This window comes from Pseudomonas sp. P5_152 (assembly GCF_033989915.1).
Taxonomy (GTDB): domain Bacteria; phylum Pseudomonadota; class Gammaproteobacteria; order Pseudomonadales; family Pseudomonadaceae; genus Aquipseudomonas.
This window is the reverse complement of sequence record NZ_JASFAH010000002.1, coordinates 3,912,231-4,027,573: the sequence shown is the minus strand read 5'-3', so window position 1 is coordinate 4,027,573 and position 115,343 is coordinate 3,912,231. Positions and strand designations below refer to the sequence as shown.

The 115,343-nt window shown below is 59.7% G+C and carries 95 protein-coding genes, 3 tRNA genes and 1 other RNA gene (2 of these 99 cut by a window edge); 40 read left to right on the top strand and 59 right to left on the bottom strand.

Going from position 1 to position 115,343, the window contains the following annotated elements; genetic code table 11:
* The 4 genes from QMK50_RS18090 to mreB all read right to left on the bottom strand — a co-directional run.
* A protein-coding gene (locus QMK50_RS18090; RefSeq protein ID WP_320333653.1) for a Maf family protein crosses the window boundary here: on the bottom strand, positions 1–357 show its 5' portion. It extends 261 nt beyond the left edge of the window; only the first 357 of its 618 coding nucleotides appear in the window; it begins with the start codon at positions 355–357; its stop codon lies beyond the left edge, outside the window.
* A 43-nt stretch (positions 358–400) separates the two neighbouring features.
* Positions 401–883, bottom strand: coding sequence for a rod shape-determining protein MreD (mreD, locus tag QMK50_RS18085; RefSeq protein ID WP_095169335.1), 483 nt, complete (start codon positions 881–883; stop codon positions 401–403).
* The gene (gene mreC / locus QMK50_RS18080; protein WP_159998732.1) at positions 883–1,971 is read right to left on the bottom strand and encodes a rod shape-determining protein MreC; all 1,089 of its coding nucleotides are present in this window, start codon (positions 1,969–1,971) and stop codon (positions 883–885) included. The genes mreD and mreC overlap by 1 nt, the downstream gene beginning before the upstream one ends.
* A 142-nt stretch (positions 1,972–2,113) precedes the next feature.
* Positions 2,114–3,151, bottom strand: coding sequence for a rod shape-determining protein MreB (gene mreB, locus QMK50_RS18075; RefSeq protein WP_002555108.1), 1,038 nt, complete (start codon positions 3,149–3,151; stop codon positions 2,114–2,116).
* Positions 3,152–3,361: 210 nt separating this feature from the next.
* Between mreB and gatC the strand changes: the two genes are divergently transcribed.
* The 6 genes from gatC (at position 3,362) to QMK50_RS18045 (ending at position 8,593) form a co-directional block, all read left to right on the top strand.
* Positions 3,362–3,649: an Asp-tRNA(Asn)/Glu-tRNA(Gln) amidotransferase subunit GatC gene (gene gatC / locus QMK50_RS18070; protein ID WP_095169333.1), complete on the top strand. Its 288-nt coding sequence runs from the start codon at positions 3,362–3,364 to the stop codon at positions 3,647–3,649.
* A 16-nt stretch (positions 3,650–3,665) separates the two neighbouring features.
* The gene (gene gatA / locus QMK50_RS18065; protein ID WP_320333652.1) at positions 3,666–5,117 is read left to right on the top strand and encodes an Asp-tRNA(Asn)/Glu-tRNA(Gln) amidotransferase subunit GatA; all 1,452 of its coding nucleotides are present in this window, start codon (positions 3,666–3,668) and stop codon (positions 5,115–5,117) included.
* A gap of 10 nt (positions 5,118–5,127) precedes the next feature.
* Positions 5,128–6,573 (top strand): Asp-tRNA(Asn)/Glu-tRNA(Gln) amidotransferase subunit GatB, encoded by a 1,446-nt coding sequence (gene gatB / locus QMK50_RS18060; protein ID WP_320333651.1) that lies wholly within the window; start codon positions 5,128–5,130, stop codon positions 6,571–6,573.
* Positions 6,574–6,722: 149 nt separating this feature from the next.
* The gene (locus QMK50_RS18055; protein WP_095169330.1) at positions 6,723–7,094 is read left to right on the top strand and encodes a septal ring lytic transglycosylase RlpA family protein; all 372 of its coding nucleotides are present in this window, start codon (positions 6,723–6,725) and stop codon (positions 7,092–7,094) included.
* 48 nt (positions 7,095–7,142) lie between these two features.
* Positions 7,143–8,204, top strand: a complete 1,062-nt coding sequence (locus QMK50_RS18050) for a calcium/sodium antiporter (protein WP_159993758.1) — start codon at positions 7,143–7,145, stop codon at positions 8,202–8,204.
* Positions 8,201–8,593, top strand: a complete 393-nt coding sequence (locus QMK50_RS18045) for a carboxymuconolactone decarboxylase family protein (protein WP_095169328.1) — start codon at positions 8,201–8,203, stop codon at positions 8,591–8,593. The genes QMK50_RS18050 and QMK50_RS18045 overlap by 4 nt, the downstream gene beginning before the upstream one ends.
* 28 nt (positions 8,594–8,621) lie before the next feature.
* Here QMK50_RS18045 and QMK50_RS18040 read toward each other — a convergent pair whose 3' ends face one another.
* The 9 genes from QMK50_RS18040 to QMK50_RS18000 form a co-directional block, all read right to left on the bottom strand.
* Positions 8,622–9,563 carry an AEC family transporter gene (locus tag QMK50_RS18040; RefSeq protein WP_320333650.1) on the bottom strand — a complete coding sequence of 314 codons (942 nt, stop codon included), beginning with the start codon at positions 9,561–9,563 and terminating at the stop codon, positions 8,622–8,624.
* Positions 9,564–9,758: 195 nt separating this feature from the next.
* Complete coding sequence (gene garD / locus QMK50_RS18035) at positions 9,759–11,312, bottom strand: galactarate dehydratase (protein ID WP_320333649.1); 1,554 nt, start codon at positions 11,310–11,312, stop codon at positions 9,759–9,761.
* Positions 11,313–11,323: 11 nt separating this feature from the next.
* Positions 11,324–12,691 (bottom strand): MFS transporter, encoded by a 1,368-nt coding sequence (locus QMK50_RS18030; RefSeq protein WP_095169325.1) that lies wholly within the window; start codon positions 12,689–12,691, stop codon positions 11,324–11,326.
* 87 nt (positions 12,692–12,778) lie between these two features.
* Positions 12,779–14,224 (bottom strand): aldehyde dehydrogenase family protein, encoded by a 1,446-nt coding sequence (locus QMK50_RS18025; RefSeq protein ID WP_159993752.1) that lies wholly within the window; start codon positions 14,222–14,224, stop codon positions 12,779–12,781.
* Between the two features lie 58 nt (positions 14,225–14,282).
* Positions 14,283–15,194: a 5-dehydro-4-deoxyglucarate dehydratase gene (gene kdgD, locus QMK50_RS18020; RefSeq protein WP_095169323.1), complete on the bottom strand. Its 912-nt coding sequence runs from the start codon at positions 15,192–15,194 to the stop codon at positions 14,283–14,285.
* A gap of 320 nt (positions 15,195–15,514) precedes the next feature.
* A complete protein-coding gene (locus tag QMK50_RS18015; protein ID WP_095169322.1) occupies positions 15,515–16,264 on the bottom strand; it encodes a FadR/GntR family transcriptional regulator in 750 nt (249 codons plus the stop codon).
* A gap of 89 nt (positions 16,265–16,353) precedes the next feature.
* The gene (locus tag QMK50_RS18010) at positions 16,354–18,081 is read right to left on the bottom strand and encodes an ABC transporter ATP-binding protein/permease (protein WP_320333648.1); all 1,728 of its coding nucleotides are present in this window, start codon (positions 18,079–18,081) and stop codon (positions 16,354–16,356) included.
* A 96-nt stretch (positions 18,082–18,177) separates the two neighbouring features.
* Positions 18,178–18,738 carry a response regulator transcription factor gene (locus tag QMK50_RS18005; RefSeq protein ID WP_095169320.1) on the bottom strand — a complete coding sequence of 187 codons (561 nt, stop codon included), beginning with the start codon at positions 18,736–18,738 and terminating at the stop codon, positions 18,178–18,180.
* On the bottom strand, positions 18,731–19,993 hold the full coding sequence (locus QMK50_RS18000) for an ATP-binding protein (RefSeq protein ID WP_095169319.1): 1,263 nt from the start codon (positions 19,991–19,993) through the stop codon (positions 18,731–18,733). Before QMK50_RS18000 ends, QMK50_RS18005 begins: the two co-directional genes overlap by 8 nt.
* A gap of 227 nt (positions 19,994–20,220) precedes the next feature.
* Between QMK50_RS18000 and QMK50_RS17995 the strand changes: the two genes are divergently transcribed.
* The 9 genes from QMK50_RS17995 (at position 20,221) to QMK50_RS17955 (ending at position 32,090) form a co-directional block, all read left to right on the top strand.
* Positions 20,221–20,937 carry an SIMPL domain-containing protein gene (locus QMK50_RS17995; RefSeq protein ID WP_320333647.1) on the top strand — a complete coding sequence of 239 codons (717 nt, stop codon included), beginning with the start codon at positions 20,221–20,223 and terminating at the stop codon, positions 20,935–20,937.
* Positions 20,938–21,347: 410 nt separating this feature from the next.
* A complete protein-coding gene (locus QMK50_RS17990; protein WP_095169317.1) occupies positions 21,348–22,973 on the top strand; it encodes an ABC transporter substrate-binding protein in 1,626 nt (541 codons plus the stop codon).
* Between the two features lie 293 nt (positions 22,974–23,266).
* On the top strand, positions 23,267–24,868 hold the full coding sequence (locus QMK50_RS17985) for an ABC transporter substrate-binding protein (protein ID WP_320333646.1): 1,602 nt from the start codon (positions 23,267–23,269) through the stop codon (positions 24,866–24,868).
* A gap of 170 nt (positions 24,869–25,038) precedes the next feature.
* Positions 25,039–26,454: an OprD family porin gene (locus QMK50_RS17980; protein WP_159993746.1), complete on the top strand. Its 1,416-nt coding sequence runs from the start codon at positions 25,039–25,041 to the stop codon at positions 26,452–26,454.
* Positions 26,455–26,530: 76 nt separating this feature from the next.
* The gene (locus QMK50_RS17975; RefSeq protein ID WP_095169314.1) at positions 26,531–28,126 is read left to right on the top strand and encodes an ABC transporter substrate-binding protein; all 1,596 of its coding nucleotides are present in this window, start codon (positions 26,531–26,533) and stop codon (positions 28,124–28,126) included.
* Between the two features lie 71 nt (positions 28,127–28,197).
* On the top strand, positions 28,198–29,208 hold the full coding sequence (locus tag QMK50_RS17970) for an ABC transporter permease subunit (protein ID WP_159993744.1): 1,011 nt from the start codon (positions 28,198–28,200) through the stop codon (positions 29,206–29,208).
* 11 nt (positions 29,209–29,219) lie between these two features.
* Positions 29,220–30,131: an ABC transporter permease subunit gene (locus QMK50_RS17965; RefSeq protein ID WP_159993742.1), complete on the top strand. Its 912-nt coding sequence runs from the start codon at positions 29,220–29,222 to the stop codon at positions 30,129–30,131.
* A 10-nt stretch (positions 30,132–30,141) separates the two neighbouring features.
* Positions 30,142–31,110, top strand: a complete 969-nt coding sequence (locus QMK50_RS17960) for an oligopeptide/dipeptide ABC transporter ATP-binding protein (protein ID WP_320333645.1) — start codon at positions 30,142–30,144, stop codon at positions 31,108–31,110.
* Positions 31,110–32,090 carry a peptide ABC transporter ATP-binding protein gene (locus QMK50_RS17955; RefSeq protein ID WP_159993738.1) on the top strand — a complete coding sequence of 327 codons (981 nt, stop codon included), beginning with the start codon at positions 31,110–31,112 and terminating at the stop codon, positions 32,088–32,090. Before QMK50_RS17960 ends, QMK50_RS17955 begins: the two co-directional genes overlap by 1 nt.
* A 540-nt stretch (positions 32,091–32,630) precedes the next feature.
* On the opposite strand, the gene QMK50_RS17950 is transcribed toward QMK50_RS17955, so the two are convergent.
* Positions 32,631–32,888: a hypothetical protein gene (locus tag QMK50_RS17950; RefSeq protein ID WP_320333644.1), complete on the bottom strand. Its 258-nt coding sequence runs from the start codon at positions 32,886–32,888 to the stop codon at positions 32,631–32,633.
* A 193-nt stretch (positions 32,889–33,081) separates the two neighbouring features.
* Here QMK50_RS17950 and QMK50_RS17945 point away from each other — a divergent pair, with 193 nt between their 5' ends.
* Entirely contained in the window at positions 33,082–33,432 is a 351-nt protein-coding gene (locus QMK50_RS17945; RefSeq protein WP_320333643.1) for a nuclear transport factor 2 family protein, read from the top strand.
* Between the two features lie 83 nt (positions 33,433–33,515).
* On the opposite strand, the gene QMK50_RS17940 is transcribed toward QMK50_RS17945, so the two are convergent.
* Positions 33,516–35,099 carry a peptide chain release factor 3 gene (locus QMK50_RS17940; protein WP_095169434.1) on the bottom strand — a complete coding sequence of 528 codons (1,584 nt, stop codon included), beginning with the start codon at positions 35,097–35,099 and terminating at the stop codon, positions 33,516–33,518.
* 327 nt (positions 35,100–35,426) lie between these two features.
* On the opposite strand from QMK50_RS17940, the gene QMK50_RS17935 reads away from it, so the two are divergent.
* The 5 genes from QMK50_RS17935 to QMK50_RS17915 all read left to right on the top strand — a co-directional run bounded on the left by QMK50_RS17935 (position 35,427) and on the right by QMK50_RS17915 (position 40,508).
* Positions 35,427–36,143 carry an ABC transporter permease gene (locus tag QMK50_RS17935; protein ID WP_095169435.1) on the top strand — a complete coding sequence of 239 codons (717 nt, stop codon included), beginning with the start codon at positions 35,427–35,429 and terminating at the stop codon, positions 36,141–36,143.
* A 23-nt stretch (positions 36,144–36,166) separates the two neighbouring features.
* The gene (locus tag QMK50_RS17930) at positions 36,167–37,069 is read left to right on the top strand and encodes a glycine betaine ABC transporter substrate-binding protein (RefSeq protein ID WP_320333642.1); all 903 of its coding nucleotides are present in this window, start codon (positions 36,167–36,169) and stop codon (positions 37,067–37,069) included.
* A 15-nt stretch (positions 37,070–37,084) separates the two neighbouring features.
* The gene (locus tag QMK50_RS17925) at positions 37,085–37,738 is read left to right on the top strand and encodes an ABC transporter permease (RefSeq protein ID WP_320333641.1); all 654 of its coding nucleotides are present in this window, start codon (positions 37,085–37,087) and stop codon (positions 37,736–37,738) included.
* Entirely contained in the window at positions 37,735–38,892 is a 1,158-nt protein-coding gene (locus QMK50_RS17920) for a betaine/proline/choline family ABC transporter ATP-binding protein (protein ID WP_095169438.1), read from the top strand. The genes QMK50_RS17925 and QMK50_RS17920 overlap by 4 nt, the downstream gene beginning before the upstream one ends.
* 452 nt (positions 38,893–39,344) lie before the next feature.
* Positions 39,345–40,508 (top strand): type III PLP-dependent enzyme, encoded by a 1,164-nt coding sequence (locus QMK50_RS17915; protein ID WP_320333640.1) that lies wholly within the window; start codon positions 39,345–39,347, stop codon positions 40,506–40,508.
* 42 nt (positions 40,509–40,550) lie between these two features.
* On the opposite strand, the gene QMK50_RS17910 is transcribed toward QMK50_RS17915, so the two are convergent.
* The 4 genes from QMK50_RS17910 to QMK50_RS17895 form a co-directional block, all read right to left on the bottom strand.
* Positions 40,551–41,423, bottom strand: a complete 873-nt coding sequence (locus QMK50_RS17910; protein ID WP_320333639.1) for a hypothetical protein — start codon at positions 41,421–41,423, stop codon at positions 40,551–40,553.
* 52 nt (positions 41,424–41,475) lie between these two features.
* On the bottom strand, positions 41,476–43,680 hold the full coding sequence (locus QMK50_RS17905; protein ID WP_320333638.1) for an alpha-xenorhabdolysin family binary toxin subunit A: 2,205 nt from the start codon (positions 43,678–43,680) through the stop codon (positions 41,476–41,478).
* 308 nt (positions 43,681–43,988) lie between these two features.
* Entirely contained in the window at positions 43,989–44,744 is a 756-nt protein-coding gene (locus QMK50_RS17900) for a tetratricopeptide repeat protein (protein ID WP_159993728.1), read from the bottom strand.
* Positions 44,745–44,747: 3 nt separating this feature from the next.
* Positions 44,748–45,428: a Fe2+-dependent dioxygenase gene (locus QMK50_RS17895; protein ID WP_095169443.1), complete on the bottom strand. Its 681-nt coding sequence runs from the start codon at positions 45,426–45,428 to the stop codon at positions 44,748–44,750.
* A gap of 208 nt (positions 45,429–45,636) precedes the next feature.
* On the opposite strand from QMK50_RS17895, the gene QMK50_RS17890 reads away from it, so the two are divergent.
* Positions 45,637–47,964: a TonB-dependent siderophore receptor gene (locus QMK50_RS17890; RefSeq protein WP_320333637.1), complete on the top strand. Its 2,328-nt coding sequence runs from the start codon at positions 45,637–45,639 to the stop codon at positions 47,962–47,964.
* A 130-nt stretch (positions 47,965–48,094) separates the two neighbouring features.
* Complete coding sequence (locus QMK50_RS17885) at positions 48,095–50,626, top strand: sulfite reductase flavoprotein subunit alpha (protein WP_320333636.1); 2,532 nt, start codon at positions 48,095–48,097, stop codon at positions 50,624–50,626.
* A gap of 44 nt (positions 50,627–50,670) precedes the next feature.
* Here QMK50_RS17885 and QMK50_RS17880 read toward each other — a convergent pair whose 3' ends face one another.
* From QMK50_RS17880 to ptsP, 5 genes are all read right to left on the bottom strand, one after another.
* On the bottom strand, positions 50,671–51,573 hold the full coding sequence (locus tag QMK50_RS17880; RefSeq protein WP_320333635.1) for a hypothetical protein: 903 nt from the start codon (positions 51,571–51,573) through the stop codon (positions 50,671–50,673).
* 88 nt (positions 51,574–51,661) lie between these two features.
* Positions 51,662–53,911, bottom strand: coding sequence for an alpha-xenorhabdolysin family binary toxin subunit A (locus QMK50_RS17875; RefSeq protein ID WP_320333634.1), 2,250 nt, complete (start codon positions 53,909–53,911; stop codon positions 51,662–51,664).
* A 276-nt stretch (positions 53,912–54,187) separates the two neighbouring features.
* Positions 54,188–55,927 carry a PTS fructose-like transporter subunit IIB gene (locus tag QMK50_RS17870; RefSeq protein WP_159993718.1) on the bottom strand — a complete coding sequence of 580 codons (1,740 nt, stop codon included), beginning with the start codon at positions 55,925–55,927 and terminating at the stop codon, positions 54,188–54,190.
* Positions 55,928–55,938: 11 nt separating this feature from the next.
* A complete protein-coding gene (gene pfkB / locus QMK50_RS17865) occupies positions 55,939–56,880 on the bottom strand; it encodes a 1-phosphofructokinase (RefSeq protein WP_159993716.1) in 942 nt (313 codons plus the stop codon).
* On the bottom strand, positions 56,880–59,741 hold the full coding sequence (gene ptsP, locus QMK50_RS17860) for a phosphoenolpyruvate--protein phosphotransferase (protein ID WP_320333633.1): 2,862 nt from the start codon (positions 59,739–59,741) through the stop codon (positions 56,880–56,882). The genes pfkB and ptsP overlap by 1 nt, the downstream gene beginning before the upstream one ends.
* A 303-nt stretch (positions 59,742–60,044) precedes the next feature.
* On the opposite strand from ptsP, the gene cra reads away from it, so the two are divergent.
* Entirely contained in the window at positions 60,045–61,040 is a 996-nt protein-coding gene (cra, locus tag QMK50_RS17855) for a catabolite repressor/activator (RefSeq protein ID WP_320333632.1), read from the top strand.
* A gap of 3 nt (positions 61,041–61,043) precedes the next feature.
* A complete protein-coding gene (locus tag QMK50_RS17850) occupies positions 61,044–61,820 on the top strand; it encodes a TatD family hydrolase (RefSeq protein WP_320333631.1) in 777 nt (258 codons plus the stop codon).
* Between the two features lie 4 nt (positions 61,821–61,824).
* On the opposite strand, the gene QMK50_RS17845 is transcribed toward QMK50_RS17850, so the two are convergent.
* The 4 genes from QMK50_RS17845 to ampD form a co-directional block, all read right to left on the bottom strand.
* On the bottom strand, positions 61,825–62,211 hold the full coding sequence (locus QMK50_RS17845) for a hypothetical protein (RefSeq protein WP_095169453.1): 387 nt from the start codon (positions 62,209–62,211) through the stop codon (positions 61,825–61,827).
* A gap of 177 nt (positions 62,212–62,388) precedes the next feature.
* Entirely contained in the window at positions 62,389–64,419 is a 2,031-nt protein-coding gene (locus tag QMK50_RS17840; protein WP_320333630.1) for a methyl-accepting chemotaxis protein, read from the bottom strand.
* A gap of 180 nt (positions 64,420–64,599) precedes the next feature.
* Positions 64,600–65,436, bottom strand: coding sequence for a regulatory signaling modulator protein AmpE (gene ampE / locus QMK50_RS17835; protein WP_095169455.1), 837 nt, complete (start codon positions 65,434–65,436; stop codon positions 64,600–64,602).
* On the bottom strand, positions 65,433–65,993 hold the full coding sequence (ampD, locus tag QMK50_RS17830) for a 1,6-anhydro-N-acetylmuramyl-L-alanine amidase AmpD (RefSeq protein WP_159993708.1): 561 nt from the start codon (positions 65,991–65,993) through the stop codon (positions 65,433–65,435). Before ampD ends, ampE begins: the two co-directional genes overlap by 4 nt.
* A gap of 180 nt (positions 65,994–66,173) precedes the next feature.
* On the opposite strand from ampD, the gene nadC reads away from it, so the two are divergent.
* Positions 66,174–67,022: a carboxylating nicotinate-nucleotide diphosphorylase gene (nadC, locus tag QMK50_RS17825; protein ID WP_095169457.1), complete on the top strand. Its 849-nt coding sequence runs from the start codon at positions 66,174–66,176 to the stop codon at positions 67,020–67,022.
* A gap of 83 nt (positions 67,023–67,105) precedes the next feature.
* On the opposite strand, the gene QMK50_RS17820 is transcribed toward nadC, so the two are convergent.
* The 17 genes from QMK50_RS17820 to rlmE all read right to left on the bottom strand — a co-directional run bounded on the left by QMK50_RS17820 (position 67,106) and on the right by rlmE (position 83,066).
* Complete coding sequence (locus QMK50_RS17820) at positions 67,106–67,411, bottom strand: DUF6388 family protein (protein ID WP_320333629.1); 306 nt, start codon at positions 67,409–67,411, stop codon at positions 67,106–67,108.
* 134 nt (positions 67,412–67,545) lie between these two features.
* Positions 67,546–67,621 (bottom strand) — tRNA-Thr (locus QMK50_RS17815).
* 139 nt (positions 67,622–67,760) lie between these two features.
* Positions 67,761–69,866, bottom strand: a complete 2,106-nt coding sequence (gene pnp / locus QMK50_RS17810) for a polyribonucleotide nucleotidyltransferase (RefSeq protein WP_095169459.1) — start codon at positions 69,864–69,866, stop codon at positions 67,761–67,763.
* Positions 69,867–70,061: 195 nt separating this feature from the next.
* Complete coding sequence (rpsO, locus tag QMK50_RS17805; protein ID WP_003177875.1) at positions 70,062–70,331, bottom strand: 30S ribosomal protein S15; 270 nt, start codon at positions 70,329–70,331, stop codon at positions 70,062–70,064.
* Positions 70,332–70,446: 115 nt separating this feature from the next.
* Positions 70,447–71,364: a tRNA pseudouridine(55) synthase TruB gene (truB, locus tag QMK50_RS17800; RefSeq protein ID WP_095169460.1), complete on the bottom strand. Its 918-nt coding sequence runs from the start codon at positions 71,362–71,364 to the stop codon at positions 70,447–70,449.
* A 3-nt stretch (positions 71,365–71,367) separates the two neighbouring features.
* Positions 71,368–71,769: a 30S ribosome-binding factor RbfA gene (gene rbfA, locus QMK50_RS17795; protein WP_095169461.1), complete on the bottom strand. Its 402-nt coding sequence runs from the start codon at positions 71,767–71,769 to the stop codon at positions 71,368–71,370.
* Between the two features lie 159 nt (positions 71,770–71,928).
* The gene (gene infB / locus QMK50_RS17790) at positions 71,929–74,454 is read right to left on the bottom strand and encodes a translation initiation factor IF-2 (protein ID WP_095169462.1); all 2,526 of its coding nucleotides are present in this window, start codon (positions 74,452–74,454) and stop codon (positions 71,929–71,931) included.
* Positions 74,455–74,480: 26 nt separating this feature from the next.
* Positions 74,481–75,962 (bottom strand): transcription termination factor NusA, encoded by a 1,482-nt coding sequence (gene nusA, locus QMK50_RS17785; RefSeq protein ID WP_071485563.1) that lies wholly within the window; start codon positions 75,960–75,962, stop codon positions 74,481–74,483.
* Positions 75,963–76,021: 59 nt separating this feature from the next.
* Positions 76,022–76,480, bottom strand: coding sequence for a ribosome maturation factor RimP (gene rimP / locus QMK50_RS17780; RefSeq protein ID WP_159987310.1), 459 nt, complete (start codon positions 76,478–76,480; stop codon positions 76,022–76,024).
* Positions 76,481–76,618: 138 nt separating this feature from the next.
* Positions 76,619–76,695 (bottom strand) — tRNA-Met (locus QMK50_RS17775).
* 96 nt (positions 76,696–76,791) lie between these two features.
* Positions 76,792–76,877: transfer RNA gene (locus QMK50_RS17770), tRNA-Leu, on the bottom strand.
* A 22-nt stretch (positions 76,878–76,899) separates the two neighbouring features.
* Positions 76,900–77,283 carry a preprotein translocase subunit SecG gene (gene secG, locus QMK50_RS17765; RefSeq protein WP_095081642.1) on the bottom strand — a complete coding sequence of 128 codons (384 nt, stop codon included), beginning with the start codon at positions 77,281–77,283 and terminating at the stop codon, positions 76,900–76,902.
* A gap of 4 nt (positions 77,284–77,287) precedes the next feature.
* Positions 77,288–78,043: a triose-phosphate isomerase gene (gene tpiA, locus QMK50_RS17760; protein ID WP_095169464.1), complete on the bottom strand. Its 756-nt coding sequence runs from the start codon at positions 78,041–78,043 to the stop codon at positions 77,288–77,290.
* A 66-nt stretch (positions 78,044–78,109) separates the two neighbouring features.
* Positions 78,110–79,447, bottom strand: a complete 1,338-nt coding sequence (glmM, locus tag QMK50_RS17755; protein ID WP_159993704.1) for a phosphoglucosamine mutase — start codon at positions 79,445–79,447, stop codon at positions 78,110–78,112.
* A 16-nt stretch (positions 79,448–79,463) separates the two neighbouring features.
* Positions 79,464–80,315 (bottom strand): dihydropteroate synthase, encoded by an 852-nt coding sequence (folP, locus tag QMK50_RS17750; protein WP_320333628.1) that lies wholly within the window; start codon positions 80,313–80,315, stop codon positions 79,464–79,466.
* An 8-nt stretch (positions 80,316–80,323) separates the two neighbouring features.
* The gene (gene ftsH, locus QMK50_RS17745) at positions 80,324–82,234 is read right to left on the bottom strand and encodes an ATP-dependent zinc metalloprotease FtsH (RefSeq protein ID WP_159993700.1); all 1,911 of its coding nucleotides are present in this window, start codon (positions 82,232–82,234) and stop codon (positions 80,324–80,326) included.
* Positions 82,235–82,436: 202 nt separating this feature from the next.
* Entirely contained in the window at positions 82,437–83,066 is a 630-nt protein-coding gene (gene rlmE, locus QMK50_RS17740; RefSeq protein ID WP_095169468.1) for a 23S rRNA (uridine(2552)-2'-O)-methyltransferase RlmE, read from the bottom strand.
* A 101-nt stretch (positions 83,067–83,167) separates the two neighbouring features.
* Here rlmE and QMK50_RS17735 point away from each other — a divergent pair, with 101 nt between their 5' ends.
* Positions 83,168–83,476, top strand: coding sequence for a YhbY family RNA-binding protein (locus QMK50_RS17735; RefSeq protein WP_095169469.1), 309 nt, complete (start codon positions 83,168–83,170; stop codon positions 83,474–83,476).
* Between the two features lie 9 nt (positions 83,477–83,485).
* Here the strand turns inward: QMK50_RS17735 and QMK50_RS17730 are convergent, their stop codons facing one another.
* The 8 genes from QMK50_RS17730 to grpE form a co-directional block, all read right to left on the bottom strand.
* Entirely contained in the window at positions 83,486–83,890 is a 405-nt protein-coding gene (locus QMK50_RS17730; protein WP_320334528.1) for an MFS transporter, read from the bottom strand.
* A 28-nt stretch (positions 83,891–83,918) separates the two neighbouring features.
* Positions 83,919–84,395, bottom strand: a complete 477-nt coding sequence (greA, locus tag QMK50_RS17725) for a transcription elongation factor GreA (protein WP_095169471.1) — start codon at positions 84,393–84,395, stop codon at positions 83,919–83,921.
* Positions 84,392–87,613, bottom strand: coding sequence for a carbamoyl-phosphate synthase large subunit (gene carB / locus QMK50_RS17720; RefSeq protein WP_095169472.1), 3,222 nt, complete (start codon positions 87,611–87,613; stop codon positions 84,392–84,394). The genes greA and carB overlap by 4 nt, the downstream gene beginning before the upstream one ends.
* A gap of 118 nt (positions 87,614–87,731) precedes the next feature.
* Positions 87,732–88,868, bottom strand: a complete 1,137-nt coding sequence (carA, locus tag QMK50_RS17715; RefSeq protein ID WP_095169473.1) for a glutamine-hydrolyzing carbamoyl-phosphate synthase small subunit — start codon at positions 88,866–88,868, stop codon at positions 87,732–87,734.
* 258 nt (positions 88,869–89,126) lie between these two features.
* Positions 89,127–89,933 carry a 4-hydroxy-tetrahydrodipicolinate reductase gene (dapB, locus tag QMK50_RS17710; protein WP_095169474.1) on the bottom strand — a complete coding sequence of 269 codons (807 nt, stop codon included), beginning with the start codon at positions 89,931–89,933 and terminating at the stop codon, positions 89,127–89,129.
* Between the two features lie 10 nt (positions 89,934–89,943).
* Positions 89,944–91,068: a molecular chaperone DnaJ gene (gene dnaJ, locus QMK50_RS17705; protein ID WP_095169475.1), complete on the bottom strand. Its 1,125-nt coding sequence runs from the start codon at positions 91,066–91,068 to the stop codon at positions 89,944–89,946.
* Positions 91,069–91,365: 297 nt separating this feature from the next.
* The gene (dnaK, locus tag QMK50_RS17700) at positions 91,366–93,282 is read right to left on the bottom strand and encodes a molecular chaperone DnaK (protein WP_095169476.1); all 1,917 of its coding nucleotides are present in this window, start codon (positions 93,280–93,282) and stop codon (positions 91,366–91,368) included.
* 102 nt (positions 93,283–93,384) lie between these two features.
* On the bottom strand, positions 93,385–93,951 hold the full coding sequence (gene grpE / locus QMK50_RS17695) for a nucleotide exchange factor GrpE (RefSeq protein WP_095169477.1): 567 nt from the start codon (positions 93,949–93,951) through the stop codon (positions 93,385–93,387).
* Positions 93,952–94,201: 250 nt separating this feature from the next.
* On the opposite strand from grpE, the gene recN reads away from it, so the two are divergent.
* Positions 94,202–95,875, top strand: a complete 1,674-nt coding sequence (gene recN, locus QMK50_RS17690) for a DNA repair protein RecN (protein ID WP_095169478.1) — start codon at positions 94,202–94,204, stop codon at positions 95,873–95,875.
* A 74-nt stretch (positions 95,876–95,949) separates the two neighbouring features.
* Here the strand turns inward: recN and fur are convergent, their stop codons facing one another.
* Positions 95,950–96,354: a ferric iron uptake transcriptional regulator gene (gene fur, locus QMK50_RS17685; protein WP_007920840.1), complete on the bottom strand. Its 405-nt coding sequence runs from the start codon at positions 96,352–96,354 to the stop codon at positions 95,950–95,952.
* Between the two features lie 97 nt (positions 96,355–96,451).
* Here fur and QMK50_RS17680 point away from each other — a divergent pair, with 97 nt between their 5' ends.
* A complete protein-coding gene (locus QMK50_RS17680; RefSeq protein WP_095169479.1) occupies positions 96,452–96,976 on the top strand; it encodes an outer membrane protein assembly factor BamE in 525 nt (174 codons plus the stop codon).
* A 127-nt stretch (positions 96,977–97,103) separates the two neighbouring features.
* Here QMK50_RS17680 and QMK50_RS17675 read toward each other — a convergent pair whose 3' ends face one another.
* Genes QMK50_RS17675 through QMK50_RS17665 form a run of 3 tightly spaced genes read right to left on the bottom strand, consistent with a single transcriptional unit; the run spans position 97,104 to position 99,250 of the window.
* The gene (locus tag QMK50_RS17675) at positions 97,104–97,412 is read right to left on the bottom strand and encodes an RnfH family protein (RefSeq protein WP_320333627.1); all 309 of its coding nucleotides are present in this window, start codon (positions 97,410–97,412) and stop codon (positions 97,104–97,106) included.
* On the bottom strand, positions 97,405–97,839 hold the full coding sequence (locus QMK50_RS17670) for a type II toxin-antitoxin system RatA family toxin (RefSeq protein WP_095169481.1): 435 nt from the start codon (positions 97,837–97,839) through the stop codon (positions 97,405–97,407). Before QMK50_RS17670 ends, QMK50_RS17675 begins: the two co-directional genes overlap by 8 nt.
* 7 nt (positions 97,840–97,846) lie before the next feature.
* A complete protein-coding gene (locus QMK50_RS17665) occupies positions 97,847–99,250 on the bottom strand; it encodes a sodium-dependent transporter (RefSeq protein WP_320333626.1) in 1,404 nt (467 codons plus the stop codon).
* A gap of 117 nt (positions 99,251–99,367) precedes the next feature.
* On the opposite strand from QMK50_RS17665, the gene smpB reads away from it, so the two are divergent.
* Positions 99,368–99,850 carry an SsrA-binding protein SmpB gene (gene smpB, locus QMK50_RS17660; RefSeq protein ID WP_095169483.1) on the top strand — a complete coding sequence of 161 codons (483 nt, stop codon included), beginning with the start codon at positions 99,368–99,370 and terminating at the stop codon, positions 99,848–99,850.
* A gap of 51 nt (positions 99,851–99,901) precedes the next feature.
* On the opposite strand, the gene QMK50_RS17655 is transcribed toward smpB, so the two are convergent.
* Positions 99,902–100,669 (bottom strand): FCD domain-containing protein, encoded by a 768-nt coding sequence (locus tag QMK50_RS17655; RefSeq protein WP_095169484.1) that lies wholly within the window; start codon positions 100,667–100,669, stop codon positions 99,902–99,904.
* A 260-nt stretch (positions 100,670–100,929) separates the two neighbouring features.
* On the opposite strand from QMK50_RS17655, the gene QMK50_RS17650 reads away from it, so the two are divergent.
* The 10 genes from QMK50_RS17650 (at position 100,930) to QMK50_RS17605 (ending at position 113,217) form a co-directional block, all read left to right on the top strand.
* Positions 100,930–102,624: a lactate permease LctP family transporter gene (locus tag QMK50_RS17650; protein ID WP_320333625.1), complete on the top strand. Its 1,695-nt coding sequence runs from the start codon at positions 100,930–100,932 to the stop codon at positions 102,622–102,624.
* A 142-nt stretch (positions 102,625–102,766) separates the two neighbouring features.
* Positions 102,767–103,591, top strand: a complete 825-nt coding sequence (locus QMK50_RS17645; protein ID WP_320333624.1) for a (Fe-S)-binding protein — start codon at positions 102,767–102,769, stop codon at positions 103,589–103,591.
* Positions 103,588–105,042, top strand: a complete 1,455-nt coding sequence (locus QMK50_RS17640) for a LutB/LldF family L-lactate oxidation iron-sulfur protein (RefSeq protein WP_095169487.1) — start codon at positions 103,588–103,590, stop codon at positions 105,040–105,042. The genes QMK50_RS17645 and QMK50_RS17640 overlap by 4 nt, the downstream gene beginning before the upstream one ends.
* The gene (locus QMK50_RS17635) at positions 105,042–105,713 is read left to right on the top strand and encodes a lactate utilization protein (protein WP_320333623.1); all 672 of its coding nucleotides are present in this window, start codon (positions 105,042–105,044) and stop codon (positions 105,711–105,713) included. Before QMK50_RS17640 ends, QMK50_RS17635 begins: the two co-directional genes overlap by 1 nt.
* Entirely contained in the window at positions 105,710–108,520 is a 2,811-nt protein-coding gene (locus QMK50_RS17630; RefSeq protein ID WP_320333622.1) for an FAD-binding and (Fe-S)-binding domain-containing protein, read from the top strand. Before QMK50_RS17635 ends, QMK50_RS17630 begins: the two co-directional genes overlap by 4 nt.
* A 276-nt stretch (positions 108,521–108,796) precedes the next feature.
* Positions 108,797–109,072, top strand: coding sequence for a hypothetical protein (locus tag QMK50_RS17625; protein ID WP_095169490.1), 276 nt, complete (start codon positions 108,797–108,799; stop codon positions 109,070–109,072).
* A 98-nt stretch (positions 109,073–109,170) separates the two neighbouring features.
* Positions 109,171–109,567, top strand: a transfer-messenger RNA (tmRNA) gene (gene ssrA, locus QMK50_RS17620).
* A 187-nt stretch (positions 109,568–109,754) separates the two neighbouring features.
* Positions 109,755–111,011 (top strand): integrase domain-containing protein, encoded by a 1,257-nt coding sequence (locus QMK50_RS17615; protein WP_320333621.1) that lies wholly within the window; start codon positions 109,755–109,757, stop codon positions 111,009–111,011.
* Positions 111,012–111,964: 953 nt separating this feature from the next.
* Entirely contained in the window at positions 111,965–112,945 is a 981-nt protein-coding gene (locus tag QMK50_RS17610; protein ID WP_268263215.1) for an integrase domain-containing protein, read from the top strand.
* Positions 112,942–113,217 (top strand): hypothetical protein, encoded by a 276-nt coding sequence (locus tag QMK50_RS17605; protein WP_268263214.1) that lies wholly within the window; start codon positions 112,942–112,944, stop codon positions 113,215–113,217. The genes QMK50_RS17610 and QMK50_RS17605 overlap by 4 nt, the downstream gene beginning before the upstream one ends.
* Positions 113,218–113,592: 375 nt before the next feature.
* On the opposite strand, the gene QMK50_RS17600 is transcribed toward QMK50_RS17605, so the two are convergent.
* Positions 113,593–115,343: the 3' portion of a type I restriction endonuclease subunit R gene (locus QMK50_RS17600; RefSeq protein ID WP_320333620.1), read on the bottom strand. 1,351 nt of this gene lie beyond the right edge of the window; 1,751 of the gene's 3,102 nt are visible here — the last part of the coding sequence; the start codon falls outside the window, past its right edge — the gene reads right to left on this strand; it ends in the stop codon at positions 113,593–113,595.

Here is a 115,343-nt window from a genome sequence, read left to right as displayed (position 1 = left end):
ACGCTGGCCATCAAGCACGGCAACCGCAGTTAACACTTCATGTTCGCGCCCGGCCAGGCCCAGCAACATCACCTGCGCCTCGGCTTGATCCCGCGGCTTGCCGAGAATCCGCCCGTCGAGCACCACGGCGGTGTCGGCGCCCAGCACGCACGCCGGGGCGGCGGATTGTTCGCTGCTCAGCGCGGCGAAACCCGCCTGGGCCTTGCCGCGCGCCAGGCGCTCGACATAGGCCGCAGGGGATTCGTCTGTCAGAGGGGTTTCATCGATGTCCGCGCTGATGGCGGTGAATGGCACGCCGATCTGCGTCAGCAGCTCACGCCGGCGTGGCGAACCTGAGGCGAGGTAGAGCGCAATCATCAAGACATCTCCCTGTCGAGGTGCGGGCAAATGCCTGACCGAATTAGTTGATTTTGTAGCGGCGGCTCAACCCACGCAATCCGAAGCTGACCCAGGGCCAGAGCAACGCGCTGATCAGCGCAGGCAAAAGCACAGCCAGGGTCTGGCGGTTTCCGGTCAAGGCGCTGAGCCACAGCTGCAGCAACTGCGCGAGCCCCAGGATCACCATGATCACCAGGCTTTGCTGCCACATCGGGAACATCCGCACCCGCTGTTGCAGGGTCAGGATCAGAAAGGTGATCAGGGTCAGGATCAACGCGTTGTGTCCCAGCAACGTGCCAAACAGCACGTCCTGGGCAATCCCCAGGCAGAAGGCGGTGAGCATCCCGACTTTCTGCGGCATCTCCAGCGCCCAGTAGGCCAGCGGCAAGGCGAGGAACATCGGGCGCAAGATCTCGACATGGGGAAAGGGCACGACGCTGAGCAGCAAGCCAATGGCGAATGTCAGCCAGATCATCCAGCCATTACGGGAACGGGTACTGGCCATTATTCTCTACCCTGGGTCGTGGCTGCGGGTGTCGTCGCGGGCGGCTTGGGGACTACTGGCTTGACTGGCGCTGCCTGGACCGGCGGTTTTGCTGGCTTGGCCGGCGTCACCGGCTTGGGCGCAGTTGCGGGCGCCGCTACCGGTGCTGCAGGCGCTGCCGCCGGGGCAGCAGCAGGTGCTGGCGCCGGCACGACGACAGCGCTGCCGACGTGCTGATCCTGCACGTCCTGAGCTTGGGCGGCTTCGTTGGCGCGCTCTTCCGGGGTACGGCTGTCGCTGAAGACCAGCAGCATGTAGCGGCTGCGGTTGAGCGCCGCCGTCGGCACCGCCCGCACAATGGCGAACGGCTGGCCCGAGTCGTGGATCACTTCCTTGACCGTGGCCACCGGATACCCTGCCGGGAAACGCTGGCCCAGGCCGGAGCTGACCAACAGGTCGCCTTCCTTGATGTCGGCGGTGTCCGCCACATGGCGCAACTCCAGGCGCTCCGGATTGCCGGTGCCGCTGGCGATGGCGCGCAAGCCGTTACGGTTGACCTGCACCGGAATGCTGTGGGTGGTGTCGGTCAGCAGCAACACCCGCGAGGTGTAGGGCATCAGCTCGACCACCTGGCCCATCAGGCCCCGGGCATCGAGCACCGGCTGTCCCAGCACCACGCCGTCGCGCTCACCCTTGTTGATGATGATGCGATGGGTGAACGGGTTGGGATCGACGCCGATCAACTCGGCCACTTCGACCTTTTCATTGACCAGTGCGGAGGAGTTGAGCAACTCGCGCAGCCGAACGTTCTGCTCGGTCAGGGCCGCCAGCTTCTGCATGCGTCCCTGCAACAGCAGGTTTTCGGTTTTGAGTTTTTCGTTTTCGGCGACCAGCTCGGTGCGGCTGCCAAACTGGCTGCTCACGCCTTGCCACAAACGCTCAGGCAGATCGGTGACCCAATAGGCGTCCATCAAGACCAGCGACATCTGACTGCGCGCAGGCTTGAGAACGTCAAAACGGGCATCGACCACCATCAAGGCGACCGATAGCACAGCCAGCACCAGAAAGCGCACGCCCAATGAGGGGCCCTTGGTGAAAAGCGGTTTAATAAGCCGCTCCTCCCAGGCAAATGTTCTGTTTATTCATACGGCATCAAACCGGCCTGGATGCAGACTGACAGAAGATAAACGCCAACAGGCAGCACTGCAAAGTGCTGCCTGTGCGTGAACAGCATAGAGGCGTCCGGCGAACTTACTCGCTGGAGAGCAGATCCATGGTGTGCTTATCCATCATTTCCAATGCACGGCCACCGCCGCGAGCAACACACGTCAGCGGATCTTCGGCGACGATCACCGGCAGCCCGGTTTCCTGGGCCAGCAGCTTGTCGAGGTCACGCAGCAAGGCGCCACCACCGGTCAGTACCAGGCCACGCTCGGCGATATCGGACGCCAGTTCCGGCGGCGATTGCTCCAGCGCGCTTTTTACCGCCTGGACGATAGTCGCCAGCGACTCTTGCAGGGCTTCGAGCACTTCATTGGAGTTCAGGGTAAAGGCACGTGGAACGCCTTCCGCCAGGTTACGGCCGCGAACATCGACTTCGCGTACTTCACCGCCTGGGTAGGCAGTACCGATTTCCTGCTTGATGCGCTCGGCGGTGGACTCACCGATCAGGCTGCCGTAGTTGCGGCGCACGTAGGTGATGATCGCTTCATCGAAACGGTCGCCGCCAACCCGTACGGATTCGGCGTAGACCACACCATTGAGGGAGATCAGCGCGATTTCAGTGGTACCGCCACCGATATCGACCACCATCGAACCGCGAGCTTCTTCAACCGGCAGGCCGGCACCGATGGCCGCAGCCATTGGCTCTTCGATCAGGAATACTTCACGGGCACCAGCGCCCAGGGCCGACTCACGGATGGCGCGGCGCTCAACCTGGGTGGATTTGCAAGGAACGCAGATCAACACGCGAGGGCTAGGCTGCAGGAAGCTGTTTTCGTGAACCTTGTTGATGAAATACTGAAGCATCTTTTCGCAAACGCTGAAGTCGGCGATCACGCCGTCCTTCATCGGACGAATGGCAGCAATGTTGCCCGGTGTACGGCCCAGCATGCGCTTGGCTTCCGTGCCGACAGCAACAACACTTTTCTGGTTACCGTGCGTCCGAATGGCCACAACCGATGGCTCATTCAGGACGATACCGCGCTCACGCACGTAAATAAGGGTGTTGGCAGTGCCCAGGTCAATGGAAAGATCGCTGGAAAACATGCCACGCAGTTTCTTGAACATGGGAAAGGGACCCTAGGCAACGCGTGGGTAAAAAAGTGCGGCAAACTCTAACAACGACAGGGATTTTGGGCAAGGCGCCAATATGTTAAATTGGCAGCTTTTCCGTGCACCAACCCCCACAATCGCGGCCTTATGACCGTAGAAATGCGGTAGTGTTCCGACAATCTAACACACGGACGACCTCCGTTTTGTTTTCCACTGGAGAATCCCATGGCGCTTGAACGCTCCGACGTGGAAAAAATCGCTCATTTGGCCTGTCTTGGCCTCAATGAAGCCGATCTTCCACAAATCACTTCGGCCCTGAACAGCATTCTCGGGCTGGTCGACGAAATGCAGGCGGTCGATACCGACGGTATCGAACCGCTGGCCCACCCCCTGGAAGCCAGCCAGCGCCTGCGTGCAGACGTTGTGACCGAGTCCAATCACCGCGAGGCCTATCAGTCCATCGCACCAGCGGTCGAAAACGGCCTGTACCTGGTTCCGAAAGTCATCGACTAAAGGGAAAGAGCCTGCAATGCATCAATTGACTCTGGCCGAGATCGCCCGCGGACTCGCCGACAAGAAGTTTTCCTCCGAAGAGCTGACCAAGGTTCTGCTGGCGCGTATCGCCCAGCTGGACCCGCAGCTCAACAGCTTCATCAGCCTCACCGGAGAGCTGGCGCTGCAGCAGGCGCAAGCCGCCGACGCACGCCGCGCCAAGGGTGAGACCGGGGCCTTGCTGGGCGCGCCGATCGCCCACAAGGACCTGTTCTGCACCCAGGGTATCCGCACCAGCTGCGGCTCGAAGATGCTCGACAACTTCAAGGCCCCGTACGACGCCACCGTGGTCGCCAAGCTGGCCGCCGCAGGCGCCGTGACCTTGGGCAAGACCAACATGGACGAATTCGCCATGGGCTCGGCCAACGAGTCGAGCTACTACGGCGCCGTGAAGAACCCGTGGAACCTGGAGCACGTGCCAGGCGGTTCGTCCGGTGGTTCGGCCGCCGCCGTTGCCGCGCGCCTGCTGCCAGCGGCCACCGCCACTGACACCGGTGGATCTATCCGACAGCCGGCAGCCTTCACCAACCTCACCGGTCTGAAACCGACGTACGGTCGTGTTTCGCGCTGGGGCATGATCGCCTACGCATCCAGCCTCGATCAGGGTGGCCCGTTGGCCCGCACCGCCGAAGACTGCGCAATTTTGTTGCAAGGTATGGCTGGCTTCGATGCGAACGACTCCACCAGCATCGACGAACCTGTGCCGGACTACAGCGCCAGCCTCAACGGCTCGCTGCAAGGCCTGCGCATCGGCGTGCCGAAGGAATACTTCAGCGAAGGTCTCGACCCGCGTATCGCCGAACTGATCCATAACAGCGTCAAGGAGCTGCAGAAGCTCGGCGCCGTGGTCAAGGAAATCAGCCTGCCGAACATGCAGCACGCGATCCCTGCGTACTACGTGATCGCGCCCGCCGAAGCCTCTTCCAACCTGTCGCGGTTCGACGGCGTGCGCTTTGGCTATCGTTGTGAAGACCCGAAAGACCTGACCGACCTGTACAAGCGTTCGCGCGGTGAAGGTTTTGGTGCCGAAGTCCAGCGCCGGATCATGGTCGGTGCCTACGCCCTGTCGGCCGGTTACTACGACGCCTACTACCTGAAGGCGCAAAAGATCCGTCGCCTGGTCAAGAACGACTTCATGGCTGCGTTCAATGAGGTCGACATCATCCTCGGCCCAACCACGCCGAACCCGGCCTGGAAACTCGGCGCCAAGAACAGCGACCCGGTCGCTGCGTACCTGGAAGACGTCTACACCATCACCGCCAACCTCGCGGGCCTGCCAGGCCTGTCGATGCCAGCCGGTTTTGTCGATGGCTTGCCGGTCGGCGTGCAACTGCTCGCCCCGTACTTCCAGGAAGGCCGCTTGCTCAACGTTGCGCACCAGTATCAGTTGCACACTGACTGGCACACCCGCACCCCGACAGGCTTCTGAGGAGAAACACATGCAATGGGAAGTTGTGATCGGGCTGGAGATTCATACCCAGCTCGCCACCCAATCGAAGATTTTCTCCGGCAGCGCCACCACCTTCGGTTCCGAACCGAACACCCAGGCCAGCCTGGTAGACCTGGGCATGCCGGGTGTACTGCCGGTGCTGAACCAGGAAGCGGTGCGCATGGCGGTGATGTTCGGCCTGGCGATTGACGCCGAGATCGGCCAGCACAACGTGTTCGCCCGCAAGAACTACTTCTACCCGGACCTGCCCAAGGGCTACCAGATCAGCCAGATGGAACTGCCGATCGTCGGCAAGGGCTACCTGGATATCCCCCTGGAAGACGGCACCATCAAACGTGTCGGCGTGACCCGCGCGCACCTGGAAGAAGATGCTGGCAAGAGCCTGCATGAAGAGTTCAACGGCGCCACCGGCATCGACCTGAACCGTGCCGGCACCCCGCTGCTGGAGATCGTTTCCGAGCCGGACATGCGCAGCGCCAAGGAAGCCGTGGCCTACGTCAAGACGATCCATGCGCTGGTACGTTACCTGGGCATCTGCGATGGCAACATGGCCGAAGGCTCGCTGCGTTGCGACTGCAACGTCTCGGTGCGGCCAAAAGGCCAGGTCGAGTACGGCACCCGCTGCGAGATCAAGAACGTCAACTCGTTCCGCTTCATCGAGAAGGCGATCAACACCGAAGTGCGTCGCCAGATCGAACTGATCGAAGACGGCGGCAAGGTGATCCAGCAGACACGCCTGTACGATCCGAACAAAGACGAAACCCGCGCCATGCGCAGCAAAGAGGAAGCCAACGACTACCGTTACTTCCCCGATCCGGACTTGTTGCCAGTGGTGCTTGAGGACTCCTTCCTCAACGACATCCGCGCCACCTTGCCAGAACTGCCGCCGCAAAAACGCGAGCGCTTCCAGGAGCAGTTCGGCCTGTCGGTCTACGATGCCAGCGTCTTGGCTTCGAGCCGCGAGCAAGCCGACTATTTCGAAAAAGTGGTGAGCATTGCCGGCGACGCCAAGCTGGCGGCCAACTGGGTCATGGTTGAACTGGGCAGCCTGTTGAACAAGCAGGGCCTGGAAATCGACGCAGCCCCGGTAACTGCCGAGCAACTGGGCGGCATGCTGTTGCGGATCAAGGACAACACCATCTCCGGCAAGATCGCCAAGACCGTGTTCGAAGCCATGGCCAACGGCGAAGGCACTGCTGACGAGATCATCGACAAGCGTGGCCTCAAGCAAGTCACCGACAGCGGCGCGATCTTGGCGGTGCTCGATGAAATGCTCGCGGCCAACGCCGAGCAGGTTGAACAGTACCGCGCGGCAGACGAAGCCAAACGCGGCAAGATGTTCGGCTTCTTCGTCGGCCAGGCCATGAAAGCCTCCAAAGGCAAGGCCAACCCGCAACAGGTCAACGAACTGCTGAAAAGCAAGCTCGAAGGCTGATAACAATGGAGCCAGCAGTCAACACTGGCTCCACTCCCCGTGGGAGCGAGCCGGCTCGCGATAGCGGTTCGGCATTCAACTTTGCGTTGACTGCCGAACCGCTATCGCGAGCAGACGAAGCTCCCACGCTTGTTGCAGAGTCCCTTTTGATGAAACGTCTGCTTAGCGCCTGCGCCCTGCTCTCCCTGCTGGCCGGCTGTGCCAGCCACGACGTCGACCCCCGGGGCTACGACGAAACCGGAACCGCCTCCTATTACGGCGCCAAACACCATGGCAAACGCACCGCCAGCGGCGAGCCGTTTGACCAGTACGCCATGACCGCCGCCCACCGCCAGCTGCCCTTCGGCACACGGGTGAAGGTCACCAACCTGAAAAACGACAAGAGTGTGGTGGTCCGCATCAACGACCGCGGCCCGCATACCCGTGGCCGCCTGATCGACTTGTCACGCGGGGCCGCCGACAAGTTGGGCATGCTGCGCAGTGGCACCGCGCGGGTTCGCGTACAAGCCCTGAACAACTGACCGGGAGCCACGACCATTTCCGGATTAGCCCAATTACCCCTGCCCAACGTGCTGCAACTGCTCTGCGCCCTGCTCCTGCTGGTCGCCGGCGCCGAGTTGCTGGTGCGTGCCGCCGTGCGCCTGGCCGCTCACCTCAGGGTCCGGCCGCTGGTCATCGGCCTGAGCATGGTCGCCTTCGGCAGCAGCGCGCCACAAATGGCCGTGAGCCTGCAAGCCGCCCTCGGGCAGAGCAGCGACATCGCCGTCGGCAGCGTGATCGGCAGCAACATCTTCAACATCCTGGTAACCCTTGGCCTGTCGGCACTGATCATCCCCTTGCGGGTTGCCCGGCAACTGGTGCGCCTCGACATCCCGCTGCTGATCGGCGCCAGCCTGCTGGTGTTCGCCCTGGCCTGGAACGAACAACTGAGCGCCCTCGATGGTGGTGTGCTGCTGGCTGCGTTGGCGCTGTACCTGGGCCTGCTGTGGCGCCAGTCGCGGCCCACTGCGCGTCCGTCTCGGCCGGCATCCGACGCGCCGCGCTCGCCCTGGTTGAGTAGTGCCCTGCTGATGCTTGCCGGGCTGGGCTTGCTGGTGTTCGCCGGGCACTTGCTGCTCAATGCGACGGTAGCACTGGCCAGCAAGCTGGGCCTGTCCGAGCGCATCATCGGCCTGACCGTCGTCGCCGTCAGCACCTCCCTGCCCCAGCTCGCCACCTCGCTGATTGCCGCGCTGCGCGGACAGCGTGACATTGCCGTGGGCAACGTGATCGGCGGCAACCTGTTCAACCTGCTGGGCGTCCTGGGGATCACCGCCCTGCTGGCACCGGTGCCGCTGTCGGTCTCCCCCAATGCCCTGGATTTCGATTTGCCGGTGATGCTCGGTGTCACCTTGCTGTGCTTGCCCGTGTTCTATTCCGGCTACCGCATCACCCGCGCCGAAGGCCTGCTGTTCCTCGCCCTGTACCTGGCATACGGGCTGCATGTGGTGTCGTTCACCACTGGCATGCCGTTGGCCGGCAAGCTGGAACAACTGATGCTGCTGTGCGTGTTGCCGGCCCTGCTGGCATTTTTACTGTTCACCTCAGTGCGCGCCTGGCGCCGCCAACACAACAAAAGAGAATCGCCATGACCGACTCCGCAAGCTCCAGCAAACCCACCGGTATCGAAGTCCGCCGCCAGGTCATGGGCGACGCCTTTGTCGACCGCTCCATGGGCAATGCCACCGACCTGACCCGACCGTTCCAGGAGTTCGTCAACGAACACGCCTGGGGAGCGGTATGGAATCGTGGTGGCCTGGAACTGAAGACCCGCAGCCTGATCACCCTCGCCGCCCTTACTTCGCTCAAGTGCCCCCAGGAACTCAAGGGGCACGTGCGCGGGGCGCTGAACAACGGCTGCACGGTGGACGAGATTCGCGAAACCCTGATGCATTGCGCGGTCTACGCCGGGGTTCCGGCGGTGATGGAGGCGTTCCGCGCAGCGCAGGAAGTGATCGACAGCTACCAGAAGCCGGAGTGACCCTGTTGCGTTGAAGTGGACAGGCCCTTCAGATCCAGCCGCCCCACTGCAGCAGGAAGATCCCGACGTTAGTCGTCACCGCCGCCATCAAGGTGGTGATGACAATGATCGCCGCCGCCAGCTCATGATTGCCATTGGCCGCCCGGGCCATGACAAAACTTGCAGCGGCGGTCGGGCTGCCGAAGTACAGGAACAGAATCCCCAGCTCCGCCCCACGAAAGCCCCATAGCCAGGCACCCAGCGTGGCCAGTATCGGCAAGCCGATCATCTTCACCAGGCTCGAGCTCAAGGCCATGTTGCCGCTTTTGCGCAGTGCCGCCATGGAGAGCGTGCCGCCGATACAGATCAGCGCCAGCGGCAAGGTGGTTTGGGCCAGGTACTGCCCGGAAGTTTCCAGCCATCCCGGCAAGCCGATCTTGAAATAGGCGAACGGTGCGGCCGCAATCACGCTGATAATCAGCGGGTTGCTGAACACGCTTTTGCAGATGCTCCACGGATCGGACTTGATCACTGGGCTGTACACCGCCAGCACGATGGTCGACAGGGTGTTGTAGAACAGGATCACCAGCGCCGCGAGAATCGCCCCCAGGGAAATTCCGTAGTCGCCATACATGCTCGCCGCCAGCGCTAGGCCGATGACCCCGTTGTTGCCACGAAAAGCACCTTGGGTATAGATCCCGCGGTCTTCGCGCGGGCACTTGAGAATTGCCCAGCCCCAGGCAATGGCAAAGCACACCAGGGTCGCGAGGGAGAAGTAGATCAGCAGCGCCGGTTGCAACGCCGCATGCAGGTCGGCATGCAGGATGCCCAGAAACAGCAACGCCGGCATGGTGACGTTGAACACCAGTGCCGACGCCGTGTGGATGAAGTTGTCGTTGATCCAGTCGATGCGCTTGAGCAGCACACCCAGAAACAGCATGGCAAAGACGGGCGCGGTGATGTTCAGGGTTTCAAGAAAGATGGCCAGCATGCCGGGTGAACCTTGAGGGCGTCGTTAGGGGGCTAATGATAAGCCACCAAGGACATCGGCGTCTGCGAGCTCGCCATCGCGAGCAAGCTCGCTCCCACAGGATCCTCGGTGTTCACGCGTTTTATGCAACGCAAAAGATCACTGTGGGAGCTGGCGCCCGCTTGCGGCTTGCCAGCGATGAACGATAACGCGGTCTTAGGTTATGGGCGCCGGATTGAACAAGGTGATGTCATTATGCAGCTTGTGCTTTTCAGCCCACGTCTGCTGTTTGCCGCTGGCCACGTCCAGGTAGTAGTGGAACAGCTCCCAGCCCAGCTCCTCGATGGACGCCCGCCCGGTGGCGATGCGCCCGGCATCGATGTCGATCAGGTCTGGCCAGCGTTGCGCCAGTTCGGTGCGGGTCGAAACCTTCACCACCGGTGCCATGGCCAGCCCATAGGGCGTACCCCGGCCAGTGGTGAATACATGCAGGTTCATCCCCGCCGCCAGTTGCAGCGTCCCACAGACAAAGTCGCTGGCCGGGGTCGCGCAGAAGATCAGCCCTTTGCGCTTGAAGCGCTCGCCCGGGCCGAGCACGCCATTGATCGCACTGCTGCCGGACTTGACGATCGACCCCAGGGACTTCTCGACAATGTTCGACAACCCGCCCTTCTTGTTGCCCGGCGTGGTGTTGGCACTACGATCCGCCTCGCCCTTGGCCAGGTAACGGTCGTACCAGTCCATTTCCCGCACCAGTTCCTGGGCCACGTCCTGGTTTTCCGCGCGCGAGGTCAGCAGGTAAATGGCATCGCGCACTTCGGTGACTTCGGAAAACATCACCGTGGCACCGGCCCGCAGTAGCAGGTCCGAGGCATATCCGAGCGCCGGGTTGGCGGTGATCCCGGAAAACGCATCGCTGCCGCCACACTGCATGCCGAGGATCAACTCCGACGCCGGCACGGTTTCCCGACGCCTGCGATCGAGCTTCTTCAAGCGCGTCTCGGCCAACTCCATGATCTGCTCGATCATTTCGGTGAAGCCGTGACTGGAATCCTGCAAGCGGTAGAGCCATGGCTCGCTCAAATCCACCGAGCTGTCGTTCTCGTGCATCACCTGCCCGGCCTGCAATTTCTCGCAGCCGAGACTGATCACCAGCGCTTCGCCACCGAGGTTCGGATTGCGCGCCAGATTGCGCACCGTGCGAATCGGAATGTATGCGTCGGTGGCAGTGATGGCCACGCCGCAGCCGTAGCTGTGGGTCAACGCCACCACGTCATCGACATGCGGGTACTTGGGCAGCAACTCGGCCTTGATCCGCTTGACCGCGTGATCGAGTACCCCGGTGACGCATTGCACGGTGGTGGTGATCCCGAGAATGTTGCGCGTGCCGACGGTACCGTCGGCGTTGCGATAACCCTCGAAGGTGTAGCCTTCCAGTGGTGCCTGGGCTGCCGGCACCTCGGTGGACAGCGGCAGGCTGTCCAGCGGCGGCGCGGTCGGCATGCGCAGTTGATCTTCCTTGACCCAGCTACCTCGGGGAATCGGCTGCAAGGCGTAGCCAATAGTCTGGCCGTAACGAATCACCTGACCACCTTCTGGAATGTCCTCCAGGGTGACCTTGTGGCTCTGTGGCACGAAGTCCACGGTGACCAGGCCGTCCGCAAATTCGGTACCGGCCGGTACGCCCTGATCGTTGACCACGATCACTACGTTATCCCGCTCGTGCAGGCGGATGTAGCGCGGCGAGTCGGAATGTTCAATCAACTGCATGACGCCGCTCCTCAGGAATGCGCTTGGGATAATTTGCCGGAGGCTTCAGGCCCGTTGACCGGCGGCTCCTTGAGCACTACGCGCTTGATCGGACCAACGATCACCAGATAGCTGAACACCGCGACCAGCGCGTTGCAGCCGACAAACACCAGCGCCCACTTGAACGAGCCGGTGGAGCTGATGATGTAGCCGATGACAATCGGTGTGGTGATCGAGGCAATGTTGCCAAAGGTGTTGAACAGACCGCCACTTAGACCGGCAATCTGTTTCGGCGAAGTGTCGGATACCACCGCCCAACCCAGGGCGCCCACGCCTTTGCCGAAGAACGCCAAGGCCATGAAGCCCACCACCATCCATTCCACGTCCACATAGTTGCAGGCCACGATACTGCTGGAGACCAGCAGGCCGGCAATGATCGGCGCCTTGCGGGCGAAGGTCAGGGAATGGCCTTTGCGCAGCAGGTAGTCGGAAATCACCCCGCCGAGTACACCACCGATGAAGCCGCAGATCGCCGGCAACGAGGCAATGAAACCGGCCTTGAGAATGGTCATGCCACGTTCTTGGACCAGGTACACCGGGAACCAGGTCAGGAAGAAGTAAGTGATGCCGTTGATGCAGTACTGGCCCAGGTAGACGCCGAGCATCATGCGGTTGGTCAACAACTGGCGAATGTAGTCCCACTTCGGTCCGTCGGCTTTCTTGCCCTGGCCCTTGTCGTGGTCCATGTCGACCATGCCGCCGTTGTCGGCAATGTGCTTGAACTCGGCCTCATTGATCATCGGATGCTGGCGTGGGCTGTAGATCACCTTGAGCCAGATACCGGAGAAGATGATGCCGATTACACCCATGACGATGAACACGTGCTGCCAGCCGAAGCTGTAGACGATCCAGCCCATCAGCGGTGCAAACAGCACCGTGGCGAAGTATTGCGCGGAGTTGAAGATCGCCGAGGCCGTGCCACGTTCCGCAGTCGGGAACCAGGCCGCAACGATGCGGGCGTTACCCGGGAAGGATGGCGCTTCGGCCAGGCCCACCAAAAAGCGCAGCATGAACAACGCGACGACCGCGGTCGACATGCCAAATTCACCGACATAGCCTTGCAGCACGGTGAACAGCGACCAGGTGAAGATGCTCAGGGCGTAGATTTTTTTCGAACCGAATCGGTCCAGCAGCCAGCCACCGGGAATTTGCCCGGCCACGTAGGCCCAACCGAATGCGGAAAAGATGTAACCGAGGGTGACCGCGTCGATACCGAGGTCTTTCTGCAGGCTGGAACCTGCGATGGCGATAGTGGCACGGTCGGCGTAGTTGATCGTGGTCACCAGAAACAGCATGAGCAGGATCAAATAGCGGACGTGGGTCGGCTTGGTCGCTTGCATGTACGTGTACTCCCACTGATTATTTTTATGCGCGGGTGAATCTGTCAGTGCGGTATCCGGTGGACCCGGATACCGCGGTGCAGCGGGTTACGATCCGATGTAAGAAGTTTTTACGACCGTGTAAAACTCTTGTGCATAGCGACCTTGCTCACGAGATCCATAGGATGAACCTTTTCGCCCACCAAACGGAACGTGGTAATCCACACCGGCGGTCGGCAGGTTGACCATCACCATCCCAGCCTGGGAGTGGCGCTTGAAGTGGTTGGCGTGTTTCAGCGAGGTGGTGCAGATACCTGCCGACAAGCCGAACTCGGTGTCATTGGCCATGGCCAGCGCCGCCTCGTAGTCGGCGACCCTGACGATATTGGCCACCGGACCGAAGATTTCTTCACGGCTGATGCGCATGCCTGCTTCGCTGTCGGCAAACAACGTCGGGGCAAGGAAATAGCCTTCGGTGTCGCAAGTCACCAGCGACCCGCCACTGACCAGGCGCGCACCTTCGGACTGGCCGATGTCGATGTATTTCAGGTCCTGTTCAAGCTGGGCCTGGGACACCACCGGACCAATGTCGGTGCCGGACTGCAGCGCATGGCCGACCTTGATCGACTTCATTCTTTGGGCCATGGCCGCGACGAACCGGTCGTGAATCCCGGCGGTGACAATCAACCGGCTCGAGGCCGTGCAACGCTGGCCAGTGGAGTAAAACGCGCTCTGTACCGACAACTCGACCGCCTGCTGCAGGTCGGCGTCGTCGAGAATGATCTGCGGGTTCTTGCCCCCCATTTCCAGCTGCACCTTGGCTTGGCGCGAAACACAGTTGACCGCAATCTGCCGGCCTACACCCACCGAGCCGGTAAAGCTGATGCCATCGACTTTCGGGCTGTTGACCAGCGCCTCGCCGACCACTCGACCGCTGCCCATCACCAGGTTGAACACCCCGGCCGGGAAACCGGCACGGGAGATGATTTCCGCCAGCGCCCAGGCGCAACCCGGTACCAGGTCAGCCGGCTTGAGCACCACACAGTTGCCATAAGCCAGGGCCGGGGCGATTTTCCACGCAGGGATCGCGATCGGGAAGTTCCACGGAGTAATCAGGCCAACCACGCCGAGGGCTTCACGGGTGACTTCAACGTTGACCCCCGGGCGCACGGACGGCAGGTAGTCGCCGGACAGACGCAGGCATTCACCGGCGAAAAACTTGAAGATGTTGCCCGCGCGGGACACCTCGCCAATGGCTTCGGGCAGAGTCTTGCCCTCTTCACGCGCCAGCAGGGTGCCCAGTTCTTCGCGACGCGCGAGGATTTCGCTACCAACTTTGTCCAGCGCATCGCTGCGGGCCTGGATACCTGAAGTCGACCAGGCCGGGAATGCAGCGCGTGCAGCATCAATGGCGGCGTGCACCTGGGCCAGGTCGGCCTTGGCGTATTCGCCCACCACATCGGACAGGTCCGAGGGGTTGATGTTGGCCGAATAGTCCGTACCGGCAACCCATTGGCCAGCGATGTAGTTGTCGAATCTTTTTACGTCTGCCACGGCAATCTCCTTACGCAAAAGGCCGCTGATTACTCAGCGGCCTTGTTTAATCGGTTTGTTACTGCGCACCTTGCTTGTCGATCAAGGCGGCCAGTGCTTCGTATTCTTCAGGCAGCAGATCGGTCAGCGGGGCACGTACAGGACCTGCGTCGTAACCGGAGATTTTCGCGCCAGCCTTGACGATGCTCACTGCGTAACCGGCCTTGCGGTTGCGGATATCCAGGTACGGCAGGAAGAAGTCATCGATGATCTTGCCGACGGTGGCGTGGTCTTCACGGGCAATGGCACGGTAGAAGTCCATCGCGGTTTTCGGGATGAAGTTGAACACCGCCGACGAATAAACCGGTACACCCAGGGCCTTGTAGGCCGCGGCGTAGACTTCCGCGGTTGGCAGGCCGCCGAGGTAGCTGAAACGATCACCGAGGCGGCGACGGATCGACACCATCAACTCGATATCGCCCAGGCCGTCCTTGTAGCCGATCAGGTTCGGGCAGCGTTCGGCCAGGCGCTCGAGCAGCGGCGCGGTCAGGCGGCAAACGTTACGGTTGTAGACCACCACACCGATCTTCACCGATTTGCACACGGCTTCAACGTGGGCGGCAACGCCATCCTGGCTGGCTTCAGTCAGGTAGTGCGGCAGCAGCAACAGGCCCTTGGCGCCCAGACGCTCGGCCTCTTGTGCATATTCGATGGCCTGGCGGGTGGAACCACCAACACCGGCCAGGATCGGCACGCTGGTTTCACAGGTGTCGACGGCGGTCTTGATGATTTCCGAGTATTCGCTGGCGGCCAGGGAGAAAAACTCGCCGGTGCCACCGGCGGCGAACAGTGCCGAGGCACCATACGGGGCCAGCCATTCCAGGCGCTTGATGTAGCCAGCGCGGTTGAAGTCGCCCTGGGCATTAAAGTCAGTCACCGGGAAAGACAGCAGGCCGGAAGAGAGGATGGACTTCAGTTCTTGTGGATTCATTATTCGAACACCCTAAGTAGCACGTTGTGATGAAAGCCGCTCAGCGTCATGCTGATGTTGTATGTCATCGTACAACTTAAAATACAACCGTCAACTGCATTTCATCATCCACAGGCCAAGCCAGCCCTTCGCGAGACCACGAACGATGTCTAAGTGATTGATTTAAATCTGATAAATGCGAAAACAAAAAACATCCCTGAAGCAGCTAATCAGCGCTTCTGCTTTTTCTGTTATGGGATGTCCTACGGCAAACACCGGCAATTGCGATGCGAACCTCACAACAGTGGGCATTGCGCCCACTGTGGGTTGCGACGAGCTGTTTAGCCGCGCTGGGCCTGGGCCTCTTCATGGGCATGGCGCAGGCGCTCACGGCTGTTGGTCAGGTGCAGGCGCATGGCGGCACGGGCTGCATCCGAATCCTGGCGCGCGATGGCATCGTAAATTTCATCGTGCTCACGGGCCAGCCGGCTCATGTAGTGCTGGTGGTCATCATGGGCCAGGCGCGCCGAGTTGAGGCGGGTACGCGGAATGATGCTGGTACCCAGGTGGGTCATGATGTCGGTGAAGTAGCGGTTGCCGGTGGCCAGGGCAATCTGCAGGTGGAACTGGAAGTCTGAAGCCACCGCGTCCCCGGCATGCGCAGCGCTCTCATTCAGCGCATCCAGCGCCGCCCGCATCAAGGCCAGTTGCTCGGGGCTGCGGCGTTGCGCGGCCAGCCCGGCAGATTCGACTTCCAGGCTGATGCGCAACTCCAGTACTGCCAGCACGTCACGCAGGGTGACCACGGTGGCCGGATCGATGCGAAATCCGCTAGGGCTTGGGGTGTCGAGCACAAAGGTGCCGATCCCGTGGCGGGTTTCCACCTGCCCCGCAGCCTGCAAGCGCGAGATCGCTTCACGGACCACCGTACGGCTGACGCCGTGGGCCTCCATGATCGCGGACTCAGTGGGTAACTTGTCGCCACGCTTGAGCAAGCCGTCGCGAATCTGCTCGGACAGCACCGTCACCAGTTCCTGCGCGAGGCTACGGCGCTTGCGGGGCAGACGAGGGACGTCGATCGGGTTTTCCATGGTCAAGATCAATCTCAGGCAAGCAGTGATACGCACATCATAGCGCAGGGCGGTTGTACGATCACTGTTGACCTACATTTGCAGTGGGATCAGGCCGTCACGGTCTGCTCCTGCAGATGGCCGTTGTCGATCCGCACATGGCGCGGATGGAACCATTTCAGGCTGCTGCGGTGGCCGACGCTGACGATGCTCAAGCCCGGCAGTTGATCGATCAGCGCCTGGTACAGCGTGGCCTCGTCTTCCTCGTCCATCGCCGAAGTGGCTTCGTCCATGTACAGCCATTGCGGTGCATAAAGCAGCGCACGGGCGAACGCCAGGCGTTGCTGTTCACCCGGCGACAGCATGCGCTGCCAGTGGTTGGCTTCATCCAGGCGCGGCACCAGATGGGGCAGGCGACAGGTCTCCAGCACCTGCACGTAGCGCTCATGCGGATAGGTATCGCCGGACTGTGGGTAACTCAAGGCTTCACGCAGCGTGCCAATCGGCAGGTAGGGTTTCTGCGGCAGGAACAGGTAGCGCGCACTCGGCAGGCGAATGGCCCCATGCCCGGCCGGCCATAAACCGCCCATGGCCCGCAACAGGGTACTTTTGCCGCTACCCGAGCGACCGCTGAGCATCAGCCTGTCGCCCTGCTCCACGGTCATGTCGGCGCTGGTCAGCAGATGACGACCATCCGCCAGGTCCAGGCCCACCTGCTGCACTTGCAGCTCAGCGCCCTCCTGGCGTACATCGATGGCCGGCGCCCGCTCTTCGTTTTCGCTCATGGCCTGGCGAAAACTCAACAACCGGTCACAGGTGGCACGCCAGGCTGCCAGGTCGGCGTAGGCGCTGATGAACCAGCTGAAGTTCTCCTGCACGTTGCCAAAAGCCGAGTTGATCTGCATCAGTTCCCCCAGCTCGATCTTGCCGGAGAAATACCGTGGCGCCGCGACGATGAACGGGAAGATGATCGCGATCTGACCGTAACCCGCGGTGAAGAAAGTCAGGCGCTTGGACACTTTCATGATGTCCCAGAAGTTGTGCCAGACCATGCCGAACCGCGTACTCAAGCGCTGGTTTTCATTCGCCTCGCCGTTGTACAGCGCAATGCTCTCGGCATTCTCGCGGACCCGCACCATGGAGAACCGCAGGTCGGCTTCAAAGCGTTGTTGCTGGTTGTTCAGGCCGATCAGGCGGCGACCGATCAGGTGGGTGATCCAGCTGCCCACCAGCGCGTAGACCAGGGCGCACCAGAACATATAGCCGGGAATGGTGTAGCCAAATACTTCGATACTGCCGGAAACGCCCCACAGGATGATCGAGAACGACACCAGGCTGACCACGGTACGAATCAGCCCCAGGCCCAGGCTCAGGGTGTTGCTGGTGAAACTGTTGAGGTCTTCGGAGATTCGCTGGTCCGGGTTGTCGGTGTAACCGCCCTGCTCCAGCTGGTAGTAGTTCTTGTGCCCGAGCCAGCGGGCGAAGTGTTTCTCGGTGAGCCAGGCACGCCAGCGGATGGTCAGCATCTGGGTCAGGTACAAACGGTAGACCGCCCCCAGGATCGCCACCGCGGCGATCCCGCAGAAATACAGGATCAGGCTCCAGAACGCGGCATCGTCCTTCTTTTGCAGGGCGTTGTAGAAGTCCTTGTACCAACTGTTGATCCACACGGAGATCGCCACGCTGAACAGCGACAGGCCGATCACCGCAATCAACAGCAACCAGGCCTTGCCCTTCTCTTCACTGCGCCAATAAGGCGTGATCATCTGCCAGACACGGCGGAAAAACTGACCGCGCACCGCATCGTTGACCGCGCAATATTCAGCGTTCTGATTCATGGTTCAGGCTCGGTAGGAAATACAGGGAGTACGAACCGATCATAGATGATCGGTTCATTTTGTCCGGGTGGCTGGCGATTTTCGTTCAGCGGCGGTTCAGCGGCGAACCGGACGCTTCTGCAGTTTGCGCTGCAGGGTGCGCCGATGCATGCCCAGGGCGCGGGCGGTGGCGGAGATATTGCCTTCGTGCTCGGTGAGGACGCGCTGGATGTGTTCCCACTGCAGGCGGTCCACCGACATCGGGTTTTCCGGCACCAGGGTATCGAGGTCGGCGTGCTCGGACAGCAAGGCGGCCAGCACATCATCGGCATCGGCCGGTTTGCACAGGTAATTGCAGGCGCCGCGCTTGATCGCCTCGACGGCAGTGGCAATGCTCGAGTAACCGGTGAGGATTACCACGCGCATTTCCGGGTCGAGCTCCAGCAGCTTGGGCAGCAGCACCAGTCCCGAATCGCCATCCATTTTCAGGTCCAGTGCGGCGTAGTCCGGCAGGTCCTGCTGAGCGATGACCAGGCCTTCCTCGGCGGAACCGGCGGTGCTGACGCGAAAACCGCGGCGGCTCATGGCGCGAGCCATGACGCGGGTGAAAGTAGCGTCGTCGTCTACCAGCAATAAATGCGGCAGGTCTTCGCCTTCGACTTGGATCTCGTCACTCATGGTCGTCTCCTCGTGCGGCACGGGGCAGGCGCAGCTCGGTGAGCGTACCGCCTTCCTCATGACTATAGAGTTTCACTGAGCCGCCGGCGCGTGTCACGCTGGCCTTGCTCAAAAACAGGCCCAGGCCGAAGCCTTTGCCCTTGGTGGTAAAAAATGGCTTGCCGATCTGCTCGGCAATGGCCAGCGGCACACCGGCACCGTGGTCGCGAATACTGATGGTCAGCTCCACGGCGTCCCAGTCCAGCGTCACTTCCAGTCCTTCCGGGCAGGCGTCGGCGGCATTGTTCAGCAGGTTGAGCAAGGCCTGGGTCAGGTCCGGCGGCGGTGCCAGGCGCGGTTCGCTGCCTTCCCCCTTCCGCTGCAGGCGGTAAGTGGCTTCCGGACGCATCAGGTGCCAGCGGTCGAGCGCTTCGTTGAGCCAGACGCTGACGTCCTGCATGTCCACCGCCAGGCGGCGATTGTTCTCGGCGGCGCGCACCAGTTGCTGCAAGGTCTGCTTGCAGAGCTTCACCTGGTCCTGCAGCACGCTCAAGTCCTCGCGCAGCAGCGGGTCATGATGGTCTTGCAGCATCTCGTTGATCAACACGCTCATGGTCGCCAGCGGGGTGCCCAATTCATGGGCGGCGCCAGCAGCCTGGGTGGCCACGGCCAGCAACTGTTGATCGCGCAGCCCCTCTTCCCGGCGGATCGCCCGCAGCTCTTCCTGGCGGCGCAGCTCTTCGGCCATGCGCGCGGCAAAGAAGGTGATGACCGCCGCCGCCAGGGCAAAACTCAGCCACATCCCATAGATCTGCATCTTTTCCCGGTACATCGGGAAGGTTTCCAGGGGGTAGAACTGCGCCAGCAGCAAGGTGTACATGGTCAGCGCAATGCCCGACAGAATCACCGAATAGCGCCACGGCAAGGTCACGGCAGCGATGGTCAGCGGCACCAGGTAATAAGAGACGAACGGGTTGGTCGAACCGCCCGAGAAATACAGCAGCGCACTGTGGATAAACAGGTCGCAGGCCAGTTGCACGGCGTACTCGAGTTCAGTCACCGGCCACGAGGTGCGCAGCCGGATGGCGGTAAAGGCGCACAGCAGCATCGAGCAACCGAGGGTCGCAGCCAGTTCCAGCCAGGGCAGCGGCAGCAGGTCGAACCAATAGGCGAGCCCCACCGAACCGGCCTGGGCGGCCAGCACCAGGGTGCGGATGAATGTCAGTCGCCAGAGGTTCTGGCGAGTCGCGGAAAGTAGTTGTACGGGGGCGAGCATGAGCTCTCCTGATGAGCGCTCCAGGCGGATCGCGTCGAGTATAACCAAGCAGGGGGCCTGACAGGCAAAAGTGCGGCAAAGCGACACAGGGCAATTGACCGCGCTGCGACCACCTGGCGCTAACTGTATAGAAGTTGTAACCGGCTGAACCGGACAATAGCAGCTAGAGTCTGATGGTTTTACGCAGGCTCGCAACCTTACCCCTGCGCACTACCCAAGGAGCTTTGATGAACACATTTCGCCGCAGTGCCGCCCTTCTCGCCCTCAGTGCCGGCACCCTGGCCAGCCTCCCGGCCCTGGCCGCGGACGAGTTGCACTACAACCAGATTTCCCTGCGCGCCGAAGTCAGCCAGGAAGTCGCCCGCGACCTGATGATCGTGACCCTCTACACCGAAGAGCAGAATGCCGACCCGGCCAAGCTGGCGGCCGTGGTGAGCACCGCAATGAACAAGGCACTGGGCCAAGCGCGGCAGGTCAAGGACGTGACCCTGCGCCAGGGCAGCCGCAACAGCTACCCGATCTACGACGACAAGGGCCAGAAGATCACCGGCTGGCGTGAGCGCGCCGAACTGCGCCTGGAAAGCTCGGACTTCGCCGCCTTGTCCAAACTCACCGGTGAACTGCTCGGCGACCTGAAGATGGCCGGCATGGACTTCGCCATCGCCACCCCGACCCGCAAGGCCAGCGAGGATGCGCTGCTCAAGGAAGCGGTCAACGCCTTCAAGGCCCGCGCCCAACTGACCACCGAGGCCCTGGGTGGCAAGGGTTACAAAATCGTCAACCTGAACCTCAACAGCAACGGTTATCCACAACCTTACCTGCGCGCGCCGATGATGATGAAAGCGGCCGCCATGGATGCCGCCCCGGTAACCCCGGAAGTGGAAGCCGGCACCAGCCAGGTCAGCATGTCGGCCGACGGTTCTATTGAAGTATTGATGCCGTAACGCTTGTGGGAGCTGGTCGGGCGGCGTTGATGCAGTTTACGTGAGACCGCATCAACGCCGTTCCCGGGCAAGCCTTGCACCTACAGATTTGCACCCGCCAATCCCCCTCGCCATCGCGAAAAACCCGTCTAGGCTGTACGTATGGCTGGGTAACATCGCGCCTCGGAAAGGTGCGCCAACTGTGCTATCAGCACACATTTGGTGCGCCTATCGCACCGAAATACCCCCGCGCAAACGATCAAATGCGTCAAAGTTTATAGGAATGCGACATTAAGGTACGTTCGTACCACTGTTTAAGACTTGTAGCCGCTCTGGATCTTGCATTGGGTATAGGCCCTGCATAAGTATCCGCAGGTCGACTCACGAGGTCGTCCTCTAATTCCAAAAATGACAACAATCATGAGGCCACCATGCTCAAACACGCGGTCATTCCGTTTTTAGTCGGCGCCAGCTTGCTTGCTAGCGCACCCTTCGCCTCCGCGGCGACTAACCTGGTGTTTTGCTCCGAAGGGAGCCCGGCCGGTTTTGATCCTGGCCAGTACACCACCGGAACCGACTTCGACGCCTCGGCAGAGACCATGTTCAACCGCCTGAGCCAGTTCGAACGTGGCGGCACCGCTGTTGTTCCAGGCCTGGCCACCAGCTGGGACGTGTCCCCGGATGGCCTGACCTACACCTTCCACCTGCGCGAAGGGGTCAAGTTCCACACCACGCCGTACTTCAAGCCGACCCGTGAATTCAACGCCGACGACGTGCTGTTTACCTTCAACCGCATGATCGACAAAGACATGCCGTTCCGCAAAGCCTACCCCACCGAGTTCCCGTACTTCACGGACATGGGGATGGACACCAACATCAAGAACATCGAAAAAATCGACGACAAGACCGTCAAGTTCACCTTGGGCACGGTCGACGCCGCGTTCATCCAGAACCTGGCCATGAGCTTTGCCTCGATCCAGTCTGCCGAGTACGCCGACAAACTGTTGAAGGAAGGCAAGCCGGGCGACATCAACCAGAAGCCGATCGGCACTGGCCCGTTCGTGTTCAAGAGCTACCAGAAAGACTCCAACATCCGTTACACCGGCAACAAGGACTACTGGAAGCCTGAAGACGTCAAGATCGACAACCTGATCTTCGCCATCACCACCGACCCGTCGGTGCGTATCCAGAAGCTGAAGAAAAACGAATGCCAGGTCACCCTGTTCCCACGTCCGGCCGACCTCAAGGCCCTGGGTGAAGACAAGGACCTGAAACTGCCGCATCAGGCGGGTTTCAACCTCGGCTACATTGCCTACAACGTGATGCCGGTCCTCAAGGGCCGTACCGACGCCAACCCACTGGCCAAGCTGGAAGTGCGCCAGGCGCTCGACATGGCGGTGAACAAGCAGCAGATCATCGACTCGGTCTACCAGGGCGCTGGCCAACTGGCCGTCAATGCCATGCCGCCAACCCAGTGGTCCTATGACGACACCATCAAGGACGCCAAGTACGACCCTGAAAAGGCCAAGGAGCTGCTGAAAAAGGCTGACATCAAGCCGGGCACCGAAATCACCCTGTGGGCCATGCCGGTCCAGCGTCCGTACAACCCGAACGCCAAGCTGATGGCCGAAATGCTGCAGTCGGACTGGGCGAAAATCGGCCTCAAGGTCAACATTGTCAGCTACGAATGGGGCGAGTACATCAAGCGTTCCAAAGGTGGCGAGAACCAGGCCATGATCATTGGCTGGAGCGGTGACAATGGTGACCCGGACAACTGGCTGAACGTACTGTTTGGCTGCGACTCTCTGAGCGGCAACAACTTCTCGAAATGGTGCGACAAGCCGTACGACACCATCATCAAGGAAGCCAAGGCCACCACCGACGTTGCCAAACGCACCGAGCTGTACAAGCAGGCGCAACACCTCCTCAAAGATGCAGTCCCGATGACACCTATCGCGCACTCGACGGTGTATCAACCCATGCGCAACACCGTGCAGGACTTCAAGATCAGCCCATTTGGCTTGAACTCCTTCTACGGCGTCAGCGTCAGCAAATAAGGTATTGCCGCGGCGACCTTGCTGAGGTCGCCGCGGCGCTATCTGCCAAGACAGCGGAATTGACCTACATCCCAAATCACTGCGGCCTACTGCCACGGGTTTAGGACGTGTCGCCTTTTCTTACCTGTATTTAAGGCCTTTCGCATTTACCGCCCGACACTCGACTCACTAACGTCGAGGGTCCGACCGTACTGCGCCTGGAATGGCAATCGCTGAAACCCGTGGTTCTGTGCCCGCACGTCCCCGGACGGGACGAGGGCTCATGGTTTATTTCCAATAAGAGAGGGAGTGTCATGCGCCATACCTTGGTTTTATCCGCCCTACTGGGCAGCGGCCTGTTGGCCGCCACCTCCATCAGCCAGGCCGCCAGCAACAGCCTGGTTTTCTGCTCCGAAGGCAGCCCGGCGGGCTTCGACACTGCGCAATACACCACCGCCACCGACAACGATGCCGCCGAACCACTGTACAACCGGCTGGCCGAGTTCGAGAAAGGCGCCACCAGCGTCGTTCCTGGCCTGGCGACCAGCTGGGATATTTCCGCAGACGGCCTGACCTACACCTTCCACCTGCGCGAAGGAGTGAAATTCCACACCACCAAGTACTTCACCCCGAGCCGGGATTTCAACGCCGACGACGTGCTGTTCACCTTCAACCGCATGCTTCACACCGACCACCCTTTCCGTAAGGCCTACCCCACCGAGTTCCCGTACTTCAACGGGATGAGCCTGAACAAGAACATCGCCAAGGTCGAAAAAACCGCGCCCCTGACCGTGGTCATGACCCTGAACTCAGTCGACGCTGCGTTCATCCAGAACCTCGCCATGAGTTTCGCCTCGATTCTCTCTGCCGAGTACGCCGACCAGTTACTGGCCTCGGGCAAACCCAGCGACATCAACCAGAAGCCGGTCGGCACCGGGCCTTTCGTGTTCCAGCGTTACCAGAAGGACTCGCAGATTCGCTATGCGGGCAACAAACAGTACTGGGACCCGAGCCGAGTCAAACTCGACCAACTGATTTTTGCGATCAACACCGATGCCTCGGTACGGGTGCAGAAACTCAAGGCCGGCGAGTGCCAGGTCACCCTGCATCCGCGCCCGGCCGATGTCGAGGCGCTAAAAAAAGACCCGAAGCTGCAACTGATCGAAAAACCCGGGTTCAACCTCGGCTACATCGCCTACAACGTCCAGCACAAACCCTTCGACCAACTCCAAGTGCGCCAGGCGCTGGACATGGCGGTGAACAAGCAAGGCATCCTCAACGCCGTGTACCAGGGCGCCGGGCAACTGGCGGTGAACGCCATGCCACCGACCCAGTGGTCCTACGACGACAGCATCAAGGATGCCGCCTATGACCCGGAAAAAGCCAAGGCACTGCTCAAGGCTGCGGGCGTCAAGGAAGGCACCGAAATCACCCTGTGGGCCATGCCGGTGCAGCGCCCGTACAACCCGAACGCCAAGCTGATGGCAGAAATGCTGCAGTCGGACTGGGCGAAAATCGGCTTGAAAGTGAAAATCGTCAGCTACGAATGGGGCGAGTACATCAAGCGCACCAAGAACGGCGAACACGACGTCAGCCTGATCGGCTGGACCGGGGACAATGGCGACCCGGACAACTGGCTCGGCACCCTGTACAGCTGCGACGCGATTGGCGGCAACAACTACTCCATGTGGTGCGACCCGCAATACGACAAGCTGATCAAGCAGGCCAAGATCGTTACCGACCGCGAACAGCGCACGGTGCTCTACAAACAAGCCCAGCAGTTGCTCAAGCAGCAAGTGCCGATCACTCCTGTCGCCCACTCCACGGTCAACCAGCCATTGAGCGCCAAAGTCGAAGGATTCAAGGTCAGCCCCTTCGGTCGTAACGTGTTCTCGGGTGTCGGTATCGAGCAATAACTGATTAGCAGAACCTTGGGGGCGATTTTCGCCCTCACAGCAGACTGTTGCCTGAATTCGGCGATTTCGCCCCATGCAAACGTTTGCGATGCCTTGTATGAGTTCCACCCTCAATAGCCGGCTCAGTACAGGAGACCGGCAATAACAAGAGAAAAAAAGGAGCTTCACTGATGAAACTGAGCAACTCCGCCCTGTTGGCCCTGGCCATCAGCAGCATCACCGCAACCGCGTATGCCGAACCCCAGAGCCAGGCGTTCAACCCGGTGACGGTCAATACCAGCAATGCTCAATCCGAGGCCACCGGCTTCATCGAAGGCCAGACGATTAGCGGCAGTACCCGTAACTGGTACTCCAACGAACAACTCAAGCGTGGCGGCAAGTTCGCCTACAAAAAAGACGGCGTATCGACCCCCACCGATCGCCGGATCAACTGGGTCCAGGGCACCATCCTCAAGTACAACTCCGGCTTCACCCAGGGCACCGTCGGTTTCAGCACCGAGCTGGCGGCCTACAACGCAGTCGCGCTGGAACGTGATCGGGAAAACCTGGCCTCCAACAACGGCGGCGCTCCCGGCACTCGTCCTGGCGCAGGCAACAACCGGACCCTGACCAAAGAAGGCGGCGACGCCCAGGGGCAATGGAGCAAACTGGGCCTGGCCAACGTCAAGGCCCGCATCTCCAACACCACCCTGACTGCCGGGCGCATGAACTTCAGCAGCCCGCAAGTCGACGTCATCAGCAACCGAGCCCTGCCTTCGAGCTTCCAGGGCGTGGCCTTGCACAGTGAAGAGCTGAGCAACCTGGCCTTCGACGTGGCCACCTTCGATCGCAACTCGCCGCGTACCGAAGAAAGCCTGAGCAAATTCCGCTCCGAATACGGCGCCATCGATGCCGAAGCCGATCACGTCAACACCGCAGGCATCAGCTACTCGCCGTTCGCCAGCCTGACCACCAGCCTCTGGGCCACCCAGGCCGAAGATATCTGGAACCAGTACTACTTCGGCGCCACCCACGTACTGGGCGACAGCTCGGTGCTGAGCCTGACCACCGGCCTGAACTACTACAAGACCCAGGAAGAAGGCAAAGCCAAGCTGGGCAACATCGACAACGACACCTACTCCCTGTCGTTCGGCCTGACCCACCAGGCTCACACCCTGACCTTCTCCTACCAGGAAGTGAACGGTAACGAGTACTTCGACTACCTGCACGAAACCAACGGCATCTACCTGGCCAACTCCCTGCTGTCGGACTTCAACGGCCCGAACGAGAAATCCTTCCAGGTTTCCTATGGCCTGAACATGGCCGAGTACGGCGTACCGGGTCTCAAGTTCAACATCTACCAGGCACGCGGCTGGGGCATCGACGGCACCCACTACACCGGCACCGGCTACGACGGCATCCAGTCGCAAGACGGCGAACACCACTATGAATATGGGATTGGCAGCACTTACGCCATTCAAAGCGGTCCGCTGAAAGCCACCACCGTTCGCGCCACCTACACCGCACACCGGGCGAGCGAAAACCAGGCTGACGGCAGCATCAACGAGTTCCGCCTGGTTACCACCATTCCGTTCAACGTCCTCTAAGGCGTGACAACCGCGGGGCCGATTCGACGAATCGGCCCCAACGACTAATCTGGCTCATGGAATACGGAGGGTTTATATGAAGATGCTTCCCTTGCGTGCGGTTGTCGCAGCCACCGTGCTGATGACAGCCATCGGTGCCTCGGCCAAACCCTTGGTGGTCTGCACCGAAGCCAGCCCGGAAGGTTTCGACCCGGTGCTCTACACCACCGCCGTAACGTCCGACGCAGCGGCGGAAACCCTGTTCAATCGGCTGGTGGATTTCAAGCCCGGCACCGCGCAGATCCAGCCGGCCCTGGCCGAAAGCTGGGAGATCAGCCCGGATGGCCTGCAATATACTTTCCACCTGCGCCCCGGCGTCGCGTTCCACACGACCGACTATTTCAAACCGACGCGCACACTCAATGCCGACGACGTGGTCTGGAGCTTCCAGCGTCAACTGGACCCCAACCACCCTTGGCACAAGCAATCTGCCGTCGGCTTTCCATACTTTGAAAGCATGGATTTCCAGAACCTGCTCAAGGCTGTCGAAAGAGTCGACGAGATGACTGTCAGGTTCACCCTGAACCGCCCTGAAGCTCCGTTCCTGCTGGACCTGGGCATGGCGTTCACCTCTATTCACTCGGCCGAGTACGCGGCGTTATTGCAAAAAGCCGACAAAATGGCCGATCTCAACAGCAAGCCGATCGGCACCGGTCCGTTCATCTTCCAGCGCTACGCCAAGGATGCCCAGGTCCGCTACAAGGCCAACCCGCAGTACTTCCGTGGCAAGCCGCCGGCTGATCCGTTGATTTTTGCCATCACCCCGGACAACAACACCCGCCTGCAAAAACTCAAGGCCAATGAGTGCCAGGTAGCGCTCTACCCTAAACCCGACGATGTCCCGAGCATCCAGGCCGACCCGGCCCTGCAAATCGCCACCATCGCGGCGATGTCCACCGGCTATACCGCGATCAACACCAGCCACAAATACCTGAGCGATGTGCGGGTGCGCCGTGCCATCGAGTTGGCCCTGGACAAACAGACCTATGTCGACACCCTGTACGGCAAGGGCAACGCGATTGCCGCGGTCAACCCCTACCCACCCGCGCTGCTGGGCTATAACACCACGCTGAAGAACCCGCCCCAGGACCTCGACCAGGCGCGTGCGCTGCTCAAGGAAGCCGGTGTTCCGCCAGGCACAGTGTTCACCCTGTACACCCGCAACGCCGGTGGCCCGACCAACCCGAACCCGCAACTGGGCGCCCAGTTGATCCAGGCAGACCTGGCCAAGGTCGGTATCACCATCGACATCCGTGTCATGGAGTGGGCGGAGATGCTCAAGCGTGCGAAGAAAGGCGAACACGACATGGTGTCTGCCGGCTGGAGCGGCGACAACGGTGACCCGGATAACTTCCTCGGTCCGCTGCTGAGTTGCGAAGCCGCCAAAAACGGCGAAAACTACAGCCGCTGGTGCAACCCGCAATTCCAGGCGCTGATCACCCAGGCTCGAGCCACGATCGATACTGCCGAACGCGCCGCTCTCTATGAAAAAGCCCTGGTTATCCTGCACGACGAAGTGGTGTGGGTCGATCAGGCTCATCCCAAGATGTTTACCGCCCTGCGCAAGAACGTCGACGGTTACTACATGAACCCGCTGACCACCAATAACTTCGCCACCACCCAGGTGAAGTAGAAAAAACGCCGGCCACAGCCCGATCCTGGGCTGACCGGTACGCCTAACCGGCTGATGAGGTACACCAGAAGATGTTTAGTTTTATTGCCCGCCGACTGGGGTTGTTGATCCCCACCTTTTTCGGCATCACCCTGCTGACTTTCGCGTTGATTCGCATGATTCCTGGCGACCCTGTGGAAGTCATGATGGGCGAACGCCGGGTCGACCCCGAAATGCATGCTCAGGCAATGGAACGCCTTGGCCTGAACAAGCCGCTGTATGCCCAGTACCTGGACTACATCGGCAAACTGGCCCAGGGCGACCTCGGTGAATCGCTGCGCACCCGTGAAAGTGTCTGGAGCGAGTTCACTTCGCTGTTCCCCGCGACCCTCGAACTGTCCATGGCTGCCCTGCTGTTCGCCGGGATCCTCGGTTTGCTGGCCGGGGTGATCGCGGCCCTCAAGCGCGGATCGCTGTTCGACCATGGGGTGATGGGCATCTCCCTGGCCGGGTATTCGATGCCGATCTTCTGGTGGGGCCTGATCCTGATCATGTTCTTCTCGGTGTCCCTGGGCTGGACCCCGGTTTCCGGGCGGATCGACCTGCTCTACGACATCGAGCCGGTCACCGGTTTCATGCTGATCGACACCCTGCTGGCCGATGACACGGGCGCATTCCTCGACGCCCTGCACCACCTGATCCTGCCGGCCATCGTGCTCGGCACCATCCCGCTGGCGGTGATTGCGCGGATGACCCGCTCCTCGATGCTCGAAGTGCTGCGCGAAGACTACATCCGCACCGCACGGGCCAAAGGCCTGTCGCCGTCGCGCGTGGTGTTCGTCCACGGCCTGCGCAACGCGCTGATTCCGGTACTGACCGTGGTCGGCCTGCAGGTCGGCACGCTGCTGGCCGGTGCGGTCCTGACCGAGACCATCTTCTCCTGGCCCGGCATCGGCAAATGGCTGATCGAAGCCATCGGCGCCCGGGACTACCCCGTCGTACAAAACGGCATCCTGCTAATCGCCTGCCTGGTGATCCTGGTCAACTTCGTGGTGGACATCCTCTACGGCTTTGCCAACCCACGCATCCGTCATCAGCGCTGAGATCATTACCCATGAGTACTCCAACACCCTCGGTAGCAGTCGATCAAAGCCTGCTGTATCCGTCCCCGTACAAAGAATTCTGGCAAGCGTTCTCCAAAAACAAAGGCGCCGTTGCCGGCCTGATGTTCATGTTGCTGGTGATCTTCTGCGCGATCTTCGCGCCCTGGGTTGCCCCGCATAACCCCAGCGAGCAGTACCGCGACTTCCTGCTGACCCCGCCGGCCTGGCTCGAAGGCGGGCAACTGCAGTTCCTGCTCGGCACCGATGAACTGGGGCGCGACCTGCTGTCGCGCTTGATCCAGGGTTCGCGCCTGTCGCTGATGATCGGCTTGTCGTCGGTGGTGATGTCGTTGATCCCGGGGATCCTGCTGGGCCTGTTCGCCGGGTTCTTCCCGCGTCTACTAGGCCCGACCATCATGCGCCTGATGGACATCATGCTGGCCCTGCCCTCCTTGCTGCTGGCCGTGGCGATTGTCGCCATCCTCGGCCCTGGCCTGATCAACACCGTGATCGCCATCGCCATCGTGTCCCTGCCGTCCTACGTGCGCCTGACCCGCGCCGCGGTGATGGGCGAGCTGAATCGTGACTACGTGACGGCCGCGCGCCTGGCCGGTGCCGGCCTGCCCCGCCTGATGTTCATCACCGTGCTGCCCAACTGCATGGCTCCGCTGATCGTCCAGGCGACCCTGAGTTTCTCCTCGGCGATTCTCGATGCCGCCGCCCTGGGCTTCCTCGGTCTTGGCGTGCAACCGCCAACCCCGGAGTGGGGCACCATGCTGGCCTCGGCCCGCGACTACATCGAACGCGCCTGGTGGGTGGTAAGCCTGCCTGGCTTGACCATTTTGCTCAGCGTGCTGGCAATCAACTTGATGGGCGACGGCCTGCGCGATGCGCTGGACCCGAAACTCAAGAACGCCGCCTGAGGAGATTCCCATGTCACTGTTAGAAATCAAGAATCTCAACGTGCGTTTCGGCGACAAGACCGCCGTTCCGGTGGTCGACGGCCTCGACATTAGCGTGGACAAGGGCGAAGTCCTGGCCATCGTTGGCGAGTCGGGGTCGGGTAAATCGGTGACCATGATGGCGCTGATGGGCCTGATCGAGCACCCCGGAATCGTCACCGCCGACGCCCTGAACTTCGACGGCAAGAACATGCTCAAGCTGAGCAACCGGCAGCGGCGGCAGATCGTCGGCAAAGACCTGGCCATGGTCTTCCAGGACCCGATGACCGCGCTGAACCCGAGCTACACCGTCGGTTTCCAGATTGAAGAAGTGCTGCGCCTGCACCTGAAAATGTCCGGCCGCGCGGCGCGCAAGCGTGCCATCGAACTGCTGGAAAAAGTCGAGATCCCCGGGGCCGCCAGCCGCATGGACGCCTACCCGCACCAGCTCTCCGGCGGCATGAGCCAACGCGTGGCGATTGCCATGGCAATTGCGGGCGAACCCAAGCTGCTGATCGCCGACGAACCGACCACCGCCCTCGACGTGACCATTCAGGCGCAGATCATGGACCTGCTGCTGGCCCTGCAGAAAGAGCAGAACATGGGCCTGGTGCTGATCACCCACGACCTTGCCGTGGTCGCCGAAACCGCCCAGCGCGTGTGCGTGATGTACGCCGGCCAAGCGGTGGAAGTCGGCCAGGTGCCGCAGCTGTTCGACATTCCCGCGCACCCGTACAGCGAAGCCCTGCTCAAGGCGATTCCGGAGCACAGCCTGGGCGAATCGCGCCTGGCCACGCTGCCGGGTATCGTTCCCGGCCGTTACGACCGCCCGCAGGGTTGCCTGCTGTCGCCACGCTGCCCTTACGTGCAGGACAACTGCCGCGCCCAGCGCCCGGCCCTCGATCCGAAAAGCAACAGCCTCGCTCGCTGCTTCTATCCTTTGAATCAGGAGGTGGCGTAATGGCCGTCGTTCTCACCGCCCGTGACCTGACCCGTCACTACGAAGTCTCCCGCGGCCTGTTCAAGGGCCACGCCACCGTGCGTGCGCTCAACGGCGTGTCGTTCGAACTGGAAGCCGGCAAGACCCTGGCCGTGGTCGGCGAATCCGGTTGTGGCAAGTCGACCCTGGCCCGCGCCCTGACGCTGATCGAAGAGCCGTCTTCCGGCTCGTTGAAAATCGCCGGCCAGGAAGTCACCGGGGCCAACAAGGCCGAGCGCAAGCAGTTGCGCAAAGACGTGCAGATGGTGTTCCAGAGCCCGTACGCGTCGCTCAATCCGCGGCAGAAAATCGGTGACCAATTGGCCGAGCCGCTGCTGATCAACACCAACTTGAGCGCTGCCGAACGGCGCGACAAAGTCCAGGCGATGATGAAGCAGGTCGGCCTGCGTCCCGAGCATTACCAGCGTTATCCGCACATGTTTTCCGGCGGCCAGCGCCAGCGGATCGCCCTCGCCCGGGCAATGATGCTGCAACCGAAAGTGCTGGTGGCGGACGAACCGACCTCGGCGCTGGACGTGTCGATCCAGGCCCAGGTGCTGAACCTGTTCATGGACCTGCAGCAGGAATTCAACACCGCCTACGTGTTCATCTCCCACAACCTGGCGGTGGTGCGCCATGTGGCCGACCACGTGATGGTGATGTACCTCGGCCGTCCGGTGGAAATGGGCCCCAAAGAGGACATCTACACCCGCCCGCTGCACCCCTACACCCAGGCCCTGCTGTCGGCCACACCGACCATCCACCCGGACCCGGACAAGCCGAAAATCAAGATCGTCGGCGAACTGCCCAACCCGCTGAACCCACCGTCCGGCTGCGCCTTCCACAAGCGCTGCCCGTACGCCACCGAGCGTTGTAGTACCGAAGAGCCGGCCTTGCGTTTGCTCGACAGCCGCCAGGTAGCGTGTCATTACGCCGAGCAATTTCTCGAGGGTGCGGCCTGACAAACTACTGCACAGGTACCTGTGGGGGCCTACTCGCGATGGCGCAGTGTCAGTCACAATCAATGTCGACTGATCCACCGCCATCGCGAGCAAGCTCGCTCCTACAGAGTAATTTCAACCCAACCAGGAAAAACAGGCCGGCCGGTAGGCCGCCTCGCCCGCCTTTACCACTCAGGCCGACTGTCAGGTCGCCGTGCTCTGGCTTTTGATCTTGATCCACCTGCCCCTTCGGCAGGCTGAGCGAAGGTGTCCATCAGGGGGGTAGGCGCGTAGCGCCGTGCGGCGAAGCCGCATGCATCGAGAGGAGGTGCAGCGAAGCAAACCGTAGGCGATGCCCCCTGATGGGCACCGCAGCGAAGGTACCCCGAGCCTTAGCGAGGGGCCGAACGCTGGGGCAAGACTTTTTGGGTACTTTTGTGTCGTTTGACAAAAGTGCCTCGCCGTAAGGGCGAAACCCTAAGCCGCCATCACCGCAGCAACGGATATACCCCCAAATCGCAGCCTTCAGCAGCTCCCACAAAAGATTGGAGCAATGACGAGCTACGTCTGGCTATCACCCTCATCCGCATCATCGCTGTCCGGCTCGTCGGTGGTTGAGTCATCGTCGCCCGCGCTACCTCCCTGACCCTTGTCCCCCGGCTCGGATTCGGACTTGGCCAGCATCAATCCGCCGTCTCCCACCTGATCGCTCGACACCTGCTCACCATGGCGAGTGCACTCAGCCCACGCCGAAGACATACCCACCGACAGCAACAGCAACACCTTAAGCAACAGCACACTGCGTGGAAAAATGCTCATAGCCGATTCCATCCTTTCGAGGAGAGCCTGGCGGCGACGAACCCAATCGCCATGGCGTTGGCTGCAATCTAGTTGTGATCGGTCGGGTTCTCCAGATAGGACGCTGACTAAAGCCTGGAAATGCCACATCCTTCCAGATTGGTTGTGAATAACAGTTAGAGCCAATCCAGCTAACACGACGAGGCCACCTGCCATGGATCTTTCGCAAACACTGCTGCAACTGGAACAACGCCTGCTGTCACAGGGGGTTCGACGCGATGCACAAGAACTCTCATGCTTGATCGCCGATGACTTCCGCGAGTTCGGCGCCAGCGGCGGCACCTGGACCAAAGCAGACTTGATCGAACAGTTGCCTCAGCAAGCCTTCGTTCAACGCACCATCAGTCAATTCACGGTCAAGCCGTTGTCGGAACACACTGCACTGGTGACGTATCACTGCCACAACACCCAAGCCGACAGCCTGCGCAGTTCGATCTGGCGTAAACAAGGCGAGCATTGGCAAATGCTATTTCACCAAGGCACCCATATCCCCACGCCCCTATAAACGCGGGAGCGCCAGCGACTCGCGTCGCCAACAAAAAACCCCGCGGCTTTCGCAACGGGGTTTTGGGTGTGACGGCTCAGCGCTTAGTGATGTTCACGGGTCGCGCGGAATTTCACGTCTGGCCAGCGCTCTTCCATCAGCGCCAGATTGACCCGGGTCGGGGCCAGGTAGGTCAGGTGACCACCGCCGTCGACCGCGAGGTTTTCCACGGCCTTGACGCTGAACTCTTCAAGCTTCTTCTTATCGCTGCAATCGATCCAGCGCGCGGACCACACGGTGATCGGCTCGTAGGCGCACTCGACCTTGTATTCCTCTTTCAGGCGGCTGGCGACCACATCGAACTGCAGGACACCCACGGCGCCAAGGATGATGTCGTTGCTGCGCTCCGGGAAGAACACCTGGGTGGCGCCCTCTTCGGCCAGTTGCTGCAGGCCCTGGCGCAGTTGCTTGGATTTCAGCGGGTCCTTCAGGCGTACGCGGCGGAACAGTTCCGGGGCGAAGTGCGGGATACCGGTGAACCCCAGGGCTTCGCCTTCGGTGAAGGTGTCGCCGATCTGGATGGTGCCGTGGTTGTGCAGGCCGATGATGTCGCCGGCAAACGCTTCTTCCAGTTGCTCACGCTCGGAGGAGAAAAAGGTCAGCGCATCGCCGATCCGCACGTCCTTGCCGGTGCGCACGTGGCGCATCTTCATGCCTTTTTCATACTTGCCGGAGCAGATACGCATGAAGGCGATTCGGTCGCGGTGCTTGGGGTCCATGTTTGCCTGGATCTTGAACACGAAGCCGGTGAATTTCTCTTCCACCGGTTCCACGGTCCGCTCGTTGGCAACCCGTGCCAGCGGTTTTGGTGCCCAGTTGACCACGGCGTCGAGCACGTGATCGACACCGAAGTTGCCCAGCGCAGTACCGAAGAACACCGGCGTCAGCTGGCCGTCCAGGAACTCCTGCTGATTGAACTCGTGGCAGGCGCCCTGCACCAGCTCGAGCTGTTCGACGAAGCGGTCGTACTCGTCACCCAGGTGATCGCGAGCCTCATCGGAGTCGAGCTTCTCGATGATCTTGACTTCGGTCCGCTCGTGGCCGTGGCCCGCGGTGTAGACAATGATGTAGTCGTCGGCGAGGTGATACACGCCTTTGAAGTCGCGGTAGCAACCGATCGGCCAGGTGATCGGCGCAGCCTTGATTTTCAGGACCGCCTCGATTTCGTCGAGCAGTTCGATCGGGTCGCGGATGTCACGGTCGAGTTTGTTGATGAAGCTGACGATCGGCGTGTCACGCAGCCGGCAGACGTCCATCAGGGCGATGGTCCGTGGTTCTACACCCTTACCGCCGTCGAGGACCATCAAGGCCGAGTCGACTGCCGTCAGGGTACGGTAGGTATCTTCGGAGAAGTCTTCGTGGCCCGGGGTGTCGAGCAGGTTGATCATGTGATCGCGATACGGAAACTGCATGACCGACGTGGTAATCGAAATACCCCGCTGCTTTTCCATTTCCATCCAGTCGGAGGTGGCATGGCGGTCGGATTTGCGAGATTTCACCGTGCCGGCAACCGCAATCGCCTTGCCCATCAGCAAGAGCTTCTCGGTGATGGTGGTCTTACCCGCATCGGGGTGGGAAATAATGGCGAAAGTGCGGCGTTTCGCGACTTCGGCGGCCTGTTTGGTCATGGGAAATCGCCTGGCAGGTGATTCAAAAAAGGGCGGCGATTATAGCCCAAGTTGAACCCAGAACCGAACCGTTGAGCACATTAAGGGTGGCCAAATGCTGCCTAAGATGGGAACCTTTTAAAGCGTAGAGACGTCCACTCCCCTGTTACGACCTTTCGTCAGGGGCTGAAATATCTGCAATTCAGCCTGACGAGGCTGTGCTCATGGCTCGACCTCATGCCGTTTTGCCGGCATTGGCGAGCTGCTTTTCGCGAACACCTTCCCGGCAGCCAGGCATGGCGTTGCCACACGGGAAGTGTGCGCCGACTGAAATAAAGGAGTCCGCCTGTGGCTATTCGCTATGGCAAAGGGCTGATAGGGGGAGCGGTTGTCGTCGCCCTCCTGGCCCTGCTGATCCACTGGATCGGCATCAACACGATCGAACTGTACCGCGACGATTTGTTGTTTTACCTGCAAGCTCACCTGATCCTCGTCCTCGCTTCCATGCTGGCCGCCCTTGTCGTGGGCATCCCTGCCGGCATCCTGCTCAGCCGCCCGACCCTGGTCGGACGCGCCGAACGCTTCATGCAAATCTTCAACATCGGCAACACCGTCCCACCCCTGGCCGTACTGGCCATCGCCCTGGGGATCCTCGGGATCGGCAGCGGCCCTGCCATCTTCGCCCTCTTCCTCGCCTCCCTCCTGCCCATCGTGCGCAATACCTACGAGGGCCTGAAAAACGTCCAGGGTTCACTCAAGGAAGCCGCCGTCGGCATCGGCATGACCCCGCGCCAAGTGCTCTGGCGGGTCGAACTGCCGAACGCCGTGCCGATCATCATCGGTGGCGTGCGAGTAGCGCTGGCGATCAACGTCGGTACCGCGCCCCTGGCGTTCCTGATCGGCGCCAACAGTCTGGGCAGCCTGATTTTCCCCGGCATTGCCCTGAACAACCAGCCGCAACTGATCCTCGGCGCGGCGTGTACCGCCCTGCTGGCATTGCTGCTGGACGGTCTGGTGACACTGAGCAGCCGCCTCTGGCTGGAACGCGGGTTACCCCAGTCCTAACCCGGCTGAGCGAAGGAATCACGATGAAATTACCAAGCTTGTTACTGGGCTGCGTCCTGCTGTGCGCAGGATTTGCCCAGGCCGCCGAAAAACCCCTGATCCGCATCGGCGCCCGGGTCTTCACCGAGCAGACCCTGCTCGCCGAAATCACCGCCCAATACCTGCGTGCCAAGGGCTACAACGCCCAGGTCACCGGCGGCCTGGGCAGCAACCTGGCCCGCAGCGCCCAGGAAACCGGGCAACTGGACATGGTCTGGGAATACACCGGGGTCTCCCTGGTGTCCTACAACCACGTCACGGAAAAGCTCGACAGCCAGCAGTCCCTGGCGCGGGTCACTGAACTGGATGCGAAGAAGGGCCTTACCTGGCTCTCGCCGTCGAAATTCAGCAACACCTATGCCCTGGCACTGCCCGAGAAAATCGCTGCGCAGTTCCCCGAGGTCAACAGCATCAGCGAGCTGAACACCGCGCTGCGCAATCAGGCCGAGGACAACCCGCTGGTGGCCCTGGACACCGAGTTCGCCAACCGTTCCGACGGCCTGGCAGGCATGGTCGAGCGCTATGACATGGACCTGACCCGGCGCAACATCCGCCAGATGGACGCGGGCCTGGTCTACACCGCACTGCGCAATGGCCAGGTGTTTGCCGGCCTGGTGTACACCACCGACGGGCGCCTGAGTGCGTTCAAACTCAAGTTGCTCAAAGACGACAAGCATTACTTTCCCGACTACACCGCCGCCCCCGTGGTGCGCCAGGTGTACCTCGACGCCCATCCGCAACTGGCTGGCCAACTCAAGCCGCTGGCCGATCTGTTCGATGACGAGACCATGCGCCAGCTCAATGCCCGGGTCGACGTCAATCATGAAAGCCCGTCGGCCGTGGCCGCAGACTTCCTGCGCCAGCACCCACAGCTTTCGAACAACTGAACCGGAGGAAAAGCCATGGATTTCTTGAACGCCTTTTCCCATCTGGACTGGCCACTTGTCCTGCACCTGAACTGGCAACACATCACCCTGGTCGGGATTGCCGTGACCCTGGCGATTGTCGTCGGCGTGCCCCTGGGCATTGTGATGACTCGCTTTCCGGCACTGGCCGGCCCGCTACAGGCCAGCGCCACCGTGCTGCTGACCGTGCCCTCGATTGCTCTGTTCGGCCTGCTGTTGCCGTTCTATTCGAAGTTCGGCCAGGGCCTGGGGCCGATGCCGGCGATTACCGCGGTGTTCCTGTACTCCCTGCTGCCGATCATGCGTAACACCTACCTGGCGCTGACCGGCGTCGAACCGGGTATTCGCGAAGCCGCCCGGGGCATTGGCATGACATTCGGCCAGCGCCTGCGCATGGTCGAACTGCCGATCGCGGTGCCGGTGATTCTCGCCGGTGTGCGCACCGCCGTGGTGATGAACATCGGGGTGATGACCATCGCCGCGACCATCGGCGCCGGCGGCCTGGGCGTACTCATTCTCGCCTCCATCAGCCGCAGCGACATGTCGATGCTGATTGTCGGCGCGGTCCTGGTCAGTGTGCTGGCCATCTTCGCCGACCTGCTCTTGCAATGGCTGCAACGCTCGCTGACTCCAAAAGGACTCCTGAAATGATCGAACTTCAAAACCTCAGCAAAACCTTCCGCAGCAACGGCAAAGACGTCAAAGCCGTGGACTCGGTAAGCCTGACCGTCAATGAAGGCGAAATCTGCGTGTTCCTCGGGCCATCGGGCTGCGGCAAAAGCACCACGCTGAAGATGATCAACCGCCTGATCAAACCGACCTCGGGCAAGATCCTGATCAACGGCGAAGACACCACCGACCTCGACGCAGTGACCCTGCGCCGCAACATCGGCTATGTGATCCAGCAGATCGGCCTGTTCCCCAACATGACCATCGAGGAGAACATCACCGTGGTCCCGCGCCTGCTCGGCTGGGACAAACAGAAGTGCCACGACCGCGCCCGCGAGTTGATGAGCATGATCAAGCTCGAACCCAAGCAGTACCTGCACCGCTATCCGCGTGAACTGTCCGGTGGCCAGCAGCAGCGCATCGGCGTGATCCGCGCGCTGGCCGCCGATGCCCCGTTGCTACTGATGGACGAGCCCTTCGGCGCAGTCGACCCAATCAACCGCGAGATGATCCAGAACGAATTCTTCGAGATGCAGCGGGCGCTGAACAAGACGGTAATCATGGTCAGCCATGACATCGACGAAGCGATCAAGCTGGGGGACAAGATCGCCATCTTCCGCGCCGGCAAGCTGTTGCAGATCGACCACCCGGACACCTTGCTCGCCCATCCGGCAGACGACTTTGTCAGCAACTTCGTGGGCCAGGACAGCACCCTCAAGCGCCTGCTGCTGGTCAAGGCCGAAGATGCCGCGGACAACGCCCCGTCCGTGAGCCCGGAGACCCCGGTGGCCGATGCGCTGGAGTTGATGGACGAGCACGACCGCCGCTATGTGGTCGTCACCTGCGCCGAAAACAAGGCCCTGGGCTACGTACGTCGCCGCGACCTGCACCGCCAGGGCGGCTCATGTGGCCAGTACCTGCGCGAATTCAACGCCACAGCAGCCTACGATGAGCACCTGCGCATCCTGCTGTCGCGCATGTACGAGTTCAACCGCTCGTGGCTGCCGGTGCTGGATGCGGAACGGGTGTTCCTCGGTGAAGTGACCCAGGAATCAATTGCCGAGTACCTGAGCTCCGGCAAGTCCCGTGGCGGCAAGACCAGCATTGTGTCGCCGGCCGAGACTGCGCTGGCCTGACAAAAAATAACTGTAGGAGCGAGCTTGCTCGCGATGCACTCGATGGCACCACAGGGTACCAGGCTCCATGCGTTATCGTTGACGTCCATCGCGAGCAAGCTCGCTCCTACAAGTATTCAAATCTCCCTCTTGGGGGAACATCACACTGTCATGCAGGTCGGTTACATCAGTAGCTGTCCGGGACCGCACGACGGAAGCGTGCAAAAACGCGACATTTTTTGTTGATCTCAAGCCCCTCACGCCCTAAAGTTCGCGCCGAACGTCCATGCTGGAAACGATCCATCCGGCTCAAGTACTGACGACGAGACAGCAAGGCCAAGGGACGCAGGTGATCCCATGGCCTTTTTGCTTTCGGCGACATGCCTTGGGAAGTAGGCGAACCAAAGTGGGGATACGGAGGACGTTCATTTGCACCCATTGTTAATTTCAGTTTGCCAGTAGGAGTTCCCAGCATGTCGATCAACGTCGAAGACTATTTCGCGCGCGCCACTTTTGACAAAATGAAGGCGTTCGCCGACAAACAAGAAACCCCGTTCGTGGTGATCGACACCGCGATGATCAGCCAGGCCTACGATGACCTGCGTGCCGGTTTCGAATTCGCCAAAGTCTATTACGCGGTCAAGGCCAACCCGGCCGTCGAGATCATCGACCTGCTCAAGTCCAAAGGTTCGAGCTTTGACATCGCGTCGATCTACGAGCTGGACAAGGTGATGGACCGTGGCGTCACCGCCGACCGCATCAGCTACGGCAACACCATCAAGAAATCCAAGGACATCCGCTACTTCTACGAGAAGGGCGTGCGCCTGTTCTCCACCGACTCCGAAGCCGACCTGCGCAACATCGCCAAGGCCGCCCCGGGTTCGAAAGTCTATGTGCGAATCCTCACCGAAGGTTCGACCACTGCTGACTGGCCTTTGTCGCGCAAATTCGGCTGCCAGACCGACATGGCCATGGACCTGCTGATCCTGGCTCGTGACCTGGGCCTGGTGCCGTACGGTATTTCGTTCCACGTCGGTTCGCAGCAACGCGACATCAGCGTCTGGGACGCAGCGATCGCCAAGGTCAAAGTGATCTTCGAGCGCCTGAAGGAAGAAGACGGTATCGAGCTCAAGCTGATCAACATGGGCGGTGGCTTCCCGGCCAACTACATCACCCGCACCAACAGCCTGGAAACCTACGCCGAGGAAATCATCCGCTTCCTCAAGGAAGACTTCGGTGATGACTTGCCGGAAATCATCCTGGAGCCGGGCCGTTCGTTGATCGCCAACGCCGGTATCCTGGTCAGTGAGGTAGTACTGGTCGCGCGTAAATCCCGCACCGCAGTCGAGCGCTGGGTGTACACGGATGTGGGCAAGTTCTCCGGCCTGATCGAAACCATGGACGAAGCCATCAAGTTTCCGATCTGGACCGAGAAGAAAGGCGAGATGGAAGAAGTGGTGATCGCCGGCCCAACCTGCGACAGCGCCGACATCATGTACGAAAACTACAAGTACGGCCTGCCGCTGAACCTGGCCATCGGTGACCGCCTGTACTGGCTGTCCACCGGCGCGTACACCACCAGCTACAGCGCCGTCGAGTTCAATGGCTTCCCACCGTTGAAGTCGTTCTACGTGTAAGTATCTGCAGTAATGAAAAGGTCCATTGACATGGACCTTTTTTTATTTTCTCAACCACAATTCAATGTGATTCAACATGCTCAGGAGTTCTTCAGCATTCTCCTGAGCAGCAGCCAGCTTCACATTCAGTCTTCCCACGGTCGTCATGTCATCTGTTTGCGTGAGCTCGTCTCGTGCGCTGTCAAAACGCAGGCTGAGCTCCTCAAAAAAACCTCCCATCCAGACACCCAATAATTCCATCCGCCTGAAGAGAGCCATGACGTCGGCCTCATATTCCCTTGCCTTGATCACAGGATCAGCGTTGGAATACTCGATATCCCAGAGAGGGGTCGTGTCATCTTCCCTGAACAGCTCTGGGGCCACGCTCGGTTGTGTATGACATTCACAGGTGCGATAACCCATTGCCCTGGTGAATATCGATTTCAGCCCAAAGGAATGCTCGCATACGTCTTGAACGATCTTCTCGACTGAAATCATGTCCCCCTTACCCGCAAAAAAAAGGTTACCTAAACCGTAAACCAAGCCCCGGATGGTCCCAGGAGCAGAGGAGTTCCAGATCGGCGAGCGAACCAGGCTGAAGTTGCCAAGGTCCACCCCATCGATCGGCTCGCGTCGAGATGTCCGAGCAGTGAACGCCAAAACCTCTTCCCTGAATGTCACCAGTGCCGCTATATAACCAGCGGCGCCATCCCTCAGGTCTGCAATGCGCTTCCACAGCCCTTGCAGATTCCGCTCATCCCAAGTGACATGATTCAGACGCGAGTCGTAGGGTAAACCTGTCCGCTGATGACCGCTTTTTGCTCGCCGAACAAAGAGCAGATTGACTTTGTCATGTGTCGAAACGACCGTAGAGAGGAAAAAGGTATAACGATCCAGTGTGCGACGCTGCTCACTGACAAACGTGTAGATAGCCATATGCATACCCCCTTGAAGCGGAGGATGTCTGACCCACCCTCCGCCTGTGTATTTACAGCGTCAGTGACTTCAAATAGTTGATATCCTGTTTAATCTCGGCAATCGCAAACTCGACCCGAGCCTCGACAGGTTCCGCCTCATTCTCGGTAAACTTGCGGGACAGGCTCTCAAAGTAAACGAGCAAAGCGGAGAATTCAGCCACATAGCCCGAGCGTTCCTCATCGACTTTATCCAGTGCTTGCAACAACTCGATTTGTCCATCAGCACGCTCAACATCACTGCTACATTTTCTCGCTTGATCCTTCAGCTCGGTCAATCTCACTCTGAGCCTCTTCAGCTCCGCAACCATATTTAGATAGGAGACGGTCGTACCGATATCCTCGATTAAGTTTTTCAACGTATCGATGGCAAACATGACAACTTGAACTTGCGGGGGAGTCATGCCCAACTCCATCACCTTATCCTTCGACAACTCCATTTGCTTGCCAAGTTTTTGGATGCCTGCCTTGGCGATCAAGTCAATGCCATCAGACACCGACTTAATCTTCGGCTCCAACTCATCCCGCTGCTTTTCCAGGACAGCCTGACGTTCTTCGGCATACTTGCGCTCAACGTGCACCTCCTTCGCCAACTGCGCCGAATCATCCCGACTGTAGGGCACCAGCAGCTTTTTATTGAAGCTCTTCAGTTCGTCGAACTGCCCAGTGAGTCGACCAGATAATTTCTTCAACTCCTTTTGCATATCTGTACGAACTTCGCCCGCATCGATGGGCGATTTAACCTCTTCCTGAAACCCCTCCAACTTCTTTTGTGATTGTTTCAGATGAATAATCGTCGCATCACTGATCACCCGCAAGTTGACCGTAGCCTGGCTCGCAGCGAGCGCCAGCCCTTGGACTTTTTCAACTCTGCCCGGTTGATAATTCCAGCGCTCGAAAAGCATCTGCGCGGTAATATTGGCATCCTGGATTTGAGCGTTAGCGGCACGTAACTTAACAACATTGAATATTGAAATATCCGACTCAGCAAACGACCTGAACATTCTCATACCCTCTATACCCAGCAACTGGCCGGACTCATACTCTTTATCCGCCTCTGCAAATACACCAAGCAGTTGATCCGCACTGTTTTTTATTTGACTCCAAGGTTCGACGATACTCAACACTTGATTTTTAAATTGCCTTAGCGACAACGCATTATCGAGTAAATCAGCATCCTCTTTCGAAGCCTTGATATAAAGCGCCAGCGAATTCCATACCAACATAAGATTTTGCGTCGCAACTTCAGCCTCAATGGTCACGTCCCTGAGTTCCTGAAGATCAGTGCGTATTCGGTTCAATGAACTCAGCGTCTTGTTTTTACTGAGCATTTGCAGATTGTCGTGCTGCTGAGCTTCTTTCAAGGCATTTCGTTGCTTGCGAATTTCTTCGGCTTTGACGCCAGTGTAAATACCGAGAACCAGCCCCGCGATATTGAGACTCGCCGCCGCCATGATTGCGTCCTTGACCATCTTGTCATACTGCTGGCTGACCTGCTCAATCTCCTCCGAGCGCTCATCAATTTTCAGTTGAAGTTCCTTGATATCGCTTTGATAAGTATTCTCCGACACGGCTTTCAATCGCAGTTTGATATGCGGCAACACCTCTTCGCGCATCACGGATCCAAACTTGTCGATTTCATACCTCACCGACGTCGCCTTGGCATGGGCACTCTGTACTTTGCTTAGCATTTCATCAAGATAGCTTCTTAACTCATGTAGATCGCCCGCAGACAAATCGAGGGTAGGAAGCCCTGGATTCAGGAATTTCTGCTGGAGATACTTCTCCGGGGTATCGATACCGTGCTCTTCCAGGTAGCTCGATATTTTTTGGTCCTCGTAGATCTCGACGATTCCATTGCCAATCCGCAGGATGCTGCCGGCAAAGATCTTCAGATCAGTGCCCGTCATCATTATTTTTTCCCGCAGTGGCGACCAACTCCTGGCATGATCATAGGTTTTCCTGAACGTCACCTGGAAGTCACCGGCGGTCAACCCCGGACTGCCAGTATCCCCTTGGCCATAGTCCAGATACACAATGACATCGTCAATTTCCACGGGAAGCGACAAGCCAAGGACTTCATACTTTCGCAAACTGACTATTTGCTCTTTAGTCAGCTGAAATCCCGGTTCTCGATTGTATTCTTCGCCATCACCAACTGAAGCATCCACAAATAGCTTTGGCGCCAAGACTGCCGCATCAAGTATTTCATTATCCATCACTGAACTCCATTTCAGTGCCCCTACGGGCAGAATCAAATATTCTATTGTTGGCACCACTAATCCGCCATAAACCCAATAAAGATTTACACAGGGTGCCAACCAACATTAGTATCCAACCAACAAAACTTCCACTGGCCAAATGTTAAAAATAAACTCAACAATTGTTAGTTCAGCACACAAAACACAACACCCTAGGCAACACTTGTTTTTCGCGCACAGAAACACCACCCTCAAACTTAGTTTGGTGGCGCCGTCTTATACAATAAAAATCTTACCCCCAGAGATCAGGCGATAAATTTGAACACTTACAACTCGATTAGTTGAGCTAAGCGTATTTGATAGGCGTCCGCCATCTCGCGGATTTTTGGATGATCTGCGCCGAGTAACGATGCACTGCTGACCCGCAGGAAGTTCACATTGCCACCGACCAAGGCTTTCCTGAGCCACACAAGCGCTTCATCGACATGTCCGTCCTGCGCCAGCAACGTTGCATGGCTGAATTGCCCGCGAAAATCGCCACCTTCGGCTGACCGCCGATACCAGACGCGCGCCGCTGACGGATCGGCCGTGCAGGCCAGTCCTTCTTCCAGATAGCGCCCCAGCAGGTTCATTGATTTGGCGTGGCCGGCGTCAGCAGCGCGCCGATACAGGTTCAACGCCTGGACCTGATCCTCAGCCACTCCGCGCCCGGTTGCCAGCAAATTGGCATAGTTGTACAGCGCCCAGTCCAGGCCCGCATCGGCGGCGATTGCATAGTGCCGTGCGGCAACCGAAGCATCCGCCACACAACCCCAGCCATGCTCATGACAACGTCCGAGCATATTGCGCGCCATCAGGTGTCCGCCCCGGGCTGCGATTTCGAACCAACGCACGGCCAGTGCCTGATCCTTGGCGATGCCCCGCCCTTCCAGCAGGATCTGCCCCAGCAGCGCCTGGCCGTCGATGCTCCCGGCCTTGGCCGCCAGCACAATCGCCTGGGCCGCGCGGGCCGGGCTTTCGCCGAGCATGGCCCGCAGTTGCTCGCCGTTCAGGACTTCTTCACGGCGCAATCGAAAGTCCACGGCTCAGACCTCGACCCAGCGACGCAGCAGGTTGTGGTAGGTGCCGGTCAGGCGGATCAGCGACGGGTGATCTGGCATGTCCTGGGTCAGTTGCTGGATCGCTTCATCCATCTCGAACAGCAAGGCGCGCTGGCTGTCCTCGCGCACCAGGCTTTGGGTCCAGAAGAACGACGCGTACCGCGTGCCGCGCGTGACCGCATTGACCTTGTGCAGGCTGGTGCCCGGGTACAACACCAGATCGCCGGCCGGTAACTTCACGCGTTGGGTGCCGAAGGTGTCCTGGATTTCCAGCTCGCCACCGTCGTATTCGTCCGGGTCACTGAAGAACAGGGTCGACGACAGGTCGGTGCGCACGCGCTCGACGCTGCCCTTGGGCTGGCGCACGGCGTTGTCGATATGAAAGTCGAAACTGCCACCGGCGGTGTAGCAGTTGAGCAAGGGTGGGAAAACCTTGTGCGGCAACGCGGCGGACATGAAGCGTGGGTGCTTCCACAGTCGGTCGAGCATCGCTGCGCCGATTTCCTGGGCCAGCGGGTGGCCTTCTGGCAGTTGCAGGTTGTGCTTGGCCTTGGCCGATTGGAACCCGGCGGTGATCTTGCCATCGGCCCAATCAGCCTGCTGCAGCGCCTCGCGGATGCGCTGCACCTCTTCACGGGAGAACAAGCCGGGAATATGCAGCAGCATGGGGGCGACACCTGAAAGTCAAAGGATCGCAATGGTATTGATTCTTATTGACTATGTAAAACCGGCGTGACGAACGAGAACGTAAAAACCGTAAGGATAAATTGTAAAGAATGTAAATTAAATGCAAATGGCAATATTTCGCAATTGATACAAATACGTGTTTACCCTATATTCCGCGGCCTCAAATCCTTGGGGAGGGGAATTCACCATGTCACGCCAGCCACAACAATCACCGGTCAGCTCACCACGTTTGCTCGCTTCTGCAATTGGCGTGGCGATTACCGCCAGCTCCGCCGGCCACATGGTTTTCGCCGCAGAAAAGACTGACGCGAAAACCTCCGGCAATGCGATCGCACTGGACGCTACCAGCGTGACCGGTGAAGCCTCGGATGCGACCTCCTACCAGGTTGAAAAGGCTTCTTCGCCCAAGTACACCGCGCCGCTGATTGACACCCCACGCTCCGTGACCGTAATTCCACAGCAGGTCCTCAAGGACACTGGCGCCCTGAACATGCAGGATGCGCTGCGCACCGTGCCAGGCATCACCTTCGGTGCCGGTGAAGGGGGCAACCCGCAAGGCGACCGCCCATTCATCCGTGGTTTCGATGCCCAAGGCGACACCTACCTGGACGGCGTGCGCGACACTGGCTCGCAAAGCCGTGAAATCTTCGCCGTGGAGTCGATCGAAGTCAGCAAGGGCCCGAACTCCGCCATCGGCGGTCGCGGCGCCGCTGGCGGCACCATCAACCTGGTGAGCAAAAAAGCCCACCTGGGCGATTCGCTCGACGGTGGTTTCACCTGGGGCTCCGACCAGACCCAACGCTACACCCTGGACGGCAACTACCAGTTCAACGATAACGCCGCTGGCCGCCTGAACCTGATGAGCCACGAAAGCAACGTGGCCGGTCGCGACAGCATCGACTACGACCGTTGGGGCGTCGCACCATCCCTGGCGTTCGGCCTGGGTACCGACACCCGCGTCAACCTTGACTACTACCACCTGGAAAGCAACGACACTCCGGATTCGGGCATTCCCTACAGCATGCCGGCGTCAGGTCTTTCGGCCGACCGCAACAAGGGCAACCCGGATAAGCCGACCACCGGTGGCGGCAGTGACAGCAACTTCTACGGCCTGACTGACCGCGACTTCCGCAAGACCCGTACCGATACCGCGACCTTCGCCATCGAGCACGATCTGAACGACGCGCTGACCGTCAAGAACACCCTGCGCCACGGCAGCAGCATGCAGGACTACATCCTGACCCAGCCGGACGACAGCAAGGGCAACGTCAACAACGGCACCGTGTGGCGCCGCGCCAACACCCGTGTCAGCAACACCGACACCACCACCAACCAGACCGACCTGTTCGGCGACGTGTACATCGCCGGCTTCAAGAACAGCTTCTCCACCGGCATCGAGTTCAGCCGTGAAGAAAGCGAGAAGTCTTCGTACAACGTCAACACCAACACCGGGCTGAGCACCAGCAAGTGCAACCCGTCGCTGATCGGTGCTTCCAGCGGCTACAACTGCACCTCGCTGTCCAACCCGACACCGAGCGACCCATGGAACGGCGCGATCTCGCGTAACTACGCCGGCACCGATACCAAAGCCGACACCCGCGCCATCTACGTGTTCGACACCCTCGAACTGTCGCAGCAATGGCTGGTGAACATGGGCCTGCGTTACGACCATTTCGATACCAAGTACCGCACCTACGATGGTGCCGGCGCGACGGTCGTGAACAAAGGCATCGAAGCCAAGGGCGAGGACACCAGCGAGTTCATCACCGGTCAGTTCGGTGTGGTCTACAAGCCGGCGGAAAACGGCAGCATCTACGCTTCCTACGCCACTTCCGCGACGCCACCGGGCAACTACGTCGGTGAAGGCATGGAAGGCAACTCGCTGGCAGGCACCCCTGACCGTGCGGGCAACCAGCTCAAGAGCGACATGGAGCCGGAAACCACCAAGAACTACGAAATTGGTACCAAGTGGGACCTGCTGAACGATCGCCTGTCGTTGACCGCCGATATCTTCCGCACCGAGAAAGACAACGCCCGCGTCCAGGTCGATAGCACCACCTACGAAAACGCCGGCAAAACCCGGGTCCAGGGTCTCGAACTGTCGGCCAGCGGCAAGCTCACCGACAAATGGCAAGTCTTCGCCGGCTATGCCTACATGGACAGCGAGCAAGTCGACGGCGGCCCGCTCAGCGTGACCGATGGCAACGAGTTGCCGAACACCCCGAAAAACAGCGCCAGCGTCTGGACCACTTACCAGGTCACGCCGAAGCTGACGGTCGGTGGCGGTGCGTTCTACGTCGATGACGTATTCGGCAGCGTGGCCAACACCACCATGGTCGACTCCTACGTGCGTTACGACGCCATGGCTGCCTACAAGCTGAGCAAAAACGTCGACCTGCAACTGAACGTGCAGAACCTCACCGACGAGACCTACTACGACAAGGCGTTCTCGACCCACTTCGCCAACCAGGCGGCGGGCCGGACGGCATTGTTGAGCACCAACTTCCACTTCTAAAGGAAGCGTGCAGCCCAAGGCCCCGTTCATCTCGATGAGCGGGGCTTTTGTGCGTAAAGAAACAGGCTTACCGATAACACACGGCATAATGCGCGCCGTGAAATACATTTGAACGAACAAGGCGGTCGACGTGTTGAAGAAAACCCTGTTCCAGCTGCACTGGTTCTTCGGTATCAGCGCGGGGCTGGTCCTGGCGCTGATGGGTTTTACCGGGGCCACCGTGTCGTTTCAGGACGAGATCCTGCGCGCACTCAACCCCCAGGTGCTGCAGGTGGAAAAACTTCCTGCCGGGGTGTTGCCACCCGCCGACCTGGTGGCCAGGGTCGAAACCAGCGAGGGCAAAAAAGTCTCGATGCTCTGGGTCGACATCGACAACGGTTATGCCGCGCGCCTGTTCTTCACCCCACCGCCGGGCGAACGACGCGGGCAGATGCGCTACGTCAATCCCTACACTGGCGAGCTCATGGGCGAGGTGGTTGGCCAGGACTTTTTTGGCCTGATGCTGCAACTGCACCGCTTTCTCGCCATGGGTGATCTCGGTCGACAAATCACCGGTGCCTGTACCCTGATCCTGGTGTTTTTCTGCCTTTCCGGGCTGTACCTGCGCTGGCCACGCCAGTGGCGCAGCTGGCGCGTCTGGCTGACCCTGGACTGGCGCAAAAAAGGCCGGGCCTTCAACTGGGACCTGCACTCGGTGGCCGGCACCTGGTGCCTGCTGGCGTACCTGCTGGCCGCGCTGACCGGGCTGACCTGGTCCTACGAGTGGTATAGCAAGGGCGTGACCAAACTACTCTCCGACGGACCGCAAATGGAGCGTGTACGCCAGCCGCGCGGTGGGCCGCCCCCGACCGGTCCGGCGCTGGTGGTCGACTACAACGCAGTCTGGAGCAGCATCTACAGCGTTGCAGGCCCGGACCTGAGCGCGTACAACGTGCGCCTGCCGCCGGTGGCCGGCCAGCAGGCCACGGTCTACTACCTGTTGAAGACCTCGCCCCATGACCGCGCGCTGAACCAGATCAGCCTCGACCCGGCCACCGGGATCATCAAGCGTCATGACCGCTACAGCGACAAGAGCCTCAATGCGCAATTGCTCACCAGCATCTACGCGCTGCACGTGGGCAGTTACTTCGGGCTCGCCGGGCGCATCGTGCTGATGGTCACATCCCTGCTGATGCCGCTGTTTTTCATCACCGGCTGGTTGCTGTACCTCGATCGACGACGCAAGAAACGCCAGGTCCAGCAGGCTCGCAAAGACCTCGCGCCAGCCACCGGCGATGCCCCGGCCTGGCTGATCGGGTTTGCCAGCCAGAGCGGTTTTGCCGAGCAACTGGCCTGGCAGACCGCCAGCCAACTGCAGGCCGCCGGCTTGCCGGTCAAGGTCCAGCCGTTGGCCGACCTGAGCGAACAGGACCTGCGCGACTCAAGCAACGCGCTGTTTGTGGTCAGTACCTTTGGCGACGGGGAAGCACCGGACAGTGCCCGTGGTTTCGAGCGCAAGGTGCTGGGCCGGGCGGCGAGCCTGTCCAGCCTCAACTATGCGGTGCTGGGGTTGGGCGACCGGCAATACCAGCACTTCTGTGGCTTCGCCCGACGCTTGCATGGCTGGCTGGCCGAGCACGGTGGCACCACCCTGTTTGCCCCGGTGGAAGTCGACAGTGCCGACCCCTACGCCTTGAGTCATTGGCAGCAGCAACTCGGCCAACTGACCGGCCACACCCAGGTCACCACCTGGCAAGCCCCAAGCTACAACCATTGGACCTTGAGCAAACGTGAGCTGTTGAACCCGGACAGCAGCGGTGGCGAAGTGTATTTACTCGGCCTGACCGCCCCCGACACCAGCAGTTGGCTGGCCGGCGACCTGGTGGAAGTGCTGCCACGCAACTGCCCGTGGGCGGTCGAGCACTTCCTTGAGGGGCTGGCTATCCCGGGCGAGACGGCGGTACAGCTCGATGGTTTGCTCGAGACCCTCGAGCAGGCCTTGGCCAGCCGCCAGTTGCCGGACAATCGCACACACCTGGTCGGCTTGCATGCCCAGGCCCTGGTGGACGCCTTGGTACCCCTGGCGATGCGTGAATACTCGATTGCCTCGATTGCCGCCGACGGCGTGCTCGAGTTGATCGTGCGCCAGGAGCGTCGCCCCGACGGCAGCCTGGGTATCGGCTCTGGCTGGCTGACCGAACACGCGACCGTCGGTTCGGCGATCAGCCTGCGGGTGCGGCGCAACAGCGGCTTCCATCTGCCGGCCGCCCCGGCACCAATGATCCTGCTCGGCAACGGCACCGGCCTGGCCGGCCTGCGCAGCCTGCTCAAGGCCCGCATCGCCGACGGCCAGACCCGCAACTGGTTGCTGTTTGGCGAACGTAATCGCGCGCATGACTACCTATGCCGCGACGAGCTGGAAAGTTGCTTGATCGAGGGCGACCTGGAACGCCTGGACCTGGCGTTCTCACGGGACCAGGCCGAGAAAATCTACGTTCAGGATCGCCTGCGCGAACACGCCAGCGTGCTCAAGCAATGGCTGGCCGACGGCGCCGTGATCTACATCTGCGGCAGTCTGCAAGGGATGGCTTCAGGGGTGGACCAGGTGCTCAACGAGGTATTGGGCGCCGAGGTAGTGTTGCAGTTGATCGAGCAAGGGCGTTATCGCCGCGACGTTTACTGACCTTGGCCGGACGTCGCCTAAGGCGCGTCCGGCCCCCTAGAAATTCATTCTTCATCCGCACCATAAGAGGTGCGAGTACTCTCGAACTCCGACCACTCTCCAAGGTGTTCAGCCCTTACTCGAAGACCAACAAGCACCTCGGCGAGCAATTCACACGCCAGCAACAGCGTAGAGAACCTCGACACGGGTGTGATCGTCGAGAGTCGCTTTATCATCGTGCGAAAAAAATACTGAATCCGATACAGGAAGTCCCCAAGGTTCAATAACGCCGAGGACGTAGAAGCGTAGATTCGTACCAACCGGTCCAGCTCGACTTTCCTATTCAAGTCATCCTCAATGATGCTTTCCCACAACTCGGTAACGAAAGTCGTCCGCTCCCCACAGAAGAACCAGTTTTCACATATGCTCTGTGGCGCTTGTGTGGAAGGAGGATAAGGTTCAGACGCTTTCGTCCTAAAGACCGGGGCAAACAGCTTGTGGATATCCTGCCCAAGCGAACTGACTTTAGATGAGAACTCCTCCACAAATGACAAGGTATTGGCGTACTCTCTCAACACCTGATCTATGACGCCGGTGACCTGGTACTTTCGGCAAGTGCCATTGTCAGCTTCGGTAAAATTGAACGAGTCGCAAAACATCGTGTTCAACAGTAAGCGCCGGTCATTCGGAGCGTGAAGCAAGGCTCGACGACAGGCCGCATGCAACACTTCCCCCCTATTGACACATCCTATAATTTCTTCACTTAAAGTTTGCGTCTGACGCGTCAAATAATTAAACCGTTCCAGATTCGTTTTCGCTACATCACTGAGCTCTTTGGCGTACAGCGCCAACACCGGCACGAACTGCGGTCGATGGGTTACAACATCCCGATACCCTATCTGCAATAAAAACTTATAGTATTTTCTAACAGAAATGTAATCCTCGCCGCTAAATAAAAGCACATCCATGGCTGATACCCCAGTAAATGAACGCAAGAAAAAATCGCGTGCCATTAACCCTGGCACGCGACTTTTCGGGGTGTTTAGTTAACTGCAGTTACAGATAGGTTACCGGATCAAGAAACCTGACAAAGGTGCTCGCCTCTTGCATGAATCCAGCAACCTGATCCTGTAGGCCAATGGCCTTATAGTCCGCCAGGCTCACCAGGAATCGGCTGACTGCGGCAGCCGCAACCGCATACTCCTCGACATACAGTTTTCGCTGATCATCCATCGCATGAAAGGCTTTGATCAACTCCACTTTATCGTTGATGTTTCGCCCCTTTCGATTTTCAACGGCTATTTCTTGATAAATCTCCTCGACAGTCACCCGCAGCGTGTGACTTTCCTTAATCATCGATACAAACGAAATACTTTTGACCAGTCCTTCCAAATCCTGTTTCAGCTTCTCGACCGCGGCCATCACCAATTGCACCTGAGGCGGAGTTGCGCCTAGCTCCTTTACTTTATCCAGAGTGAGCTCCACAGACTTAAAGGCCTCTGAAAGCCCAATTTTATTGAGCTCATCCACCGCATCTGAAATAGTATTCAACTTCTTTTCAGGCTCAACCAACTTGCCGTTCAGACGCACAAGTACAGCTGCATGATCAACTAAATCCGTCTGGAGCGCGGCCATGAAGCCCGCGGTCATACCTTGATCAAACGGCACGCTGATCGCGACCCTGCGCTCAATCACTTTGTTTGACATGCGAGAGGCCGCTTCATGCGCTTGCGCCAATAACTCAACCTGCTCGCTGTGGATATCTTCAACCTCATCGGATCCATCGGCCAATTCTTGATTGAGCGCAGCCAACTGGGCGATTCGGGATTTAAGATCAAGTTTTGTCGTCAAGGCTGACTCTGCCAGATCACGTAAGCTGCCGCTGACCTCGCCCTGCACGCCCTCAAACACTTCACTCACTGTTGGTAAATAGTTGCTCTTGAGGAAATACATCCTGGCTTTGACAGCCTCATCGCGCAACTGCCCACTGCAATTACGCAGGACATCAATCCTCAACTCTGGATAGGTTTGAGTTTGCACCAGCGTTTTCATGCTCTTCGCTCCTTGAATACCATACCCAGCCTTGAACTCTTCGTCGGCCTCCTTGAACAGTTCCACCAGTGCATCAGCGTTCTGATGAATTTCGGCCCACGGTGCCGCCACCAATCTGAACTGGGTCATGAACTGCCTCAGTTTGACAGCGTCCTCCATTTTCGAGATCTCCTTGGCGGACTGACTCGTATAGTTATGAATCACGTTCCAGACATGAATCAGATTTTTTGTCGCCACGTCGGCCTCGACCGCAACGACAGTCAGATTCTGCATATCTGATCTGACCCGTTGAAGTGAACCCAGAGTTTTATTCATGCTGGAAAGCTGCTTGATTGCGTCATCCTGCTCTTCGCTCAGGTTATTGCGCTCGGCACGGGTATTTTCAGCTTCAACGCCGTAATAAATCGCAACACCCAACCCAATGAGAGAAAACCTCGAGACTGCCGTCAACGATTGATTGACCAACGCCTTATATTGAGCGTTTAATTCATCGATACGGGTCGCACGCCGCTCAATTCCATTATTCAGAACTTCAATATCGGAAGCGTAGGTATTATTCGAGATAAAGGCGGCCAACAACTTTATGCGAGGCGTTATTTCTTCACGCAGTTCTACTGCAAAACTGTCCAGATCATTTTTTATGCTGAGGACATCATCCAGGTATTCCCGTATTTGGCTGGCAATCAAGTCCAGCACATCACCTAGATCAGTTACGATTTCGTTATCCAGTAACAACCCAGGAAATTCATGCCCTGCCTTAAGCTCCCACTCTCGCAATTGCTCATAGGTCGAGATATTGTGGGTTTCCAACCTGTTGACGGTCCGCACATCACTGTAGACTTCCTCTACCGTTCGACTGTAAACGGCCATGTTCAAACCAAACAGTCTCAAGTGAGTACCGGTCAGCATGATGCGTGCACGCAATGGTTGCCATCTGATGGCATGGTTGAATACTTTATTGAATGTTGCTAAAAAATCCGCTGCCCGAAATCCGTCCCCTCCGTCGTGCAGATCGCCGAAACTCAAATAACGGTAAACATCGCCACTGGTTTGCGGGAGTGCCAATCCGGCTGCTTCATACTTTCTAAGATCAATGATCTGTTTTTTGGTGAGCAACAATCCTGCCGGGCGAATAATCTCACTCGACGAGCCGCTCGACAAGGACAGCATGCCCTTGGGAACCGCCGCGGCAAAACTGGCAATTTCTTCCGTGGTTTTATCTTTTAACGAGGCTTCCCACAACTGCACGTCCATAACAACTCCTTTTGATATGAAAAACCAATCACTGGCTTAATTATGCCCATAAAGCGAAGTAACAACTCCACTTAGCAGACACCATATTCAAAAGATTAGACAGTCAACGCGACACTAAGCAAGCCAGAAAAAAAGCGCTTTGTATGCACATATTCCAGAAGCGCCAGCACAAACAAGATCTTAATATTCACACCAACTTAAACCGACATAAGTGGAATACAGTAGGCTGGACAACAACCTGGCTAGCTCAGGTCGAGTCGAGCCTACTGCTTGTCCTTATACGCTGGCCGGCTCCAGCACCAGTTCGGTCGCCTCTGGACGCTTGAGCAGCGCATACACCACTGCCGTCAACAGGCTACCCGCGACAATTGCCAGCAAGTACAACAGGGCATGGTTGATCGCGTTGGGGATCAGCATCACGAACAGCCCGCCGTGGGGCGCCATCAGTTTGCAGCCGAAGTACATCGACAGCGCACCGGTCAGGGCGCCCCCGGCGATGCTGGCCGGGATCACCCGCAGCGGGTCCTTGGCGGCGAACGGGATCGCCCCTTCGGAAATGAAACACAGCCCCAGCACCAAAGCCGCTTTACCTGCCTCGCGCTCAGCCTGGGCGAACTTGCGCCGGGCGATGAAGGTGGCGATACCCAAGCCGATTGGCGGCACCATGCCGGCGGCCATGGTGGCGGCCATCGGCGCATAACTCTGCGAGGCCAACAGCCCCACCGAGAACGCATAGGCCGCTTTGTTGATCGGCCCACCGAGGTCAACACACATCATCCCACCCAGTAGTACCCCCAGCAGGATCGCATTGGTGGTACCCATGCTATCGAGGAAGTGGGTGAGTCCGGTGAGCATCCCGGCCACCGGCTTGCCCACCACGTAGATCATCACCAACCCGGTGAACAGGCTCGCCAGCAGTGGAATGATCAGGATCGGTTTGAGCGCTTCCAGGCTTTGCGGCAAACGTGCATAACGATTGATCGCCTGCGCGGCGTACCCGGCGATAAAGCCGGCAATGATCCCGCCGATGAAACCGGCGCCCAGAGTGCTCGCCAGCAAGCCGCCGATCATCCCCGGCGCCAGGCCCGGACGGTCGGCAATCGAATAGGCGATGTAACCCGCCAGCAAAGGCACCATCAACTTGAACGCGGTTTCGCCGCCGATCTGCATCAAGGCCGCCGCCAGGCTGCCCTGCTCCTTGAACGCCTCGATGCCGAACACGAAGGACAAGGCGATCATCAGGCCACCCGCCACCACCATCGGCAGCATGAACGAGACGCCAGTCAGCAGGTGTTTGTAGACGCCAGTCTTCTGCGTCTTGACCGGGCTACCCGCCACGGCCGCTGCACTTTCCAGCTTGCCTTCGGCCAGCGCCTTGTTCAGGGTCGCCTCGGCTTGCTTGAGGGCGATGCTGGTGCCACAACGGTAGATTTTCTTACCGGCAAAACGCTCGGTTGGCACTTCAATATCTGCCGCCAGCAGCACCACGTCGGCCTCACTGATCGCCTGGGCGCTCAACGGATTGCGCGCTCCCACCGAGCCCTGGGTTTCCACTTGCAACTCGTAGCCCAGGCGCTTGGCCGCTTGCTGCAAGGCCTCGGCCGCCATGAACGTGTGGGCCACGCCCGTCGGGCAGGCCGTGACGGCCACCAGGCGCGGCGCTGACTGACTGGCGCTGACTGGCTCGACAATGGCCAGCGGCGCGCTGTAGACCTGAGCCTCCTCGGCGCCCCGACGCAGCACCCCATCGACATCCTGCAGGGCCTGGGACGGCGTGCTCTGGAACAGGCGCTTGCCGACGAACCGCGACAGGTCTACCGCCCCGGTGCTGACCAGCAACACCCATTCGGCATCATCGATGACGGCAGCCGACAGCTGACGCTCGGGGTGCGCCCCATCGTGCACTTCGACACTGGTGCTCCAGCCCTGGCGCTGCGCCGCAGCGTCCAGCAGCCGGGCGCACAGCACACTGGTGACCATGCCATTGGGGCAGGCAGTAACAATGGCTAACTTCATGACCAACCCTCTTATTGTTCTGTCAGGGGGCGAACACGCACCGCCTGTTCAAGCTGCGCCAACTGCGCCGTGTCGTGGATGCCAAAACCGATCTGGGTCACTGCCTGCGCGGCAATCGCGGTGGCGGTTCGCAGTGTCTGCTCCGGGGTGTCGGCACTGAGCAGGCCGTGCAACATGCCCGCCAGCAAGGAATCGCCGGCCCCCACCGTGCTGGCCACGCTGACCCTGGGCGGTGTGGCATGCAGCGCCGAGCCGACACTGAACCAGTTGACCCCATCGGCGCCGTGGGAAATCACCACGTGCTCAATACCTTGCGCGTGCAAGCGGCTCGCCGCCTCGGCCTGGGCCGCCAGCGACACCACCGCGCAATCGAGCACCTCAGCCAGCTCTTCGCTGTTGGGCTTGATCAACCATGGTCCGGCTGCCAGCCCTGCGCGCAGCGCTTCACCGCTGGTGTCCAGGGCGACTTTCAAGCCCTTGGCCTTGAGCCGGCGCAACAGTGCCTGCAACCACTGGGCGCTGACACCACGAGGCAGGCTGCCGGCGATCACCACCGCAGCATGCCCGGGGGCAATCTGCTCCAGCCGATCAAGCAACGCTTGCTGCGCCACCGCACTGATCACCGGGCCTGGACCATTGAGGTCGGTGATGCGTCCGTCGTCTTCGGCCACCTTGATATTGCTGCGGGTTTCCCCTGGAACGCGGACAAAGGCGTCGACAAAACCACGACGGGCGAACAACGCCTCGAACGCCTGAAGATTGTCCTCGCCCAGAAAGCCGCTGACGGTCACTTGGTGCCCCAGGTCGGCCAGCACCTGCGCCACGTTCACGCCTTTACCAGCAGCGTGAGTGTGCATGACGGTGCTGCGATTGACCTGACCGGGCGCCAGCAGCGGCAACTGCACCGTGAGGTCCAGGGCCGGATTGAGGGTCAGGGTTAAGATGCGGGCCATTACAGCGTCTCCACTAATTCGCGCACTTGCTGTGCGCTGCCCACGGCCAATGCCTGTTGGGCCAATTGTTGTACCTGCGCCAGGCTCAGTTCACGCACCCGCGCCTTGACCTCGGCGATGCTGCGCGCGCCGACGCTCAATTCGTCCACCCCCAGGCCGACCAGCACCGGTACCGCCAGGGGATCCGCCGCCAGCTCGCCGCACACCCCCACCCATTTGCCATGGGCATGGGCGGCACGCACGGTGATGTCGATCAGTTGCAGGACCGCCGGGTGCAGGCCATCAGCCTGAGCCGACAAGGTCGGGTGACCGCGGTCGATGGCCAGGGTGTATTGGGTCAGGTCGTTGGTGCCGATGCTGAAGAAGTCGACTTCGCGGGCCAGGACCGGCGCCAGCAACGCAGCCGACGGCACCTCGATCATGATCCCCAGTTGCAGGTCGGCTACCGGGATTTCCAGGCGCAGGCGCTCGGTCATGTCCCGCGCCTGCCGCCACTCGTCGACGCTGCCGACCATGGGGAACATGATCCGCAGCGGGCGGTTGTCGGCGGCGCGCAACAAGGCGCGCAACTGCCCCTCCATGATTTGCGGACGCTGCAGAGTCAGGCGAATGCCGCGCACGCCGAGGAAGGGGTTTTCTTCCTTGGCGATCGGCCAGTAAGGCAGCGGCTTGTCACCGCCGACATCGAGGGTTCGTACCACCAGCGGACGTGCGCCCAAACCATCGAGCACCCGCCGGTATTCGGCTTCCTGGGTGGCTTCATCAGGGGCTTGCGGGTGGGCCATGAAAATCAGTTCGGTGCGCAGCAAGCCGATACCTTCGGCGCCCTGCTCCACCGCACTGGCCACTCCGGAGCTTTCGCCAATGTTGGCGAACACTTCCACGGCATGCCCGTCGCGGGTCAGTGCCGGTTGATGGCGTTGTTCGGCGGCAGCCTTGAGGCGTTGCTCGCGGGTATCGCGCTCCTGGCTGGCGCGCTGCAAGGTTGCGGCATCGGCGTCGACATGCAATCGCCCACGCTGGCCATCGAGCAGCAACGGTGTGCCCGGGGCCAGCAGCAACACCGCCGCGCCGGCACCGACCAGCGCCGGGATTCCCAGTGCACGGGCGACAATGGCGCTGTGGGCGGTGGCGCCACCACGGGCGGTGAGAATGCCGGCCACGCGGGCCGGGTCCAGGCGGGCCACATCCGAGGGACCGACTTCATCCATTACCAGGATGTAGGGTTGCTCTGGCTCGCTTGGGGTCGGGATGCCACACAGTTGCGCCAGCACCCGGCGCCCGATGTCGCGCAAGTCCGCGGCCCGCTCGGCGAGCAAGGCATCCTGCAACGACTCCTGCTGCCGGGCCGCAGCCTCGATCACGGCCATCCAGGCCGCTTCGGCGCTTTCGTCCTGCTTCAGACGCGTATCGACTTCGTCCGTCAGCTCCGGGTCGTCGAGCATTTCCTGATGGGTAATGAAAATCTCGCGAATGGCCTTGGCCTTGCTGCGCTGGATCAGGCCTTCGATGTCGCGGCGCACCTCGGCCAGGGCGGCGTGCAGACGCTCGCGCTCTGTCGCCGTGGACTCGCCGCGCAACGGGTATTCGATGGTTTGCTGGACCTGGATATGGGCAGGACCGATGGCGATTCCGGGGGCGGCGGCGATCGCCTGGATCAGGCTGCCGGAAGCCGGTGCGACCAGCACCGTGGTGATATCGGCGATGACTTGCGGCTGTGCGCTGATGGCGGGCAAGGGTTCAACCTCTTCACCCAGGCCCTCTTCGATCGCCGCCAACAAGGCCGGCAGCGCGTCGCTGGCAATGCTCGGCTCGGCGATCAGTTCCAGCACCTGGCCACGACGGGCGCCCAGGCTCAGCAACTTGCTCAGGCTTTTCACCGAGACGGCACTGTCCTGGCCATCGACGATGCGCACGCGAATCTCACCCTCAAAACTTTTAGCCAACTGCGCCAGGATCTTCGCCGGGCGGGCATGCAGGCCGTGGGCGTTGGCCAGGGCGATCCGGGCGCTCGGCCAATCGGCCGGCAGCTCGCCGCCCAGCACTTCCAGCACCGCGCGCCGGCTGGTAGCGCGGCCCAACTCGTGGCCACGACCTTCAATCAGCAACGCGCACAAGCGTTCCAGCAAGGCCTGGTGGGCCTCGCCGAGGCTGGCCAGGCAAAACAGCCCGCTCAGCGGTTGGCCCAGGTAACGAATCGGCTTGTCCGGGGTGACAAACGCCAGGCCCGGACGCTTGACCGTTTGCTCACTGTGCAACCACCACAGCCCGTCGCCCAGCGGCAACGCCTCGACCTGTTGCAAGACCGCCGAGAAGCCGTTGCTCACGCAGTCGGCCTGGCGCAACAAGCGCGCGCCGCGCCATACCAGTTCTTCAAAATCGTCGGCGGACACGCCCAGGCCGATCATCTGCGCATCCAGCGCCAGTTCCTGCGGCGCCCCCTGCAGCAGTTTGAGCAACGCTTCGGCGCTACTGGCGCGGCGCAGGGCCTGGCCCAGGTCGGTTTCGCCGAGGGCGCGGGTGAGCAATTGCAGCAGGCGCAGGTGCTCATCGGACTTGGCCGCAATACCGATCGCCAGGTACACGATCTGCCCATCGCCCCAGTCCACGCCTTCAGGGAACTGCAACAGGCGCACGCCGGTGGTGTGCACCAGCTCGCGGGTATCCGGGGTGCCGTGGGGGATGGCAATACCTTGACCGAGAAAGGTCGAGCCCTGGGCTTCTCGCGCCTGCAACCCGCTGAGGTAACCCTCGGCTACCAGGCCATCGGCGACCAGTTTGTCGGCCAGCAGGTGCAATGCAGCGGCTTTATCCACAGCGCTCTGGGCCATGGATATCTGCTCTATGGTGAGCTCGAGCATCGGTTCTCCTTTTTGGCGCCTTGGGGCACCAGGTATTGTTTTGAATGAATCAGCTTAGGCTTTTATCCGTGCACTTTTTCAGGGCATTGTTTGGCAGTTACGCGGCAGACCGGACAAAAGAGTCAATAGTGCAGAAAATACGCCTGCTGAAACGTTTAATCTAGATTAGATGGCACGTTACTCGATAATCTCTCAGGCTTGAAGTCCAACCGGTCGGTTGCGTGCGACATTGGTCGGCTGCCTTATTCAGGTAGGATTGGCGAAAATGTCGGGGCACGCTCGAAAAAACAAGGAACTCCCGAGTTGAAACTCAGTGATATCGCCCAGCTCGCCGGTGTGTCCGTGACCACCGCCAGCTACGTCATCAATGGCAAGGCCGAACAGCAGCGCATCAGCAGTGCCACCGTCGAGCGCGTGCGCGCGGTGGTCGAACAGCACGGCTTCACCCCCAATCCGCAAGCGGCCGGGTTGCGCAGTCGGCATACCCGCACCCTGGGTTTCATTCTGCCGGACCTGGAAAACCCCAGCTATGCACGCATCGCCAAGCTCCTGGAGCAAGGTGCGCGGGCCCGTGGCTACCAGCTGTTGATTGCCAGCTCCGACGACGCCCCGGACAGCGAGCGCCAGTTGCTCCAGCTGTTTCGCGCGCGCCGCTGTGATGCGCTGTTTGTCGCCAGTTGCCTGCCGGCCAGCGACGACAGCTATCGCCAGTTGCAGGCCAAGGGTTTGCCGATCATTGCCATCGACCGGGTCATGGAGCCAGAGCATTTCTGCTCGGTGATCAGCGATGATCGCGAAGCCAGTCTGCAGCTCACCCGCAGCCTGCTGACACCGGCGCCCCGGCAGATCGTGCTGATCGGCGCACGGCCCGAACTGAGCATCAGCCAGGAGCGTGCCGCCGGATTCAAACAGGCGCTGGTCGACTTCCAGGGCCAGGTGCTGATCGAGCACAGCGAGTCGTTCAGCCGTGATGGCGGCCGGCAGTTGATGGAGGAGTTGCTGCAACGCCTCGGGCATTTGCCGGATGCACTGGTGACCACCTCCTACGTCCTGCTGCAAGGCGTGTTTGATGCCCTGCATGACTTCCCGCTGAAAAACCGCCCGCTGCGCCTGGGCACCTTTGGTGACACCCAGTTGCTGGACTTCCTGCCCCTACCGGTCAACGCCATGGCGCAGCAGCATCAACTGATTGCCGAAAAGGCCCTGCAACTGGCCCTCGCGGCTATCGAGGAGGCCCACTACCAGCCCGGCGTCCAGGCCATCGCGCGGACCTTCAAGCAGCGCATTCATCAGGACTGAGCCGTGGAGCTGATCGACAGCCACACCCATCTGGACTTTGCCGACTTCGACGCCGACCGCCTGGCGCTCCTGGCGCAAAGCCGTGCGCTGGGGGTCAGGCGCATGGTGGTGCTGGGGGTGTACCAGGCTAATTGGCAGCGCGTCTGGGACCTGGTGCAAAGTGACCCGGACCTGCACGCCGCATTCGGCCTGCACCCGGTCTATCTCGATCAGCATCGTCCCACTGACCTCAACGAACTGGCGGACTGGCTGACCCGCCTCGCCGGTCATCGGCAACTGTGCGCAGTGGGCGAGATTGGCCTGGATTTTTTTCTCCCAAGCCTGGATCGCCAGCGCCAGCAAGTGCTGTTTGAAGCACAACTGCAACTGGCCAAGGATTTTGCGCTACCGGCGCTGCTGCACGTGCGCCGTAGTCACGCTGCGGTCATCGCCACCTTGAAGCGCTTCAAGTTGCCTCGCGGCGGGATCATCCATGCCTTTGCCGGCAGCCGGGAAGAGGCCCGCGAATACCTGAAGCTCGGCTTCAAGCTCGGCCTGGGCGGGGCCGCCACCTGGCCACAAGCCCTGCGCATGCACAAGGTGATCGCCGGGTTGCCGCTGGATTCGCTGGTACTGGAAACCGATTCGCCGGACATGGCGCCCGCCATGTACCCCGGCCAACGCAATAGCCCGGCTCACTTGCCTGGGATTTGCGCGGCGCTGGCCGCAATCATGGCCATCAGCCCCGAACAACTGGCCGCGGCCAGCACCGCCAATGCCTGCCAACTTTTCAACTGGTAACCGGCTAAGCGTGTGCCCTGGCGGCCTGCAGCACCAACTTCAGGTGTTGCCGTTGCCGCGCATAACGCATCGCCACGAAGTAGATGAACAGCGCCAGTAGCGACACATTCAGTTGCTCGATCCCCGTCAACAGCCCCAGCCATTCCATCACCAGGGCCACCAGCAAGGCGCTGGCGATCATCACCCGCAGACTCGCGCGCAGCATGGTCAGTGAATCCAGGGCCTTGAGGCGCTTGAGCTCTGCAGGACCGCTGAGCTGCAGGCTTTTCTGGCAGTGATGACAGGTAAACGTCTCGTTGATCGCCATGGCATTCAGTTGCCAGGGCTTGAGCATCAGGGTGACTTGGCAATGAACACATTGCCCGGTGATTCCCTGGGAGGTGGCCGTCATGAGTTTGATCCTCGAGGCAGTGGCACATTCGCGGGTGCCAGTAGGCGCGCGAACCTCTGTTTATTGAAGACGAAAACCGCAGGCGCACATTGGTTTCGGACCGAAGCCACAGGCGGAAGGAACTTGTACTACAGAGCATTCGAAGTCAGGCCGCCCCAGTCGGCCTGACGCTGAGCATCACACGCGAAAGGCACTGATCAGATGTTTCAACTGCACCACCTGGGCCGACAACGCACGGCTGGCGTCCTCGGTCTGGTGCGCCCCTTCGGCGGTGCGCTCGCCGGCGCGGTTGATCTCGACGATGTTGCGGTCGATATCGTGGGCCACCGCCGTCTGCTGCTCGACCGCCGCGGCAATCTGCTGGTTCTGATCGACAATCATGCCCACCGCCCCGAGGATGTTGGCCAGGGCCTTCTGCACCTTGTCCGACTGCCCCACCGTGCCACTGGCCATCTGGTGACTGATCCCCATGGCCTTGACCGCCGCGCCCACGCCACTGTGCAACCTGGCGATCATCTGCTCGATTTCTTCGGTCGATTGCTGGGTACGCTTGGCCAGGGTGCGCACCTCATCGGCCACCACCGCGAACCCACGCCCCTGCTCCCCGGCACGAGCGGCCTCGATGGCCGCATTGAGGGCCAGCAGGTTGGTCTGCTCGGCGATGCTCTTGATCACTTCCAGCACCCGACTGATGGATTGGCTGTCACTCGCCAACTGGTTGATCACCAGCACCGACGCGTCGATCTCATGGGCCAGTTGCGCAATGCTGCCCTGCTGGGACTCCACCAGCCCACGGCCACTGATGGTTTCGTCGTTGACACTTTGCGCGCTGTTCACCGCTGTCGCGGCACTGCGGGCGACTTCCTGGGCGGTGGCTGACATCTGGTTCATCGCCGTGGCCACCTGCTCGATCTGCGAGCGCTGCCCGGCCACTGCCTGATTGCTGCGGGCCGAGACCGTCTCCACTTGGCCGGCCTGACGCTCGACTTCGTTGACGGTTTGCCCCACCAGCTGGATCAGGTCGTGAATTTTTGCCACGGTGGCGTTGAACACCTTGCCTAGCTCCCCCAACTCGTCGCGGCTGTGCGCGGTGAAGGTGACCGTCATGTCGCCTGCGGCGACTTTGTCCATCACCGCCCCGAGGCGCTTGAGGGTGGTGCGCGTGGAAACGTAGAAACCGCCGTAGAGGTAGAAAATCAGCACGAACACCACCGACAGGGCCACGGCCTGCAGGATCATGTGCGTGCGGTTCTGTTCCAGGCGTTGCTGCAACTGCACGCCGAGAAAGCTCAGGGTCGCGTCGTTGAGTTGATAGGTCTGTTGCATCAGGGCGCTGACCTGGTCGTAGAATCCCTGCCAGGGCGCATCGAGGGTATCGGCCATCACCACTTGCTCTTCGAACAGCTCGCTGGCTTGCTTGAGCGTGGCCTGGCTGGCAGTAGCTGCCGGCTCCAGCACCTCACGCGCGGTATTGCTGGCGCCCAGCGCATCCTGCAGCTTGAGGGCGTACTCGGCCTGGAGCTTTTCCATCTGCGCCAGCAGCTCATCGAAGCGGGTGGAGGATGCCGAATTGAGGAACCCCTGCCCCAGGGAAAATGCGCCCATGGCCCGACCGTCGCCGAGGATCTGGGTAATGCGTGGGGTGACGGTGGTCAGCAGTTCACTCAGTTGGCGGATATCGCTCTGGTTGTCGCGGCTCAAGCCCGCCTGGCTGCTGATGATCTGACCAAAGATCTGCGCGTTGCCCAGCAGCTTGGCGATCATCGCGCTTTTGCTCTGCAGGGACTTTTCCGTCTGCTGGGCCTTGAACGCGGCAAGCATTTCATCGCGCTTGGCCTCGAACACGCTGACGTGCTCCGGGTTGTCGCTCATGGCGCTCAGGCCCTGCAGGCGGGCCAGGACCTGTTGCTCCAGGGCGCTGATTTTCGTTTCGATATCGCCAGCCTTGCCGGACTGCCCCAGGGTCGAGTTGATCTGCACCAGGTTGTTCAGGGTCTCCAGGTCGCGCCGCAGAGCCAGGCCACTGCCCAGCAGGTCGAGACTCTGCAATTCAATGCGGGTGCCCTGGAATTCGCGATAGGAGTCGCGCACCAGGTAGAAGTTGGTCACCAGCATCGGCAGCAGGAACAGCACACTGATCAGGCTGAACTTCATGCCGAAGCTCAGGCGATTCATCAGTGCCACGGCGGGATAGAGCAAACTCTTCACAAGAAGTCCCCCTTTTCATTTCTTATTTTTATCGGCAGGCACGCAAAGAAAGCAGATAGCCACTACGGCGCGCTGCTTCTGTATAGCTTAAATCGGCAGGAGTTTTTGTAACTTAAGGTTAACGAGCCGCAGACTGGGTTGGCGACCGCTTCGCGATCGGACGCAGCCTGCGGGATCGAATTAGAGCAGGACGGTCCAGAGGGCGAACCCGGCGTACCAGACCACGGCTGCGCGCAGCAGCAATTCCCACAATTGGTCCAGGCTGTTGATGCCTTCGGGGCCCGCTACGGGTGCCGGGATTTCACCCGCGACCTTGCCGGTTTTCTCGATCAACTGCGCGGCGCTGATGTTCCAGTTGAGCAATTCATGCAGCATCACCCGGCTGACCGCGACAAAGTTGCCCACCAGGGCAAAACTCGCTGCCAGCAGGCGCACCGGCAACCAGTCGAAGGCATGGCGCAACTGCGCCGCACGCTCGGCCAGTGCCGGCTGCTTGCTGTGCTCGGCCGCCAGGGCCAGCAAGCGATAACTCAAGGCCGCGACCGGACCGAGCAGGAAATACCAGAAAATCACCGCAAAAAAGCTCTGGTAGGCCTGCCACAACAAGCGGGCTTGCACCAGTTGCAGCAACTGCTCACCGCTGTCGGCACAAATCCCCAGGTCACGCTGGGCGACATGGGCGGCTGCTTGCAGGTCTTCGCGGCGCCAGGCATCGCGAAACGGCCCCAGCTCGCCCAGAATGTCGCCCCGGCCCAGGCTGTAGATCACCACCAGCAAATGCACCGGCAAGGCCAACAGGCCATAGGCGACCGGCTCCAGCACCAGCAACAGCAAGCCAAGCAAGGCCACCGGCAACAACACCAGCAGGGCCAGCACCAGCCAGGGTTGGCGGCTCAGCCGGGGATGGCTTTCAAGCTTGGCCAACTCGCGCAGCCAACCGCTGTCGCGTTGTACCCGGTGGCGCAGTGCCGAAAACTTCTCGATCCATACGGCCAGCAGTAACACCACAAAACTCATTGTCCTTCCCCTTGTGCCAGGGCGTCGCGGTAACGCGTCCAGTCGAACGCCGGCCCCGGATCAGTCTTGCGTCCAGGCGCGATATCGCTGTGGCCCTGGATACGTTCAGTGGAGATCGCCGCAAACGCGCCCTGCAACTGCAGGGTCAAGGCTGTCAGCGCCTGGTACTGGGTGTCGGTGAACGGCAGATCATCGGTGCCCTCCAGCTCGATGCCCAGGGAAAAATCATTACAACCTTCGCGCCCCTCGAACAGCGAAACACCCGCGTGCCAGGCCCGCTCAAGACAAGAGACAAACTGGGTGACGCTGCCGTCACGTTCGATCAGGAAATGCGCAGACACGCGCAGGTGGGCGATCCCTGCAAAATAGGGATGTTCGGTGACATCCAGGCGGTTCTGGAAAAACTCCTGCACCTTGCCCGTGGCGAACTGCGCCGGCGGCAGGCTGATGTTGTGGATCACCAGCAGGGAAATTTCGCCCGAGGGGCGCGCATTGAAGTTGGGTGACGGGCAATGACGCACACCTTCAAACCAACCACTCGCGGGGTCCAGCTGCATACAGGTTCCTTCAACAACGGCTTTGACAGGCTCCAGTATGCCGCGATCACCCCACGGGTGCGATCACTTGCCGCGATTGAGGCGCTGTCTGCGGCGTAATGCCCCGGCCAGGCATTTGTGATCTTGGGTTCACTCCCGGCATGGCCCTATAATCGTGACACTTTGTTTGTGGAGCCCGTTATGCCGAATCTACGCCTCGCCGACCTGACTGCCGAAATCGAAGCCAATGTGCGCCGTGCGCTGCTGGAAGACATCGGTAGCGGCGACATCACTGCACAGCTGATCCCGGCCGAGCGCCTGGCCAAAGCCACCATCATTACCCGTGACGCGGCCGTCATCAGTGGCACCGCATGGGTCGATGCCGTGTTTCGGCAACTGGATCCGCGCGTCGCGGTGCACTGGCAAGTGCGCGACGGTGAGCGGGTGAACCCCAATCAACCGTTGTTTCATCTCGAAGGCCCGGCCCGTTCGCTACTGACCGGTGAACGCAGTGCGCTGAACTTCCTGCAGTTGCTGTCGGGGGTCGCCACCCGCGCCCAGTACCTGGCCGACTTTGTCGCCCAGACCCAGGTCAAGCTGCTGGACACCCGCAAGACGCTGCCTGGGCTACGCCTGGCGCAAAAGTATGCGGTGACCTGTGGTGGTTGCCATAACCACCGTATCGGCCTGTACGACGCCTTCCTGATCAAGGAAAACCATATCGCTGCCAGTGGTGGCATCGCCCAGGCCATTGCCGCCGCACACAAGATCGCCCCGGGCAAACCGGTGGAGGTGGAAGTGGAAAGCCTGGCGGAGCTCAAGGAAGCGCTGGCGGCCGGTGCCGACATCATCATGCTCGATGAGTTGAGCCTGGATGATATGCGCGAAGCGGTACGCCTGAACGGCGGCAAGGCGAAACTGGAAGCCAGCGGCGGGATCAACGAAAGTACGCTGCTGCCCATCGCCGCGACCGGCGTTGACTACATTTCGATTGGTGCGCTGACCAAGGATGTGAAGGCGATCGACCTGTCGATGCGCTTGAGCCTCTGAGGAGCAGTTACAAGCGGCAAGCAACAAGCGGCAAGCGGATCTGCTTTGACTTGTAGCTTGCTGCTTGAAGCTTGGATCTGCCTTCAAACCACCAGATTGTTCATCTCGCAGTACTCCTGCCACTCGACACCCAGCACTTCGGCAGCCTCCTTGTGCAGCACCAGGCGTGCAGCCTCGAACTCTTCAGGGGTTGAGGTGTACTTGAGCGTCAATTCCCACGGCTGCAAGCCCTGGGATTCTGCCTCGTCTTCGAAGGCCCACTGGATCTGGTCTTTCTGATCGTCGGCACTCAAGTCCTTGATCTCTTCAGCCAACTGCGGCGACTCCCGCAGGTAGGACTGCAGCGCTTGTTCGTGCCTGGCTTCTTGGGTCAATGCGTTAACGGTCATGGCGTTCTCTTTGATCTGGGGAATGGAAGATGGATCTGGATCATCAAGGATCTCTCTGACGCAAATAAACCGCGTGTTGCCTGGTGTATCTGGCCTTCAGAACCATTCGGGATCATTGGAAAACAGGTACTGCCTGGTGCCCGAGACAGGAATCGAACCTGCGACCTTCGCGTTACGAGTGCGCTGCTCTACCGACTGAGCTACACGGGCGGAGGGCTAAACCTAGCACTGACTTTGGGGTCAGGCAACTTCCCCGGTGATGTCAATTTCTTGCAGGCAAAAAAATGCCCCGCAGCTTTCACTGCGGGGCATTTCTCGGAACGTTGAAGCGGTCAGGCGCAGGGCGTGATTAAACGCCCGAAGCCTTGGCTGCTGCTACGTCTTTGATGGACAGCTTGATACGGCCGCGGTTGTCCACGTCCAGTACCAGTACTTCCACTTCCTGGCCTTCTTTGAGGATGTCGGTCACTTTCTCTACGCGAGCGTCGCTCAGCATCGAGATGTGAACCAGACCGTCCTTGCCCGGCAGGATGTTGACGAATGCGCCGAAGTCGACGATGCGCTCAACCTTACCGACGTAGATCTTGCCGATCTCGGCTTCTGCGGTGATGCCCAGGACGCGCTGACGAGCAGCTTCAGCAGCTTCCTTGGTTTCGCCGAAGATCTTGATCGAACCGTCGTCTTCGATGTCGATCGAAGCCTTGGTTTCTTCACAGATCGCACGGATGGTCGCGCCGCCTTTACCGATGACATCACGGATTTTGTCGGTGTCGATTTTCATCGCGATCATGGTCGGAGCATTTTCCGACAGCTCAGTGCGGGACTGACCAATGATCTGGTTCATCTGACCGAGGATGTTCAGGCGCGCTTCCAGGGCTTGGCCCAGAGCGATTTCCATGATTTCTTCGGTGATGCCCTTGATCTTGATGTCCATCTGCAGCGCGGTAACACCTTTGGCGGTACCGGCTACCTTGAAGTCCATGTCGCCGAGGTGGTCTTCGTCGCCCAGGATGTCGGTCAGGACGGCGAACTTCTCGCCTTCTTTAACCAGACCCATGGCGATACCGGCAACCGGTGCCTTCATCGGTACACCAGCGTCCATCAGGGCCAGGGAAGCGCCGCAAACGGAAGCCATGGAGCTCGAACCGTTGGATTCGGTGATTTCCGATACCACGCGGATGGTGTACGGGAACACATCGGCAGCAGGCAGCATGGCAGCGATCGAACGACGAGCCAGACGGCCGTGACCGATTTCGCGACGACCAGCGCCACCCATGCGACCACACTCACCTACCGAGAACGGAGGGAAGTTGTAGTGCAGCATGAACGGGTCTTTTTTCTCGCCTTCCAGGGTGTCCAGCAGTTGTGCGTCACGGGCAGTGCCCAGAGTCGCGACTACCAGGGCCTGGGTTTCGCCACGGGTGAACAGAGCCGAACCGTGAGTCTTGGGCAGAACACCGACTTCGATGTTCAGAGGACGTACGGTCTTGGTGTCGCGACCATCGATACGTGGCTTGCCGTTGACGATGTTTTCGCGAACGGTGCGGTATTCGATTTCGCCGAAAGCCGCTTTCACTTCGCTGGAAGAAGGCTGGCCTTCTTCACCGGACAGCTTGGCTACAACCTGATCCTTCAACTCGCCCAGGCGAGCGTAACGGTCGGCCTTGACGGTGATGGCGTAAGCCTGGGAGATAGCGTCGCCGAACTCGGCACGGATAGCGCCCAGCAGTGCGGTGGCTTCAGGCTGTGGAGCCCAGGTCCAGGTTGGCTTGGCAGCTTCGGCAGCCAGTTCTTTAACAGCGTTGATCACCACCTGGAACTCGTCGTGAGCAAACAGTACCGCGCCCAGCATCTGGTCTTCGGTCAGCTCTTTGGCTTCCGATTCAACCATCAACACGGCTTCCGACGTACCGGCAACGACCATGTCCAGGCTCGAAGCTTTCTGTTGTTCGTAAGTCGGGTTCAGCAGGTAGCCGGTGCTTTCGTGGAACGCAACGCGGGCAGCGCCGATCGGGCCATCGAAAGGAATGCCGGAGATGGCCAGGGCAGCCGAGGTACCGATCATCGCAGCGATGTCCGGATCGGTCTTCTTGCTGGTGGAAACGACGGTGCAGACAACCTGCACTTCGTTCATGAAGCCTTCTGGGAACAGCGGACGGATCGGACGGTCGATCAGTCGGGAAGTCAGGGTTTCTTTCTCGGAAGGACGGCCTTCACGCTTGAAGAAACCGCCAGGGATCTTACCGGCAGCGTAAGTCTTTTCCTGGTAGTGGACGGACAGAGGGAAGAAGCCTTTGCCTGGATCGGCTTGCTTGGCACCGACTACAGTCACCAACACGCTAACGTCGTCGTCAACGGTGACCAATACTGCGCCGGAGGCCTGACGGGCGATACGGCCAGTCTCGAGGGTAACGGTCGACTGACCGAACTGGAATTTTTTGATTACCGGGTTCACGGTGTCCTACCTTCTTTTGTGGCTCTTGGGGAACTTGTCTTCTTGCGAAATTCTTGGGCAATGTCGGGAATCGGCCCAACGCCTGTCCAGGGTAAAACGTGTATCCAGATAAAACTTGAGGCTGGGAGCCTGCCATGCGCCAGCGGGAATCCCACTGACGTACGACAGACAACCAACCTCTAGCGCAATCGCTTATTAGCGACGCAGACCCAGGCGACCGATCAGAGTCTGATAACGACCCAGATCCTTGCCTTTCAGGTAGTCCAGCAGCTTACGACGCTGGTTTACCATGCGGATCAGACCACGACGGGAGTGGTGATCTTTACCGTTGGCCTTGAAGTGACCTTGCAGCTTGTTGATGTTGTGGGTCAGCAGTGCAACTTGCACTTCTGGCGAACCAGTGTCACCAACAGCTTGCTGGTAGTCAGCTACGATTTGTGCTTTTTCTTGAACGTCGAGAGCCATGAGGCAATCCTTTTATCAGGAAACCACCCAAAGGGCAGTTTCAACAGGCCAGGGACAAATCCCTGTATCTAAAAATGAGTAGTGACCGTGCCTGTTAACAGCCACCCTCGTCCGGTCATTCTGACCGAATCAGTCGACGTGGCGCGATGCGCCCGTCTTCGCTCACTTCACCGATACCGATGAAGCGACCGTTGTGATCCTGTACCCGTACCATGCCGAACTTCGGTGCATCCGGGGCGCGAACCGGCTGGCCGTTGAGCCAGTAGAACGAGCTGTGCTCCGAGAACTGCAGCAGCGGCCAATCCAGCAAGCCGCTGTCCGATGGCATCAGGAAACGGTCAACCGCTTCGTTGCCGCCTTCGGCATGTACCGCTTCCAACTCTTCCAGCGTGACCGTCTGGGCCAGGCTGAATGGACCGGCCTGGGTACGTCGCAGTTCTGCCACGTAAGCGCCACAGCCGAGCTGTTCACCAATATCCTCCACCAGGGTACGGATATAGGTGCCTTTGCTGCAATCTACGGCAAAGCGCGCAGTGTCACCTTCAAAGGCCAGCAATTCCAAGCGCGCAATAGTAACAGATCGCGGTTCGCGCTCCACCACTTCGCCTGCTCGTGCCAGCTTGTACAACGGCTGGCCATCGCGTTTGAGTGCCGAGTACATCGGCGGTATCTGACTGATTTTCCCGCGAAAACTGGGCAGTACAGCTTCGATATCGGTGCGACCAACGGTCACTGGGCGTTCCTGCAAAACGTCACCCTCGGCATCCGCCGTGGTGGTGGTCTTGCCCAATTGCGCCAGGGTTTCATAACCCTTGTCGGAATCGAGCAGGTATTGCGAGAACTTGGTCGCCTCACCGAAGCACAGCGGCAACACGCCGGTGGCCAACGGGTCGAGACTGCCAGTGTGGCCAGCCTTTTCGGCATTGAGCAACCAGCGCACCTTCTGCAAGGCAGCGTTGGAGGTGAACCCCAACGGCTTGTCGAGCAGGATGATGCCGCTGACGTTACGACGGATACGTTTGACCTGAGCCACCGATTACTCCTTGGTGTCTTCGGTTTCTGCCGCGACCGGGTGCTGATTGTCTTCAGCCACGGCGCGCTCGATCAATGCCGACAGATGAGCACCACGTACGACACTTTCGTCATAGTGGAAGTGCAGCTGGGGAACGCTGCGCAGCTTCATCTCGCGAGCCAGCTGCATGCGCAGGAAGCCTGCAGCAGAGTTCAGCACCTTGATGCTTTGTGCGATGTCCTCGGCACTGTCCTGGCCCATCACGGTGATGAAGATCTTGGCGTGACCGACGTCACGGCTGACTTCAACAGCGGTAATGGTGACCAGACCAACACGCGGGTCTTTGACTTCACGACGGATCAGTTGTGCCAGCTCACGCTGCATCTGATCGCCGATACGTTGGGTACGGCTGTATTCTTTTGCCATGTCTTGTTACCTGTTACTGCCTCACGGTGAAACCCGTGTGGTCTGAAAGCGGCAAACGCCCGGCCTGACAGAAGCCAGACCGGGCGTTGCGTTTAGAGTCCGGGCGATGCGCCGTGCATTTGCATGCGGCTGCCCATCACGGCTCTTGAAGTGCGCGAGTTAGAGGCTGCGAGCAACCTGAACCTTCTCGAAGACTTCGATCTTGTCACCGACTTTGACGTCGTTGTAGCTCTTCACGCCGATACCGCATTCCATGCCAGCACGTACTTCGGAAGCGTCATCCTTGAAGCGGCGCAGGGATTCCAGCTCGCCTTCGAAGATAACGATGTCTTCACGCAGTACACGGATTGGACGGTTACGGTGCACGATACCTTCAACAACCATGCAACCGGCGATCGCGCCAAACTTCGGCGAACGGAACACGTCGCGGACTTCAGCAATACCCAGGATGTTCTCCCGGACGTCGCTGCCAAGCATGCCGGTCAGGGCCTTCTTGACGTCTTCGATGATGTCGTAGATCACGTTGTAGTAACGCATATCCAGGCCTTCCTGCTCGACGATCTTGCGCGCGCCAGCATCGGCACGCACGTTGAAGCCGAACAGTACAGCGTTGGAGGCCAGTGCCAGGTTGGCGTCGGACTCGGTGATACCACCGACACCGCCACCCACTACACGCACTTGCACTTCGTCGTTACCCAGGCCGTTCAAGGCGCCGTTCAACGCTTCCAACGAACCACGAACGTCAGATTTGAGGACGATGTTAAGCGTCTTCTTCTCTTCCTGGCCCATGTTCTCGAAGATGTTTTCCAGCTTGCCTGCGTGAGCACGAGCCAGTTTGACTTCACGGAACTTGCCTTGACGGAACAGAGCCACTTCACGGGCTTTCTTCTCGTCGGCAACCACGCTCATCTCGTCACCAGCGTCCGGGGTACCGTCCAGGCCGAGGATCTCGACAGGGATGGAAGGACCGGCTTCCTTGATTGGCTTGCCGTTCTCGTCGAGCATGGCACGTACACGGCCATAGTTCGAACCGACCAGGACCATGTCGCCTTGGCGCAGGGTACCGTCTTGAACCAGAACGGTTGCTACCGGGCCACGACCTTTGTCGAGACGCGATTCAACCACAACACCGCGACCTGGGGCCGATGGAGTTGCTTTCAGTTCGAGAACTTCGGCTTGCAGCAGGACGGCTTCGAGCAGTTCGTCTACACCGGTACCGACTTTCGCCGAAACCGAAACGAATGGCGTATCACCGCCCCACTCTTCCGACGTCACGCCATGAACCGACAGTTCGCTACGGATGCGATCGAGATCGGCGCCCGGCTTGTCGATTTTGTTCACTGCAACGACCAGAGGAACACCAGCGGCCTTGGCGTGCTGGACAGCTTCAATGGTCTGCGGCATCACGCCGTCGTCCGCTGCAACTACCAGGATCACGATGTCGGTCGCCTTGGCACCACGGGCACGCATGGCGGTAAACGCGGCGTGACCTGGGGTGTCAAGGAAGGTGACCATGCCGCGTTCGGTTTCAACGTGGTATGCACCGATGTGCTGGGTGATACCGCCGGCTTCGCCCGCAGCTACCTTGGCACGACGGATGTAGTCGAGCAGCGAGGTCTTACCATGGTCAACGTGGCCCATTACGGTCACGACTGGCGCACGGGAGAAGGTCTCGCCTTCAAACTTCAGGGACTCAGCCAGGGAATCTTCCAGGGCGGTGTCGCTGACCAGGGTCACTTTGTGGCCCAGCTCTTCAGCAACCAGTTGAGCAGTTTCCTGATCAAGCACTTGGTTGATGGTCGCTGGAGTACCCAGTTTGAACATGAACTTGATGATTTCAGCAGCCTTGACCGACATCTGCTGGGCGAGATCGCCCACAGTGATGGTCTCGCCGATCTTCACTTCACGCACGACAGGGCCGGTTGGGCTCTGGAAACCGTGGGCATTGCGTTTTTTCAGCTTGGCCTTGCCGCGACCACCACGACGGAAGCTGTCGCTTTCTTCGTCGGTAGTACGAGGCGCAACACGTGGAGCAGGCGCTTTTTCCTTGACCGAAGCACGATGCGGAGCGTTTTTGCGCTCACCATCGCCACTGCCACGACGACTGTTGTCGTCTGCACGTGGTTTGTCCGGACGGCGCTGTTCGTTCTGCTTGTTGCGAACGTCAGCAGACGGTGCTGGAGCAGCAGCCACCGGTGCGCTCTCACGCACTGGCTCGGCAGCCGCAGCAGGCGCTGCAACAGCGCCGGAAGTAGCGGTTTGCGCAGCAGCAGGCTGGCGACGCGCTTCTTCTTCGGCGCGACGCTTGGCTTCTTCTTCAGCCTTCTGACGTGCAGCATTTTCTACTGCGCGACGTTCTTCCAGTTCGCGTTTGCGCTCGGCTTCGATTTCTTCCGGGCTGCGCTGTACGAAGACTTTCTTCTTACGTACTTCAACGCTGATGCTTTTGCTGCCAGCAACACGCAGGGTGCTGGTGGTTTTACGCTGCAACGTGATCTTGCGCGGTTCTTCCACTTTCGCCTTGTGGCTGCTTTTCAAGTGAGTCAGCAAAGATTGCTTCTCACTGTCGGTCACATGTTCCTCGGCGGCGGTGTGCGGCAGACCTGCCTCACGCATCTGCTGCAGCAGGCGCTCTACCGGTGTTTTGACCTCATCGGCCAGTTGTTTCACCGTGACTTGCGTCATGCACTTCTCTCCTCAGGCCGCGCCTATTACTCGAACCAATGGGCTCGGGCGGCCATGATCAACTTGCCGGCACGATCATCGTCAATGCCGTCGATGTCGAGCAGGTCGTCAATAGACTGCTCGGCCAGGTCTTCGCGGGTAATTACGCCGCGCACCGCCAGTTCCATCGCCAAATCCTTGTCCATACCCTCAAGCGAGAGCAGGTCTTCGGCCGGATGGGCGTCTGCCAGCTTTTCCTCAGTAGCGATGGCTTTAGTCAACAAACGATCCTTGGCCCGAGCGCGAAGCTCGTTGACGGTGTCTTCGTCAAAGCCGTCGATGTTGAGCATTTCTTCCAACGGTACGTAGGCAATCTCTTCCAGGCTAGTGAAGCCCTCATCTACCAGCACCTGTGCCAGGTCTTCGTCGACTTCCAGCTCGTCGATGAAGTTGCGCAGGATATCGCCGGTTTCTGCTTGCTGCTTAGCCTGGATGTCCGATTCGGTCATCACGTTCAGGGTCCAGCCAGTCAGCTGGCTAGCCAGACGCACGTTCTGACCACCGCGACCGATGGCCTGAGCCAGATTGTCTGCGCCAACGGCGATGTCCATTGCATGGGCATCTTCGTCAACGATAATTGCCGCAACCTCAGCCGGGGACATGGCGTTGATCACGAACTGCGCTGGGTTGTCGTCCCACAGGACGATATCCACACGCTCACCGCCCAACTCACCGGACACTGCCTGGACACGCGAACCGCGCATACCAATGCAAGCGCCCTGCGGGTCGATGCGTTTGTCTTTCGAGCGGACCGCGATCTTGGCACGCGAACCCGGGTCACGGGAGGCAGCCATTACTTCGATCAGGCCTTCAGCGATTTCCGGCACTTCAATGCGGAACAACTCGATCAGCATTTCCGGCGCGGTACGCGACAGGATCAACTGCGGGCCGCGGTTTTCAGTGCGGATTTCCTTGAGCAGCGCACGCAGACGCACGCCCACCCGGAAGGTTTCGCGAGAAATGATGTCTTCACGGGCCAGCAACGCCTCGGCGTTGTTGCCCAGATCGACGATCACGTTGTCGCGGGTGACTTTCTTCACGGTGCCGGAGATGATTTCCCCCAGGCGCTCGCGATAGGCATCAACCACTTGTGCGCGTTCTGCTTCGCGAACTTTCTGCACAATGACTTGCTTGGCAGTCTGTGCCGCGATACGGCCGAACTCGATCGACTCGATCTTCTCTTCGACGACATCGCCTACCTGGGCGCCCGGATGCGTTTGCGCAACCTTGCTCGGCCAGGTTTCGATGGCCGGGTCGTCCAGGTCTGCTTCTTCGACGACCGTCCAGCGACGGAAAGTCTCGTAAGCACCGGTGTGGCGATTGATTTCCACACGCAGATCGACTTCGTCCTCGAACCGCTTCTTGGTAGCAGTGGCCAGGGCCAGCTCCAGCGCTTCAAAAATTACGTTAGCCGGTACGCCCTTTTCATTGGATACCGACTCAACAACCAGCAGTACTTCTTTGCTCATCGTACGCCTCGCCTTTCGCAAGCCATTGGATCCGCGGGATCCGCAGTTTCTGGCACGTCTCAGTCAAAACTGGGAATAATGTTGGCCTTGTCGATCATATCGATCGGCAACAGGAACTCATGGTCTTCAACCTGCACCACGACGTCCTGCTCTTCTACGCCGCGCAGAAGGCCCTGAAAGTTGCGTCGACCTTCAAAAGGCGAGCGCAGCTTGATCTTCACTTGTTCACCGGCAAATTTTGCAAACTGCTCAATAGTGAACAGCGGGCGTTCCATGCCAGGCGAGGAAACTTCAAGGGTGTACTCAACGGCGATTGGATCTTCAACATCCAGCACACCGCTGATCTGACGGCTGACGATGGCGCAATCGTCCACCAGCACGCCGCCCTCTTTATCGATATAAACGCGCAACATGGAGTGACGACCTTGAGCCGAAAACTCAATACCCCAGCATTCATAGCCTAGGGCCACGACCACCGGGGCCAGCAAGGCCTGCAACTGTTCTAGCTTGCTCGACACCTGAACCCCCTCGTGCATGTATGTGCATGCTTTGCAAAATAAAAAAATGGGCGAAAAGCCCATCCCTGAAACGCCGTCGAATAGCGGCGTTGAAAGTGTCCAGCTAACAAAAAGCCCCTTAAAAGGGGCTCCTGAAACTGGTTGCGGGGGCCGGATTTGAACCGACGACCTTCGGGTTATGAGCCCGACGAGCTACCAGACTGCTCCACCCCGCGACAAAGCTGGGGCGGAAGTATACGACCGATCCCTGACAGGGTCAATGTAACCTTCCACCTACAAGAAAGCCCGCAACAGCGGGCTCTCCTGATAATTGGTACCGAGAAGGGGACTCGAACCCCTACACCCTATGGGCACAACCACCTCAAGGTTGCGTGTCTACCAATTCCACCACCTCGGCAATACTACGTTTGAAACCCTTCTTACTTTTGCTCTTGAGCTGGAGGTACGTCAGTCGCATTGGTTGCCGACTTTTGCTCTTCAAGCACCGGTACATCATCAGAAGCCGGTTTTTGCACTGGTACTTCAAGAACCGCTGGGTTTGGCAAACCTACTTGAGTCAGCTGTTGAGCTTTCTCTTTAGCAAAGTAACCTAACCCTAAGCTGGTTATGAAGAAACCTGCGGCAAGTATAGCAGTAAACTTACTAAGAAAGGTAGAGGAACCTTGGCTTCCGAACACAGTATTTGAAGCACCTGCTCCGAAAGACGCGCCAGCGTCCGCACCCTTACCCTGCTGCAGCAATACCAGAGCAACTACGCCCAATGCACCCAGCAGATGAAAAACGACTACGACTGTTTCCAGCATTTTCTCAGTTTCCCGCGGCACGAATAATCGCACCGAACTCATCTGCATTCAGGGAAGCCCCACCAATGAGCCCCCCATCGATATCCGGCATGCCGAACAGTTCGACCGCATTGGCCGCCTTCACGCTGCCGCCGTATAGAAGCCGCACACCTTGTGCGACTTCAGAATTCTTTGCCGCCAACTGCGCGCGAATGGCTGCATGCACATCCTGCGCTTGTTGCGGCGAAGCAGTCAGCCCGGTGCCAATGGCCCAGACCGGCTCGTAAGCAATGACTGCCTTGGCAAAGACACCAACACCCAGCTCCTCGATGATGCTGTCCAGCTGACGCCCGACAACCTCAAGAGTTTGTCCGGCTTCACGCTGCTCGAGGGTTTCCCCTACACACAACACCGGAGTCAAGCCACATGCCTGTGCCGCTGCGAACTTGCGAATCAGCATCTCGTCGCGCTCGCCCATTATCTGGCGGCGTTCGGAGTGCCCTACAAGCACCAGGGAACACCCTGCATCCACCAACTGACTCGGCGCAACTTCACCCGTCAGTGCACCTTGCATGGCTTCCACCGCAGAATTCTGCGCGCCGACCGAAATCGACTTGCCTTCCAGGCCATCAACCACTTGGTTGATAAACAAGCAAGGTGGGAATACCGCGACATCAACACCGCTCGGCAAGGCCAGACCACCGAGACCTTCGATCAGCTCAGCGACGCTGGCGCGGGTACCGTGCATCTTCCAGTTACCAGCTACCATAGGGCGACGCATGCTTTACCTCGTCGGTCAAAGTGGGCGCAGATGTTACCCAACCACATCATTGCTGGCAAGCCGAATTCAGGCAGAAACTTCACCAACCAGTTTTGCCAGCTCTTCAGCGTATCCACGAACCAGGGTTTCATCCTCGCCTTCGACCATCACACGCACCAGCGGCTCGGTACCGGACTTGCGCAGCAAGACCCGACCACGCCCTGCCATTGCCTTGGTAACGCGGGCGCTCGCCTCCTTGACGGCCGCGTGCTCGACAGGATTTACCCCGCCCGCAAAGCGCACATTGATCAATACTTGAGGGCATTTGCGCAGCGCCTGGCGCGCCTGGGCGAGACCTTCGTCGCGATCTTTCAAGGCCATCAACACCTGCAACGCAGCAATGATCGCATCACCGGTGGTGGTGTGATTGAAGCAAACGATATGCCCGGAGTTTTCACCCCCGACCTTCCAACCGCGCTCCAACAGGTCGGCAATCACGTAGCGGTCACCGACATTGGCCCGCACAAACGGGATCTTCAGCTCTTCCAGGGCCAGCTCCAGCCCCAGGTTACTCATCAGCGTGCCCACTACCCCGCCCTGCAGGATTCCACGCTCGTGCAGATCACGGGCAATGATGAACAACAGCTCATCGCCGTCGACGATCGCACCCGTGTGATCAACCATCAGCACCCGATCGCCATCACCGTCGAAGGCGATACCCAGGTCGGCTTGCTCGGCCAGGACCGCAGCCTGCAACTGCCCCATATGGGTCGAGCCGCAGTTGTCATTGATGTTCAGGCCATTGGGTTGTGCAGAGAGCACCACCACTTCGGCGCCCAGCTCGCGAAAGACACTCGGCGCGACCTTGTACACCGCGCCATGGGCGCAATCGATGACAATCTTCAGCCCGGAAAAACTGGTACCGGTCGGCACACTGCTTTTGCAGAACTCAATGTAGCGGCCGGACGCATCGTTGATGCGCGACACTTTGCCGATCTTGCTGGACTCGACTACCACCATCGGGGTGTCGAGCAGTTCTTCGATCATCAGCTCGATGTCGTCCGGCAGCTTGGTGCCCTGTCCGGAGAAAAACTTGATGCCGTTATCGTCATGAGGATTGTGCGAAGCACTGATCACGATGCCGGCTTCAGCATGAAAGGTACGCGTCAGGTAGGCGATGGCGGGCGTAGGCATTGGCCCCAGCAGCATCACATCCGCCCCGGCGGACGTCAGTCCGGCCTCGAGCGCCGATTCGAACATGTATCCGGAGATACGCGTGTCCTTGCCCACCAGGACTTTGCAGGCGCCCATTTTCCGGAACGCCATGCCAGCAGCCCAGCCGAGCTTGAGCATAAAGTCAGGAGTAATCGGGTAGGTACCGACCCGACCACGGATACCGTCGGTGCCAAAATATTTTTTAGTCATAAGTACTCCAACATTCTTATTCGGCTGATTCTACCGCTGCGATCATTCGCACTACGTCCACAGTTTCGGCGACGTCATGCACGCGCAGGATTCGCGCGCCCTTGACCATCGCCAGCGCTGCGAGCGCGAGGCCGCCATGCAGTCGCTCGCCCACCGGGCGATTAAGCGCCTGCCCTATCATGCTTTTGCGAGACACCCCAACCAGCAGCGGGCGCCCCAATGCATGCAGGGCCTCCATATGCTTGAACAGACTCAAGTTGTGCCGCAGGTTCTTGGCGAATCCGAAGCCGGGATCCAGAACAATCCGCTCGACCGGGATACCGACTGCAACACACTGCGCCATGCGCTCGGCGAGAAATCCTGCGACTTCGCGCGTTACATCAGCATAGTGGGGGTTGTCCTGCATATCTCCCGGCTCGCCGAGCATATGCATCAGGCATACCGGCAGGCCGGTAGCTGCTGCAGCGTCCAGCGCACCGTCTCGCCGCAGCGAGCGAACATCATTGATCAACCCCGCACCCAGGCGCGCAGTTTCACGCATGACCGCAGGCGTGGAGGTATCGACCGAGATAATCACATCTAGTTCACGGTGCAGGCGCTCGACAATCGGCGCTACGCGCTCCAGTTCCTCCAGCGGCGAGACCGCCCGCGCACCTGGTCGAGTCGACTCACCGCCGACGTCGATCAAGGTAGCGCCCGCGGACACCATCGCCTCGGCGTGCTTCAGGGCAGCATCGAGCTGACTGAAACGACCGCCGTCGGAGAAAGAATCAGGAGTGACATTGAGAATGCCCATGACATGCGTATGGGCCAAATCAAGAACCCGGTTGCCGCAAGGCAACCGGGTTGAGGACTGTACAAGAGTCATTTCAAACCTTAAACGTCAGCAGCCGGGCCGCCGATAGGGGTTTGCGGACGCTCATCCTGGACTACAGGAGGCGTACCGGAAGTGCCCGTGCCACCAGACCAGTCACGCGGTTCACGCGGCGTGCGGCCCGCCATGATGTCGTCGATTTGATCGGCATCGATGGTTTCGTACTTCATTAGTGCGTCGGCCATCGCGTCGAGCTTGTCGCGGTTGTCCGTCAGGATCTGCTTGGCGGTGCCATAGCACTGGTCAATGATGCTGCGCACCTCGGAGTCGATCAGCTTCGCCGTCTCGCCCGAGAAACTGGCGTGCTGACCGCCGCCGCCACGACCGAGGAATACCTCACCCTCTTCTTCGGCGTACATCAGAGGACCGAGTTTTTCCGACAGGCCCCACTTGGTCACCATGTTTCGCGCGATCTGGCTGGCACGCATGATGTCGTTCGAGGCACCGGTGGTGACACCGTCGAAGCCCAGGGTCATCTCTTCGGCGATACGGCCACCATACAACGAGCAGATCTGGCTGATCAGCGCACGCTTGGACAGGCTGTAGCGATCCTCTTCCGGCAGGAACATGGTCACACCCAGCGCACGACCACGGGGAATGATCGAAACCTTGTAGACCGGATCGTGCTCAGGCACGACACGACCGACAATTGCGTGACCCGCTTCGTGATAAGCAGTGTTGCGCTTCTCTTTCTCGGACATGACCATGGATTTGCGCTCGGCGCCCATCATGATCTTGTCCTTGGCCAGTTCGAATTCCTTCATCTCGACGATGCGCTTGCCGGTACGGGCAGCGAACAGCGATGCCTCGTTCACCAGGTTGGCCAGGTCGGCACCGGAGAAACCCGGGGTACCACGGGCGATCACCGCTGGAGCGACGTCGTCACCCATTGGCACTTTACGCATGTGAACCTTGAGGATCTGCTCGCGACCACGGATATCTGGCAGGCCGACCACCACCTGGCGGTCGAAACGGCCCGGACGCAGCAGCGCCGGGTCGAGTACGTCCGGACGGTTGGTCGCGGCAATGACGATGATGCCGTCATTCATTTCGAAGCCGTCCATCTCCACCAGCAACTGGTTGAGAGTCTGCTCACGCTCGTCGTGACCACCGCCCATGCCAGCACCACGATGGCGACCGACAGCGTCGATCTCATCGATGAAGATGATGCAAGGTGCGTGCTTTTTCGCCTGTTCAAACATGTCACGAACACGGCTGGCACCCACACCCACGAACATTTCGACGAAGTCGGAACCAGAGATGGTGAAGAACGGCACCTTGGCTTCGCCGGCAATGGCCTTGGCCAGCAGGGTTTTACCGGTACCTGGCGGGCCAACCATCAGCACACCACGGGGAATGCGGCCACCCAGGCGCTGGAACTTGCCCGGATCTCGCAGGAACTCGACCAACTCGCCGACTTCCTCCTTGGCTTCGTCGCAACCAGCAACGTCAGCCAGGGTGGTTTTCACCTGATCTTCGGAGAGCAGGCGCGCCTTGCTCTTGCCGAAGCTCATCGGCCCGCCCTTGCCGCCTGCACCGCCTTGCATCTGGCGCATGAAGAACATGAACACGGCAATGATCACCAGGATCGGGAAGCTGGCAACCAGCAGTTGGGTCCAGATACTTTGCTGCTCAGGCTGCTTGCCTTCGACTACCACGTGGTTGTCCACGAGGTCGCCGATCAGACCGTTGTCCTGAATGGCCGGACGAATGGTCTTGAAGCTGTCGCCATCATTGCGCTTGCCAGTGATGACATAACCGTCCACGGCTACGCGCTCGACCTTGCCATCCTTGACCTGCTGGATGAAGTCGGAATAGTTGAGGGTCTGTGGCTCGTTAGGGCTGGAGAAGTTGTTCATCACCGTCACCAGGACAGCCGCGATGATCAACCACAGGATAAGATTCTTTGCCATATCGTTCAATTAACTACCCTCTGAAGCAAGCTCCGCAACTGGCGCGCGCTTCGCATGATATTCACCGGCCTAACTTACTACATTACCTACAGCTCTGGCAGGCGCCGTCTGTAACCCTTTGTGAAACATTGACTACACAATATTCGCTATTGCTTGTGGGGCGAAATACTAAAAACCTATCGCCCCGCAAAAAAACCTCGTTTTACTCACTACGGCCGCGGTAGCCCCAAGCCAGCATATATTGCTCGCGGGAACTGCCACGGGAAGAGTCCGGCTTGATCATCTGGACCTTGTCGAACTTCTGACGAGCGTCCTTCACGTAAGCGTCAAACCCTTCACCCTGAAAAACCTTGATCACGAAATTGCCACCGGGCTTGAGTATCCGGGCGGCCAAATCAAGCGCCAGCTCACAAAGAAACATGGCTTTTGGCATGTCTACCTCAGGCGTACCACTCATATTGGGGGCCATATCGGAAATCACAAGGTCAACCTGCGAATTACCCACGGCCTCAAGGATCTGCGCGAGCACTGCGTCCTGAGTGAAGTCACCCTGAATGAAGGTCACGTCCGGAATGCTGTCCATTTCCAGGATGTCCGAGGCGATCAGGCGCCCCTGACCACCGATCAGCCGACTGGTGACCTGCGACCAGCCACCGGGCGCCGCACCCAGGTCGACAACGCTCATGCCCGGACGGATCAGCTTGTATTTCTCCTGGACCTCCAGAAGCTTGTAACTGGCACGCGAACGGTAGCCATCCTTCTGCGCCTGCTTCACATAGGGATCATTGACATGTCTTTTCAGCCAACCAAGGCTTGTCTTGGAACGCGCCATTGGGCACCTCGATGATTAGGGTCGTGATTAATTGGGCGGATCCACGCACCCTCGGGTAAAATGGCCGCCATTTTACAGAATCCAGACTAAAGGGTCAGATTATGCCGCTCACTCAAGAGCAGAAGAAACAGTACAAATCCATTGGCCACCATCTGAAACCAGTTTTGACGGTGGCTGACAACGGTTTGACTGAAGGTGTGTTAGCCGAGCTGGAACGCGCATTGGGCGATCACGAACTGATCAAGATCAAGCTCAACATCCTCGATCGCGAATCGCGCCTGGCTGCCATTGCCGAACTGTGCAAGGTCGGCAAGGCGGACCTGGTACAGGTCATCGGCAAGATGGCGCTGATTTACCGCAAGAACTTCAGCGTAAACAAGCAACTGTCGAACGTCCACCGCTTCAAGTGATGAAACGGGTCAAGGGTGTGCTTCGCGCACCCTGCCACCCCATCCTGGCACCGGCTGCAGCACCAGCAGCAAACCGGAAAACCCCAGCACCAGGTAGCTGAACAAAAGCCAATGCTCCGCCTCCGGCCATTGCATGCGTACCACCAGGTACATCGTGCTTGCATACAACGCCATCAACAGCAGTTGCCCGCGAATATCGCGCCATAGACTGACAAGGCCCTTGGCCTGAACCAGCACCAAAACCTGAGAAACCACGCACGCCGCTGAAAAACCCACCAGCAGCGTACTCAGCATGCTTGAAATTTCATTGATCAGCAGCGGCGCCAGGCCAATCTGGCCCAGCACCGGCAGCAAACCCAAATGCAGCAGCCACAGGCCGCCAACCCACAACATCTGGGTCAGCTGCCAGAGCATGGCGCCCGCACGCAGCGGGCGCCAGCCTTCAGATATGGCGGACTTCGACAATCTCATACTCGATCACGCCACCCGGCGTCTTGACCGCCACCACATCACCCTCTTCCTTGGCAATCAAGGCGCGGGCCAAGGGCGAACCGACGGAAATCTTGCCGAGTTTGAAGTCAGCCTCGTCCTCACCCACGATGTGGTAAGTAACGCGCTCATCCGTCTCGACGTTGGCGATTTCCACGGTAGTACCGAAAATCACTTTGCCGGTGTGCGGGATGCTCGTGACATCGATGATGACCTGGTTCTGAATCCGGCCTTCAATGTCACGAATCCGCGCCTCGACCATACCCTGCTGCTCGCGGGCAGCGTGGTACTCGGCGTTTTCCTTCAAGTCACCCAGCTCGCGGGCCGTACCGATGTCCTGGCTAAGCTTTGGACGTACGACCTTGGTCAGGTGAGTGTGCTCTTCTTCCAGGGCGCGCGCGCCCTGGACGGTCATTGGGTATTTGATCATGCCTTCAATCCTGCGTGTAGATCCTGCAAGCGGCGCACGGTCTTCTCGGGACCGAACTTCAACGCTTCGCAGATGGCTTCGCCAGCAGCAATGGTGGTGGTGCAGTAGATCTTGTGCTGCAAGGCATTACGACGAATGGAATAGGAATCAGCGATCGACTGACGGCCTTCGGTGGTGTTGATGATCAGCGTGACTTCGTCATTCTTGATCATGTCGACCACGTGCGGACGACCTTCGGTCACCTTGTTCACACGACGCACTTTCAGGCCCGCTGCTTCGATCAGCTTGGCTGTCCCGGCAGTGGCAACCACTTCAAAGCCCAGGCTGATCAGATCACGCGCTACGCCGGCAACCAGTGGCTTGTCGTCGTCGCGCACGCTGATGAACGCGGTACCGCCGGTCGGCAGCACTTCGCTGGCGCCCATCTGGGCCTTGGCGAACGCTTCACCGAAGGTGTCACCCACGCCCATCACTTCACCGGTGGACTTCATCTCTGGGCCCAGGATCGGGTCAACGCCAGGGAATTTGGCGAATGGGAACACCGCCTCTTTCACGCTGTAGAAGTTAGGAATGATTTCCTTGGTGAAGCCGATTTCCTTCAGGGTCTTACCGGCCATCACGCGAGCCGCGATCATGGCCAGGGAAACACCGATGCACTTGGACACGAACGGCACGGTACGCGAAGCGCGTGGGTTGACTTCGATCACGTAGATGTCGTCGCCTTGCAGCGCCAACTGTACGTTCATCAAGCCGACCACGCCCAGTTCCAGGGCCATTTTCTTGACCTGTTCGCGCATCTCGTCCTGGATGTGCGCCGGCAGCGAGTACGGCGGCAGCGAGCACGCGGAGTCACCGGAGTGAACGCCGGCCTGCTCGATGTGCTGCATGATCGCGCCGATCACCACGTCGGTGCCGTCACAGACCGCATCCACGTCCATTTCGATGGCGCAGTTGAGGAAGTGGTCGAGCAGCACCGGGCTGTCGTTGGACACTTTCACCGCGTCACGCAGGTAGCGCTTGAGCTCTTCTTCTTCGTAAACGATTTCCATCGCACGGCCGCCCAGTACGTAGGACGGACGCACCACCAGCGGGTAACCGATCTTGCCGGCGGCGCGAATGGCTTCGTCTTCGCTGCGCACGGTAGCGTTAGGCGGCTGACGCAGATTCAGGCGCTCGACCATTTGCTGGAAACGCTCACGGTCTTCAGCGCGGTCGATGGCGTCAGGGCTGGTGCCAATGATCGGTACGCCAGCCTCTTCAAGAGCACGCGCCAGTTTCAGCGGGGTCTGGCCGCCGTACTGGACGATCACGCCTTTAGGCTTCTCGACGCGGACGATTTCCAGCACGTCTTCCAGGGTCACCGGTTCGAAGTACAGGCGATCGGAAGTGTCGTAGTCAGTGGAAACAGTTTCCGGGTTGCAGTTGACCATGATGGTCTCGTACCCGTCGTCGCGCAGCGCCAGTGCCGCGTGAACGCAGCAGTAGTCGAACTCGATGCCCTGGCCGATACGGTTTGGACCGCCGCCCAGGATCATGATCTTGTCGCGACCCGATGGCGCAGCCTCGCACTCCTCCTCGTAGGTCGAGTACAGGTAGGCGGTGTCGGTGGCGAACTCGGCCGCGCAGGTATCAACGCGCTTGTAGACCGGGTACACCTCGAGCTTGTGGCGGTGACGGCGCAGGGCCTTCTCGGTCACACCCAGCAGCTTGGCCAGGCGCATGTCGGAGAAGCCTTTGCGCTTGAGACGGAACATCAGGTCGCGGTCGATGCTGGTCAGACCCAGGGTCTTGACCTTCTCTTCGTCCTTGATCAGATCTTCCATCTGCACCAGGAACCAACGATCGATCATGGTCATGCTGAAGATGTCGTCAACACTCATGCCGGAGCGCATTGCGTCCGCCACGTACCAGATACGCTCGGCACCCGGCACGGTCAGCTCGCGCTTGAGCACGCTCATGCTTTCCGGGTTGCTCAGGTCAACTTTCTCGTCCAGGCCGCAGACGCCGACTTCCAGGCCGCGCAGGGCTTTCTGCAGGGATTCCTGGAAGGTCCGGCCGATGGCCATGACTTCACCAACCGACTTCATCTGCGTGGTCAGGCGCGCGTCAGCCTTGGCGAATTTCTCGAAGGCGAAACGCGGCAGCTTGGTCACGACGTAGTCGATGGACGGCTCGAAGGACGCCGGGGTCTTGCCGCCGGTGATGTCGTTCGACAGCTCGTCGAGGGTGTAGCCGACCGCCAGCTTGGCTGCGACCTTGGCGATCGGGAAGCCGGTAGCCTTGGAAGCGAGTGCCGAGGAACGGGACACACGCGGGTTCATCTCGATGACAACCATGCGGCCTGTGTCCGGGCAGATACCGAACTGTACGTTGGAACCACCGGTTTCCACGCCGATCTCGCGCAGTACCGCCAGGGAGGCGTTACGCAGGATCTGGTATTCCTTGTCCGTCAGGGTCTGTGCTGGCGCAACAGTGATCGAGTCACCGGTGTGCACGCCCATCGGGTCGAAGTTTTCGATCGAGCAGACGATGATGCAGTTGTCCTTCTTATCGCGGACAACCTCCATTTCGTACTCTTTCCAGCCGATCAGGGATTCGTCGATCAGCAGTTCCTTGGTCGGCGACAGGTCCAGGCCACGGGCACAGATTTCTTCGAACTCTTCACGGTTGTAAGCGATACCGCCACCGGTGCCGCCCATGGTGAAGGACGGACGGATGATGCACGGGAAGCCCAGCTTCTCGAGGACCGCATTGGCCTCTTCCATGCTGTGGGCGATACCGGAGCGCGGGCAGTCCAGGCCGATGGATTTCATCGCCTTGTCGAAACGCGAACGGTCTTCAGCCTTGTCGATGGTGTCGGCGTTGGCGCCGATCATTTCCACACCGAATTTTTCCAGAACGCCTTCGCGCTCCAGGTCCAGGGCGCAGTTCAGCGCGGTCTGGCCGCCCATGGTTGGCAGCAGTGCATCTGGACGCTCTTTCTCGATGATCTTGGCAACGGTCTGCCACTTGATCGGTTCGATGTAGGTGGCGTCAGCCATGGCCGGGTCGGTCATGATGGTGGCTGGGTTGGAGTTCACCAGGATGACGCGGTAACCCTCTTCGCGCAGGGCTTTGCAAGCCTGGGCGCCGGAGTAGTCGAATTCGCAGGCCTGGCCGATAACGATCGGGCCAGCGCCGAGAATCAGGATGCTTTTAATGTCTGTACGTTTTGGCATGGGTTTGTCACTCAAATCCGCAGGTCAGTCGGCAAGCCGTCTTGTTCAATCTGTGAAGCCTTGAGGGGGTCACCGCAGCGGTGGCCACCCTCAGGCTTTGCTACATCTAGGCCCGCGCTCAGCGACGCTTGGCCATCTCGTTGATGAAGCGATCGAACAGTGGCGCTACGTCGTTCGGGCCAGGGCTGGCTTCAGGGTGACCCTGGAAGCTGAAGGCGCTCTTGTCGGTACGCTCGATACCTTGCAGGGTGCCGTCGAACAGCGATTTGTGGATCGCACGCACGTTGGCTGGCAGGGTCGCTTCGTCCACGGCAAAACCGTGGTTCTGGCTGGTGATCATCACCACACCGCTGTCCAGGTCCTGGACCGGGTGGTTGGCACCGTGGTGGCCGTGGCCCATTTTCAGGGTCTTGGCGCCGGAGGCCAGGGCCAGCAGTTGGTGACCGAGGCAGATACCGAACACCGGGATCTCGGTTTCAAGGACTTCCTTGATCGCCTGGATCGCGTAGTCGCAAGGCTCCGGGTCACCCGGGCCGTTGGACAGGAACACGCCGTCTGGCTTGAGGGCCAGGACGTCGGCCGCCGGGGTTTGCGCCGGCACCACGGTGACGCGGCAGCCGCGCTCGACCAGCATGCGCAGGATGTTCAGCTTGACGCCGTAGTCGTAAGCCACCACGTGATGGGGCAACTCGCTGGCTTCGATGGTCGCGTGGCTGTCGGTTTTCAGGTCCCAGACAGTCGAGCGCCATTCATATTGCTCTTTGGTGCTGACGACTTTCGCCAGGTCCATGCCCTTCAGGCCTGGGAAACCGCGCGCTGCTGCCAGAGCGGCTTCTTCAGAGATATTGTCACCAGCCATGATGCAGCCGTTCTGCGCGCCTTTCTCACGCAGGATGCGTGTCAGGCGGCGGGTGTCGATACCAGCAATAGCCACCACATTGTTGGCTTTCAGGTAGTCGGACAGGGACATGGTGTTACGCCAGTTGCTCGCAACCAGAGGCAGGTCACGGATGACCAGGCCGGCAGACCATACGCGGTCGGACTCGGCATCTTCTGGCGTGGTGCCAGTGTTGCCGATATGCGGGTAAGTCAGGGTAACGATCTGTTGGGCGTAGGAAGGATCGGTAAGGATTTCCTGATAGCCGGTCATGGCGGTGTTAAACACCACCTCTCCAACGGTTTGACCGTCGGCTCCAATGGCTTCGCCGCGAAAAATGCTGCCATCAGCAAGGGCGAGTATGGCTGGCTTAGTCAAGAAGACCTCCCGTAAATAAAGCCTGAAGGGGCGATCGCAGGTTGTAAAAAAGCGGAGTGACGTATGGACACGTCACCCCGCTTCTTCACTGAATTATTCTGCGCGCTTTTAGTGGACACACTAAAGCTGTAGCTTACAGAAAAAGGCATTTTTGGTCTACCGCCAATGAGCCTGAAAGGCTAGAGAATGCGACAGGGCGTCGCTTGGCGGGGAAAAACGGGCTCGAGCGCAGGGCTCGAACCCGATTTCGGGCACATCTTAACGCAAATCGAGCACGTCTTGCATGTCATACAGGCCTGGTTCGCGACCATCGAGCCATAGCGCAGCACGCACCGCACCCTTGGCGAAGGTCATGCGACTGGAAGCCTTGTGAGTCACCTCCAGGCGCTCACCCTCGCAGGCGAACAGCACTGTGTGATCACCCACCACATCACCACCGCGCACGGTGGCAAAGCCAATGGTCTCGCGCTCACGAGCGCCGGTATGGCCTTCACGACCGTAGACCGCGACCTTCTGCAAGTCACGCCCCAGCGCATCGGCAATCACCTCGCCCATGCGCAGCGCCGTGCCGGATGGCGCATCGATCTTGTGCCGGTGATGAGCCTCGATGATCTCGATATCGGCATCATCACCCAACACCCGCGCCGCCATATCCAGCAGCTTGAGCGACAGGTTGACCCCGACGCTGAAGTTGGCCGCAAACACGATCGGAATATCCTTGCCCGCCTCGGCCAGCACCTGCTTCTGCGCGGCGTCCAGGCCCGTCGTGCCGATGACCATGGCCTTGCCTGCCTTGCGGCAGAACGCCAGGTTCTTGAGCATGACTTCCGGCAGCGTGAAGTCGATCAACACATCGAACTCCTGCGCCACGACCTCCAGGTTGCCCACCAGGGACACCCCGATCCGCCCCAGCGACGCCAGCTCACCGGCATCCACGCCGATCAGCGTGCTGCCAGGGCGCACGATGGCCGCCGTCAGGCCAGTGAGCGGTGCGCGCTGCTGCACCGCCTCCACCAGAATCTTGCCCATGCGCCCAGCAGCGCCCATCACAGCTATACGTCGCATACCAGATTCCTTACAGGTCGCCGAAGAAACGCTTCACGCCTTCGAACCAACCCGTGGTTTTCGGCGAGTGGCTGTTGTCATCCGCCAGGGAGCTGCGGAACTCTTCCAGCAATTCACGCTGACGACGACTCAGGTTGACCGGAGTCTCGACCGCCACACGGCACATCAGGTCGCCAGCACCACCGCCACGCACCGGCGCAACGCCTTTGCCACGCACGCGGAACTGCTTGCCGGTTTGCGTACCCTCAGGGATCTTCAGCTTGACCCGACCATCGAGAGTCGGAATCTCCAGCTCGCCGCCCAAGGCAGCATCGACAAAGCTGATTGGCACTTCACAGAACAAGTGCTTGCCGTCGCGCTGGAAGATCGAGTGCTCGCGCACGTTGATCACCACGTACAGGTCGCCGGTCGGCCCACCCTGGGTCCCCGCCTCACCCTCACCCGACAGGCGGATGCGATCACCAGTATCAACGCCCGCCGGCACTTTCACCGACAGGGTCTTGTACTCTTCGACACGCCCTTCGCCATTGCAGGAGTTGCACGGGTCGGAAATGATCTTGCCCTGGCCGTGGCAACGCGGGCAGGTTTGCTGCACCGAGAAGAACCCTTGCTGCATGCGCACCTGGCCGATACCGCCGCAGGTTGGGCACGTCACGGGCGAGGAGCCCTTCTTGGCGCCCGAACCGTCGCACGGCTGGCAGTTGACCAGCGTCGGAACCCGGATATTCACGGTCGTGCCGCGCACCGCTTCTTCCAGGTTCAGCTCCAGGGTGTAGCGCAGGTCGCTGCCGCGCTGCGCGCCGCCACGGGAACCGCCACGACCACCACCAAAGAAATCACTGAACACATCACCAAAGATGTCAGAGAAGTTCTGCCCGCCGAAACCGGCACCGCCGCCACCCATGCTTGGGTCGACACCGGCATGACCATACTGGTCGTACGCCGCGCGCTTGCTGGAATCGGACAGTACTTCGTAGGCCTCGTTGGCCTCCTTGAACATTTCTTCCGACGCTTTGTCGTCAGGATTACGGTCCGGGTGATGCTTCATCGCCAAGCGACGGTAGGCCTTCTTCAGGTCTGCTTCGCTCGTGCCACGCTCGACACCCAACACTTCGTAATAGTCACGCTTTGCCATAAGTCTTTGCACTCTTAAGGACGTCCGGCAAACCCCTCCTGAGCCTTGCCAAACTCGTTGAGCCCCAATACAGGCCCGGACCCAACTCACGTCAATTCAACGATCCTGGTCTTTGATTCGATACGGTACTTGCGGCTCGAAAAGCAGGAGCATTCCCGGCCATACCATCCGCAGGCGAACGTTGTCGCACGCGGTAAAAATTCGTGTACTCCAGACACGCCAACGCGGGAGCAAGCTCCCGCGCGGCGACATCCTACCAGTCACCGCACAAAGGCAGTCAACCGGCCGACCAACAACTTACTTGTGGTCTTTAACTTCTTCAAACTCAGCATCGACAACGTCGTCAGCCTTTTGCGCCGATTCACCTTGTGGTGCTGCGCCTTCAGCTGGCTGAGCCTGTTCGGCGTACATCTTCTGCGCCACTGGCGCGGAGACTTTCGACAGCTCCTCGACCTTGGCGTCGATGGCAGCCTTGTCGTCGCCTTTGACGGCGGCTTCCAGGGCAACCACTGCAGCTTCGATGGCGGCCTTCTCTTCGGCAGTCACTTTGTCGCCAGCATCTGCGACCATCTTGCGAGTCGAGTGCACCAGCGCATCACCCTGGTTGCGGGCGGACGCCAGCTCTTCGAACTTGCGGTCTTCGTCGGCGTTGGTTTCAGCATCACGAATCATCTGCTGAATTTCTTCCTCGGACAGACCGGAGTTGGCCTTGATCACGATCGACTGGGTCTTGCCGGTGGCCTTGTCCTTGGCGCCTACGTGCAGGATGCCGTTGGCGTCGATGTCGAAGGTCACTTCAATTTGTGGCACGCCACGTGGTGCTGGTGGAATCTCAGCCAGGTCGAACTTGCCCAGGGACTTGTTCTGGGCAGCTTGCTTACGCTCGCCTTGCAGCACGTGAATGGTCACAGCGCCCTGGTTGTCATCGGCAGTCGAGAACACTTGCGATTTCTTGGTAGGAATCGTGGTGTTTTTCTCGATCAGCGCGGTCATCACGCCACCCATGGTTTCGATACCCAGGGTCAGCGGGCTGACGTCGAGCAGCAGCACGTCTTTCACGTCACCGGCCAGTACCGCGCCCTGGATAGCAGCACCCATGGCAACCGCTTCGTCCGGGTTCACGTCTTTACGGGCTTCTTTACCGAAGAAATCGGTAACAGCCTTCTGCACCAGAGGCATACGGGTCTGACCGCCGACCAGGATCACGTCGTTGATCGCGCCAACGTCGATACCCGAGTCTTTCAGCGCAATGCGGCAAGGCTCGATGGTGCGTTGAACCAGGTCTTCTACCAGCGCTTCCAGCTTGGCGCGGGAGATTTTCACGTTCAAGTGCTTAGGACCGGTCGCGTCTGCAGTGATGTACGGCAGGTTGACGTCAGTCTGCAGGCTCGAAGACAGCTCGATCTTGGCTTTTTCAGCGGCTTCTTTCAGGCGCTGCATGGCCAGCGGGTCACCCTTGAGGTTCATGCCGCTTTCTTTCTTGAATTCGTCGACGAGGTAGTCGATCAGACGAATGTCAAAGTCTTCACCGCCCAGGAACGTGTCACCGTTGGTGGCCAGCACTTCGAACTGGTGCTCGCCATCGACTTCAGCGATTTCGATCACCGAAACGTCGAAAGTACCGCCGCCCAGGTCATAAACGATCACGGTGTGATCGCCCTTGGCCTTGTCCATACCGTAAGCCAGTGCAGCTGCGGTTGGTTCGTTGATGATGCGTTTTACGTCCAGGCCAGCAATACGGCCGGCGTCTTTGGTCGCCTGACGCTGGCTGTCGTTGAAGTAGGCAGGAACGGTGATCACCGCTTCAGTCACTGCTTCGCCGAGGTAGTCTTCGGCGGTTTTCTTCATTTTCTTGAGGATTTCAGCCGAGATCTGTGGCGGCGACATTTTCTGGCCGTTCACTTCAACCCAAGCGTCGGCATTGTCTGCCTTGACGATCTTGTAAGGGACCATCTGGATGTCTTTCTGAACCACTTCTTCTTCGAAGCGACGACCGATCAAACGCTTCACCGCGTACAGGGTGTTATGCGGATTGGTCACTGCCTGACGCTTGGCCGACTGGCCAACCAGGATTTCGCCATCGTTGGCGTAGGCCACGATCGACGGAGTGGTACGCGCGCCTTCGGCGTTCTCGATAACTTTTACGTTGCCGTTTTCAAGGATGGAGACGCAGGAGTTGGTAGTCCCCAGGTCGATACCGATAATTTTGCCCATGTTAACTCTCCCGAAACTTTGGATTTGGTTGCCGCAGCAGTGGTGGCTAACTGCGGTAGCACTTAAACGCTTGACTTATAAATGGGGGCCTTGCGGCGGATTTCAAGCCTGCTCGTCAATCGAGGGCGAAACCGGCGCCGGGGCCTTGCTGACCACAACCATGGCCGGGCGCAGCAGGCGACCATTGAGCACGTAGCCCTTCTGGAACACCTTCAGCACGCTGTTGGGCTCCATGTCGGCGCTTTCCTGCATCGCCATCGCTTGATGGTGCTCGGCGTTGAACGGCTCACCTTCCGGATCGATCGCTTCCAGCTGATAACGTTTCAGGGTGTCCTGGAACATTTTCAGGGTCAGTTCGATCCCTTCACGCATCGGACGAATGCTTTCGTCGTCCGGATTGGACAACTCCAGGCCGCGCTCCAGGCTGTCGATGATCGGCAGCAGGTCGCCAGCGAATTTTTCCAGCGCGAACTTGTGAGCCTTTTCTACATCCTGCTCGGCGCGACGGCGGACGTTCTGCAGATCAGCTGCAACACGCAAAGCCTGATCCTGAGCGCCAGCCAGTTGCTCTTCGAGCACTTGTACACGAGCCACCAGGTCTTCACCCGATGCTTGGGGAGCCTGATTGGCGTCTAGATTTTGCGTATCCAGCGTCTGTTCGTCAGCCATAGATTTCTCCTTTCAAAATCGTGCGCGAACTCGACTCGCGCTTCTGTTCCGGTATATGGGGTCGCAATTTGCAGGTTCAAGGGCCTGCCGTGTGCAGAAGCGCATTACCCACACAAAAACCGCTGAATTGGCCTGGCGCCAGGTTTTAAAAAAACACCGACACCAAGCAAATCGAGCTAAACGAGGGCATTGTCAGGGGCAAATAAACTACTGTATAAATAACCAGACATTAAGCCTGGGAGCGGCCTTTATGCTGGTGCACCTGTCCGTACACAACTACGCCATCGTTGAACATCTCGATCTCGAACTGGATCGCGGGATGAGCGTGATCACAGGGGAAACCGGCGCCGGCAAGTCGATCATGCTCGACGCCCTGGGTCTGACCCTGGGCGATCGCGCCGACAGCGGCGTGGTACGCCCGGGAGCGGAAAAGGCCGACATCCTCGCCACCTTCGACCTGGTTGATATCCCGGAAGCCCGCACCTGGCTCGCCGAGCGCGACCTGGACAACGACGGCCCGTGCATCCTGCGCCGGGTCATCACCGCCGAGGGTCGCTCGCGCGGCTACATCAACGGCACGCCCTGCCCCCTTGGCGACCTCAAGGCCCTCGGCGAACTGCTGATCGACATCCACAGCCAGCACGAGCACCAGTCACTGCTCAAGACCGATACCCATCGCCGCCTGCTGGACGAATATGCCGGCGCCACCGACCTGGCCCGCCAGGTCCAGCTCGCCGCCCAGCGCTGGCGCCAGACCCGCCAGGAACTCGAACGCCTGTCCAACTCCGGCGACGAACAGCGCGCTCGCCACCAGTTGCTCAGCTATCAACTCGAAGAGCTGGAAAACCTCGGCCTCGGCGACAACGAGCTGGAGCAGCTTGAGCAAGAGCATAAAAACCTGACCAACGCAGAAACCCTGCTGGGCATTTGCCGACAGGTGGTCGAGCAGTGCAGCGAAAGTGATTCCGGTAATGTGCTGAACGCCCTGACTGCCAGCCTCAATCGCCTGTCCAGCGTCAACAACTCGGTCAACGCCCTGGGTGAAGCCACCAACTTGCTCACCAGTGCGCAGATCCAGGTCGAAGAAGCAGTCGGCGAACTGAACCGGTTCCTCGACAACTTCGACGCCGATCCGGCACGCCTGCAGCAACTCGAAGAGCGCCTGGACACCATCTATACCCTGGCACGCAAACACCGGATCCAGCCGACCGAGGTAGCCGACCTCCAGCAACGCCTGCTGGACGAGCTCGAAACCCTGAATGCCAACGATGAGTCCATCGAGCGCCTCAGCGAAGAGCTGGGAGCTTTCGCCCGCCACTACCAAGAGAAAGCCCGGGAACTGAGTGACTTGCGCCACCAGGCTTCCTCCAGCCTGGCCCACGCCGTCGAACAGGAAATCCAGCGCCTGGGCATGCCGGGCGGGCGTTTCAGCATCGAACTACGCGCCAACACCAGCGCCGAGCTGCTGCCCAATGGCCTGGAGCAGGTGGAACTGTTGGTCAGCGCCAACCCCGGGCAACCGCTCAAGGCGCTGGCGAAAGTCGCCTCGGGTGGCGAGCTGTCGCGCATCAGCCTGGCCATCCAGGTGATCACCGCGCAAACCTCGCGCATACCGACCCTGGTGTTCGACGAAGTGGACGTGGGCATCGGCGGCCCGACCGCGGAAATTGTCGGCCAACTGCTGCGCCGCCTTGGCGAGCGCGGCCAGGTCCTGACGGTCACGCACCTGCCGCAGGTGGCCTCCCAGGGGCATCAACACCTGTTTGTGCACAAGGTCCGCGGCGACCAAGCCACGCGCACTGCGGTATCCAAACTGAGCAAGAACGAGCGAATAGAAGAAGTGGCACGAATGCTGGGGGGTATCGACCTGACCAAGGAATCCCTGGCTCACGCGAAAAAAATGGTGGTAACGGCCAAAAGTTGAATCGGCCAGACAGCACGAAGGCGACCCTTGGGTCGCCTTCGTTCGTTTCGCGGACCTGAGTCCGCGCGACATGCTTACTTTTTAGTACGTACGTACAGCACCAAGTTGTGATCCACCAACTCGAAACCGTGCTTCTCGACGATCGCCTTCTGAAGCTTTTCGATTTCTTCGTCGAAGAATTCGATCACTTCACCGGAATCCACGTTGACCATATGGTCGTGGTGACCGCCGTCAGCCAGTTCGAAGACCGCGTGGCCGCCGTCGAAGTTATGACGGACCACAAGACCAGCGGCTTCGAATTGAGTCAGTACACGGTAAACCGTGGCCAGACCGACATCCTCGCCAGCTTCCATCAGTGCCTTGTAGACATCCTCGGCACTCATGTGACGCTGCTCGGCGGAATCGAGCATTTGCAGAATTTTGACCCGTGGCAGGGTCACTTTAAGGCCGGCTTTGCGTAGTTCGCTATTTTCAACCATGGTCAGCTTTCTCGCGATGCTGCTTCGCAGCTTCTCTTAATGCGGGTATGATCGGCGTTTACGTTGTCCCAGCCAAGATAGTGGAAGTCGCCCACCGATGCAAAACACCAAGCTCTTGCTAACCAGTTTCACCTTCGTGGGACTGCTCGCACTCGCCGGTTGTTCATTCCCCGGGGTTTACAAAATCGACATCCAGCAGGGCAATGTCGTCACGCAGGACATGATAGACCAGTTACGCCCGGGAATGACCCGTCGGCAAGTACGGTTTATCATGGGCAACCCTCTGCTGACCGACACGTTCCATGCCAATCGCTGGGATTACCTGTACAGCCTGCAGCCTGGCGGCGGTGAACGCCAACAGGAACGCATCAGCGTTATCTTCAATCCAGACGACCAACTCGTCAGCTTGTCGGGCGACTTCATGCCTGGCGTAAGCCGTGATGAAGCCCTGATGGGCAAGGACAGCGGCACCAGCGTGTCCGCCCCAGTGGAAAACGTCGAACAGCCAAAACCAGAAAAGCCGGTCAAGCCAGGCTCGCTACTGGACCAGATCCAGAAAGACGTCGACGGCGTAGAAACCGTACCCGTACCAACACCAGAGCCGTTGGACACCACGCAGTAACATTATGCGACACAAGAAAAAGCCCGGCATGCCGGGCTTTTTTATTGCGTGTCAAAAGTGCCTCGCCGTAAGGGCGAAGCCCTAGGTGGCCGCTACCGCAACAACGAATATACCCCCCAAAAAAACCTCAATCCCCCCTAGCCCGCGCCGCCTTAGCCGCCCGCAACCGACGAACCTCTTTGGGATCAGCCAACAACGGCCGATAAATCTCAATCCGATCCCCCGTCCGAACCAGGCAGTGCTCAGGATCAACCACCACCTTGCCAAAAATACCCACAGCACAACTCGCCAGATCCAGCTCCGCAAACTCCCCGGCTATCCCCGACAACTGCAGTGCCGAACGCACGCTACACCCCGCAGGTACCTGAACCGCCAGCAACACCTGACGATCAACGGCGGCATACACCACCTCGACGTCCATCATCGACTCAACCATGCAGTTGCTTGGCCCGCTGACAGAACGCATCCACCAGGGTATTGGCAGCCTGATTGAACAGCGGCCCCAGTGTCGCCCGCACAATCGGCCCGGCGTAGTCGAACGTCAGGTCCAGGCTGATCTTGCAGGCCTTCTCGCCCAAGGGCTTGAACACCCAGAGGCCATGCAGCTGGGTGAAAGGCCCTTCCTCAAGGTTCATCTCGATCGAATGCCCAGGCACCAGCGTGTTACGCGTAACAAAATGCTGGCTGAGCCCACCCTTGGCCACCCCGACGCTGGCACGCATATGCTCGGCGGAGCTTTCCATCACCTTGGCCTCGGAACACCAGGGCAGGAACTCCGGATAACGCGCCACGTCATTGACCAGGTCATAAAGCGCTTGCGCCGGATACGGCAACAGGGCCGAACGTTGAATATGGGTCGTCATGTCAGCGTCACTTCCACAGCTGGGCGGCAAACACTACAAGAATGCCGATGGGCGCCACATAGCGCATCAAAAACAAGGTCAGGGCAAACAGCGCCGGATTGCGGATCGACAATTCGTCGCGCACCGCTCCCCGATTCATGACCCAACCCGCAAACACCACAAAACACAATCCACCGAGCGGCAACATGACCCGCGAGGTGAAGAAATCGATCACGCCAAAGAAGTCCAGGCCGCTGCGCGCACCCCATTGGTAGAGGTGGAACCCGGCGCCGTCGTTCACAAAAAACTTGGCCTGCTTCCAGATATTGAAGGAAAACACCGTCCCCAGGCCAACAAACCAGCAACTGAAGGCCAGCCAGAACGTCACCCAGCCCCGGCGGATTTTCGTCCGTTCAACCAGGTACGCGACCATCGGTTCAAGCAGCGAGATCGCCGAACTCCAGGCGGCAATGGCCACCAGGACAAAAAACACCACCCCCATCACCTGGCCGAACGCCACATTACCAAAGGCAAAAGGCAGGCTGACAAACATCAGCCCAGGCCCCTCACTCGGGTTCAAGCCGCCGGCAAACACAATCGGAAACAACGCCAGGCCGGCCAGCAGCGAAACAAAGGTGTCCAGCAGGGCAACCCCGACCACGGTGCCGGAGATCGACGAATCCTTGGGCATATACGCACCGTAGATCATGATCGAGCCCACGCCCACGCTCAGGGAAAAGAACGCATGCCCCATGGCGGGCAACAGGCCGCCAAGGACTTTCGCCGAATCGAAGTCGAACATGAAATGCACGCCCTCCATGAAATGCCCGGTGGTCATGCTGTAGCCGAGCAACACCAGGAGCATCACGAACAACAGCGGCATCATGATCCGCAGGCTGCGCTCCAGCCCCGCCACCACACCCTTGGCAATGACCGCCGCCGACAGCAGCATGAACAGGCTATGCCAGAGTGTCAGGCGCCACGGGTTGGCGATCACCCCCTCAAAGTAGGCGCCGACCTGATCGGCCGCCACACCCTGGAAATCCCCCCGGCCCATGCTGATGATGTAATCCAGGGACCAGCCACCGACCACGCTATAAAAAGACAGGATCAACAACGCCGTGATCATCCCGGCAAATGCCCCCCAGGACCATTTCGCCGAATGCCCCGCCTCCAACGCCAGTACCTTCAAGGCGTTCGCCGGACTTTGCCGGGCGCGGCGGCCAATCAGGGTTTCCGCCAGCATCACCGGCAGGCCGATCAACGCGATACACGCCAGGAACACCAGGACAAACGCACCGCCGCCATAGACGCCGACCATGTAGGGGAATTTCCAGATGCTTCCCAGGCCCACGGCCGAGCCGGTTGCAGCGAGTATGAATACCCAACGGCTCGCCCAACTACCGTGGACTGAAACCTTGTCTGACGACATCGACACTACGCCCAACCACTAAAAAAGAGGGCGCATTGTCCGGGATTCACTCAATGCGCTCAAGCACGCAGGATCCCCGTAGCCGACTCGCGCGCAACTGCCTATAATGCCGCCCCTATGGCTAAACAGAAGAAACACCCAACAGGGACCATCGCGCAGAATAAAAAGGCGCGACACGATTACTTCATCGAACATCGGTTCGAGGCTGGTCTGGTCCTGGCCGGCTGGGAAGTAAAAAGTCTGCGGGCGAGCAAGCTGCAACTGGTCGACAGTTATGTGCTGCTCAAGGATGGCGAGGCCTGGCTGCTCGGCAGCCACATCACGCCCCTGATGACCGCCAGCACCCACGTCATTGCCGACCCGGTGCGCACTCGCAAATTGCTGCTCAACCGGCGCGAGCTGGAAAAGCTGGCAGCTGCCGTGCAGCAAAAAGGCTATGCGTGCGTATGCCTGTCCTGGTACTGGAGCAAGCACATGGTCAAGTGCGAGATCGCTCTGGGCAAGGGCAAGAAGGAATACGACAAGCGCGATACCGAGCGCGAACGTGATGCCGGCCGCGAGCTGCAGCGCGCGGTGCGCAACAAGGGCAAGGAAGACTAACTTCTTGCCTTGAATTGATCGTGCCCACGCCCTGCGTGGGAACGATCATGATCACATCCCCTTGCGCCGCTCCGCCCGGGCTTCGCGCTGCACTTGCTGCCGCACCTCTTCCAGCACCTCCTGCACATACAGGATATGGCGACTGGAAACCTCTCTTGCCTGTTCGGCGCGCCCTTCGATAATCGCCAGGTACAACTCTCGGTGCTGAGTGATCAGCATGTCGCGGGTTTCCGTGCGTTGCTGGTACATACCGCCGATGTTGGTCACCACGTTGCGCTTGAGCAGATCGAACAGCCCGCGAATGGTGTGCAGCAACACCGCGTTGTGGCTGGCCTCGGCAATCGCCAGGTGAAACCTGGCGTCCGCAGCCCCCTCCTCCGCCCGGCTCACTTCATCGTGACGGGTGTAGCAGTCCTGCAACTCATCGAACGCCGCCGTCAATCGCTGACGGTCGACCTCAGTCGCCCGCAACGCCGCGTAGTAGGCGCATGAAGCTTCCAGGGTGTGACGAAATTCCAGCAAGTCACGCTGGGCTTCGGGGTTGCTCTCCAGCAGGTGCAGCAGGGGATCGCTGAAGGTCGAGCCCAGGGATTCGACCACATAATTGCCGCCACCCTGACGACTGACCAGCAAGCCCTTGGCTGTCAATTTCTGGATCGCCTCGCGCAGCGAAGGCCGCGACACCCCAAACTGTTCAGCCAGGGCGCGTTCTGCCGGCAGCCGCTCCCCGGACTTCAGCGTGCCCTCGAGAATCATCCCTTCGAGCTGCTCGACAATATCGTCAGACAAACGGCGCTGACGAACCTGATCAAACCCCATAACTCATTCTCCACCATCCCGACGGCTCGCCGGGCTCTCTATTCTGGCCTATTGACGCCGCGCCAGCACCTACCAGAGCACATTTGATCGAGCGGATCAGATGGCCCCTGCACCGCTCATTCGACAAAAGTTTTAGGGCGGCAAATTGACACACCACCCACAAGGCTTTTAACCTAGCCCACAGCGATTGTAAATTGGTCTTACCAATTATCCAAGTACGCGTTCAGTGCCTGACCAACAACAATTAGGGGCCACCCCATATGCAAACCTGGCAACAGCTCTACAGCCCGCTCGGCAGTCTCGGCTTGTCCGCGCTCGCGGCCGTTATCCCCATCGTATTTTTCTTCCTGGCCCTGGCCGTGTTCCGCCTCAAAGGACACGTCGCCGGCAGCATCACTCTGGCGTTGTCGATCCTGGTGGCAATCTTCGCCTTCCAGATGCCGGTCGACATGGCCTTCGCCGCCGCCGGTTATGGCTTTGCCTACGGACTGTGGCCGATTGCCTGGATCATCGTGGCCGCCGTGTTCCTCTACAAACTGACGGTCAAGAGTGGCCAGTTCGAAGTGATCCGCAGCTCCGTGCTGTCGATTACCGATGACCAGCGCCTGCAAGTGCTGCTGATCGGCTTCTGCTTCGGCGCTTTCCTCGAAGGCGCGGCAGGCTTCGGTGCACCGGTGGCCATTACCGCTGCCCTGCTGGTGGGCCTTGGCTTCAACCCGCTGTACGCCGCCGGCCTGTGCCTGATTGCCAACACCGCACCCGTGGCGTTTGGCGCACTGGGCATCCCGATCATCGTCGCCGGCCAGGTGACGGGCATCGACGCCTTCAAGATCGGCGCCATGACCGGCCGCCAGCTGCCGCTGCTGTCGCTGTTCGTGCCGTTCTGGCTGGTGTTCATGATGGACGGCATGCGCGGCGTGCGGGAAACCTGGCCAGCCGCCCTGGTGGCCGGCCTGAGCTTCGCCATCACCCAGTACTTCACCTCCAACTTCATCGGTCCGGAACTGCCGGACATCACCTCGGCCCTGGCCAGCCTGATTTCCCTGACCCTGTTCCTCAAGGTCTGGCAGCCTAAACGTACCGCTGGCGCGCAGATCGCCGGTGTCACTTCGGACGCCGTAGTCACCGCCAGCGTCGGTGGTTTCGGGCAGAAACGCAGCAGCGTGGCTTCGCCCTACAGCCTGGGTGAAATCATCAAGGCCTGGTCGCCGTTCCTGATCCTCACCGTGCTGGTGACCATCTGGACCCTCAAGCCCTTCAAGGCGATGTTTGCCGCTGGCGGCTCGATGTACAGCTGGGTGTTCAACTTCGCCATCCCGCACCTGGACCAGATGGTGGTCAAGGTCGCCCCGATCGTCACCAACCCGACGGCCATTCCTGCGGTGTTCAAGCTGGACCCGATTTCGGCGACCGGCACGGCGATTTTCTTCTCCGCACTGATCTCGATGTGGGTGCTGAAGATCAATTTCAAAACTGGTCTGACCACTTTGAAAGAGACCTTCTACGAACTGCGCTGGCCGATTCTTTCGATCGGCATGGTGCTGGCGTTTGCCTTCGTCACCAACTACTCGGGCATGTCGTCGACCATGGCCCTGGTCCTGGCAGGCACCGGCGCGGCGTTCCCGTTCTTCTCGCCGTTCCTCGGCTGGCTGGGCGTGTTCCTGACCGGCTCGGACACCTCCTCCAATGCCCTGTTCAGTTCGCTGCAAGCGACCACCGCGCACCAGATCGGCGTCAGCGACACCTTGCTCGTGGCCGCCAACACCAGCGGCGGCGTAACCGGCAAAATGATCTCGCCACAATCGATCGCCGTGGCCTGCGCCGCGACCGGCCTGGTGGGCAAGGAATCGGATCTGTTCCGCTTCACCCTCAAGCACAGCCTATTCTTTGCAACCATTGTCGGCCTGATCACACTGGCCCAAGCCTATTGGTTCACTGGCATGCTGGTGCACTAAACAACAGCGAAAGAACCGACGCCGTGGCCCGCCTGCGGCGTCTGCAACTCACAACCCGGTCTGCAAGGTTGCTGAAAGCTTGTCGCTTTACAGTCAGCAACCGCAGCGGACGGATAACCGGGACCACCCGGAGACACGCCTGATGAGCGAGCTTTTCTACAACGCCGTGCCGAACGCGACGCGGGTTGCCCCGCCACTGCCTGAACCGCGCCAGTACCCCAGCGTAAAACCGCCACGGGTCTACCTGTTCGGCACCTGCGTGGTCGACCTGTTCTATCCCGAAGCCGGGATGGACGCGATTCACCTGCTGGAGCGCGAAGGCATTCGCGTGGAGTACCCGCAAGGCCAAAGCTGCTGCGGACAACCGGCCTACACCTCGGGTTACACCGAGCAGGCACGGACCGTGGCGCGCTCGCAACTGGCGTTGTTTGCCGGGGATTATCCGGTGGTGGTGCCGTCGGGTTCCTGCGCCGGCATGCTGCGCGAACATTACGCCGACTTGTTCAAGGACGAGCCGGACACACTGCAGCAAGTCCAGGCGCTCGCCGCCCGCACGTATGAATTGGCCGAGTTCCTGCTGTTTGTCTGCAAGGTGCAGCTCAAGGACAGCGGCGCACCGGTCAAAGTGGCCCTGCACACGTCGTGCTCGGCACGCCGCGAGATGAACACCCACCTGCACGGTCGCGAGTTGTTGGCGCAACTGAGCAACGTGGAGCGAGTCAACCACGATCACGAAAGCGAATGTTGTGGCTTTGGCGGGACGTTCAGCGTCCGTATGCCAGACATTTCCGGCGCGATGGTGGCGGACAAGACCCGGTCGTTGAAGGAATCCGGCGCCCACCAGGTACTCAGTGCCGACTGCGGTTGCTTGATGAACATCAACGGCTCGCTGGAGAAACAGCAGGCAGCGTTACGTGGCCAACACTTGGCCAGCTTCCTCTGGCAGCGAACCGGGGGTGCCCGATGAGCACTTCCACGATTATTCCGACGGTCAGCGTCGACGAAGATTTTCGCGCCCGGGCTCACAAGGCTTTGGACGACCAGCAACTGCGAAACAACTTTCGCACTGCGATGGATTCACTGATGACAAAACGGGCAGCGTCCTTCAGCGATGCCCACGAAAGAGAACATTTGCGCGCGCTGGGCAATGCTGTCCGCGCCCGCGCGTTATCCAAGCTGCCCGACCTGCTCGAGCAACTTGAACAGAACCTGACCCGCAACGGTGTGACAGTGCACTGGGCGGAAACGGTGGACGAGGCCAATGGCATCGTCCTCAAGATCATCCGCGCTCACGAGGCACGGCAAGTGATCAAGGGCAAATCGATGGTCAGCGAAGAGATGGAGATGAACCATGTCCTCGCTGAACAGGGCATTGAATGCCTGGAATCGGACATGGGCGAGTTCATCGTCCAGCTCGACCACGAGAAGCCTTCACACATTATTATGCCGGCGATCCACAAGAATGCCGGTCAGGTCGCGTCCTTGTTCCACGACAAACTTGGCGTGGAGTACACCAAGGACGTTGACCAACTCATTCAGATCGGGCGTAAAGTCTTGCGCCAGAAATTCTTCGAAGCCGACATCGGCGTCTCCGGCGTCAATTTCGCCGTGGCCGAAACCGGCACCCTGCTGCTGGTGGAAAACGAAGGCAACGGCCGCATGTCGACCACCGTGCCGCCGGTGCATATCGCCGTCACCGGGATCGAGAAAGTCGTCGAGAACCTGCGCGACGTGGTCCCGCTGCTGTCGCTGCTGACCCGCTCGGCCCTCGGCCAGCCGATCACCACCTACGTCAACATGATCTCCGGCCCGCGCCAGGCCCACGAGCTCGACGGCCCGCAGCAAGTGCACCTGGTGCTGCTGGACAACGGCCGCAGCCAGGCCTTCGCCGACAGCGAACTGCGCCAGACACTCAACTGCATCCGCTGCGGTGCGTGCATGAACCACTGTCCGGTCTACACCCGCATCGGCGGCCACGCCTATGGCGAGGTCTACCCTGGGCCGATCGGCAAGATCATCACCCCGCACATGGTCGGCCTGGCGAAAGTCCCCGACCACCCGAGCGCGTCCTCCCTGTGCGGCGCCTGCGGTGAAGTGTGCCCGGTGAAAATCCCGATCCCGGCCCTGCTGCGCCGCCTGCGCGAAGAGAACGTCAAGGCACCCGACACCCCGCACCAAGTCATGCGTGGCCAGGGCAGCAAGTACTCGCGCAAAGAGCGTTTCATCTGGAACGCCTGGGCCAGGCTCAACAGCTCGCCAACCCTGTATCGGTTGTTCGGCTTCTTCGCCACCCGTCTGCGCGCCCTCACGCCGAACAACCTTGGCCCCTGGACGCAAAACCACAGCGCGCCAAAACCGGCCGCCCGCTCACTGCACGACATGGCCCGCGAGCATCTGGGCAAACAGGGGGATCGCTGATGAGTGCCAAACAGAACATTCTCGCCAAGCTACGCCACAGCCTGACGGGCACCACACCCGTGCCCGACACCTTCGATGAAGCGCTGGTGACCGAGCCCTACACCTACACCGCCGAACAACGCATCCCACAACTGCGCAAGCTGATGGAAGCGGTGCACACCGAAATCCACCTGACCTCGGCTGACAGCTGGCCGGCATTGCTCGCGCAGCTGTTGGCCGAGCGCCAGTTACCCAGCCTGTTGATCGCCCCGACCACCGCCCACGGGCAACGCGTCACCCAACACTGGGCGCAACATCCCGGGCTGCCGACGCTGAAAGCCTACGACCGGCCGGTAGAACAGTGGAAATCCGAGTTGTTCAACGACACCCCGGCCAGCCTGACCGCCACCCTCGGCGCCATCGCGGCCACCGGTAGCCTGATCCTCTGGCCGACCCGCGAAGAACCGCGCTTGATGAGCCTGGTGCCGCCGGTGCATTTCGCCCTGCTCAAGGCCAGCGAAATCCGCGACAACTTCTATCAGGTACAACGCGAGTTCAACTGGGCCCAAGGCATGCCGACCAACGCGCTGCTGGTGTCCGGCCCATCGAAGACCGCCGATATCGAGCAAGTCCTGGCGTACGGCGCCCACGGTCCGAAAGACCTCGTGGTACTGATCCTGGAGGACCAATGACCCTACCGACGGCTTTCCTGCGCGACGTGCAGCAACTGATTCCCCGCGAGCGGCGTTTCGACGACCCGCTGTCGACCCTGGCCTTTGGCACCGACGCCAGCTTCTACCGGCTGATCCCGCAACTGGTGATCCGCGTCGAGTCTGAAGACGAAGTGGTCAGCCTGCTGCAATTGGCCCAGCGCGACCGCGTCCCGGTGACCTTCCGCGCGGCCGGCACCAGCCTGTCCGGCCAGGCCATCAGCGACTCGGTACTGATCGTGCTGGGGGACAACTGGAACGGCCGCGAGATTCGTGGCCAGGGCACCCAGATCCGCCTGCAGCCGGGCGTCATCGGCGCTCAGGCCAACGCCTGGCTGGCTCCTTTCGGGCGCAAGATCGGCCCCGACCCGGCCTCGATCAACGCCTGCAAGATTGGTGGCATCGTCGCCAACAACGCCAGCGGCATGTGCTGCGGCACCGCCCAGAACACCTACCACACCCTGGCCGGGATTCGCCTGGTGCTGGCCGACGGCAGTCGCCTGGACAGCGAGGACCCCGCCAGCGTCGCGGCCTTTCGTGTCAGTCACGCAGAATTGCTGGAGCGCCTGGCGACCCTGGGCCGCGAGACCCGGGCCAATGCCAGCCTGGCGGCAAAAATTCGCCATAAATACCGTCTGAAAAACACCACCGGCCTGTCACTCAATGCCCTGGTGGACTACGACGAGCCTGTGGATATCTTGAGCCACCTGCTGGTGGGCTCCGAAGGCACCCTGGGCTTCATCAGCGCGGTGACCTACGACACGGTGATCGACCATCCGCACAAAGCCTCGGCGCTGATCGTCTTCCCCGACGTGGAAACCTGCTGCACCGCCGTCACCGTGCTGAAAAGCCAGCCGGTCTCGGCGGTGGAACTGCTGGACCGCCGCAGCCTGCGCTCGGTGCAGGACAAACCCGGGATGCCGGCGTTCGTCCAGCAACTGTCGAGCCAGGCCTGCGCCTTGCTGATCGAGTCCCGCGCCGCCACGTCGGCGCTGCTGGAGGAACAGCTGGCGCAGATCACGAGCTCGCTGGCGCCCTTCCCGGTGGAAAAACAGGTCGACTTCACTCAGGACCCGGCTGAAAACGCCAAGCTCTGGGCGATCCGCAAAGACACCTTCCCCGCCGTCGGCGCGGTGCGCAAAACCGGGACCACGGTGATCATCGAAGACGTCACCTTCCCGGTGGAGCAACTGGCAATCGGCGTCAACCGCCTGATCGAGCTGTTCGACAAACACCACTACGATGAAGCGATCCTGTTCGGCCACGCCCTGGAGGGCAACCTGCACTTCGTCTTCACCCAGGGCTTCAACAGCCCGCAAGAAGTCGCCCGCTACCAGGCGTTCATGGACGACGTGGCACAACTGGTGGCCGTGGAATTCGGCGGTTCGCTCAAGGCCGAACACGGCACCGGGCGCAACATGGCACCCTTCGTCGAACTGGAATGGGGCAGCGATGCCTACCAGTTGATGTGGCAGCTCAAACACCTGCTCGACCCCAACGCCATCCTCAACCCGGACGTGGTCCTCAGCGACGATCCGCAGATCCACCTCAAGCACCTCAAGCCCTTGCCGGCTGCCGACGAGATCGTCGACAAATGCATCGAGTGCGGCTTCTGCGAGCCGGTCTGCCCGTCCAAAGGCCTGACCCTGAGCCCGCGCCAGCGCATCGTCATTTGGCGCGACATCCAGGCGAAAAAACGCGCTGGCATCGACACCCGTGAACTGGAAGAAGCCTACCAATATCAGGGCCTCGACACCTGCGCGGCGACCGGCCTGTGTGCGCAACGCTGCCCGGTGGGCATCAACACCGGCGAGCTGGTGAAAAAACTGCGCAGCCGCAGCGCCACCCATGTGAAAACCGCTAGTTGGCTGGAAGGACATTTCGCCACGGCTCTGCAAGGCGCGCGCTTCACCCTGCACGTGGCCAACGGCGCGCGGATGCTGCTGGGCGCGCCACGCCTGAGCAAACTCTCGGCCCGCCTCAGCCAACTGTCGAAAGGGCAGATTCCGCAGTGGAGCAACGCCATGCCCCAGCCGGAACGGGCGATCCGTTTCAGCCCGACGGTCAGCGATGCACGTCCGCGAGTGGTCTACCTGGCGGCCTGCGTCTCACGCGCCATGGGCCCGGCAGCGGGCGACAAGGAGCAGACCTCGCTGTACGACAAAACCCGTGGCCTGCTGGAAAAAGCCGGCTACCAAGTGGTGTTTCCGGACAACCTCGACAACCTCTGCTGCGGCCAGCCATTCGCCTCCAAAGGCTACGCCGAACAAGCCGAACACAAACGCCAGGAACTGCTCGGCGCCCTCCTCCACGCCAGTCGCGGCGGGCTCGATCCAATCTACTGCGACACCAGCCCCTGCACCCTGCGCCTGATGCAGGACCTGGGCGACACGCGCCTGGACCTCTACGACCCGGTGCGTTTCATCCGCAGCCACCTGCTGGAGCGCCTCGACTTCACCCCGCAAGACGCCCCAATTGCCGTGCACGTGACTTGCAGCACCCAGCACCTGGGCGAAAGCCAGGCGCTGATCGACCTGGTCCGGCGTTGCAGCAACAACGTGGTGATCCCCGAAGGCATCCACTGCTGCGGGTTTGCCGGCGACAAAGGCTTCACCACCCCCGAGCTGAACGCCCACTCACTGCGCACCCTCAAGGACGCCGTGCAGCATTGCAGCGAAGGCATCTCCACCAGCCGCACCTGTGAAATCGGCCTCAGCCAGCACGGCGGGATCGACTACCACGGCCTGGTCTACCTGGTAGACCGAGTGACCCAGGCCCGCCCGGCGTAGGGCGTACCTGGGGTGGGTGTATGTAGGAGCGAGCTTGCTCGCGATGAACTCAACAAAAAACCGGTGCTGACTGATTCAACCCGCCGGCCCCGAGTTCATCGCGAGCAAGCCGCCAGCGGGCGCCCGCCCCTACCGTCTCGGCAAAACCGCAAAAAAAAACCGAATTCCTGCGTGCGTCTATAGTCATCTAGCTAAGCCCTGCAAAAGAGCTTAACCCCCTCGGCCAGCAGCCCCATCGACCGGCAGCACCGAGCCCTCATGCACAAGGAGATACCCATGAAGCACTCTGCAATTGCTGGATTGTTCATCACCGCTGCACTGTTGGCCTCGCCGGTGTTTGCAGCGGATGAAGACCTGTGCGATGGCAATATCCAGAAACTCCAGGATGCCATCGCCACCGCGCCCGCCACCTCGGAAAACGCCATGGACAACGCCAAGGCGGCGCTGAAGAAAGCACAGGAAGCCAAGGCTGCCGGTAACACCAAAGATTGCATCGACATCACCACCGGGACCCTGACCAAAATCCAGACCCGTACCCCCGACAAGGGCTGATGCGCGCTCAAGGCCAACCTTCGGGTTGGCCTTATCGAACGCGTTGGCGTACACTGCACAGGCTTGCTGCTCAAATTGATCCACAGAGCAGTGGGCTCGGGGCCGTTTAGGATTCGACGCCGGTTGCGAAACTTTAGGTGCATGCCGAGTTGGTAACAGAACTCGTAAATCCACTGTTGCAACTACTTATAGTTGCCAATGACGAAAACTACGGCCAGGAATTCGCTCTCGCTGCGTAAGCAGCCTTAGCCCTGAGCTTCTGGTACCTTCGGGTCCAGCAATCACCAGGGGATGTCTGTAAACCCAAAGTGATTGTCATATAGAACAGAATCGCCGTGCAGTACGTTGTGGACGAATCGGCTAAAACTTACACAACTCGCCCAAAGCACCCTGCCCTTCGGGTCGCTGAGGGTTAACTTAATAGAAACGGCTACGCATGTAGTACCGACAGCGGAGTACTGGCGGACGGGGGTTCAAATCCCCCCGGCTCCACCAAATGATCAATCAAAGACGTCCACGGACGTCTTTTTTTGTGCCTGCGATCCAGTAAATACGCGGCCTCCAGCGCTTTTGCGGTCTTTTGAGAGTTTTTGAGTTCCAGCCATTCGGGTATTCCAGACGGTATTCCAGCCCATCCGGTGCTAATCTTTGGAATACCGAATCAGTGCCTGAGGACAATCTCATGCCTGCTCAAAAACTCCGCCTCTCCGATCGACAGCTCAAGGGAGTCAAACCCGCGTCCAAGGATTACGTCCTCACGGATGGTGACGGTTTGCAGCTCCGGGTACGCAGCAACGGCTCGTTGCTGTGGAATTTCAACTACCGCGAACCGGTGACCAAGAAGCGCATCAACATTGGCTTTGGGACCTACCCCGAACTGTCACTGGCCAACGCACGAAAGATGGCAGTCGATGCACGCGAGTTGCTCGCACAGGGCATCGATCCGAAGGTGCAACGAAATACGTTGAATGAAGCCAAGCGCGCAGAAACGGAACACACCTTTGAGAACGTGGCCACAGCCTGGTTCGAGCTCAAGAAAGACTCGGTCACCCCGGCCTACGCCGAGGACATCTGGCGGTCGCTCACGTTGCACGTGCTCCCCGATTTGAGGACGACACCACTGACGAAAATCACCGCGCCGATGGTGATCGGATTGCTTCGTCCAATCGAAGCGAAAGGCAGCCTGGAGACGGTCAAGCGTCTAAGCCAGCGGCTAAACGAGATCATGACCTACGGCGTAAACTCCGGGCTGATATTCGCCAACCCGCTCAACGGTATCAGGGCAGTCTTCAAGAAGCCCAAGAAAGAAAACATGGCTGCGCTTCCGCCCGAAGAGCTCCCCGAGCTCATGCTGGAGATCGCGAACGCCAGCATCAAACGCACCACCCGCTGCCTGATCGAATGGCAGTTGCACACGATGACTCGCCCCGCCGAGGCAGCGACTACTCGCTGGGCAGACATCGATTTTGAAAGGCGCGTTTGGACTATCCCTGCGGAGCGGATGAAGAAGCGCCGCCCACACAGCATTCCTTTGAGTGATCACGCTGTCGCGTTGTTGGAGTCACTGAAGACTCACAGCGGCCATCGCGAATACGTCTTCCCGGCTGACAGAAACCCGCGTACTCATGCCAATAGCCAAACGGCCAACATGGCATTGAAACGCATGGGGTTCCAGGATCGGTTGGTTAGTCACGGCATGCGCTCGATGGCCAGCACCATCTTGAATGAGCATGGGTGGGACCCGGAACTCATTGAGGTCGCACTGGCGCATGTCGACAAGGATGAGGTGCGCAGCGCTTACAACCGGGCCGACTACATCGAGCGCCGGCGTCCGATGATGGCTTGGTGGAGTGAGTACATCCAGAAGGCCGCCACCGGTAGCCTGCTCGCCTCCGCATACGGCCAAGTCAGAGACAAGAACGTGGTGCCGATCCGCTAGCTCTGTACGGCGCAAGAACAGCAGCAGCGACAACTGAGCGCTCAAGATTCGGGGCAAGCAGCGTCGCTTATCCGCTTTTAAGCACGGGTCCTTCCAAATAGGGCTGCAAAGCCGCCCTGTTTGGAAGGACCTCACTTTGAAAAGCTAAAAGCCAAAACGATGTCCAGGATTTACCACGGAATTCCACCGGTGGATATCCGTTCTTCAAGTCCAAAGTGGCACTGAATTTCGAACCTTGACCGGGTTTATCCACAAGCGTAGAACTGGCCGTGCAAGTGCTGTCGATGACAGCAACCCAGGTGGCCCGAACCTTGAAGGTCACGCCGCTCCCGCGGTGGTTCTCCCCCCAAATGGCGATTAGCGTCCGGCAGCTCGCCCGGTCACCTCCCCGGTGATGGATGCCTACTTCAGATCATGGCCCACGTGCGCCAGACGACACTTCCTACTCCGCTGCCCTGCAGCAACCTATCCGCTTGGCCGAATCTTGCGCCAACCTGCGCCCGTCTCTTTCTCCTGGAAAGAGACGGGCGCTTCTAACACTGCTGCAGCCCTGATCGCACATGGCTTTGCGGCAATCCCCCTCGTGACAATCGGCGTGACAAATGCCGATGTCACCAGCAACAGCGCTGTAGATGATGGTGCCGCAGACCAGGGAATGGACTGCACCTGACTGACAGTCAGGCATGCCCCGGTCATCGCATTGCTGCGTTCACCCGGCTCAGGATCTCGCGGCACTGGTCTCGTCAGCCAATGCAGCCTCCGCCCGCCCACCGGTATCGGTGCTCAGGAGGCCAGATCATGAGATGCCCTTGCTCCCGGTTGTAAGGAGCCGCCAGTCCTGCGTTAGAGGACATCCCCACAGGTCGCAGGGGCCTTGATCCCTGATAACACTCAGCATTCTTGGCGGGATGACGTGGGGCGAGGGTTGGAGATCGGATGATGAGGTGACTGACATGGCATTGGTAGGTAGACGCGATGGCCGCAATTTCGGTTACGGCAGGCAGTTGAGCTATGCGGGTCAGCAGGCGCTGAAAGATATGTTCGGTGGTGGCCATTACGGCACGGTCAAGGCGCACAGCGATCGGTGGCGGGCATTCGTGAAGTGGTGCCGGTCTGAAGCGGGACCCGGGATCAACGATGCGCGGCAGATTGACCGCGAGGTGTTGTCGAACTATGCCGCATACCTTCGCGGATTGGTTGAGCACGGTCACCTAGCTATCAGCACTGCGCAAAACCGGCTATCCAGCGTTAATAGGACAATGGCAGCGCTTCGCGGTGATCAGTATGTGAAATTGCCAAGTCCAAGCATTGCGTTGAGTATGCAACGCAACGGAGTTCGCCACTCGGTTCCGCAGGGCCAAGACCGCGAGCAGGTTAAGCCGATTATCGATGAACTTTGCAAGGATCATCAGCTACGGTCAGCCGCGATCATTCTGTTGGCGCGGTCCACCGGCATGCGCTTGCGAGAGGCCATCTTGGCTGACCTGCCACGGCTAAGCCTTGAAGCCAAAGACTTAGCCAGAATCAACATTCAGGACGGCACCAAAGGCGGCCGCGCCGGTGCATCAGCACCTCGTTGGATTGCGGTGGACGACCATATTCGTGGCGCGCTTGAATTTGCTAGGCTAGTCTCGCCTGCTGGTAGCCGAAACCTGATTGCTCCGAACGAAAGCTACTTGAGCGTTCTCCAGGAAATCGTCCGTCCTGCGCGCGACACCATTCATGCGCACAATCTCAAAGGCTTCCACGAACTACGAGCGGCGTACGCATGTGAGCGCTACGAGCAAATCACCCAATATCGCGCACCTATCAACGGCGGTGAATGTGGTCAGCTAAATCAGCGCCTTGATCGTGAGGCCCGGAGGCAAATCGGCTATGAGCTGGGGCACGGTCGGATCGATGTGGTCGCTGCCTATATTGGAGGACGGACATGAGCAAGCCATTCGATATGGAGTTGTTCTTGGCTGGCGTGCTGATTGGTTCGCACGCAACGCGGCAACGTCATTTGCGCCAGGCGAAAATCATTCAGGTTGAAATCGCAAAGCGGTGGCTGCGAGAAAACCCGTGGACTTGGCAAAGGAAGCATGTGGCGTGGTTTCTTGAGCATCGCTTAAATCAACGCAGCGATTCGACACGGTATTACTACTTGCTGACCGTGCGGCTGCTCGCTCGTCGTTTACAAAAAACCTGGGGGTTCAATCGCTGAGTGAGAGCGGCCGCTATCAACCATAGCCGCCACTGGCGGAGGGTAGCTGGCGGCCCGAAGCGGCCATTCGAAGGTGACTACGAATCTAGGGGCAATTCAATGCTAGCCTCTCGAGAAAGCACCGGGTGAGCGCGCCACCCATCTTGAGTTCGGTGGGGTTTATAGAGCGCTTACGATACACCATCGCTATGAACACATCTCTGGTCGACTCATCACTGAGCAACTTGAGCGCCATATTGGCATGGCTGCTCACTTCGCGAACATTGAGTAGCACAAGGCCCCATCAACAGGACTGGTTCACGCGCAAACTCACGCGAATTTTGCCCAGTGCTTGCGTTGAACGGGGCCACTTATGAAAATACTCTCTCGGCTTTTTTATACGCTCCCACCCACACCTTTGAACTTCTCGACAAACGTAGCGATCTTTTGGAAGACGCTCTGCTTCTTGGTCAGGTATTGCGGGTTCAGCGGGCTCATCTTGGGTAGTACGGCGTTGAGTTCTGTACCGCTGTCGCTGGCGAACTCCCGCTTCAGAGAAGTGGTGATATAGCGTCTGGTCGCTTCTGCATTGAGGTTCTCAGCGCTAATAAGCTCCTGAGCCTCTCGTTGTTGTTCCGCTTGGGCGAAAATGAAGAAGGCGTCTATCACACTGGCCTTATCGCCAATCTGGTCAAGGTCGGTTTGATTGATGAAGTCCACAAGCAAGCTCTCTTTGGCGCGGTTGCCCAGACTTGCGCGAATCACGCGACGCACCTCATCCACTAGGTCGGACTTGCTCTTGATCTTTTTGTTGTGTTCGAAGATCAGCTCAAGGATGTAATCTAGGTTGATTTCTTGCGACTTGAGCAGGTCCACCTCAAAGACCACATCATCCCAATCGATAGTTGATTTTTCTTTGTCGTTGGAGGACTTCTCCCGACGCAGCCAATCGCGAACATCGTTATAGGTTGATCGATAGTCCTGAATTTTCCGCTCTGCTGGTATCTTGATTGCTTGCAACGCAGCCAGATCTTCATCGTTTAAATAGTGCTTGGCCTTGAATGCTTCAACTGCCTCCGGATCATTCAGGTCGACACTTTGCACGGCCATCAGTCTGGCAAATTCATCGTAGTTCTGCAGCACGTTCTCAACGCGCAAATACTCGCCGAACAGTTTCGCGAAGGCTTTTTTATCGGACTCTTTTTCAATGGCTGAAGGGTCAGGAAAACGCTGTTCCAACTCTTTCACCACTTCCACAAAACCGCGCCGCGCTTCACCGGTGGCCACATCGGTAAAGCCCTCCATGTATTCCTTGTAGCTCTTCTCCAACACCACATTCTTGGTGTTTTTATCTCCAAACAAGGTAATGGCGTCGATGGTCGCCTGTTCCAGGTCGCGGAAGGTAACGATATTGCCAAAGGTCTTGGTGGCATCGAAAATTCGGTTGGTGCGCGAGTAAGCCTGCATCAAACCGTGGTAGCGCAGGTTCTTGTCCACAAACAAAGTGTTCAGCGTGGGGGCGTCAAAGCCGGTCAGGAACATGCCGACCACGATCAGCAGGTCAATTTCCTTGGCTTTGACCTGCTTGGCCAGATCACGGTAGTAATTCTGGAAGCCATTGCTGTCCACGCTGAAGTTGGTTTTGAACAGCGTGTTGTAATCGACAATGGCCGCGCTCAAGAACTCCTTGGCGCTGCTGTTCATGGCAGCCACATCAAAACTTTCGTCCTGAATGTCGCCAATCGCATCCTGCTCCTCGTTGGCAGCGAACGAGAAGATAGTGGCCACCCTCAGTGGTTTTTCGCTGCTCTTCTGCAGCTCCCTGAAGCACTCGTAGTACATTTTGGCTGCATCCACGCTGCTAACCGCAAACATGGCGTTGAAGCCTTTTGTCGCAGATTGAAGGCGGTGGGTTTTTTGCCGGAAGTTATTGAGGATGTACTGCGTAATCTCGCGGATACGGTCGGGGTGCAACAGGGCTTGCTTGTTCTCTGCTGCGCTCAGCTTTTTCTCGTCTGTCTCGGTTTCGATGGCTTTGAACTGCGGGCGCACATCGTTGTAGTCCACCTTGAACTTGAGCACTTTTTCATCACGAATGGCGTCGGTAATTACATACGAATGCAACTCCCGACCGAACACGCTGGCAG

Coding starts and splice junctions, on each gene's coding strand:
- mreD (WP_095169335.1), bottom strand. CDS start 883: ATGGCCAGTACCCGTTCCCGTAATGGCTGGATGATCTGGCTGACATTC.
- mreB (WP_002555108.1), bottom strand. CDS start 3,151: ATGTTCAAGAAACTGCGTGGCATGTTTTCCAGCGATCTTTCCATTGAC.
- gatC (WP_095169333.1), top strand. CDS start 3,362: ATGGCGCTTGAACGCTCCGACGTGGAAAAAATCGCTCATTTGGCCTGT.
- gatA (WP_320333652.1), top strand. CDS start 3,666: ATGCATCAATTGACTCTGGCCGAGATCGCCCGCGGACTCGCCGACAAG.
- gatB (WP_320333651.1), top strand. CDS start 5,128: ATGCAATGGGAAGTTGTGATCGGGCTGGAGATTCATACCCAGCTCGCC.
- QMK50_RS18055 (WP_095169330.1), top strand. CDS start 6,723: ATGAAACGTCTGCTTAGCGCCTGCGCCCTGCTCTCCCTGCTGGCCGGC.
- QMK50_RS18045 (WP_095169328.1), top strand. CDS start 8,201: ATGACCGACTCCGCAAGCTCCAGCAAACCCACCGGTATCGAAGTCCGC.
- QMK50_RS18040 (WP_320333650.1), bottom strand. CDS start 9,563: ATGCTGGCCATCTTTCTTGAAACCCTGAACATCACCGCGCCCGTCTTT.
- garD (WP_320333649.1), bottom strand. CDS start 11,312: ATGCAGTTGATTGAACATTCCGACTCGCCGCGCTACATCCGCCTGCAC.
- QMK50_RS18030 (WP_095169325.1), bottom strand. CDS start 12,691: ATGCAAGCGACCAAGCCGACCCACGTCCGCTATTTGATCCTGCTCATG.
- kdgD (WP_095169323.1), bottom strand. CDS start 15,194: ATGAATCCACAAGAACTGAAGTCCATCCTCTCTTCCGGCCTGCTGTCT.
- QMK50_RS18015 (WP_095169322.1), bottom strand. CDS start 16,264: ATGGAAAACCCGATCGACGTCCCTCGTCTGCCCCGCAAGCGCCGTAGC.
- QMK50_RS18010 (WP_320333648.1), bottom strand. CDS start 18,081: ATGAATCAGAACGCTGAATATTGCGCGGTCAACGATGCGGTGCGCGGT.
- QMK50_RS18005 (WP_095169320.1), bottom strand. CDS start 18,738: ATGAGTGACGAGATCCAAGTCGAAGGCGAAGACCTGCCGCATTTATTG.
- QMK50_RS18000 (WP_095169319.1), bottom strand. CDS start 19,993: ATGCTCGCCCCCGTACAACTACTTTCCGCGACTCGCCAGAACCTCTGG.
- QMK50_RS17995 (WP_320333647.1), top strand. CDS start 20,221: ATGAACACATTTCGCCGCAGTGCCGCCCTTCTCGCCCTCAGTGCCGGC.
- QMK50_RS17990 (WP_095169317.1), top strand. CDS start 21,348: ATGCTCAAACACGCGGTCATTCCGTTTTTAGTCGGCGCCAGCTTGCTT.
- QMK50_RS17985 (WP_320333646.1), top strand. CDS start 23,267: ATGCGCCATACCTTGGTTTTATCCGCCCTACTGGGCAGCGGCCTGTTG.
- QMK50_RS17980 (WP_159993746.1), top strand. CDS start 25,039: ATGAAACTGAGCAACTCCGCCCTGTTGGCCCTGGCCATCAGCAGCATC.
- QMK50_RS17975 (WP_095169314.1), top strand. CDS start 26,531: ATGAAGATGCTTCCCTTGCGTGCGGTTGTCGCAGCCACCGTGCTGATG.
- QMK50_RS17970 (WP_159993744.1), top strand. CDS start 28,198: ATGTTTAGTTTTATTGCCCGCCGACTGGGGTTGTTGATCCCCACCTTT.
- QMK50_RS17965 (WP_159993742.1), top strand. CDS start 29,220: ATGAGTACTCCAACACCCTCGGTAGCAGTCGATCAAAGCCTGCTGTAT.
- QMK50_RS17960 (WP_320333645.1), top strand. CDS start 30,142: ATGTCACTGTTAGAAATCAAGAATCTCAACGTGCGTTTCGGCGACAAG.
- QMK50_RS17955 (WP_159993738.1), top strand. CDS start 31,110: ATGGCCGTCGTTCTCACCGCCCGTGACCTGACCCGTCACTACGAAGTC.
- QMK50_RS17950 (WP_320333644.1), bottom strand. CDS start 32,888: ATGAGCATTTTTCCACGCAGTGTGCTGTTGCTTAAGGTGTTGCTGTTG.
- QMK50_RS17945 (WP_320333643.1), top strand. CDS start 33,082: ATGGATCTTTCGCAAACACTGCTGCAACTGGAACAACGCCTGCTGTCA.
- QMK50_RS17940 (WP_095169434.1), bottom strand. CDS start 35,099: ATGACCAAACAGGCCGCCGAAGTCGCGAAACGCCGCACTTTCGCCATT.
- QMK50_RS17930 (WP_320333642.1), top strand. CDS start 36,167: ATGAAATTACCAAGCTTGTTACTGGGCTGCGTCCTGCTGTGCGCAGGA.
- QMK50_RS17925 (WP_320333641.1), top strand. CDS start 37,085: ATGGATTTCTTGAACGCCTTTTCCCATCTGGACTGGCCACTTGTCCTG.
- QMK50_RS17920 (WP_095169438.1), top strand. CDS start 37,735: ATGATCGAACTTCAAAACCTCAGCAAAACCTTCCGCAGCAACGGCAAA.
- QMK50_RS17915 (WP_320333640.1), top strand. CDS start 39,345: ATGTCGATCAACGTCGAAGACTATTTCGCGCGCGCCACTTTTGACAAA.
- QMK50_RS17910 (WP_320333639.1), bottom strand. CDS start 41,423: ATGGCTATCTACACGTTTGTCAGTGAGCAGCGTCGCACACTGGATCGT.
- QMK50_RS17905 (WP_320333638.1), bottom strand. CDS start 43,680: ATGGATAATGAAATACTTGATGCGGCAGTCTTGGCGCCAAAGCTATTT.
- QMK50_RS17895 (WP_095169443.1), bottom strand. CDS start 45,428: ATGCTGCTGCATATTCCCGGCTTGTTCTCCCGTGAAGAGGTGCAGCGC.
- QMK50_RS17890 (WP_320333637.1), top strand. CDS start 45,637: ATGTCACGCCAGCCACAACAATCACCGGTCAGCTCACCACGTTTGCTC.
- QMK50_RS17880 (WP_320333635.1), bottom strand. CDS start 51,573: ATGGATGTGCTTTTATTTAGCGGCGAGGATTACATTTCTGTTAGAAAA.
- QMK50_RS17875 (WP_320333634.1), bottom strand. CDS start 53,911: ATGGACGTGCAGTTGTGGGAAGCCTCGTTAAAAGATAAAACCACGGAA.
- QMK50_RS17870 (WP_159993718.1), bottom strand. CDS start 55,927: ATGAAGTTAGCCATTGTTACTGCCTGCCCCAATGGCATGGTCACCAGT.
- pfkB (WP_159993716.1), bottom strand. CDS start 56,880: ATGGCCCGCATCTTAACCCTGACCCTCAATCCGGCCCTGGACCTCACG.
- ptsP (WP_320333633.1), bottom strand. CDS start 59,741: ATGCTCGAGCTCACCATAGAGCAGATATCCATGGCCCAGAGCGCTGTG.
- QMK50_RS17845 (WP_095169453.1), bottom strand. CDS start 62,211: ATGACGGCCACCTCCCAGGGAATCACCGGGCAATGTGTTCATTGCCAA.
- ampE (WP_095169455.1), bottom strand. CDS start 65,436: ATGAGTTTTGTGGTGTTACTGCTGGCCGTATGGATCGAGAAGTTTTCG.
- ampD (WP_159993708.1), bottom strand. CDS start 65,993: ATGCAGCTGGACCCCGCGAGTGGTTGGTTTGAAGGTGTGCGTCATTGC.
- nadC (WP_095169457.1), top strand. CDS start 66,174: ATGCCGAATCTACGCCTCGCCGACCTGACTGCCGAAATCGAAGCCAAT.
- QMK50_RS17820 (WP_320333629.1), bottom strand. CDS start 67,411: ATGACCGTTAACGCATTGACCCAAGAAGCCAGGCACGAACAAGCGCTG.
- rpsO (WP_003177875.1), bottom strand. CDS start 70,331: ATGGCTCTCGACGTTCAAGAAAAAGCACAAATCGTAGCTGACTACCAG.
- rbfA (WP_095169461.1), bottom strand. CDS start 71,769: ATGGCAAAAGAATACAGCCGTACCCAACGTATCGGCGATCAGATGCAG.
- infB (WP_095169462.1), bottom strand. CDS start 74,454: ATGACGCAAGTCACGGTGAAACAACTGGCCGATGAGGTCAAAACACCG.
- nusA (WP_071485563.1), bottom strand. CDS start 75,962: ATGAGCAAAGAAGTACTGCTGGTTGTTGAGTCGGTATCCAATGAAAAG.
- secG (WP_095081642.1), bottom strand. CDS start 77,283: ATGCTGGAAACAGTCGTAGTCGTTTTTCATCTGCTGGGTGCATTGGGC.
- tpiA (WP_095169464.1), bottom strand. CDS start 78,043: ATGCGTCGCCCTATGGTAGCTGGTAACTGGAAGATGCACGGTACCCGC.
- glmM (WP_159993704.1), bottom strand. CDS start 79,447: ATGACTAAAAAATATTTTGGCACCGACGGTATCCGTGGTCGGGTCGGT.
- folP (WP_320333628.1), bottom strand. CDS start 80,315: ATGACTCTTGTACAGTCCTCAACCCGGTTGCCTTGCGGCAACCGGGTT.
- ftsH (WP_159993700.1), bottom strand. CDS start 82,234: ATGGCAAAGAATCTTATCCTGTGGTTGATCATCGCGGCTGTCCTGGTG.
- rlmE (WP_095169468.1), bottom strand. CDS start 83,066: ATGGCGCGTTCCAAGACAAGCCTTGGTTGGCTGAAAAGACATGTCAAT.
- QMK50_RS17735 (WP_095169469.1), top strand. CDS start 83,168: ATGCCGCTCACTCAAGAGCAGAAGAAACAGTACAAATCCATTGGCCAC.
- QMK50_RS17730 (WP_320334528.1), bottom strand. CDS start 83,890: ATGCTCTGGCAGCTGACCCAGATGTTGTGGGTTGGCGGCCTGTGGCTG.
- greA (WP_095169471.1), bottom strand. CDS start 84,395: ATGATCAAATACCCAATGACCGTCCAGGGCGCGCGCGCCCTGGAAGAA.
- carB (WP_095169472.1), bottom strand. CDS start 87,613: ATGCCAAAACGTACAGACATTAAAAGCATCCTGATTCTCGGCGCTGGC.
- dapB (WP_095169474.1), bottom strand. CDS start 89,933: ATGCGACGTATAGCTGTGATGGGCGCTGCTGGGCGCATGGGCAAGATT.
- dnaJ (WP_095169475.1), bottom strand. CDS start 91,068: ATGGCAAAGCGTGACTATTACGAAGTGTTGGGTGTCGAGCGTGGCACG.
- dnaK (WP_095169476.1), bottom strand. CDS start 93,282: ATGGGCAAAATTATCGGTATCGACCTGGGGACTACCAACTCCTGCGTC.
- grpE (WP_095169477.1), bottom strand. CDS start 93,951: ATGGCTGACGAACAGACGCTGGATACGCAAAATCTAGACGCCAATCAG.
- recN (WP_095169478.1), top strand. CDS start 94,202: ATGCTGGTGCACCTGTCCGTACACAACTACGCCATCGTTGAACATCTC.
- fur (WP_007920840.1), bottom strand. CDS start 96,354: ATGGTTGAAAATAGCGAACTACGCAAAGCCGGCCTTAAAGTGACCCTG.
- QMK50_RS17680 (WP_095169479.1), top strand. CDS start 96,452: ATGCAAAACACCAAGCTCTTGCTAACCAGTTTCACCTTCGTGGGACTG.
- QMK50_RS17675 (WP_320333627.1), bottom strand. CDS start 97,412: ATGGTTGAGTCGATGATGGACGTCGAGGTGGTGTATGCCGCCGTTGAT.
- QMK50_RS17670 (WP_095169481.1), bottom strand. CDS start 97,839: ATGACGACCCATATTCAACGTTCGGCCCTGTTGCCGTATCCGGCGCAA.
- QMK50_RS17665 (WP_320333626.1), bottom strand. CDS start 99,250: ATGTCGTCAGACAAGGTTTCAGTCCACGGTAGTTGGGCGAGCCGTTGG.
- smpB (WP_095169483.1), top strand. CDS start 99,368: ATGGCTAAACAGAAGAAACACCCAACAGGGACCATCGCGCAGAATAAA.
- QMK50_RS17655 (WP_095169484.1), bottom strand. CDS start 100,669: ATGGGGTTTGATCAGGTTCGTCAGCGCCGTTTGTCTGACGATATTGTC.
- QMK50_RS17650 (WP_320333625.1), top strand. CDS start 100,930: ATGCAAACCTGGCAACAGCTCTACAGCCCGCTCGGCAGTCTCGGCTTG.
- QMK50_RS17645 (WP_320333624.1), top strand. CDS start 102,767: ATGAGCGAGCTTTTCTACAACGCCGTGCCGAACGCGACGCGGGTTGCC.
- QMK50_RS17640 (WP_095169487.1), top strand. CDS start 103,588: ATGAGCACTTCCACGATTATTCCGACGGTCAGCGTCGACGAAGATTTT.
- QMK50_RS17635 (WP_320333623.1), top strand. CDS start 105,042: ATGAGTGCCAAACAGAACATTCTCGCCAAGCTACGCCACAGCCTGACG.
- QMK50_RS17630 (WP_320333622.1), top strand. CDS start 105,710: ATGACCCTACCGACGGCTTTCCTGCGCGACGTGCAGCAACTGATTCCC.
- QMK50_RS17625 (WP_095169490.1), top strand. CDS start 108,797: ATGAAGCACTCTGCAATTGCTGGATTGTTCATCACCGCTGCACTGTTG.
- QMK50_RS17615 (WP_320333621.1), top strand. CDS start 109,755: ATGCCTGCTCAAAAACTCCGCCTCTCCGATCGACAGCTCAAGGGAGTC.
- QMK50_RS17610 (WP_268263215.1), top strand. CDS start 111,965: ATGGCATTGGTAGGTAGACGCGATGGCCGCAATTTCGGTTACGGCAGG.
- QMK50_RS17605 (WP_268263214.1), top strand. CDS start 112,942: ATGAGCAAGCCATTCGATATGGAGTTGTTCTTGGCTGGCGTGCTGATT.